A 115,343-nucleotide genomic window follows, 5' to 3' on the forward strand; every position below is an offset into this window, starting at 1 on the left:
ACGAAGTTGACCGTACCGCGGCCCAATTTCACTTGGTCGTATTCGGATGCGGATGCCGATGACCAGACCCGCTACCAGGTGAAGATCTACAAATACGGAGGCTTGCTTCAGCACGATTCTGGGATCAAAGCAGGGAGCGCCAAAGCTTGGACGCCGGGCGCCGATTTGCCGGAAAGGGTCAACATGTACGTCATTGTGCGGGTGTATGACGGGTATGATTGGAGCGACTACAGCGCGCCGAAATTCTTTTATATCGAAACGAACCAGCCGCCTGCAGCTGATTTCGATTGGCTGCCCAAGCCGGTTTATGAAGGCGACATGATCGTTCTTACCCAAACCATCGCCGATCCTGACCAAGATAGCTTGAGTGTCCGTTACTCCGTCACGGATCCGGTTGGCAGCAGCAAGACATTCGATTATGCCGACAGCTTCCCTTACGCGGCCTCAGGGCCGAGCTTTAAAGGCGCGCTGCCTGGAAGCTATTCGGTTCAGCTTACCGTTTCGGACGGGAAAGCGGCTCCGGTCGTTGTACGCAAAACGATTACGGTGCTGCCTCTAACCGTGAGCGGGCAGGTGAAGCATACGGAGCATTGGAACGAACGGCGCAAGGAAAGCAATCTGGCTGCCAGCGGAAACGAGAACAGCCCGCGTTCTTATTCGGTCTTTTGGGCGGGTGAACGGTTCATGCTGGAGGCGGCGACGACGGTTACGGGAACGGCGGCCGCTGCCGATCAAGTGAAGGTAACGATGAACGGCTTCACGGTCAGCTTAAAACCCGCGAATGCGGCAAAAACAGCATGGAGCGGCGACATGTGGGAGGAGAGTTTCGAGGATTTGCCGGAAGGTCCGCTGCTCTTCACGTTCACAGCCATTTACAATAACGGCACGGTTAAATCTACTGAGGTTACAGTGACGATCGCAGGCAATATCCAGCAAACGGTAGGCGTTCACCGTGTGCAATAAAACGTAACAGCGCAAAGGCTGCTCCTTTTTTGCGCGTTAATCGGCTTATAAACAGGCACTCATCGCATTTTACAAATAAATTGCCCGCCTATTATGTGACCAGCCCATAGGTGAATGCATATGATACCTATGACATTGCGTGGAAGAAGGAGAGGGCTATGGCGAAGAGCAGCAAAGGAAAAGGCCCCAAAGGGCGCAAGCCGTTGTTTTATGTGGATAATCCAAACGCGTCGGAGTTGAAATGGCTCGAGGAGTTGAAGAAGAAAAAGCCGACTGCATCGAAGAATGAGGAGAAGCAGGTTCAAGTCAATGCAGCAGCTCCGGTACTGGAAGCTTCAGCAACACAGGAGCCAAAGCAAGAGCAGGCGCCAGTGAAGCTGCCGGAGACGCAGTTGAAGCCGCAGCAAGCGGAGGAAACTTCAGCCGCTGAAGCTGCAAAACCTGCTGAACCTCAACAAGAACCGAAGCAGGAGCTGATCGTGGCAGACTCTGAAGAGCCGGCCGCACTTATTCCACAATCACAGACGGATGAACAATTGAAGGCATTGGCAGAAGAAGTCGAGCGTCAGAAACGCGAGAATGAAGAGGCGGAAAGGCTTCGTCTTGAAGAAGTGGAAGAAATGGAAGAGCTGTTGAAGCAGGAGTTGGAGCGCAAGGAAGCGATTCTATCAGAGAAGCGGATGCCGGAGTCTCCGCTGCCATTCATACACACGGATGACATCGCCGATAACGCGGTAACGTCGGAGAAGCTGGCCTTTGGCGCCGTAGATTCTTCGCGGATCAGGCAAAGTGCGGTTATTACGAACTCGATTGCCGATTTTGCCGTAGAAAGCATCAAAATTGCAAATGGCGCCATCGTTGCGTCGAAAATCGCATCGGAGTCCATTACGAGCGACCATCTGACGAAGAACGCGATTTCCGGTCAAAAAATCCGCGACCGTTCCATTACCGGCGAGAAGCTGCGCGACAACAGCATCACGTCGGAGAAGCTGGCCGATCGGACGATCAGCGCCGACAAGCTTGCTGAAGGATCGATTGAGGCGAAGCATCTGAAGCCGCTCATTATTACGGCCGATCTGCTCGAGGACCAAACGATCACATCCGGTAAAATCAAAAGCGCGGCGATCCGTACGGAGAACATCGCCAACGAAGCGATTTCGACCTCCAAGCTTGCGGAAGGTTCGATTACCCGTTCCAAGCTGCGTGACGGATCGATCACCGGTGAAAAAATCAGCATCGGCGCCATCGATTCCACGCATTTGCAGCCTGGCCTGCTGCTTGCGGAGCACGTAGCTCCGGGCGTTTTGCAGGGAAAGCACATCGCTCCAAGCGAAATAACGGCAAGCCATCTGGCCGAAGGCGCCGTCGGCACTAGGGAGCTGCAGCCTGGCTCCGTGAAGTCCGAAACGATCGCGCAAGGAGCGGTCAGCTCGAAGGAGCTTCAGGAAGGGGCCGTGAAGTCTCAGCATGTCGCACATGGCGAGATCGGCACCGAGCACGTGAAGGATTACGCGGTAACGTCACCGAAAATCGCCGACTTGTCGATTTCGACCATTAAGCTGGTTGATCATGCGGTGACGTCATCCAAGATTGCTGACCAAAGCATCACCTCTAGCAAGATTACCGACGATGCGGTGCAAAGCAAGCACATTAGCCGGCTTAGCGTTGGCGGCAACAAAATCGTATCCGACACCATCGAAGAGCGCCACTTGACCGAGAACTCAGTCGGCTCCAAGCAGCTCATCGATCGCAGCGTGCAGACGTCCCATTTGGCTGCCGGTGCGGTAACGGGCGATAAGCTTGCGGCGCAATCGGTGCAGCAGATTCATATCAGCGCCGCTGCCGTAGGCCAATCGCAGCTGGCGGATGACTCGGTCAGCGAGCAAAAGCTGATTGACGGCAGCGTCACCAGCCTTAAACTCGGTGAGCAAGCTGTTCAAACGAAGCATCTGGCAGATGAAGCGATCACGTTTGACAAGATTGCTCCGGAAGCCATTCGCGCCTTCCACTTGGCGCCTGGCATAGTAACGGAAGAGGCGCTTTCGACGGAATCCGTCACCTCGCAGCATCTGCAGGCGGGGCTGATCGAGGCCTATCATCTGAGCGAAGGCTCGGTTGAAACCAGCGCGCTTCAAGACGGCGCAGTGAAGTCCATCAAGCTGGCAAGCGGCTCCGTAGCGGAGAGGCATCTAGCAGCAGGGGCAATTCACTCCCATCATCTGGCGGACCATGTCGTCAACTCGCTCAAGCTTTCGCCGGAAAGCGTTTCGACCGATAAGCTGACCGATTGCGCAGTCACATCGAGCAAGCTGGCCGACAACAGCGTGACGACGGCTAAGCTTGCGAACGCCTCGGTAACGGGCGACCAGCTGGTTGCCGGCACGGTTACGCGGAAGCATTTGGCGAAAGGCGCGATCGGACCGGAACATCTGGCTACGGGGATTATCGGCGAGCGTCATCTTGCACCTGGCATCGTCGGCAACGAATCGCTGAGCCAAGGCGCCGTGACGGGAGATAAGCTGGCTCCGGGTTCCGTAACCGGCGTCCACCTCGGCACCGAATCGATCGGCAGCCAGCATTTGGCTGAACAATCCGTATATGGCGTGCACCTTGCGACGGACAGCGTCCGAGACATCCATATCGGCAAAGACGCCATTACGGCATCGAAGCTGGCGGACGGCAGCGTAGCAAGCTATCATTTGCAAAATGAAGCGGTCAGTTCCCGCGCAATCGGCCCTTCCGCGGTTCAAAGCCAGCATGTGGCGCCGTCATCAATCGATTCCAATCACCTTACGGAATCGTCCGTGGGCAGCAACCATCTGAAAGTAGACAGCGTTCTGCAGATCCATATGTCGGAGGACTCGGTCGGTACCGCGCAGCTGTGCGATGATTCTGTAACCGACTCGAAGCTGGCGGCGCTGTCCGTCCATGGCGATCACATTCAGCTGGAGACGATTGCGGGCAAGCACGTGAAAGCGGAAGCGATCCAAGGCTACCATATCCGGAAGGGATCGATCTCGCAGGCGCACCTGGCATCGGAGTTCTATACGTTTGAGAAAGCGCCGGACGGCATTATCCATGGCAGCAAAATCAAACGCGGCACGCTTAGCGGCGATACGCTGAGCGACGGCGCGGTCGGCGGAGCGAAGCTGGCGAGCGGAGGCGTAGGCTCGGAAGCGATCGGTTCTGCAGCCGTAGGCGAGGGCCATTTGCAGCCTGGCGCGGTAACGCTTAGCAAAATTGCTCCGAAATCGGTCGCAAGCACGCACTTGATCGCAGGCGCAGTTGGCAGCGAGGCGTTGAGCGATGGCGCAGTGATCAATGCGAAGCTGGCAAACGGAGCGGTCGGCTCGGAGGCGCTGAGCGACGGAGCAGTCGTGAGCGCGAAGCTGGCCAGCGGAGCGGTTGGAGCGGATGCGCTCGGCGATGGCGCGGTGATCAGCGCGAAGCTGGCGAAAGGAGCGGTCGGCTCGAAAGCGATCGGCGATGGCGCCGTAATCAGCTCCAAGCTGGCAAACGGAGCGGTTGGATCGGAAGCGCTGAGCGACGGATCGGTCGTAAGCGCGAAGCTGGCGAACGGAGCCGTTGGGCAGAAGGCGCTTGGCGACGGCGCAGTCGTGAGCACGAAGCTGGCGAGCGGAGCGGTCGGTGTGGATGCGCTGTGCGACGGTGCGGTTGTAAGCTCGAAAATGGCGAATGGCGCCGTAAGCACGCAAGCATTGGGCGACGGAGCGGTAACGGGAGCGAAGCTGGCCCATGGCGCTGTCGGCACGAAAGCGCTCGGTGATGGAGTAGTAACGGCTGCGAAGCTGAAAGCTGGAGCAGTCGGCACGGCAGCCCTTAGCGAACAAGCGGTGACCGGAGAGAAGCTGGCAACCGGCGCGGTCGGCACGGATGCTCTGAGCGACAGAGCGGTAACAGGCTCGAAGCTGGGAGAAGGAGCAGTCGGCACGGAGGCGCTGAGCGATGAAGCAGTGACCGGAGTGAAGCTGGCTCCTGGAGCAGTCGGCACGGAGGCGCTGAGCGACAAAGCGGTGACCGGTTCGAAGCTTGGAGCAGGCGCAGTCGGAACAGCAGCGCTGAGCGACGGCGCGGTAACGGGCTCGAAGCTGGGTGCGGGCGCGGTCGGCACGGAAGCATTAAGCGACGGCGCGGTAACGAGCTCGAAACTGGGATTTGGCGCGGTCGGCACGGAAGCGCTGAGTGACGGCTCGGTAACCGGCAAGAAACTGGGACTTGGCGCAGTCGGCACGGATGCGCTGGTTGACGGTTCAGTAACGGGCACTAAGCTGGGAGAAAGCGCGGTTGGCACGGAAGCGCTGAGGGACGGAGCCGTAACAGGCTCGAAGCTAAGTGGTGACGCGGTCGGCACGGAAGCACTGTGCGACGGCGCGGTGACCGGAGCGAAGCTGGGAGTCGGCGCAGTCGGCACGGAAGCGTTGAGCGACAGAGCGGTAACGGGTTCGAAGCTGGGACTTGGCGCGGTTGGCACGGATGCACTGGGCAAAGGAGCGGTAACGGGCGTAAAGCTGGGACTTGGCGCAGTGGGCACGGAAGCGCTGAGCGACAGAGCTGTAACGGGAGCAAAGCTGGGACTCGGTGCGGTTGGCACGGATGCACTGAGCAACGGCTCGGTAACGGGAGCGAAGCTGGGACTCGGCGCAGTCGGCACGGAAGCGCTGAGCGATGGCTCGGTAACGGGCTCAAAGCTGGCTGCCGGTGCAGTAGGCGTGGAAGCGCTTGGCGATGGTGCGGTAACTAGCAAGAAGCTGGGACTTGGCGCAGTCGGCACGGATACGCTCACTGACGGAGCGGTAACGGGTGTGAAGCTGGGACTTAGCGCGGTCGGTACCGAAGCGCTTCGCGACGGAGCCGTAAGCAGCACGAAGCTGGCGCTCGGCGCGGTCGGCACGGATGCACTTCGCGACGGAGCGGTAAGCGGCTCGAAGCTGGCACTCAGTGCCGTGAGCACGGAAGTGATCGGCGACGGAGCCGTAACAGGAGCGAAGCTTGGTCTTGGAGCCGTTGGTACGGAAGCACTCAGCGATGGCTCGGTAACAGGAGCGAAGCTGGGTCTTGGATCCGTGGGCTCGGAAGCGCTCAGCGATGGCTCGGTAACGGGAGCGAAGCTTGGTCCTGGATCCGTGGGCACAGAAGCGCTCAGCGATGGCTCGGTAACGGGAGCGAAGCTGGGACTTGGAGCCGTGGGCACGGAAGCGCTCAGCGATGGCTCGGTAACGGGAGCGAAGCTGGGACTTGGAGCAGTGGGCACGGAAGCGCTCAGCGATGGCTCGGTAACGGGAGCGAAGCTTGGTCTTGGAGCCGTGGGCACGGAAGCGCTAAGTGACGGCTCGGTAACGGGAGCGAAGCTGGGACTCGGAGCCGTGGGCACGGAAGCGCTCAGCGACGGCTCTGTAACAGGAGCGAAGCTGGGACTTGGAGCCGTGGGCACGGAAGCGCTCAGCGACGGCTCGGTAACGGGAGCGAAGCTGGGACTCGGTGCCGTGGGTACTGAAGCGCTCAGCGACGGAGCGGTAACAGGAGCGAAGCTGGGTCTTGGAGCCGTGGGCACGGAAGCGCTCAGCGATGGCTCGGTAACAGAAGCGAAGCTGGGACTTGGAGCCGTGGGCACGGAAGCGCTCAGCGACGGCTCGGTAACGGAAGCGAAGCTGGGACTCGGTGCCGTGGGCACGGAAGCACTCAGCGATGGCTCGGTAACAGGAGCGAAGCTGGGACTTGGAGCCGTAGGCACGGAAGCGCTCGGCGACGGCTCGGTAACAGAAGCGAAGCTGGGACTCGGTTCAGTGGGCACGAAAGCGCTCAGCGAGGGTGCGGTAACCGGCACGAAGCTCGCGATCGGCGCTGTCGGCGAGAACCAGCTGCAATCCGGGGCGGTAACGCTCAGCAAAATCGCACCGCGCTCTATCACGACTGCCCATCTCATTCCTGGCTCGATCGAGAGTGACTCACTGAGCAACAGTTCGGTGACGAAGGAGAAGCTGGCGGTTGGCTCAGTCGGCACAGAGTCGCTTGCAGACGGCTCGGTAACGGCCGAGAAGCTGGCGCCAGGCCTGCTCTCAGCAGCAGCAGCCCAGCCAGTTTTTGCGGACGGATGCATCGGCGAAGGCCTTTTGGCCGAAGGCGCAGTGACATCGACGAAGCTCGTCGACGGCGCGGTAACGACTGAGAAGCTCGTCGATAGCTCGGTATCGACCGATAAGCTCTGCGACGGCTCGATAACGACAGATAAGCTCTGCGACGGCGCGGTAACGACCGAAAAGCTCGTCGATAGCTCGGTAACGACCGATAAGCTCGGCGACGGCTCGGTAACGACCGATAAGCTCGGCGATAGCTCAGTAACGTCCGGCAAGCTGGAAGACGGCTCTGTCACCGGCGCTAAGATCGCTCTCGGCAGCATTACGGCGGCACACATCGCGCCGGATGCCTTCCCGGCAGCTGCCGTTAAGGAAACGACTGTACAGGATGGCAGCATTAGCTGCGAGAAGCTGAATTTCACGCCGGTCACGACGGTTAAGCGTCAAGCCGCTGTCGTACAGCAGTTCGGGCTTGCGCCGTATAACTTCCAAGGCCAAGGCGAACAGCTGGACATCACGATCGGCTTCGATCAGCCTTTCAGCAACAACTCTTATGTGTTCGTGGCGACGACGGATTGTCCTTCCTGCTACGCTGTCATCAAATTGAAAACAGCCGCTTCTATCCAACTGACGATCGTACGCACGCGCATCAGCCCTGAACCGATCGGCCTAGTAAACTGGATCGGAATCGGAATATAAGATGGTTATCGGCCGGAGCCTCCGCGAGAGAGGCTCCGGTTTCTTTATGACGAATGGTTGACAGCGCTAACATTCCTCGCGTACTATAATAAATACCTATCAGACAGGTAGCTAGGTGGAGAGGTGAGAAATGGAACGATGAAAAAGATCCAGAAAATATTGGTGCATGAGCAAGTGTCTCAGGAAATCCAAAACTACATCGAAGAGAAAGATTTATCCGAAGGCGAAAAGCTGCCGTCAGTTGAAGAAATGACGCAAATGTTCGGCGTCGGACGCTCCTCGTTGAGAGAAGCGCTTCGTTACCTGGAAGCGATGGACATCATTCAAGTCCAAAACGGCAAAGGGATTTTCGTCAAGGACGTCAATACGTTCCGCTTCACCGGCAAAGTCAAGATCGAACGGGAGCGCAATTTCCTGCTGTCGATTTTGGAGGTGCGCCGCGCATTAGAAGGACAAGCCGTTTCGCTGGCGGCCAAGCGGATCTCATCAAAGCAAATCAATGAAATTGAAGAATGTCTCGATGAATACCGCAAGCTGAAGGAAGCGAACAAAGACACCTCGCAGATCGATCTCGCTTTTCACCGGCACATCATTAAAGCGGCGAACAATCCGGTGCTGGAGACGGTATTGGACTCGATCTCGGGCTTGTACGAGAAATTCTTTAACGAACCGCTCGGCGACAAGCAGCTCTTTGATGAAACCTATCCTTACCACATGACGATGTTTCAAGGCATCGCGGCACATGACACTAAGGCCGCTATGGATGAGTTTGACAAGATGATGGACTGCATCGAGGAGAAAATTAAAAGCGCGTAAAAATGCCCGCTATTTTTTCCTTGACAATTCTAAAGCGCTTTCAATATAATCAACCTATCAGACAGGATGACTGCATGACTGTATGATACATTCACACAATATAGGGGGATGAACATCCATGGCAAGTCGCAAGAAACTCCTGGCAACACTTCTTACCGGAGCTGTGACAGTCGGTCTCATGGCAGGATGCGGCAACAACTCGAATGACAGCACGTCTAGCAACGCGAATGCAAACGCAGGTGCAAGTGATGAGAAGATCAAGCTGCGCATGATCGAAAGCTTGACAAGCCCGAACAGAACGAAATTGATCCAAACATCGATTGACAAGTTCGAGGCAGCTAATCCCAACATTGAGGTTGAGTTCATCTCCCCTCCATTTGACCAAGCAGACAACAAGATCAGAACGATGCTCGGCGCGAAGGAAGATATCGACATCCTTGAGGTTCGTGACCTGAACGTGGCTGAGATGGTAAACAACGGTTTTGTGGAACCGCTTAACCAATACGCAGATAAGTGGGCTGATTTCGGATCGGTGACAGCTGTAGCGAAATCCGTCGGTTCCGTAGGCGATAAAATCTACTTCATTCCGAACGGCCTGTACGAGAGACAGCTGTTCTACCGCGCAGACTGGTTCAAGGATCTTGGCCTGACGCCTCCGAAAACATGGGACGAGCTTTACGAAACAGCGAAGAAGCTGACCGATCCTGCGAAGAACCGTTTCGGCTTCTCCTTCCGCGGCGGCTCGGGTTCGACAGGTACGACGGACGCCATGATTCTGGCCTTTAACGGCGAGAACGTAAATCTCGAGGATTCGATGTTTACGAAAGACGGCGCATCGATCTACTCCACGCCAGAAGGTAAAGCAGCAATGGAGCTGTATCTGAAGCTGTACAAAGACGCATCGCCACCGGACTCTATCAACTGGGGCTTTCAAGAGCAAGTGCAGGCGTTTACTTCCGGCGTAACGGGCATGCTGCTCCAAGATCCGGACGTTATCCAATCGTTGACGGAGAAAATGCAAGAAGGCACATGGGCGACAGCTCCTCTGCAAACAGGCCCGGGCGGCAAAGCGCTACTCGCAGCAGGCGGCGCAGGCTGGGGGATCGCGGCGAACTCCGAGCATAAAGAAGCAGCTTGGAAGCTGATCGAATTCCTGTCCAGCCCGGCTGAGAATACGCAATTCTCGAAAGATTTCGGCCTTATTCCCGTACATGCAAGCGCGGCTGAAGACGAGTTCTTCAAAACAGGTCCTTACAAAACATTGCTCGACATGTCCAACCAACCGGATACGTTCGTGAACTACAAGCCGGCGTTCCAATATCCGGGCAACGCGCAATGGGGCCAAGTCGCAATGGAATCCACGCAGGCGCTTCTGCTTGGCCAAACGAATCTCGACGATACGCTGAAGAAGTGGGACCAATACTGGGTTGATGAGAAAGCGAAATTGAAAAAATAACGGCATGTTCAAGAGGGCGGCGGCAAGCCGCCCTTACTAAATTCAAAGAGCAAGGCGGTGTCTTATGAAAAATCAACGCATGTTTATCCTATCGGGCCTGCTTCCCGCTTTGTTGCTTGTCCTTGTTTTTACGTACTATCCGTTCTTTAAAGGAATCGTCATGGCGTTTCAGGAGTATAAGCTGTTCGATTTAAGGAATGTGCATTTTGTAGGATTGGATAACTTCAAGGCAGCCTTTAAAGATCCGAAATTTCTGATGGCGCTAAAAAACAGCGGTTATTGGGTGTTCTGCTCGCTAATCCTGCAATTTACGTTCGGTTTGATACTTGCTCTGATGATGAAGAAGCAGTTTAAAGGAAGAGGCATTTACCAAGGCTTCGCTTTCTATTCCTGGGCACTGTCCGGCTTCCTGATCGGGATGATCTGGAAATGGATGTTCAACTCGCAAATCGGCGTTATTAACGACTTGCTCCTCAAATTCGGCATCATTCACGAACGGATCGGGTTTTTGTCGGATCCGAAATGGGCAATGGTCTCCAACATTGTCGCCAACGTGTGGTACGGAGTAGCCTTCTTTGCAATTATGCTGCTGGCCGCATTGCAATCCGTTCCTTCCGAGCTCTACGAAGCTGCCGAGATGGACGGCGCTGCAAGCTGGCGTAAGCTTATGAACGTGACGCTGCCTTATATTATGCCGACAATTATCGCGACAACGCTATTGCGCGCGATTTGGATATTTAATGATCCGTCGATCATTTATGGATTGACCAACGGCGGTCCCGCCGGCAGTACGCACATTTTATCATCCCTCATGCTGGATAAAATTATTTACGGCGGCGATTACGGTGCTGCATCCGCAATCGGAATCATCATGATGGTCATTCTTCTGCTCTACACCATCTTCTTCCTTACCGTTACAAAGGCTGAGAAAGTAGGTGATTTCTAATGAAGCAGCGCCTTCTGAGCATGTTCAAGTTCTCATACTTATCGCTCTACCTGATCATTATGATTTTCCCGCTTTATTGGATCGTCATCACATCGCTCAAACCGCAGAAGGACATTTTCTCGTTTCCGTTGAAATATTGGCCTGATACGATTACGATGGACAATTATGTTAACATTTTCAAAATATCGAAGTTTCATATCTACATCGGCAACAGCTTCCTGATTGCGATCACGGCTGCGTTCGTCGTACTCATAATCGCCATTCTGAGCGCCTATGTATTGGCACGCTTCTCCTTCAGGGGGCATCGCCAAATTATGCTCGCTTTCTTCGCGACGCAGATGCTGCCGGGCTTTATCGCCTTGGCGCCGCTTTATCTGATGATGAGCAACATGCACCTCCTGAACAACCGGATCTCTCTCGTACTCATGTACACGGTAGGGTTGATTCCGTTCTCGACGATCATGCTGCGCGGATTCTTCCAGCGGATTCCTGGTAGTCTTGAGGAAGCGGCGATGATCGACGGCTGCTCGCGCTGGTCGGCCCTTATCCGAATTATTATTCCGGTTATGCTGCCTGGTATTGCATCGACGTTTATTTTCGCCTTTGTTCAGAACTGGAATGAGCTATTCCTGGCCGTTATGTTCATTGATAACGATGCGCTCAAAACGCTGCCGGTGGCAATGAATTCCTTTATTATGAAATTCGATGTCGATTGGGGAGCAATGTCGGCAGGAGCGGTGCTTTCGATTATTCCGACGATTCTTATTTTCGCCTTCGCGCAGCGCTTTATCGTTGAAGGTTTGACACAAGGAGCGGAAAAAGGATGAACGAAACGTACACTGCTGCTTCGGCGGCAAGAGAGAAGCAATTCACGCAAGTGGCTTACGATGAATTCGATGCGAGGCATCACGGCTCGATTCATGTGCCGATTTATCAGAACAGTCTATTCGCGTTCAAATCTTATCAGGAGTTCGACCACGCGTTTACGGCGCTGCTGGATCATCACGTCTATTCCCGCGGCAACAATCCGACCGTAACTTACCTGGAGCAGAAGCTGGCGGAGCTCGAAGGCGCGGAGAAAGCCAGATGCTTCGCTTCCGGGATGGCGGCGATCTCTTCCGCTATTTTGTCCTCGGTGAAGCAGGGCGATCACGTCATTTGCGTTCATCAGGCGTATGGCCCGACCAAGGAGTTTCTATCCGTATACTTGACGAAATTCGGCGTGGAAACGACGTTCGTGGACGGCAGCTCCATCGATAACTTCAAAACGGCGGTGCGTCCGAACACGTCCTTGTTCTACCTGGAAAGTCCGACCTCGGGACTGTTCGAGCTGCAAAATCTTCGCGAATGCGCCGCCTATGCCAAGCTCGTCGGAGCCCGGACGATTATTGACAATACGTGGGCGTCACCGTGCTTCCAAAACCCGATTGAGCTGGGGATCGATCTGGTCGTCCATTCCATTACAAAATATATTGGCGGCCACAGCGATTGCGTTGGCGGCGTTATACTCGGTTCTACCGACATCATGGATCAAATCGGCTATAACGAATACATGCTGCTCGGCGGCTTAATGACGCCGCAAACGGCGGCGCTCGTCGCCAAGGGTCTGCGGACGCTTCCTCTTCGCATGCAGCGGCATGAAGAGAGCGGGCTGCTGCTCGCGGATTTCCTGAGCCGCAAGCCGTATGTAACCCGCGTCAACCATCCCGGCTTATCGTCGCATCCGCAGCACGAGCTGGGCAAGAGTCAGATGAAAGGCTACGGCAGCCTGTTCTCCTTCGTGACAAACGAACCGCTCGACAAGATGAGAGAATGGGCAACGAAGCTGAACTATTTCAAAATCGCGGTCAGCTGGGGCGGGTTCGAAAGCCTCGTGACGGCAAACCCGCTTGGCGCAATAGCCGGCTACGAAGGGACCACCATTGTCAGGTTGTATGTAGGGATGGAGGATCCGAAGGATCTGATGGCCGACATCGATCAGGCTTGGGAGTCCTGCAACACCTAATTGAAAAGAGGCTGTCCCATAGCCATGTGTATGGCAACGGGGATAGCCTCTTTTTTCTTTGGCGGCAATTGGAGCTTGCAGAGCAGGAAACGGTAATCGGATGGATTTTTGGAGCGTGCGATGATTTTGTATCCGCAAGACGTGCGGGCGATGGTGTAGAAGATCGTTCTATTACCGCCCGGATCGCCGGAGAGGATCGCGCGGACACGGATTCTAGTACTAGTCATACTAAGGATGCGCACGGTTTGGACAACGGACGCAACGGTGCCGGGATCGCCAACTACGACGTAAACTCTCCCCTTAAACACAATGGTCTTTAAGTTACAGAGCAGCAACCGGCTTAAGGTAATGCCCCAAAACTTGCGAAAAAAGGCATAAATTTTGGCCCGCGTGCTGAAACGCAGAGGCAGCTGAATGAATTCACGGCCGCCGATTTTAATCACTTTTCTATTTATACCGGAGTCAAATACCTCGAACCACGCCGCTTCGGCTTTGTTCAGAAAAACGCGAAGTGCCTGACGAAGCTGAACGCTTGCTATCATTTCACATCCCCTCCTCTATTTAATCAGCATATGTTGCTAGGTTCATACAGTTCCCGTAAAATCGCGCAAAATCGGCACGGCTCCCGCCTTAACGTACATCAGCCGTTACTCTTGCACTCTATTGTCCATACACTAACTGGTAAAAGGCAGTTAGGGGGGTGAGTGCGTTCATGAAGCCCGGCAGCGGAAGAGCACGTCATCAGAATCGTATGCGGCCAATTCTAAATGATAGAGTCTATTCCGGTTCTCCGCGAGCAAGCGTCAGCAGTCCGCCTCCTGCCGAAGGGAGCGAGACTATGCCTCTGCCATTGGCTGCTGCAACGAATCTACGGGTTTCGGCCGCTGCCGGGAGCAGGGAACGGACTCTCTCCGGTGCGGCAGGCAGCCGTCACGCGAACAAAAGCAAAGCCGGGGTGAAATCGCGTCGAGCGAAGCAGCCGAGTGCCCATGTACGTAAACGGAAGGAGCAAGAAGACATGCAAGGGCATGTGCAGCAGGTGAGCATCAAGGCGAGACCGAAACCAACGCGGCAAAGTCAGCGGACCGTCAAACGGGCCCGAGCTAACCGGCGGCGCACGCCAACCGCAGCCGTACCGAAGCATTCGCCGCAGGTGGTCACGGCAGCCCCGACCCAGGCGGCTGGTCAGCCGGTCGTATCGGTCATCATCCCGGTCATGAATGAACGCAGAACGATCGCGAAAGTGATTCATGCGGCCAAAAAGGTACATCCCAGCGTAGAGGTCATTGTCGTCTGCAATGGCACGACCGACGGATCGGCAGCCATCGCGCGAAAGCATGGGGCACGGGTCATCACTTTTGCGGAGCCGCTTGGCCATGACGTCGGCCGAGGCGTGGGCGCGGCTGCAGCCAGCGGGCAGGCATTGCTCTTCATCGACGGAGACATGGTCATTCCGGCTTCGGAGCTGAGGCCCTACGTCCAAAGCGTTCTGCATGGCGGCGTCGATGTGGCGCTCAACGATTATTCCGGCCCGACCAACAAAGCGAATGTCCATAGCGTCGTGTTGGCGAAGCACGCGTTGAATATGATGCTGCGGCGACCGGATTTGAAAGGAACCTCAATGACCGCCGTTCCCCATGCGATCAGCAGCAGTGCTCTGGAGCGGATCGGTGCCGATGCGCTGGCGGTCCCGCCGCTGGCACATGCGAGAGCGGTGATGCTGGGACTTACGGTGCGAGCGGTGAAGCGCGTGAACGTCGGCAAGCTCAATCTGCTCCGGAAGCAGAGGGAACGGACGAATCCGCTCGAGTACCTTATCGTAGGCGATCACTTGGAAGCGATCAATTGGCTGACGAAGCAAACGGACGATCGCGGAGGCTACCCGGATATGGAGCGAAAACGTTATTTGGCGAGGTGAACGTATGCAATCCAGGAAGTCAGTACGCTCAAGCCGCGCGCGCGGCAAAAGCCGCAGAACCGCAGCTGCTGGCCGGAAAGGCCGAGCGCGCGCGGCGAAATCCGGTCGAACAAAAATGGCCAGCCCGTACTCCGGCAAGCTGCAAAGCGTCTTCCATGCCGGGTACGAGGATGCCTCGGCGCTGAACAAGAGCGGGTGGAGTATCGCTCAGGCCGGCGCCGCAGACGCCAGACACCGCATGAATGCGCGCTGGACGCTGCGCTGCGCCGGGCGCGGCCAATCCGGCGCGATGCGCATGAAGCTGCTGGCGGAAGGCAGGGCGTATGCCGACGGCTTCGCTTCCGCACTGGATTTGCCAAAGGGAATGTGGCAGCCGGTCGCCATGTCCAAGTCGGCCGCGGCCGTAGTCATAGCGGTACCGGGCATGAACCGGGCTGCCATTAAGCAGCTGCAGCGGCTGCCGTTCCAAGACATTATCGTCGTCCTGGAGAATGGGACGGAGGGCGATTTCGCGGAGCTGAGGGAGCTGCCCGACATTACGATCATGCAGACCGGGGACCGGCTGGGTGCTGATGTCGGCCGGGCGATCGGTGCCCGCATGACGAAGGCTGACATCGTCCTGTTCGCAGACGGGGGGAAGGAGACAGCGGCGGAGCAGCTGGCGCTCATGCTGGCGACGGCAGAGGCGGGGGCCGATGTCGTCATGGCGGATCAGACGCCGCAGCTCGGACCGTTTAGTCGCTGGGACGATAGAACGCGCATAAGAGCCTTTATGAATTGGTCGCTGGGCAAGCCGGAATTGAAGGCCAATTCCGTGGAGCTGCTGCCCCATGTCTGGTCGCGCCATGGCATCGAGAAGGTAGGCGTCTCTCAGTTGGCCGTGCCGCCGCTCGCCCATCTCACAGCGATCCGGCACAAGCTGCAGCTGCGAAGCATTGCCCTGCAGGCGGGAGCCTCCGGCCATGCTTCGGTCGAACTGTCGGTTGGCGACCATATCGAAGCGCTGCAGACGGCCATGAAAGCAGAAGGAGCAAGACTGTCATTTTCAGATCAGCTGAGGCGGCGCGCCATCACGGGAGGAACGGCAACATGAACGGCATGGTGGGCATGACGAGCATTATTATACCGAACTGCAACGGACTATCGCTTCTGCAGGATGCCATTGCCGCCATTCGTTTGCACACCGACCGGCATGAAACGCCCTATGAGCTCATCGTGGTCGACAACGGCTCGCTTGACGGCACCTGCAGATGGTGTATCCGGGAGGGGATCACCTGCTTGTCGCTGGCCGAAAACAAAGGATTTCAGTTTGCCTGCAACCGCGGATTAAGAGCGGCGGCCGGCGACTATTTGCTGCTGCTTAACAATGATGTTACCGTCTCTGCCGGCTGGCTGCCCGCCTTGCTTCATACGCTGAACTCCCGCGAGGATGTCGGCATGGTCGGCCCTGTTTCGAATTTCGCCAGCGGCCGTCAGCAGGTGCCCTCCCCTTTTTCGGAAATGGAGGCGCGAAGCGAGTCCATGTTGCGGGTGGTCGGTTTTTGCTTGTTGATCAAGCGTTCCCTCTATAATCGCATAGGCGAGTTAGACGAACGGTTCTCGCCCAGTCATTACTGCCTTCGCGCCCGCATGCACGGATTCCATCTGCTCATGTGCCATGATGTTCTCGTCCATCACCAGGGCGGCGCCGACATCAAGCGCAGCGATTCCGGTTGAGGTGCGGCGGCTCGTCCGAGCGAAACAAGCAGCATTTTAGTTTAATTGGAAGGTAGATCCCGCGAATTTCATGCAATGATCGTTGAAGGAGGGCATTCATTTGAAAGCTGTCATCTTGGCAGGCGGCACGGGAACAAGGCTGTTACCGCTGACGAGGCTCTTGAACAAACATTTGCTGCCGGTCGGGAAACACCCGATGATTTGCTATGGCATCAACAGTCTGAAGGAAGCGGGAATCACGGAAATCATGCTGATCACAAGCCGCGTTTCCGCAGGAATGTTTACTTCGTTTCTAGGAAGCGGCGCGGAGTATGGGGTATCGCTTACTTACCGGATTCAGGAGGAAGCCGGCGGCATTGCTCAGGCGCTGGAGCTGGCGCAGCCTTACATTGGCGAGGATGCCAAATTTATCGTGCTGCTGGGCGACAATCTGTTCGAGGAGCCGCTCGCTCCCCACATCGAAGCGTTCATGCGGCAGGAGGACGGCGCAATGGTGCTGCTCAAGCAGGTGCCTGATCCCGAGCGCTACGGCATACCGGTCTTCGATGAAGCGGGACGTATCATCCATATCGATGAGAAGCCGGCTCAGCCGCTTTCGGACAGCTGCGTAACCGGCATCTATATGTTCGACAGCTCCGTCTTCGGTTTTATCGCGACGCAGACGCCTTCTAAGCGCGGCGAGCTGGAAATTACCGATGTGAACAATGTATACGCGCGTTTGGGCAAGCTGGCGTACAGGCATTTAAGCGGCTGGTGGACGGATGCCGGAACGTTTCAGTCGCTGCACGAAGCAGCGCTAAAGTTTAGCGGAAACGGGAACGATTCGCCATGAAATCGATGAACAAAAAGGCCGGAACGCTGAAGAGCGTGCTGCTCGCTGGAGGTCCTCGGCCCATGGTAAGCAAACGCGGCTACTCTGAGCCGCAGCCGGTCTCGCTCGCGGCGGTGCAGACGCCGGGAATCGGAAGTCCGCGCAATTCGGCTAAGAAACCGGCTGGAGCCTCCGGCGGGGGAACGGTGCCGCAGCAAGCTTCGCGTTCGGGAACCAAAACGCGCTCCGGAGCCTCTAAGAAGCGGACACGAGGGCGGAAGTCCGCCTCTTCGAAGGGCCGGAACCGTCGCCGCGGGCAACGGCGTTCTGCGCCTCGCGGCGCCGCGGCGGATCAACGGCATTATCACGACAACGCGTTCACGGCAGGCTACGAGCTGGGCCGGTACGAAGGCGGCGAACTGATGCTCGAGCAGGCGCTGCCCGGTAATTTGCTGCTGCCGGAAGTACGGCTGCAGGATGTGATCGCCCTCGGCGCGGAGCAGCTTCGCACGCATTGCCTGCCGCTGCTCGACGTCCACGAGGTTTATGCCGAAATGGAACAGGCGATCCACGAGCGCCGGCCTTGCTCGGTCATCCGGCTTGGCGACGGCGAGCTGCTGACGCTTGCGCAGGATACCGTCTACGATGCGGCTACCGTGAAGCGGGAAGGCACGTTTCTTCCGTATGCCGGCGTCGTTCCGCCGGATCTCCATGCACGCGACTTGCTCGCGGAGGCGATCAGGCAGGCGCAGATCGTCGGCGTGCCGCAATCGCGGAGGAAGCATTACCATCCGCTGCTGCATCCTGCATTCCGCGGAAATCACTTGAATCTCGCGGCACACCGGCTGACGGGCTCGACGGTCAATTACAGCTTGCAGCAGGCTGGCCTGCTCGGCAGGCTGCTGTCGGGGAAACAGCTCCTCGTCATCGGCAATGCCGCGCCTTCTCTTGCTCATGTGCTGACAGAACGAGGGTTCATCGTCTCCGGCCTCATCAGCCCGGTTCGAGGAGTTCGCGATGCGGAGCGCGTCATCCAGGAGTCGCGCGGATTCGAATTCGACTTGGCGATCGTTTCCGCCGGTATCGCGGCCGTGATCATTTGCAGCCGGATTGCGAATGAGCGGGGGAGGACTGCGCTTGATTTCGGTCATATGGCGGATGCCATTGTGAAGCGCCAAATCGAGCTTACTCACTAAGGATGGGAGAGAACAGACCGATGAGAAAACAAGCATATGCACGCCGAAGACGGAAGAAGGCGGTAACGAATCCCGCCCGCAAGACGAACATGAGGCAGAAGCAAAGCCGGTTTCCCATCGGTATGGAGACCGGTTACCGGGAAGGCGTTCGCGTCGGGTATGACGGCTTCGGTACGTATTTCGCAGGCACGAGCATCATTATTCCGAGCTATAATCAAGTCCATTTTCTTAAAAAATGCATCGCCAGCATCGAGCTGCACACATCCGGCAGCTATGAAATCATCATTGTAGACAATGCTTCGACGGACGGCACGGAAGCTTATTTACGCAGGCTCGGCAGCAGAGTGCGGTACAGGGTGCTTGAGACAAACCGGGGCTTCGCGGGCGCCGTCAATGTAGGGATGATGATGGCGAAGGGCTCGTATTTGCTGATGCTTAACAACGATACGATCGTGACGGAGCGCTGGCTGGATAATATGCTGGCCTGCTTGAACAGCGATCCCGCCATCGGCATGGTCGGTCCGGTGTCCAATTATATCAGCGGCGACCAGCGCATCGACGTGCCTTACAAGACGGTAAAAGGCATCGCACCATTCGCAAGGCGTCACAATATCCCGAATCCGGCCAAATGGCAGCGAACCGATCGGCTGACGGGCTTCTGTCTGCTGTTCCGCCGCGAGCTGTGGGATCGGACCGGTTATTTGGACGAAGGCTATACGATCGGCAATTTCGAGGATGACGATTACAACATCCGCGTCCGATTGCAAGGCTATGCCATGTGCATTGCGCGCGATTCGTTCATTCACCATTTCGGCAGCGTCAGCATAAAGGCGCTTGGCGATAAGATTGCCGAAGTCAACAATCACAATTCGCAGGTATACGTGGAGAAATGGGGCAACCCGCACGATCTCGTCCACTACACTCGGCAGTTGAGCGTCCCTGGCGGCACAGAACAAGGGGAATCCGCATTTTTTCCGCAGCATGTCGTGGCGCGCGGCATCTCCGGTACGCTGTATTGGGTCGAAGGAGGCGTGCGCCGTCCGATTGCCGGCCAAGTGAACGTGCCGGTCACGCGCCTCTCGCAGGTCGACATTCGCCGCTGGCCGATCGGAGAGCCGATTGCCCCTGAGCTAGCGGAAGCAGGTTGGCACGGAATTGCGACGGACGGTAGCGGCCTGCCTTCGAAGCAGGGGGTCACCGCAATTGGCGAGGACGGGTTGCTCTATTACGTCGAGAATGGCACCCGGCGCAGAGTGGCGAGCGCCAAAACGGCCGAGGCGTGGGGCCTGCAATTGAAGCCCCAGGGCTTGGTGCCGGCAGAGCAGCTCGCTCTGCTGCCGGAAGGATTGCCCATCATTGCGCCTGTACGTGTCGTAGAACATCTCTAGCGGAGCCAAACGGAGCGGGAACGGCGCCGTGGCTGTGCCATGCAGAGCGGGCGGCGCATATGCTATTCGGAGATCGATTTCTTAGTTGCGAAAGGTAGAGGAGGGACCACGCGTCATGCAGCGTATCGTAACCGAAATGATTGAGCATATGTCTCATTCCCATGAGCAGCTGGCACGCGTCTTGGAGGCGAAGCGGCATGTCGCAGTCCGCATGGCGCAGATCGTGCACGCTCTGCCGGACACGCACCCGGGCTTCGGCGGGGTGAACGAGTTGATGGACAACTCGCAAATGACGACGAAGAGCATCGTTAACTACTTGCACAGCATCGCCGAGCTACAGGAGTCGCTCGCGCAAACGATTTCGGCTGTCATGAGAGAGATCGATGTACCGGAGGATGAAGAATAGGCGGAGGAAAGGAAGCTGGAAGCTATGCGTCGGGAAAGAGCTTATCTAAGAATGCTGGACGCCTCCGCCAAAGCGCAGTGGAATGTGGCCATGATTCTGGAAGCGAAGGCGGTTGAGGCGGAGAAGGTTCGCGCTTGGCTATTGAACCATGTGACGGCTGATGTGTTCGCGGAGCATCAAGATCAGTTGAAATCCGCGATGCAGGTGCATGATCAGCTGGTCGAGGTCATTGATGGACTGGCGAAGCTGAATTCTGGGATGACCCATGTGCTGAAGGCGGCACTGCGCCAGGTCGACGAGATGGGAGGAGGGTCTAACGGACTGGACAACATGCTGGGTGGAAACTTCGATATGGGAGTGAGGCCGCAATGAACTTAAGCCGCAAGGAGCTGGAGGTTCGTCTGGAGCTCCTTGCATCTCTCGCCCGCAGCCAGCAGGCTGTCGCAAGGATTTTGAACAGCGTCGCGGATGAAGCGAATCGGGCTCCCAATTTGGCGCACGCCATTCAGCGCAACATGACTCGGCTCGAGGCGATGCAGCTGACCCTTACGGCGATGGCGGGCGCTTTGGAGCGCAGCCAAAGCCGGGGGCGCCGCGGATTCGCTCTGCCTTCTGAGCCATGGCTGCATCCAGCCGCAGCCATTGGCGCGCATCTTAAGTCCAATTAGCAAAGTAGGGAGGAACGGGAACATGATCATACCAGCGTCTATTAGCGGCAAGAAGATCGTGAGGAAACCTACAAGCTTCAAGAAATTGACTCCTGCTTACGGCACCACGCGCAAAAACACGAAGTCAGGTACAGCCGGCAAATCTTCCGCACGCAAGCAAAAGCGTACCAAAAAGCGGGACTTAAACCGCTACAAATACAACCGGGCATTCGACATCGCCTATAACCAAGGCTATAATCTCGGTTTTGCCAAAGGGTTCGAGGATGGCCATCAGCTTGCGTACGAGCAGCATACGTAAAAGAAGCAGTGTAAGCAAAGCGGGAGTTCAGCCACCTGAGTACCGACTGGCATGCACTCCCTACGAATTGCTAAGCTCCAAGGGAGCGGTAAGCTGCATCCCCGCTACCCTAGCAGCCATGTGTTCAGCCGTTAGATAGCCTTGCGTCGTATAAGGTGGATTTTCCAATTATTCTTGAAAATCCAGCTATTTCCATGCTATTATTTATATATCCGACAAATTCTACCAGAATAATTATTTTAATCAATTTGGCAAAGGAGACTTCGACCATGGCTGAAGAAAGAAAGCTGAGTTTGGAAACGCTGGCCGTGCATGCAGGCCAGGAAGTGGATCCGACAACGGGATCGAGAGCGGTACCGATTTACCAGACCACCTCTTACGGCTTTAAAGATACGGAGCATGCCGCAGATTTATTTGCATTGAAGCAATTCGGCAACATTTATACAAGAATCATGAATCCGACGACGGATGTTTTCGAGAAGCGGGTCGCCGCGCTGGAGGGTGCTCCGGCCGCACTGGCCACCGCTTCCGGACAAGCAGCCATTACATACTCGATTCTGAATATTGCCGGAGCCGGCGACGAGATCGTTGCCTCCACGAATTTGTACGGCGGCACTTATAATTTATTCTCGATCACCTTGCCAAAGCTCGGCATACAAGTGAAGTTCGTTAATCCGGAGAACCCCGAGAACTTCCGGGGCGCCATTACCGAGAGAACGAAAGCGCTGTTCGCGGAGACGATCGGCAATCCGAAAGGCGATGTGCTTGACATCGCTTCCGTTGCGGATATCGCCCATGAGCACGGCATCCCGCTTATTGTCGACAACACGCTGGCAAGCCCGTATCTGTGCCGGCCAATCGAACACGGAGCGGACATCGTCGTCCATTCAGCTACGAAGTTTATCGGCGGACACGGTACCTCCATTGGCGGCGTAATCGTAGACGGCGGCAGCTTGGACTGGAAGGCTAGCGGCAAGTTCCCCGGCCTTACGGAACCGGACCCCAGCTATCATGGCGTCGTATACACCGACGCAGTCGGACCGATCGCCTATATCATTAAGGCACGCGTTCAGCTGCTGCGCGATATGGGCGCCGCGATCTCGCCCTTTAACTCGTTTCAAATGCTGCAGGGCCTTGAAACGCTGCATCTGAGGCTTGAGCGCCACAGCAGCAATGCGCAGCAGGTTGCGCAGTTTCTGGAGCGTCATGAGGCTGTGGAGTGGGTCAGCTACCCGGGGCTGCCGAGTCATCCTACCTATGAACTGGCCCAGAAATACTTGCCGAAAGGGCAGGGAGCGATTCTTACGTTTGGCGTGAAGGGCGGGGCAGATGCGGGACGCAAAGTCATCGACAGCGTGAAGCTGTTCTCGCATCTGGCGAACATCGGCGATTCCAAATCGCTGATTATCCATCCGGCGAGCACCACGCACAGCCAGCTCGTGGGCGAAGAGCTGCTTTCAACGGGCGTGAGCCCTGGACTTATCCGCCTCTCCATTGGAACCGAAGGAATCGACGACATTATTTATGATCTCAACCAGGCGATTTGGGCTAGTCAGGTTTAACTTATTCCATCCCAAATAGGCTGACCCTAAACGTCCTGAATGACGTAAGGGCCAGCCTATTTTTTCATTCTTCTCTGTGTGTGGCCCCCGTTACTGGAAGCTGCGCTTGGTGCCGTTCGTGAGCACGGGCAAATTCTTGATTGTGCTGGTCATGCTGGAGTGGCAGATCGGACAGCTGGGGAACTCCCCGAACGAGAAATCGTATCTCATCCAGCAAGAGCAATTCTCGTTGCTGCATGTCCAAACGGATGTTTCTTCTTCGGGGATCGGTTCAACGACTTTCTTTGAGAAATGAATAATCAAGCCCTCCTTCGTTTTGGTGCCGTAACCTCTTTTAATATGTGACTGGACTGCCAGAATTATACTCCTTTTTTCATGGACGGATTGCCCCTCGGGTCAAGCGCCAATTTTGCGGGCCAAGCGGACAAGTGACCAAGAGCCTTGCCTGTCATTCGCATATATATAGAGACAGAATACTTGAACAGCAGAGGTGGCGCAAGTGCAGGCGAAGCGGAAGGTGAACGGCAAAGCGGCAAGAAGGGGATTCGCGGCAGGGTACGCCCATGGGGAGCGGGATGGCGCTTGCGAATTCATCTATCGGCATCTACAGCCCGCCGCCTTTCCAATGAGGAACGTCCGCGTACTTTATATTCCGCAAGGCTTCGATGCGATCGATCAAGGCATTATCGAAGCGCTGCGCCAAACGGTGCGGGAGGTTTATGTCGCCGAAGCGAGGAATATGGCCGAGCAAGCTTCAATCGTCCGCCCGGATTGGCTGTTTGTGCTGAACGGGCTGCACGTGTTTCCCGAGGATCATCTGGCGCAGGTTGAGGCGGTGCGGGCGATGGGGATCCGTACGGCTATTTGGTTTGCCGACGATCCGTACTTTACTTCAGAGACGGTGCATATCGCGCCGCATTACGATGTCGTACTGACGCACGAACTGAGTACGGTGGAGCTGTACCGCGGACTTGGCTGCCCGGAGGTCATCTACATGCCGCTGGCCGTCGATCCGAATCGGTTCAGGCCAATTAAGGTCGGCACAGAACATCGCAGCGATATTTGTTTTATCGGGCAAGCCTTCTGGAACCGCGTCGAGCTGTTCGATGCCATCGCGCCTTACCTGAAGGGTCGGAAGGTGTTCATCGCGGGCGGGCTGTGGGAACGGCTTCGCAGCTACAAGCGGCTGCGGAAGTTCATTCGGAAGGGCTGGCTGCCGGTCGATGAGTCGATCCGCTACTACAACGGGGCGAAGATCGTCATCAATCTGCACCGAATAACCGAGCAGGGCAAGGATAACAAGAACGATCTGAATTTGCCGGGCCTCTCCATCAATCCGCGAATGTATGAAATTGCCGCGTGCGGCACGCTGCAGTTGACGGATGTACGGGAGGATTTGCAACATCACTACGTGCCTGGGGTCGAGCTTGAAACGTTTGGCTCGCCCGAGGAATTGGTTTCCAAGTTGGACTACTATCTGCGTCACGAGGAGCTGCGCCGCCAGATCGCGCTGCGCGGATTGCGGCGGACCTTGCAGGAACACACCTTCGTTCGGCGGCTGCAGCTTGTAGCCGAGGTACTAAAATGGACGGAATGAACAGAACCGTCAGGAAAGGAGGGGGGAGACGCATGGCAACAAAAACGCGAAGAAGAAGCCGCAAACGCAAAGCGGTCCGTGGACTTCGGGGCGTAGCTCGCAGCAGGGCGGACGGGTTCAGGCTCGGCTGGCAGCACGGACACTGGTATGGCCAATGCGAGTCAGTGCTTCGGCATGCGACCCAGGGGCAGTTTTTCCCGGTCAGGCAGGCGCATGTGCTGTTCGTCGCCACAGGCAAGGGCGTCCCGTATTCGCCGCTTGACGAGGCTGTCGCGAATGCGCTTCGCGCGCAGGTGACGCAGTTGACGGTTACGAATGCGCAGCAGCCGGTAGCGGAGATCGCGATTGGCATCCGGCCGGATATCGTCATCGTGCTGGACGGACTGCAGTTTAACGTCGCTGAGGTAGATGCGATGCGGTCGGCCGGCATACGTACGGCGATTTGGTTTACCGACGATCCTTATTACACCGACATCACGGCGGGCATCGCGCCGCATTACGACGAAGTGTTTACGCTGGAGCTGGCTTGCGTCGATTATTACCGCCAGCAAGGCTGTCCGAACGTTTATTATTTGCCGCTCGGGGCGGATCCCGAGGCGTTCAGACCGCGTAATCCGCTGCGATCGCAGCGCCATGACATCTGCTTCATCGGCTCGGCTTATTGGAAGCGAGTGGAGTTCTTTAACCATGTGACGAGATTTCTGGCGAAGAAGGATACGCATATCTCCGGGATTTGGTGGGACCGGCTGAAGGATTTCAGATTGATGAAGAGCAAGATCCAGCTCGGCCGCTGGATGAGCCCGAAGGAAACGGCGAATATGTACAACGGCGCCAAAATCGTCATTAACATGCACCGTGCCCACGACGAAGATACTTTCAATAGCAACAGCGCTGGCATCGGCGCGGAATCGCCGAACCCGCGGACCTTTGAAATCGCGGCTTGCGGCGCGCTGCAGTTGACGGATGTGCGCAACGATATTGTCTCGTTTTACACCCCGGGAGTAGACATTGTCACCTACTCCTCGCCGCAAGAGATGATCGACAAGATCCGGTACTATCTGGTCAACGAGGAGGAACGGAAGCAGATCGCCATGCGCGGCATGTACCGGACGATGCGAGAGCATACGTATGGCAAACGAATCGAGCGGATGCTTAGCATTCTGTTTCCGGTCTAAGGATGGAAACGAACAGCGGTGAAGTCAAGGGGACTTCACCGCTGTTTATTGTTAGGGCAATATCGGCTAACGAACGCTATCATGCTTATTGCGATAGAACGTTAATCCGATACCTCGTCCGTGCTCAAGCCGCCGCCGAACGTGATGCGGTAACCGTCAATATCCTTGATCGTAACCTCATTCCAATTTTCGGAAAAATGAGGGCCATTGACGATGTCCAGCTCTTTGACCCGAATCTCGTCCACGAGCAAGTCGACCGCATCCGTATACGCATATACGTCAAAATAAAGCCCGCCCGTCATGGATGAGTAAGGACGTACGTCGGATTTACTAGCTGCCGGGTGCAGGATCAGCGTTAGATTACCGCGCGATACATGAACATGAGAAACGTCCGGTCCGCCGATTTCCTCGTAGGCGAAGCCGAGATTTTGATAGAAGGCCGCGGAGGCTTTAACGTCAGAAACTAGCAAAACGGTCGATGATCCGGAAATCGCTGCTTTTGGCAATGATTTTGCACTCATGAGATCCCATCCTTTAGGTGTATTTGATTCAGATTCGCCTAAGGCACTCCCTGTATTTTCTACCCTTCTATTCGCTAGATAAATCCGATATCCTCCAACTGTGAAGAAGTTAATATTTTGCTAATATCGTGTTTAAATATTGCTATTATTCCATGGTACTTTAATATATGTCTGGAGTGAACGGAAATAAGGATTCGAAGGAGAGTGGAAAATGAGGCGAAACCTAGTGAAGTCCGACGGAACTTACAAGCTGATAAATGACTATATGCGGTTAACGCAGCAGCAGTTGGCATGCTCGGCTGCCGCGATATGCATCCTTCAGCACGGGCAAATCGTGCATGAGTGGTATGCGGGCACTCACGAAGCAGGCGGGGGAGGCCGGACGGTCGGCCCGGAATCGCAGTTTCATCTAGCTTCCATACGCAAAACGTACCTCGGCTTTGCGGTCAGCCTCGCCCTAGAGGAGGGCAAGATAGGCAGCGTAGACGATGAGGTGACGAGCTATTTGGAATTACCGGATACCGAGCTGCTGCGCCATACGACGATTCGGCACCTGCTGACGCATACGCACGGGCTGAAGGGGGGACATACCCGCATGTTCCCGCCGGGCACGGATTGGAGCTATAACAACTCCGGCGTGAATCTATTGATTCGTTTGATTGAGAACGTTTACGGTTGTCCTCTTGCGGAGCTGCTGCAGGAACGGGTTTTCGAGCCGCTTGGCTTCTCGGCTACGGGCTGGCGGAAGGAAAGGTCCGAGCAGCTGGTATGGATGAACGAAACGTATGCCGGCGAGCGTGGCGATGAAGCGAATCTCTTCGCAAACGCTAGAGAGCTCGCGTATTGGGGCCAACTGCACCTGACCAAAGGAGAAGCGGGCGGGCGGCAGATGTTCCCCCGGTCCGTGTTCGAGCGAGCGACGACGGCAGCCTCACCGGCTTCACTTCCTGAATCGCTGCCGAGAAACGGCTTCTTCTGGTGGGTGCAGGACCTGCCGCGCGCCATGTCGGAGCTCGGCGACCGGCTGCCTGCCGGCTCTTATCAATCGCTGGGCATTTACGGAAACGCTGTGCTAGTGATCCCCCAGGGCAACATCGTCGCGGTCAGAATGCTGAACCAGTCAGGTGAAAATCCGCCGGGCTACGATTATTTGGCGGACATCAAAAATTTCGGAAATATAGTGTGGGATTGTGCAAGGAAGTCCGCATGGCGTCATTCCTAATCATCAAGTAAGGCTGCTTAGTTACGTTGAGTTCACTAACTAATCTTCTTTTCAGCTCTTATTGAATAATCCAGAGTTTTATATAATAGGTTTGACATGGATAAAACCAACCTGATGGCACATTCTCGTTAGCGGTTCTTGATATTCAAACATGACTAGGAGGTAATATTGTGCAAAAAGCAGTGCTGGGCAGAACAGGGCTTGAGGTAACGCGTCTTGGTTTCGGAGCGATGGAAATCCGCGGTCCCCGGATTTGGAGCGGGCGGGCCGTAACGGACGATGAGGCGGGCCGAATCTTAAACGCCGTGCTCGATGAAGGCATTAATTTTATCGATACCGCTTATGACTACGGTTTAAGCGAAGAGTATATCGGCCGCTTTATCAGCCACCGCCGCAGTGAATATATTTTGGCAACGAAGTGCGGCTGCACGGTCGTCAATTGCGGAGATCACGATGAAACGCCCCATGTTTGGACAAGGGATAACCTGCTTCATAACATTGAAACGAGCTTGCGGAGAATGAATACGGATTATATTGACCTGCTGCAGCTCCATAATCCGACCGTCGAACAGACCGAGGAAGGCAACTTGGTGGAGGTGCTGCGGGAAATTCAGGCATCCGGCAAAGTTCGCTGGATCGGCATTTCCTCGACCCTGCCACACATCTCGAGCTACATTCAATCCGGCGTTTATGACAGCTTCCAGATCCCGTATTCTGCGCTGGAAAGAGACCATGAGAACATCATCTCGGACGCGGCGTTAGCAGGAGCAGGCACGATCATTCGCGGCGGTGTCGGCCGTGGAGAGCCTGGCGAGGGGCTTGGCAATGAGGATCGCTGGGCGGTTTGGGAAAAGGCTGGGCTCGATGAGCTTCTAGATGAAGGCGAGAGCCGTACCGGATTTATACTGCGGTTCACGCTCGCACATCCGCACCTATCGACTACAATTGTTGGAACGAAGAATCCGGCGCATTTGGCCGAAAATATCCGGATTGCCGCGAAAGGCGCGCTGCCGGCGGAAATTTACGAAGAAGCGAAGCGTCGTTTGCAAAGCGCCGGACAAGGACCAAGAACTTAATCCGAGATATCCTTATAGCAAAAGCAGCCGACCAGAAATGAACTGCATGCACCCCAATTGTTAGTCTCATCTAGCAATTGGAGGTGCATTTTTTTTGATCTGTTTCTCCCCATCCGAAATTAGTGGATGCGGTCCCTATCACTTGTTTCCAGACATTTCCCACTCTTCGCTCACATTCTTTAATTTCTTTGCTTCTGCATTAACTGCTTGCTGACCTTCAAGCTCAATTTTTTCAAACGCTGATGTGATATCCATTTCCCCATTAACAACTTTGTCCATGTACTTCTGACCTACGATTTTAAATGCATTGATGATATTGAAATCAATCTGGTCATACGGATTATTACTAATCTGGGTACTCTTTTTATTATATAAAGGAGATAGGTCGTGCCCATCTATTTGTGGCAATAATTCAGAATGCGTTGGTATTCCATAATTAAGCAAGTCATCGCCATTTTGAAGATAAAAGTTTTCATTACCTACAATAAACTCGATAAATTTCCAAGCTTCATCTTTATGAGCGGAATGAGAGGATATTCCATATATTTCATTGATTTTATAATAATCCGAATAATCACGATTTAATGAACCCACAGGTGCTGTAACAACACCCCAATCTACCTTATTTCCACCAATTTGTTTTTCAAAAACACCAAAATTAAATGCTGTTGTATACGATCCTAATTCCATAGCTGCATTACCTGTTAGAATTGGTGCTGGTTTAAAGACTGCGCCTTTTTTAAAAGCGTTTGCAATGATCTTTCCGAATTGAATCCATTTTGATATAACCACGCGACATCGGGGGCGCTTAAAAACGCAATCGATTTCCTGTATAACGAATGGACCAACAAAGCGGCAGGTTTCGTAGGTTACGGCAGTCTTGGCGGAACTCGTGCCGTAGAGAACCTGCGACTGATCATGGGCGAGCTTTCGGTAGCTGACGTACGTGCACAAGTAGCTCTTTCGCTGCATAGCGATTTTGAGAACTACAGTGTGTTTAAGCCGTCTTCGCATCATGAAGCAACAGTGGCCAGCATGTTAGAACAGGTCGTTGCCTGGTCCGGCGCGCTAAAGCCGCTTAGAAAATAAACTGGCGGAATATGAATCGAAAAAAGTCCGCGTAAAAACGCGGACTTTTCGTTTGATAAGGTCGTCATGTACAATAGATTTGAAGATTCGTAAAGCCGTTCTGATTTAGGATCTTTTTTGATAGTGATCGATGATGACATCGATCACCCTTTTACCCCAATTCGCCAATTCAGAGCCTTTCTCGTGCCAATCGTAAGTAATAAGGGCTTTCCACAATGCCCAGCCTCGCGCACGATCGATTACATCCTCTCCAGCATCAATGCTGTTGAGGAAAACGCTGCGGCTGCTGTCGTCAAAGAAATTCCACGCTATTACAAGATCGCTCGACGGATCGCCTGCACCCATCGTCCCAAAATCAATGACGCCGCACAACCTGCCGTTTTTTACTAGCAGATTGCCAACGGCGACATCGCCATGAATCCAGAGCGGAGCCGCACTGTACGTTGTCGCGAGCGAAAGCTCCCATATTTCCGTTAGCAGGTTTTTGTCATAACCCGAAATACGCTCGATAACGGACCTTGTTTGCAAATCGTAAACGGCAAGATTTCCTCCGCGGTGGAAATTTTGAACGCCTGCAGGCACGCCATTGCTTGCGTCTATGGCCTGGAGTTCTTTTAAAAAAGCCGCCAAGTCTTCCGCAAACTCGTTCATATCGCGTATATTGGCAAACGTGACCGTTTCACCTTCAATCCATTGGTTGACCGACCAAGGAAGGGGGTATTCATCCGTTGGCTGCCCTTTCGCAAGAGGTGTAGGGATCGGTAACGAAAGATGCGGCTTGAAAACAGGAAGCCAAGTCGTCTCTTTTTCCACGGCTGAAGCGTAGCCCTCATTGCTTGGCAAGCGAACGGTCATGTCGCTGCCCAACCGATACGTGCGGTTATCATGACCGCTTTTCTCGACAGGTTTTACCTCGAGATGCTTCCAATGGGGGAATTGGCTGTCAATTAATCCGCGTACGAGTTCTGTTGTTATGTTTATCAAGTTTGTCACTCCTTCTCAAGCGATCATACATCCATTTTACATAATAGCATGAGTCAAAAGAAAAGCTGTTGGTCGAATTTAGTTCAAAACGAAAATTACCAAATCGGTAAGGCTTTTTGAACGTGTTGCTAAAAGTTGACAAAATCCCCCGCCGAATAGCGAGATTCTTGATGCAGAGTTTATGGGTAATAGAACGATAGGATTAAGAATTCTACAGTTTAGGAAGAAATGGGAGGTGCAGGCGTGGATAAGTCTTTAATCACGGAAATTGAAATGATTAAAGAAAAAGAGTCATTTTATAAGGTATTTTCCGTTTTCATCGGTGAAATTGACCTAATTGAGAGAACACGTGGGAAGCTGAACGATTTTCAGCTTATTCAAGCTATATACCACGCTAAAGATACGACGGGGATTCTGGGCTGGGATCGCAGACAAACGATAAATTCGATTTTTGAAAAGTATATGCATATCTATCGGGCATATGGGCGGGATGAGGCGGATGATTGGGTAGAAGACACCTTCGGGTTCCGCATTGAAAGGACCATTGGAGCAGAGCCTGAAGTGCCTTCGACAATATCTTCAAAAGTGCCTTCGACAGTATCTTCAAAAGTGCCTTCAACAGTGCCTTCAACAGTGTCCTCAACATCACCTTCAGCAGAAATTTCAGGAGTACCTTCAGAAGTACCTTCAAGTGTGCCTTCTGAACGGCCTGACACAGGGAATGGCCTGTCCGTTGAAGACGCAAACAGCGGCGATTATAGTCAAGCAGAACTCAGAATTAAGGAACTCTCGCATCAAATCATGGAGAAGGAGTCTGAGCTGCTGCAGCTCTACCGAGAGTTTTATTTCTTGCAACAAGAATCGTGATCCCCGAAAAGTCCGTGCTATTAGCGGGCTTTTTTTTATTTTGCATGACCAGCAGGATTATTCAAGGCGTTGTTCGAAGTCATGTACCATCATAGCGAGAGTAGGCGAATTCGATGAACAGAGTCCTATTAACCGGCTTCGATCCTTTTGGAGGGGAAGCCATCAATCCCGCATGGGAGGCGGTCAGTCGTTTTCAACACAAGGCGTGCGACGGGTTTATGGTGGAGGTCAGACAAATCCCTACGGTGTTTAATACCTCGATTCAAACGCTAAGACAGGCGATTTTGGACGTGAAGCCGGATGTCGTCATTTGTGTAGGACAAGCCGGCGGACGGAGCGATATTGCAGTCGAACGGGTGGCGATCAATATGAACGATGCCCGGATCCCCGACAATGAAGGGAATCAGCCGATCGATGAGCCTATAGCCGCGGATGGTCCGGCGGCTTACTGGTCAACGCTGCCGGTCAAGGCGATCACGGCACAGCTGCGAAGCGCGGGAATACCGGCTTCTGTTTCGCATACCGCAGGTACGTTTGTATGCAATCATCTCTTCTACGGACTTCAACATCTGATTGCGACAGAGTTTCCGTCCGTCAAAGGCGGCTTTATCCATATCCCTTATCTGCCTTCGCAAACCGTCAATAAACCCAATGTGCCGAGCATGAACCTGGAGACGATGGTGCAAGCCTTGGATATTGCCGTCACGACAAGCGTGCTGAGCGGGACGGACATCACCGCTGTCGAAGGTCAGTTATTTTAAGTAAAGTTCACGGACGCGAAAGGAGCTAAAGAGTGATGGTAAGCAATGAACGGGAACTCTCGATGCTGCGATACGGCTCTGCCGATCCGCTGCCTGAGCGGCGGCTATTGAAAGCAGGACCGTTAACGGCGGTGCTGGAAGAAGGCGGGCTGCGGTATATCCGCTATCGCGGCCAAGAAATCGTGCGCGGGATCTATGCCGCGGTTCGGGACCGAAACTGGGGGACGATCAAGCCGGTCTTCCGGGAATTTGACGTGTCCTCCGGCGAGCATAGCTTCGAGGTGTGGTTCGTGGCGGAGCATCGGCAAGGTGGCATTGATTTTGTTTGGGAAGGCCGTATCACCGGCTCTGAGGAAGGGACGATTGCGTTTACGTTTGACGGCGAGGCGCGATCGGCGTTTCTGCGTAACCGGATCGGCTTCTGCGTGCTTCATCCATCTGATCTAGCCGGCCGCAAAGTGGAAGTAGAGACCGCTGGCGGCGTCCTGGCAGGGTCGTTTCCGGACCGCATATCCCCGCATCAGCCGTTCATGGACATGGAGGCGATTCGCCACGAGCTGACGCCGGAACTGGCTTGCGAGCTGCGGTTCAGCGGCGATTTGTTCGAAATGGAGGATCAGCGCAATTGGACGGATGCTTCGTTCAAAACCTACTGTACGCCGCTTCGCCTCCCGTACCCGGTGGAGATTGCCGAAGGCCAGCGTGTTCGACAAGGCGTCACGTTAACGCTGCTAGGCAAGCATGCGGATGAGGGCGACGCAGCCGCCGCGGGTGCGGGCGATGAGCTCGCCATAGAGCTGCACGATCGGGCTGTCGGCCGCGTGCCTGAGCTTGGCCTAGGCGCTGCGCCTCGCTCGCGCTTGTCGGACGCGGAGCTAGCCGAGCTTCGGCTGCTTGAGCTGACCTTCCTGCGAGCTATCGTCCGTCTGTCCGATCCGGACTGGAAGCAGGAGCTCGCGAACGCGGCAGCGGCGGCGGCCGTTCTCGGCGCGCGCTTAGAGCTGGAAGCCGTTGTCCCAGTAGTCGGCACGCAGCAGGAGCTGCTGGAGCTGCTCGTAAAAGCTGTCACTGAGGTGGAGCCTCTAGTAGACACGGTGTTTCTGTTTCCCTCGGAAGGCTATGTAAGCAGCGGCGAGCTGTCGGCTGCGCTTATAAGGCTGCGTGATGCCGCAGGGCTCTCCTTCCGCGTCGGCGGCGGTACGCGCGCCTACTTCGCGGAACTGAACCGAGCCGTGCTGCCGCTTGCGGAGTTGGAAGCGGCGATGTACACGATCAATCCGCAGGTGCACGCGTTCGACATCGCCTCCATTGCGGAGACCGCTTCCGCGCAGGGAGACACCGTGCGCAGCGCGCGCGCAGTCGTGCCCGGTCTGCCTCTCAGCGTAGGGCCGATTACGTTCAAGCCGCGGCTGAACCCGAATGCGACCAGCGAAGAAGGCAGGCGCAGGTCGGAGGACCGCGCCAACCATACGGACGCGCGCCAGCGGTCCTTGTTCGGAGCGGGCTGGCTGCTAGGCAGCCTGCGAAGCTTGTCGGAAGCCGGTGCCGAGCGGGCTTGCTATCTGGAGACGGTGGGTCCTCTCGGCGCTAGGGACAGCGGCGATAACGGTGTGCTTTACCCGCTCTATCATGTATTGGCTGCCGCCGGCAAGCTGCAAGGCGCGGAAGTGCTGGACTGCCGCGTCTCCGATCGCTTGTCCTTCGACGCGATGGCCATCCGAGGGCGTGACGGCAAGCTGTCGCTGCTCGCCGCCAACTATACAAACGAGACGATCCGGGTACGCGTACGGTCGCCTTTCTTCCAGCCGAGCAGGCTGCGCCTTCTGGACGAGCGCTCGGCGCCGATGCTTGCGCACGCGGAATATCCCGCGCCGCCTTGGCAGGATGGCTCGTTCGAGCTGGAGCTGTTGCCTTACGCGGTTGCGGTGGTGAGCTGAGCATCCGAGCAGGCTGCCGCCTCACAGACTTGGAAGACACGATAAAAAAGCCGCGTATATCGCGGCTTTAGAAGGAGCGGCCCGCAGGGTCGTTCCTTCAGATTGTATTGAATCCCACCATCGTTTAATTGGCAGGCTTGTCGACTTCTATATGGATAGCGTGTGAGCGGTAGCATGAGAAAGCGCCCGAAAATTCTAACGGTTGCTCCATTGCTTATTTGCAAAATAATAGCCTTTCTTTAACTCTAACGGTCCCCAGAGGCGTTATTTGGCCCGAATCGGATGAATTCGCTGCCCCAATCGCCAAATAGCGTTGCTGAGAACCGTTAGCCTTTCAAAAGGGCCATTTGAAGCTAAATAGCGTACGTGGCAACCGTTAGCGTATGCGCGGCAGCATAAGGGCGCGGCTGCATGAGGCACATTTTCGATTCTCGAAGTCATTCAAGATGTGGATGGTTCCACGTTAGATATCGACAAACAAGCTTGATGCCAGTCAAACATCCGGACTCGCGATTGATCTTAATTCCTTTTTCGCCAGCCTGAAGCCGCGTATATCGCGGCTTTTTTTAATAGGCAAACAGAAGTTAGCGCAAGGGCGAAACCAACCGCTTCTCGAGGCGGGCAGCGACGCTTTCCAATTCATTCTGCGTCTGCAGCAAACCGATAAGAGCGCGAACGAGCACGGGACGCGGCGCTTCTGCTTCCGTCTCATCTTGAAGCAGCTGCGCTGCCTCGTGAAGCTCCGTTTTGCGGGCGCTCGTCACTTGCAGCTCTTGAATGGTCTCTATCAAGCGTGCCAGCAAGTCTTCAACCGACTCTTGCGCCGTGAGACGCACGCCTTCCATCCCGCAATCGACGAATTTGGTCATGACTTCGAGGTCAAGAATCGGTTCGGGGGCTGTGCGGATTATACCTGCCGCCATCTCATCCGTCCGGTCCACGACAAACGCCGCCATGCTGCCGTAATCGACATCGTGTCCGAGCAACGCCGTGACGACCAAGTATTCTTTCAAAATGCCGACATACAGCGCGACCAGATCCCATTTGTTCGGTTCTATGGCCGGCCCATAAGCGCGGACGATGCAATCTTCATAATAGACAAGAAGCTCGGCGCGCAGCTGATTAGAGAACTTCGTGAATGCGCTGTCCGGGTTCATCGGCAGTTCATAAAACTGCTGGATGCTAGTTTTCAATTCCGAGAAATACAAAATCTGGTTCAATGTTTCGCGAACGAACCGTTCTTTAGGCGTTAGGACAGGATCGGCTTTGATCCGTTCCGCTTCTTCGTGCATCGCTTGAAAGAGCTGCTTGTACACTTCGACGAACAAATCTTCCTTGGACGTGAAGAATTTGTAAACGGAGCCCTTAGCAATGCCGCAATCGTTCGCGATATCTTGGATCGAAGTCGCCGCATAACCTCTTTCCGCGAAAAACTTCATGGCGGACTCGACGATTTTCTGTTTCTGCAAGCTCATCGGATTACCTCATTCCAGGGGGATTGACAAATAGGCGTACTATGATGACAATATTATAGTATGTGACTTATCGGTTTTCAATAAAACCTGAAGGTCACAATTTATGTGGAGAGAAGGTCTTAAGATGTCATCGAAAGCAGAAACGTCTCCGGCATCCGAGTTTTCGATCAAAAGCATCATCGCCCCGCTTATGGCTGTCATTGTCGGCATGATTATGGTTATTCTGGACAGCACCGTCGTAAACGTCGCGCTGGCGAAGTTCCAATCGGAGTTTGACGCCACATTGAACACCGTGCAATGGACGTTCACCGGCTACACGTTGGCGCTGTCCGCCGTCATTCCGCTTGCGGGCTGGCTGACGGACAAATTCGGAACCAAACGCATTTTCCTTATAACGATCGCATTGTTCACGGCCGGTTCCGTGCTTTGCGCAGCCGCGCAAACGATCGAGCAGCTGATTATTTACCGCGTCATTCAGGGCCTCGGCGGCGGCATGGTCGCGCCGATCGGCATGGCGATCATCTTCCGTCTCGCTCCGGCCGAGAACCGCGGATCGGTCATGGGCATGCTCGGCATCCCAATGCTGCTGGCGCCCGCACTCGGCCCGATCCTGTCGGGCTGGCTAATCGACGCCGTCACTTGGCAATGGATTTTCCTGATTAACCTGCCGATCGGCATTATCGCGATCATAGTCGGCCTGAAATACTTGCCGCAGAACGAGCAAGGCAAACCGCCTAGACTGGATGTGCTCGGCATGATCCTGGCGCCAATAGCGTTTGCAGCGCTCGCTTACGGCGTTAGCGAAGGCGGCCGCACGAGCTGGACGGCGGACAACACGCTTTGGGGCTTAATCGGCGGCGGCATCGCCCTGATCCTGCTCATCATTGTGGAGCTTACCCATAAGCAGCCGCTGCTGGAATTGCGCGTTTTCCGTTCGTCCGACTTCACCCGGGGAACGATTCTCGTATGGATCGTGCAAATCGCCCTGTTCGGCGCCATGATCCTCATGCCGGTATTCCTGCAAGAAATCAAAGGCTACTCGGCGCTGGATACCGGCGTCATCATGCTCCCTCAAGCGATAGGCACGATGTTCTTCATGCCCATTGGCGGCAAGCTGTTCGATAAAATCGGAGCTAGACCGCTCGCCATCGGAGGCCTCGGTCTAGTCGCGATTGCGCTGTTCATGCTGACCTACATCGATCTGAGCACGAAGCTAATCCTGATTCTCGTGCCGCTGTTCATCATCGGCTCGGGAATGGGCCTGTCGATGATGGCGCTCAACACGCACGTCCTCAACTCTGCGCCTCGCCATCTCGTCTCGCGCGTAACGCCGCTGACGACGGCCGCGCAGCAAGTCGTAACGTCATTCGCCGTCGCCGGATTAACGGGATACATGACGACGCGCATCACCGATCATATGGCAGCAAACGGCGGCACCCCGCTGAACGCCGCCATCGGCGCGTACAGCGATACCTTCATGCTCTCGTTCGGCTTGACGCTCTTCGGAATTCTGTTCAGCTTCATTTTACGAAAGCCGAAGCCGCAGCCGGAAATCGAAGGCGTCGAAAAAGCGGATCCGACCATGATGATGGGCCACTAGCGCCGACGCGCATCAAAAGAGCCAAAGACCGGAAGCGATCGCTTCCGGTCTTTGGCTTTTTCGATTGAAATTGGGCGCCGTTTCATGAAATGTAAAAATTGTGCTTGACGCCATTCTTGGTAAGCGGTTACACTTGAACCAATTTGAGAGGACGGAGGGTCAAAGATGAACTCATTCATGACGGCAGTTATCGGCTAACGATATCTGAATAGGCGTGGCAAGACGGGATGAGCGTATCAGCTGCTTCTAAAGCGGTCTGTTTGCCGTACCGGTCTCCATGCACCCTGTCATGAACATTCATCAATGACCGCTTGGCACGCCGTTATGCGCGCATTGTGCCCATAGCCGTAGATGGACTTCTGTTCATCTGCGGCTTTTTTGCGTCCGCTCGAAATAAAACAGAGGAGGGTATCTCCAATATGGCAAATAAACCCAAACAAAGCTACACGATCTGGTTCTCGCAGCGAACCGGAAGCACGCTGCTGTACAAGGCACTGGCAACAACCGGTGTCGCGGGCAATCCCGCCGAGTGGCTGTATATGATCGATGGCGAAACGGCAGGCATTCCGGAAATCGCACGGATGTGGGAAGAAGGATCGACGCCGAATGGTGTGTTCGGCGCAAAAGTTTCGATGTATCAAGCTAATCACGAGCAGTGGCTCGCTGCGTTTAGGCGGTCATTCAACCTAGGCGACGACGTGCCCCGAAGAGCGGTATGGGAGGCTGCTTTTCCGAATGGAAAGCATATCTTCATGACGCGCCGCAACAAAGTGCGGCTTGCCGTTTCTTGGTGGCGGGCGATCGTCTCGGGCGAGTGGCACCGCGAGCATGGACAGAAGCCGGGCGATGCCGACATAAGCGACAAATATTCGTTCGATGCGATTCATCATTTGCTCACGGAGTCGGTGATGCGCGAAGCGGCTATCGAAGCGTTCCTCACAGAGGGCGGCATCACGCCGATGACGATCGTCTATGAAGATTTCATTGCGAACTATGAGGATACGGTACGGGACGTGCTGGCTTATCTTGAAATCGACTCGGAAGGCGTACAGGTAGCGCCGCCCGAATTCGACCGGATTGCCGATCAGGTCGCCGAGCAGTGGGTGCAGCGTTTCCGCGAGGAGCGGCAGACCGGCTGGGTGAACCGCGCATGGTAATGAAACGAAACGGAGGAATAAACCATGCTTCATCATGCAGAGCAAGCGGCGGCATACTACCCGATTCAAGAGCCTACCCTTAGCTTCATCCGGCATAACGAGAACATAACCTACAAGGTTACGGAGCCATTGAGCGGCAAAAGCTACTTGCTGCGTATTCACAAATCCGTGACTGGAGGGCTCTCGGGCATTCAGCATACGCGCGAAGGACTGCAGGCCGAAATGACGCTGCTCCGCTGGCTGCATCGGCAAGACATCCTGCAAGCGCAGAAGCCGGTCGCCAATCGCAACGGCGAGTATGTGACGGAATATCGTTCGGAGGAGCTGGGAACAGTCTGCGCAACGATGCTTGAATGGATTGAAGGAGCCACGCTTGATGAGGCCTACACCGAACAGGTCGCTTACCGGCTGGGGGGAAATCTAGCGGATTTTCACGGGTTTTCACGGGGTGCCGGAGCGAAGAATGAGGCTCGTCCGAGCTATGGGGCGGAGCGGATCGATGATGCGCTGGGCAAATTGGCGTACGGGGTGGAAGCGGGCGTATACAGCGAGGAGCAATTCACGCTCATTCGGGACGTACTCGGCATCGTGAAACTGCAAATGCATGAGCTTGACGAGAGAGATCGTGCATGGGGGCTGATTCATGCGGACTTTCAGCGGGGCAATGTCGTCGTGGCGAATGGAAATCCGGTCTTTATCGATTACTGCCTCTATGGGAACGGCTACTATCTGTTTGACGTGGGCAGTGCGGCTACGCTGTTTAAAGGGGAGGCTCGAAGAGCCTTGCTGGACGGGTACGCTTCCAAAGCGCCGTTCTCCGCGACGGATATCCGGTTCGTCGAAGGGCAAATATTATGGGATATTTTCATCTCTTATTCCATGTTCATACAGGATGCGGAACGCGGCGGCTGGATCAAGGACCATGCGGCGAGAATTTGCGGAACGCTGGCGAAGGACTTTGTGGCGGGGAAAGACGTGTTTGACGCGTTTTAAGACATGAATGCTTTGCCGAAATGTAGAAAACCCGCCTCCGGTAAGGAAGGCGGGTTTGTTTGTGCATTACGCGGCTCTTTCGGCCCGCGATGCGGAATAGACTCCGCCCGCTGCGACCAAGATGACCAGCAGCACGATGGCTACCGGGTTGCGCAGTGAAAATTGCGTAAAGAATTTCATGACCCTTTTTCTCCATTTCTATGTATACTGGTAAGGACGACCATTTCAGATGCTAGAAGCATCGGAACATCGCCTCCGGTCTAGCATTATACCGATAAGCGGGACTATTCTCCTGTAATTTTATAGAAATATGACAGAAAATCAGTTATTTGGTCTTAAAAATTTTGTAAAGTTTAACCTATTCATGGGAGCTGGTAAGCGATGAACATTCAATTGGCATTGGCGGAAGTGAATGCTGCGGCAGCGGCAAGGCCGGACGGCGTGAAGCATGCGCCGATCGTGATGGAAAGCTTGCTGCAGGCAGGAGCGCTGCGAGAGATTGCTCCTTTCTTGCAGGAGAAAGGTTACGGCGAAGTCGTTCTTGTCGTTGATGCGAATACATGGGAGGCGGCGGGGAAGCAGCTGGCCGGGCATATGGAAACGGCGGGAGCGGCTTACCGGGTTTGCACGCTTGCGCCGAACAGCCAAGGCGATGTAATTGCGGATGAGCGGACCATTGTGCGGCTGATGCTGGATGCCCCGCTGCAAGTTCAGGCGCTGATCGCCGTGGGCTCGGGTACGATCCATGATATCGTGCGGTTCGTCTGCTGCCAGACGGGGCGGGATTTCATCTCGGTGCCGACGGCGGCATCGGTAGACGGCTTCACTTCGGTCGGCGCGCCGATCATCGTGGACGGGGTGAAAATCACCGTTCCCGCCATTGCGCCATGCGCCATTTTCGCGGATCTGGAGGTGCTTGCCGCGGCGCCGCAACGGCTGACGGCGGCCGGCTTCGCGGACATGCTTGGCAAGTTTACGTCGCTTGCCGATTGGAAATTTTCAAGCGAGCTGGCCGGAGAGCCGTTCTGTCCGCTCGCTTATGATCTGACGGAGCAAGCGCTCGCCAAGTGCATAGAGTTCGCATGCGATATATCAACATGCTCCCAAGAAGGGGTTGCCGTCCTCATGGAGGCGCTGCTGCTGTCCGGCTGGTCGATGCTGCTCGTCGGCCATTCGCGGCCCGCGTCGGGAGGGGAGCATCATCTCTCGCATCACTTCGAGATGGCGTATTTGAAGGAAGGCCGCAGGCAGCTGCTTCACGGCGCCAAGGTGGGCGTCGCCTCGGTGCTGCTTGCCGGACTGTACCGGGAACGGCTCGCCGAGGCGTATCCCGGGATCTACGGTGGGCTGCCGCAGCCGGATCAGCTGCGGACCTGGCTGCGCGACGCGGGTGGACCGGCCGATCCGGCGGACATCGGCTTATCGGAGGCGCTCATCGCCGAGGCGATGAGCGAAGCCCACAAGCTGCGGGACCGGTATACCGGTCTGAAGCATCTTGTGCTGCAAGCGGGCGGCGAAGGCTAGCGAGTGTGAAAGAAAAAGAAGCGCAGCAAAAAGGGCAGTACCGAAAGTCAGTCAAGCTGACGTTCAGGCACTGCCCTTTTGATTATTTTGCCGCAGGGTCCAAGTACTTGGCGATAAACTTAAATGCGTTGTCGCGCTTCTCGCCGTTGATGCGAATGCCGGCGATGTACTCTTTGCCGATAACCGGCATTCCTTCCAGCATCGGGCTTGCCGAAATATCGACGCCGTACACATGCTGCTCCGGCACATCCTCCGTCGCTGCTTTCAACGCCAGCTCCGGCTTGAAGCCTGTGCCAAGCTTGCTTTCGTTGCTGCCGTCTAGCGGAACGAGCGAGCCGTCCTGCGCAAGCTTAAGGAAATTTTCCTTATCCATAATATAGACATCGGCCTTGTTCATCATGAGGTCGATGATGCTTTTCTGAATCATGGCGGTATCCTGTTGGCTGTTCATCTGCGAAGGCACGTACGTAAAGAACACCTGCACGCGCTTCCAATCCGGGAACTGCGAGACGAACCGGTTCTCGAGCGGCTTCAGGTCGGACATCGGGTAGGTGCCGTCCGAGCTGAAGTATTCGCCGAAGAAGGAGACGCTTACATCGATGGGCGGAAGCTTCGCCAGCTCCGCTTGCTCGTGGCGGTGGTCGATATACGCTTTCGTTCCGAAGATGATGATGAGAATAACCGCAATGGCGCCAAGCACATGGAACTTATAATAGCTGAAAAAATGCTCCGTTTTCTGGACCAGCGGCCCCATCGCCTTATATTTGCCGTAGTTGGCTTCGTTGAACTGCTCGGTCGTCTTCTTGTCTTCCATTTCCAAAATCAATTTGTACGCCCGATTGATATCATCGATGTTGACGCCCTGCGCATCGGCTTGCTCGGACGCTTCGCGCTGCTTGCTCCCTCGTTCTCGGCGGATCATAATAAAATAGCGTTTCTCCACTTCTTCCTTCGCTGCGCCTTCAGGAAGGCCAAGCAACTCATAGGCCTGTTTCAGATTCATAAGCGGGCTACCTTCGCTTTCTCTTAATCTTGTAATCGTGATAGTTGTATTATACTTCGTTTGCCCCTATTCGACAAAATAAAACAAAACGGCCCTCGCCATGTACTTTATGGCAAGGGCGAATAGATGCTTACAGCGTCCATCGAAGCAGCAGCGCGGATTCGGTCAGACCGCCTCCGAAGCCGTACAGGAGCACGAGATCGCCGGTGCGGATTCGGCCTTCCTTGATTGCCAGATCGAGCGCAAGCGGAATCGATGCCGCCGAGGTGTTGCCGAATTGCTTCATGCTGGTCAACGCTTTTTCAAGCGGAATGCCAGTCCGTTCGCAGATCGATTCGACGATCCGCATATTGGCGCTGTGCGGAACGAACCAGTCGATCTCTTCGACGGCGTAGCCGCTGCGGCTCAGCAGCGCCTGAATGCCCTTCGGTACCGTCGTTACCGCCCAGCGGTAGACCTCGCGGCCATTCTGCACGATGAAGCCGTTCTGCTGAATCGGCTGGGCGCCGATGGAAGGGGCGAGGCTGGAGCGGTACAGATGTCGTCCGTCCAAGCCGTTCGTCGCCGAGTAAGAAGCGACAAACGCGCCTTCTTCGCTTCGCTCGACAAGGGCTGCGCCAGCCCCGTCACCGAAAAGGATGCAAGTCGTGCGGTCGGTATAGTCCGTCGCTTTGGACAGCGTTTCCGCGCCGATGACAAGAATTTTATGATAAATGCCGGAGAGCAAGAGACCGTTTGCCAGCTGGAGCGCGGATACGAAGCCGGCGCATGCGGCCTGGATATCGGCTGCGCCGCACTGCGTGATTCCGAACTCCGCCTGCACGCGCGCCGACATGCTCGGGAAGAACGTGTCGGGGGTCGTCGTGGCGACTAGCACATAATCGACGTCCTCGAGCACGACGCCGTAGCGAAGCTGAAGGTCGCGCACGGCGCCAAAGCACATGTCGCTGCAATACTGCTCCTCCGACGCGATTCGCCTTTCTTTAATGCCGGTACGCTGAAAGATCCATTCATCGCTCGTGTCCACCATGGCTTCCAAATCATGATTCGAAAGAACGCGGTCGGGGACATAGGCGCCGAACGCCGTAATGGCGGCAACCGAGCGGAGGGATTCATTCTGCATGGACGGTCAACTCCTTTATTATATGGTATCTGGTACTAGTATCAGGTACTAATTAATTCTAGTTTAGTTTAAAATGTTGGAACAGTCAATGGGTGGCGTATATAGATATTTTGGATTCAGCTGTAATAATTATACGACAAATGAAACATGTGCATACAAGTTTATGTGGTGCTATACTTAGTAGCACATACAAGTGCACATTTAAGCTAGCAAGGGGGCGAGCGTATGAAAGAGAGGGCGTTGCCCAAATACGCACAGCTAAAGAAAGAAATATTGAATTGGCTGGATGTAGGGAAGCTTCAGCCCAATGAGCAGATGCCGTCCGAGAACGAGATTGCCGAGCAATTTGGGCTTAGCCGGCAGACCGTCCGGCAAACGCTCGGCGAGTTGGAGCAGGAGGGAAGACTTTACCGGATTCAAGGGAAGGGTACTTTTGCGGCTGAACCCCGGAGGAGCGAGAATCGTCTGGATGTGCAGTCAATCGGCTTAGTGACGACGTATATTTCCGATTACATCTTCCCGAATATTGTTCGAGGAGCGGAGGCAGCTATACGCGCCAAGGGATATAGCTTGCTGCTCTCCAGTACGGACAACGATAAGGGCAAGGAACGGGACAGCCTCTCGATGCTGACGAGCCAGCCGCTTAGCGGTTTGATTATTGAACCGACCAAGAGCGCGGAGGGCAACCCCAACCTAGACTACTTTCTGGCACTCAATAACCGGCGCATCCCCTATGTTATGATAAATGCAAAATATCCTGAAATCAGCTGTCCTTGTCTCGTTATTGACGACGAAGAAGGAGGGAATTTAGCTGCCGGTCATCTGCTAAAGCTAGGTCATCGCAGAATTGCGGGTTTTTTCAAAACGGACGATCAACAAGGGCTGCTCCGATTGAAAGGGTTTATGCGGGCGCACCAGAGCGAAGGTCATTCGCTTCACCCAGACTTCGTCACCTCTTATCGGACGGAAGAGAAAGCGGAGAAACCGGTTGCGGCAGCGGAGAGACTGTTGGGACGTCCCGAGGGAGAGCGTCCGACGGCGCTTGTCTGTTACAATGACATGCTAGCTCTGCAGCTTCTCGAAGTCATCCGAAAGCTGGGGCTTTCTGTTCCAAACGACGTATCGATCATCGGTTTCGACGATTCTTCCCTTGCTACGGCAACAGAGGTAAAACTGACGACGCTGACTCATCCGAAGGAGAAAATGGGCGAGGATGCAGCACAAATGCTGTTTGAGCTCATTTCGAGCGGCGGAGCGTCCGTCCCCGCATCCAAAATGTACAAGCCTGATTTGGTCATTAGGGAATCCACCCGGAAGTTATCCTAACAAATTCAAAAAAATGATCTAGAATATTTGTACGTACAAGTTTATAATTCAAGTTAGAACGAAAAGTTGTACGAAAGGATGATCATGTTGCTTGAACGGTTAAAGCAAGAGGTTTTGGAAGCCAATCTTGATTTGCCGAAGTATGGTCTCGTTACGTTTACTTGGGGCAATGTCAGTGGTATTGATAGGGATAGAGGTCTTGTGGTCATCAAGCCGAGCGGGGTGCCATACGAGAAGCTTAAGCTCGATGACCTGGTTGTCGTTGATCTCGAGGGCAACAAGGTGGAAGGGGAGCTGAAGCCTTCATCCGATACGCCTACGCATCTCGTTCTGTATAAAGCGTTCCCGAAAGTCGGCGGCATTGTGCATACGCATTCTCCATGGGCTACAAGCTGGGCGCAAGCGGGGCGGCCGATACCGGCGCTGGGAACGACGCATGCGGACTATTTTTACGGAGAAATCCCGGTTACCAGAGCGATGACACGCGAGGAAATCGAGAATGGATATGAGCGGGAAACAGGCAATGTGATCGTGGAAACGTTCAAGGAGCTTGATCCGACTCAAGTGCCAAGCGTGCTTGTGAACAGCCATGCGCCATTCAATTGGGGCAAAGACCCTCATGAGGCTGTACATAATGCCGTCGTGCTGGAAGAGGTCGCGAAGATGGCGCTGCATACCTTTGCCCTGAATCCGGGAATCGGACCGATGGATCAGACGCTGCTTGATAAGCATTTTTTACGCAAACACGGCGCAAGCGCGTACTACGGCCAGACGAAGTAGAATCACAATGGAGGGATACTCGTGAGTCATGACGTGAAAAGCGATATTCAGAACGGCAGAACCGTACTCGGCATCGAATTCGGTTCAACTCGAATCAAAGCAGTGCTTATTGGACCTGATCATACGCCTATCGCATCCGGCAGCCATGACTGGGAGAACAGCTACGCGAACCATATCTGGACTTATAGCTTAGAGGATATTTGGAAGGGCTTACAAGACAGCTATCAGAAGATGGCAAACGATGTGAAGCGGCAATATGGCGTAACCCTGCAGACGATCGGAGCGATCGGATTCAGCGGCATGATGCATGGCTATATGGTTTTCGACGAATCCGGCGAACTGCTCACCCCTTTCCGGACATGGCGAAATAATATTACCGAGCAGGCTTCGGAAGCGCTAAGCGGGTTGTTTAACTTCCATATTCCGCAGCGTTGGAGCATCGCGCATCTCTATCAAGCGATCTTAAACCAGGAAGAGCATGTAGCGAAGATTCGTTTCCAGACCACGCTGGCCGGGTACATCCATTGGAAATTGACAGGTCAGAAGGTCATGGGCGTAGGCGAAGCTTCCGGCGTATTTCCGATCGATATTCATACGAAGAATTATCATGCTTCCATGATGAAGCAGTTCAATGAGTTGATTGCGTCCAAAAACCTTCCTTGGCAGCTTGAGGATATTCTTCCCGCCGTACTGGTCGCGGGCGAAAGCGCAGGCACCCTTACGATCGAAGGGGCGAAGCTGCTGGATGTTACGGGCGAGCTGCAAGCTGGCATTCCGCTTTGTCCGCCGGAGGGAGATGCCGGAACGGGCATGGTTGCGACCAATAGCGTTGCGGTACGCACTGGCAATGTGTCCGCCGGAACCTCCGTATTTGCGATGGTCGTTCTTGAGAAAGAATTGTCCAAAGCCTACGAAGAAATCGATCTCGTCACAACCCCTTCCGGCAACCTCGTAGCGATGGCGCATTCCAATAACTGCTCCTCGGATCTGAACGAGTGGGTAGGCTTATTCGGTCAATTCGCCAAGGCGATGGGAATGGAAGCGGATTCGAATCGGTTATATGGAACGTTATATAACCTGGCACTTCAAGGCGATCCGGATTGCGGCGGATTGTTGGCCTACGGGTACCTGTCGGGTGAGCATATGACGCATTTTGAAGAAGGTCGTCCTTTGTTCGTGCGTTCCGCGGAAAGCAATTTTAATTTGGCTAATTTCATGCGCGTTCATCTATTTACGGCATTGGGAGCCTTGAGTATCGGCATGGATATTCTGCTCAAACAAGAAGCCGTGAAGCTGGACGAAATTTTAGGTCATGGCGGTTTCTTCAAAACCGAGGGCGTAGGGCAAAAGATCATGGCCGGTGCGCTAAATGTTCCGGTTTCCGTCATGGAAACGGCCGGAGAGGGCGGAGCATGGGGGATTGCCTTGTTGGCCTCTTTCATGATGAACCGGGCGGAGCAAGAACCGTTGGAAGAGTATTTGAACAGAAAGGTGTTCGCAGGAAAAGCCGGGGTTTCCGTCCAGCCTGATCCTAAGGACGCTGCAGGTTTCGAAGCTTTCATGAAGCGCTACACCAAGGGGCTCGCGATCGAAAGAGCCGCAGTAGAATTTCTAAACGAGAACAATAACGGGACGAAAGGGGCATGAACATGTTAAACGTGAAGCCTTACGAGTTTTGGTTTTTAACCGGGAGCCAGCATCTTTACGGCGTTGAAACCCTTATGGAAGTTGAAGCCCATTCTAAAGAGATGGTAGAAGGGTTGAATTTGGATCCGTCCATCTCTTATAAAATTGTTTTCAAGGCGCTTTTAACCACTCCGGAGGATATTCGAAAAACATTGATCGAGGCCAGCAGCAACGAGTTATGCGCCGGGGTCATTACGTGGATGCACACATTCTCTCCGTCGAAAATGTGGATTGCGGGCTTGGCGCAGTTAAACAAGCCGCATTTGCATTTCGCAACGCAGTACAACCGGGAAATTCCATGGAGCACGATCGACATGGATTTCATGAACACGAACCAGGCCGCTCATGGCGATCGCGAGCATGGATTCATCGGGACTCGAATGGGACGTTCACGCAAAGTCGTATTCGGTCACTGGGAAAATAACGCGGTTCGATCCCAAATTGGCAGCTGGCAAAGAACCGCAGTTGCTTTCAGCGAGAGCAAGACGTTGAAAGTAGCCCGTTTCGGCGACAATATGAGACAGGTTGCCGTAACGGAAGGCGACAAGGTAGAGGCGGAAATTCGCTTCGGATGGTCGGTTAACACGTACGGTGTCGGCGATTTGGCTCAGCGAGTAAGAGAGGTTTCGAAGGAAGCGGTCGATGTTCTGGTTGCCCAGTACGAGCAAGAGTACACGTTGGTGGCGGATACGGAGGAGAAGCGGCAAGCCATTGCGTATCAAGCGCGGCTTGAGCTGGCCATGCGAAGTTTCCTCGAAGAGGGAGGGTTCACCGCGTTCACCACGACCTTCGAGGACCTGCATGGATTAGAGCAACTGCCTGGCTTGGCTGTTCAACGGTTGATGGCCGATGGTTACGGGTTTGGCGGCGAAGGGGATTGGAAAACGGCTTCGCTCGTACGTTTAATGAAAATTATGGCCGACGGCAAAGGTACGTCCTTCATGGAGGATTATACGTATCATCTAGAGCCGGGCAATGAGCTGGTCTTGGGCGCTCATATGTTGGAAATTTGTCCGACCATTGCGGACGGCAAGCCACGCATTGAGGTCCATCCGCTCGGAATCGGCGGCAAAGCGGATCCGGCGCGTATGGTATTCAACGGTCGGAGCGGTTCGGCGATTAATGCGAGCATCATCGATCTTGGCCATCGCTTCCGCCTGCTTGTTAATAAAGTGAACGCTGTGGAAGTGGCGGAAGTAATGCCTAAGCTGCCTGTAGCACGGGTACTCTGGCAGGTGCTGCCGAATCTGAAGGATGGCGTCGAGGCGTGGATTTTGGCCGGCGGGGCGCATCATACCGGATTCTCATATGAGGTTACGACGGAACAAATGGTAGACTTCGCCGAAATGTTCGGCATTGAGGCCGTCGTCATTGACGAGCGTACGGATCGGATCGGTTTTCCTAATCAGCTTCGTTTAAGCCAATCCGCTTGGAGAAACGGGTAGCCTTAACGAATCAAGTGTTTTGTTCGATCTTCTATCTTAACTATTAGGTGACGCGGGCCACTCCGAAAGGGGTGGCCTTTGTTTCGTCCATCTGGGTCAGTCCCATATGATCTCCGCCCGCAATCCGCCTAATGGCGAAGGGGAGAAGATAATCAAAGGGCTCTTGCATATAAAGCGAGAGCCTATTTTATTGTAATTTTTCGCTAAAAAAGGAGATCAGATGTATATTCTCGAACAAGTATTCACAGATAATTTTGGTCCAAAGAGGAGCAGTTTTAGTGAATCAGAAGCTAAGGGATTATTTCAACCAATGTTTAAAACCGCTCGGTTTTACTTCATTGGATTCGATCTGAATTTTTAAGTGAATTTGTGCCGTTACTAAAATTATAGGAAAGCGAGGCGGTCAAGTGAAAAAAGGTAATAATATGCTAATTTTACGCCGGAATATGGGCCTGTAACAGAATTTCTTAAAGGCCGAAGAAGCAGATATATGATGAATTTCATGGAAAAGGCGTATTATATATAGAATGTTGCAGATCTTCTGCGCGGTGACTTCAAGCAGAGCGAAATAAGAAAAATGAAAGAGTGTACATAGTATTATTAGCCATAGGTCCAGCTGCAAAGTGGCGGCAATACCCATAGTATATTTGTCAAAGTTATGATCATATCTCTTGGTACAGGATATCATTGAGGTTACTTTTCCAAAGTAAACCATGAATGGAATGAAATCCTGCAAGGCACATCACCAATAAAGGATGTAGTGTATCTTGTGGCCTATTTGCTGAGCATCCACTTAGCTTAAAAGATGAGGTGTAGAATATAAATATGGACAAAGAGTACCGGGCTAATAGGAATGAAACGTTCCTTAAGAATTTATTCTCATACTTCTTAATTATCTTTATAAGTATCATAATTAGTACTGTTGCTTATTTTATTTCTGTGAAGATCATCCAGGAGGAGATAGATAAAGCACACTATAATTCATTAAATCAAGTTAAGCGAATTGTGGATGACAGACTAAGCGAAGTCAGCAAACTTTTTCTTCAGATAGGTTTGGATCAAAAAATCCAGATAGCCATGAAATATGGTGCCAGCCTTAAGCCCGGCGAAATCTTCAACTTGGCACAGATACAAAAGGATTTACTAAAATATAAACTAACAAATCCCATAATTAAAGAGATATATATTTATTTTAGCAATAACGAAATAATATTATACGATAATGGGAAAATTCCATTGGATGCACTGGATAAAGCTGAATTGTCCAGTAATCCTATTTTAACCAGACAATGGTTGGAAGGAAAGGAAGTTGGGTTTATTCCATATAAGGATAATAACTTACAAAATGAAATTGTTTTTATGGAGTCTCTATCCATTCCCAGAAAAAAGAATATGTCAGGAAAATTAATTGTTGTTTTCGATAAGAAGATAATAAATCCTTTGATCGAGGGATTAAAATGGATTGATGAAAATGAAATTTTGATTGTTGATAAATATAATAGAGCGTTTCTGTTTGGAGAAAAATACGACTCTTTTGGTTTAATAAATGAGGAAAACTTCGATAATCTTACATCGACTAATAATAGTAAAGAATACGTCACTTCACATGTCTCATCAAATATTACCCAATGGAAATATATATCGGTTATACCACGACATATATATTTCGGAAGGGTAAACCAAGTAAAGAATGTAATATATGTATGCCTGTTTTTGTGTTTGCTATTTGGAGGCTTCGTTGCATATTTCTTTGCGTATAGAAATTATAAACCAATGAATAAATTAATCCAATTTATCAGGAGTGAAATAAAGCATTCTTATACTAGAGAAGAAAACGAATATGATTTTATAAAAAATGTTTTGGAAAAAGTATTCAAAGAAAAAGAAGTGATTCATGTACAAATCTCAAAACAGCGGGACAAGTTAAGAAACCAGTTTATGACTAAGTTGGTTAAGGGGAAGCTTCACTTTGACGGGGTTGAGGAAATGCTTGTATTATATGACATTCAGATCTCCAATGATAACTTTTATGTGGTAATGGTATTTTATGATATTGGTAAGGATGAAGATATGGACAACTTGGATATGGCTAATTTTGTAGTGCATAATATTGCGGAAGAATTGGTAAACGAAAAATTTCGAAGTTTTTATCTACAAGATGATGACTATAGTATTTGTTTGGTTGATATTGGGAAAGAAGATTTACATGGTTCGGAAAGAGATATAAAAGCTATTGTACAACAGATTAAAAAATTCACTCAGGAGAAGTTCGGAATTTCCCTATCTGTTGCTATTAGTCAATATGAAAAAGGTTTTTCTGGCATATCCCAAGCTTATAAAGAAGCTGTAGAGGTTATGGAATATCATATTTTGATGGGCCGAAGTGAAGTTTTATCGTATAGTGATTTGCAGCGATATAATAATACGAATCATCACAATCATTTACTTCATGATGAGCATCAGTTTATCAACTATGTTTTAGTTATGGATTACGATAACGCTAAAAGGGTATTTAATACCATCATACAGGAATGGTTCATTAATGATATGCCTTCATTACAACTAGCCAAATGCAGAATGTATAGCATTATTAATTCTCTTATAATTGCCCTGAAAGAACTGAAGAAATCGCATGGGGAAGAGTTTATTCAAAATGTTCAGCTTATCGATCGTTTACTACAATGTGAATCTTTAAGTGAGTTGAAACATGAAATTGATGAAATGATGGATCGAATCGAGGTGTATTTTAAGAGGGATGATCCTTATAAGAGGGAAGAAATTCATAAAAAGGTTATGTCTTATATCAAAGAGCATTATAGTGTGCAGGAGCTTAATGTTTCCAAGATTGCTGATGAATTTCAAATAGACGTACCCTATTTATCAAAGTCTTTTAAGAAAGCAACTGGAATTGGACCTTTAAAGTTTTTGCATATGATAAGAATTGATAAGGCTAAGGAGTTATTGGTAAATACGAATACGAACATAAGGGAAATTTCTACTGAGGTAGGATATATAAGTACTGTAAGTTTTACAAGAGTATTTAAACAATATGAAGGTATTACACCAGGAGCATATAGGAATATCATGAAGTAATATAGATAAACCCAATGTTTGTGCAGAGGACAAAAATTGTATGTTAGCAAGAAATGAATGTAAATTGGATGTATAGAGAGCATTACAAATAATGAAAACCAGTAAAAAGTGTTTGTTTACCATTTTATAAATGAATCGTATAGTTTGATTGAAGGCGCCGGTTTCAACGTTTTAAAGTGGTTCAAGAGTTCATTTTGAAAGCGGTTACAAAAAATGTTCTTAAAGGGAGGAAGAAGAATGTACAAACGTGTACTTGGAATTGTATTGGCAATTGCCCTTATAATTTCAGTCGCAGCATGTTCAAGCTCCGAGGAACCCAAGGATACTACGAAACAAGAAGCCGAGGATAATACTACGAAACAAGGACCCATCAAGGTTAGCGTGGGACTTCCTGAGATTGTAAACGCTAAGTTCGCACCAGGCGAGGATTATTCCAATAATCTTTGGACCAAATTGTTCAAGGAAAAATTCAATATTGATGTGGAAGTGGATTGGGTAACGACTGAGTACGACACAAAGATCAACCTTGCGATTGCATCCGGCGAATTGCCAGATATGTTCACGGTAAACATAGTACAACTCAACCAGCTTATGGAAGCTGGAATGCTTGAGGATTTAACGAGTTCTTACGAGCAATATGCCTCACCATCTCTTAAAGAGATGATTGAACCAAACCGGGACATCGTTGAAACTGCCATGCATGATGGTAAGCTAATGGCTATACCCAGACTGCACTATGGTGATGAAACTTCTACTTCGTTCCTATGGGCAAGAAAAGACTGGTTAGAGGGGAACGGCATTAAAGAAGTCAAAACTATTGAGGATTTTGAGAACATGATGGAGGCGTTTAAAACGAACAATGGTGCTAAATTCGGTACCATGCTCGATAAAACCCTCGGTGCATTCTTCGAAATGGCTAGTTCATTCCACGCTTATCCCAAGATCTGGGTGGATGGCCCCGACGGTAAAATCGTCTATGGTGCAACCTTGCCAGAGACGAAAAATGCTCTTGCCAAATGGGCTGAATGGTATAAAAAAGGCTATATCAATAAGGACTTTGCCACAATGGACAGCGCTGCCATGCTGCGGGATGCATATAATGGAGAAGTCGGTACATATGCACAGCAAAACTGGGCTGGCTGGCAAGTTGGTGCAGACATGGTTAAGAATGAAGGAGATGGCACCTACTTTGTGTCCATGAACCTGCCCAGTGTAGATAGCGATAAAATCCTTTATCCAAGACAATTCAGCAACAGCGTATACAGTGTTGTCCGTAAGGGCTATGAACACCCCGAGGTGCTTGTCGAGCTGATAAACACATACATTGATGTTCTGGATGACTCCATTGGCAACGGAACCATGACCCTTGAGGAAGTCCTGCCCTTTAACACCAATGACATGCACCATATCACCGGTCCGTTCAAGGTTGAGTTCGCCCATTATCAAGACATCAAGGATGTATCTTCTTCGATCATTACAGGTAAAGAGAATCTTGGATCAGGAAACGCGGTGTTGTTCTACAATGAAATCTTGAAGTGGAAGAATGGGGGAGATTTGGTTGGTTTAGGCCGTTATCTTCAGATGGGTCATGAAACAGCATCACTCGTCCTGGGAATCTCTCATGTTGACAATGATCAAATCAAAAAAACCAAGGTATGGGGTGCAATGCCACAGGCCATGCTTGATTACGGTACCACACTCGATGACCTGCTGATTGAGGGTTATACAAAAATTATCATGGGTGTTGAAGATATCAGCTATTACGATACCTTGATTGAAGCTTGGAGACACGCTGGCGGTAACGAAGTAACGGAAGCCGTCAACAAGATGTACGGAAAGAAATAATTAAACTGTCAGAGATCTCCTTGCGTCATAAGATGCAAGGAGATCTCTACAGTGTAAAGTCCGTATTCTAGGAGGATTCAGCGATGCAATCATTACTGTTTACGTTACGTAAGCAATGGCAATATCATGTTTTGTTAATCCCCGCAGTTGTCTTGATATTTATATTCAATTACATCCCTCTATATGGACTTATCATTGCATTTCAAAGATACAATCCGTCCATGGGCTTTCAGTCTCCTTGGGTCGGTCTCGACAATTTTACACGTGTGTTTAGCCAGCCCAACTTTGTACAAACAATTTGGAACACTTTATTCATAGCAGGGTTCCAAATTATAGGTGGTATCATTGTGCCTGTTGTGTTTTCACTCCTGCTCAACGAGGTGCGTAAAGTTTCGGCAAAGCGTGTTTTTCAAACCATTATCTATTTGCCTTATTTTCTGTCTTGGGTTATCCTGGCAGGCGTTATGATTGATATTCTAAGTCGTGAGGGGATCATGAATACTTTCCTGTCTTTATTTAACATAGGGCCTATTTCATTTTTAGGTGACCCGAAAACATTTCGATGGACGATGATTGTCTCAGAGATATGGAAAAGCTTTGGTTTCGGAACTGTTATTTTTTTGGCAGCGCTGACCAGTATAGACCCCGGTCTGTATGAATCTGCTATCGTGGACGGGGCAAAACGATGGAAGCAGACATGGTACATCACCATTCCTTCGATCATGCCCATAATTGTTCTGATGACCATTCTATCACTGGGAAACTTATTGAACGCTGGTTTTGATCAGATCTACAACCTATACTCACCGATCGTTTATTCTACTGGCGATATCATTGACACCTATGTGTACCGTTTGGGTATCCAGCAGGCTCAGTATTCAGTCGGAACGGCGGTTGGAATGTTCAAGGCCTTGATTGCAGCCTTTATGATTTTGACGTCCTATTATCTTGCTGACAGGTTTGCCGGTTACAGGGTATTATAGTTGTTTGTCTATTCATAGGATTTTGAAAAGAGGGGATTTAAGTCATGGTGAATTATCGATCACCGGCTCGTACAGCTTTTGTTGTGTTTAATACGATCTTTTTATCTCTTACAGCTATTGCATGTATTATACCTTTCATTCATCTTTTGGCCATATCATTCAGTGGATCTTCCGCTGTTGCAGCTGGCAAGGTCGTTTTCTGGCCTGTTGACTTAACGACGGTATCGTATGAATTCGCCTTCCGGGGTGGTAAGTTTTTACCAGCTTTGTGGGTAAGCATTTGGCGGGTGTTGCTTGGTGTGATCGTAAACCTTGCGCTGATTGTTATAACCGCCTATCCTCTCTCAAAAAATAAGGACAAGGTTTTCGGGCGCAATATATATATGATGTACTTTGTCGTAACCATAATTATTAATGGGGGTTTGATCCCTACATATATATTAGTCACAAAAATGGGGCTTTTGAATAGTATATGGGCGTTGATTCTGCCTGGAGCGCTGCCAATATTCAGCATGATCATCGTGATGAACTTTATGAGAGGCCTGCCGGAAGAAATAGAGCAGGCTGCGATGATCGATGGTGCCGGAGTGTTTGATACCTTGTTCCGTGTTATGCTGCCACTGTTGACTCCAGCGTTGGCGACAGTAGGTCTGTTTTCAGTCGTTAGTCACTGGAACGATTGGTTTAGTGGATTGATTTACATGCAAGACAGCAAAAATTATCCTTTGCAGACTTATTTGCATACGCTGATCATTGATTTTGAAGAAGTCATACGTATGGCTCAGGGCGACACTGCTAAGATTCTTGCTTACATGAATGTCCGCACAGGCCGGGCGGCTCAGTTGTTCCTTGCAACAATACCTGTCTTGCTGGTTTACCCATTCATCCAGAAATATTTCACTACAGGATTAGTCCTTGGAAGTGTTAAGGGCTAAATTGTGTAAACTGGTACTAGTGAGAGGTCGTACAGCACTAATTTCGCCTGCATCTTTTCCTTGGCGTACCGTTTTCCCGAAACGAGCTCAAGCAGGAGTTTTTCTTTGAGAACGGGAATATCGGCTTGAGCAGATAATCATCCGCTTTGTTCCGAATGGCCTGCTGCGCGTAAGCGAAATCGGAATAGCCCGTCAAAAAGATGCATCTGGTTTGCGGAGAGATCGCGTGGATTTTTTCAATCAGCTCAAGACCGGACATTTCGGGCATCCGAATGTCGGAAATGATGATATCGACGGCATGCGTCTCCAGAATTTCGATCGCTTCATCGCCGCAGTACGCTCTGAACACATGCTCGATATCATGTTCGATCCAAGGGATATTGTCGGCCAGACAGTCGACGTGGTCCGGCTCATCATCGACAAACATGATCTGAAACAAGCATCGTCACCTCCGTTGTGCAGGGTAACAACCATTTCGACCCGCGGGTGACAACTCCTTCATGCCGGGGCTCGTTCCAGAAGAAGTTAATCAAGTTGAGGAGGAATCGGAATGTTATTCACGGAAGAACAGGTATCCCGTTACGACAGGGATGGATATGTGCTTGTCAATCAGCTGTTTACCCGCTATGAGATTGACCTGCTGCTTCAAGAGGTTGAAGGCGGAGATCGGGTGGCGGGTTCTACATATAGCACGGATGACAGCTCCGGACTTAAAGCAAAGCTTGCGATTTGGTTCGAGCTCGGCCCCGATTTATGGTCGGCTGTGTCGACAAGCCCGCGCCTCGTTCACAACGTGAGTAAATTATTGGGCGAGGACGCCGCTTTCTTTCACGGCAAAGTGATGATGAAGGAGGCTCGTTCCGGCGGGGCTTGGGAGTGGCATCAAGATTACGGCTATTGGTACGATCAAGGCTTCATTTATCCGAACATGATCAGCGTGTTTATTGCACTCGACGCGGCCACTCAAGAGAATGGCTGTTTGCAGGTGCTTCGCGGCTCGCACAAGCTCGGCAGGCTGGAGCACGGCAAGGTAGGCAGCCAAACCGGCGCCGACGGAAGACGCATCCATCATATCGAGTCGATGTTCGAGCTTGTCCACTGCGAGATGGAGCCGGGCTCCGCGCTGTTCTTTCACAGCAATCTGCTGCATAGTTCCGCTCCGAACCTGTCGGATCGTCACCGGCGCACTTTCGTCTCCTGCTACAATGCGGTAAGCAATCCGCAGATCGAGGGTGAAAGGTTTAAGCGGTATGACATCTGCCCGGTGGGTACGGACGATTTAATGAACAAGGCGTAACCATATTCTCATAGCAAAGCGCAGGCCGGCATGCCGGTCTGCGCTTTCAGTTTACAAACTGCATTCGAAATCTTTCAAAAGTCGAATCTGACCATAAAACGATTATTTTAATATGCTTTTCTTGCGGATAGAACCGATGATCCACAATAATAAAGGAATGCCTAGTATATTTACTGGCAATATCACTGCTAGCCAAAACTTCGCGTAAACCTGGGAATCGTTAATGCTTCGCGGCAAAAGCGCGATTCCAAATACGATAAGAGCTATGAACCAAATTGTATGTTTCCATTTTTTTATATGAAAAAATTGCGCTGTTCCGTAGCTGGTAATGAACAGATATAGGGATAGTTTAATAAAAATACCGATAATCCAAAGCAAGACGGCCAATACATCGACGTTCTGAATAAATTCCATGACCGAAATAAATGTTACGGCGGAATAAAGGGGATAGATCAATTTAGCCGATATATTCGGACCAAAGACCATAATGACTATAAACGTCATGACCAAAACGGCAATCGAAGCGGCCGCAACCCCTAATACGGAAGAGGTCATGGCCTGATTTGGCTTCGTCATAAAGGAAATGAGCATGATCACGATTACGGATTCTCCAAGGAAGGAAGCAGGAGATAAACTTGCTTTAGCGATGGATACGTATCCCGTGTTGTAATAAACAGGCAGTAATTTAAGCCAATCCCAATCTTTAAAACTAAACAAAATGATGAGAATAATGCCTACCACGGTGACGGGACCGATGATTTCACTGCAACGGCCGATACCTCTAATTCCTCCGGAGTAGGTAACATAAACCATTGCACCTAACATAACGAGAATAATGAACCATAGAGGCGTCGAACTGAATAAGGCAAGATAAACAAAATCCGCGTATTCTCTTAAAATGATTCCGATCACGGAAATCCACACGCAGAAGTAAATAAATATGATGATTTTTCCTAACCACTTTCCGAGTATCAACTGACTGTATTGAATAAAGGTTTTTTCCGGGTAAAGCAAGCTTAATTTAACTGCTATGAAAATAACAAGTAAACTGATCAAGGTCGCTATAATCATTGAAATCCAAGCGTCTTGTTTGGCTAGAGATACGGTTGGCGAGATCGTGAAAAGTGCGGTCATGCAAAATTCCATCGTGAAAATCAGCCAAAACAGCTGATAACCGGAGATTTTCATTTTTTAATCTCTCTTTCTTTAAATTGGAGCGAAGGCCCTACTAAACCAATCTGCTTTAATTTTATATGAACGTTAACCGTAACTTGAATTTCCGGAAAAATGTTATCCCAGTTCCGATTTAATTCTTTCCATTTAATAGGGTGCTGTCGATTAAGGACTTCATTAAAACCCAATACATCGGTTCCATATTGTTTTTGGACTTTAGTGATCATTTCAAGGACATGCTCGCTATTGCTCTTGTTGATTTTGTTCTGTACAAGTTTCCAATTATGGAGTTGGGTTAGATCTAAATTCGTGTTATTCTCGTTAATGAGTCCCACTCCACTTAACGTTATATCCATCTTTACCTTCTTTTCAGATGTAATGCTGGACTTTAGTTTACTCCTGAAATTGGTAACAATGACGCCGACGGTCCCATCTCCTTCGGGAATGTCTTCCACTACTTCCAAGTAAGATATTCCTTTAAGAATCCACTGCCGATAAGCGCCCTCAACAAAATTCAAATAGCCAACTAATTTATAATCGTGGTTAAAGATAGCCCGACCGTAAAATCGAATCGTCTCTTGGGGGGAAGCTCCTTGCACGATATCTACGACAGGCAAAGTAGGGCAGCTCCCTTCTGCGCTTGAGGCCATTAAAAAGTCGAGATAAGATTTTCCCACCGTGCCCCCGACGGCTTTATAGATCTTGTTTGATGCGACAGAAGGAATTTTCTCAAGAGGGTAGAGTACTTTCAAAGCTTCTAAGCCTGTATTTCCTTTGACCACCCAAATATCCAATCGGATTCGATTGCCCGGATCTCGAGAAAACACATCCAGCATGTCTTCGATTCCATTTTTGGCCAGTTTTTCTCCGATATAAAAATTGTGTCGATGACCGCGGGCTATGGTTCTGGAAAGTTTTTGGCGCACACCCTGAATTGATTTAAGAATGGATTTACCTTCACCGGTCTCGATATAATAAGATTTTTCGCTGCCGGATGCTCCTTGTTCTATTCTGGAGGGGATAATAAATTGCCCAGCCGTTAAATACGTTCCGTCATCTCTAAGATCAGCCGATGCGGCCAAATCAAATACTCTGTCCGAGAGTTCATGCCGATCCCAGCAGCCTGTTAATAAAACGATGCAGAGTATTAATATCATGGACGCTGCCAGGCGGTTTATCATGCTGCTTCATCTCCTCGGTTCCCGATTGGTTCTGGGGATACGCATCTTGTTTCGGGTAGAACCGGATAACGGTAATGTATGCATGCTCCATCTTGGAGCGCGGATTAAAACATCCTTTAATTCGCTTCTTGACAGTGGAGCTAACGGACTTAAAAAGGGGACGCCAAATGATTCAAGATTGGTTAGGTGAATGAGAAGAAATATAGTCGCCATCGTAATTCCGTATAATCCGAACATCCCCGAACAAATAAGCATCGGAAAACGGAGCATTCGAAAAGCCATTCCCATACTGTATCTTGGAGTGACGAGAGAAGCAATTCCCGTCAGGGAAACAACGATGACCATCGGAGCAGATACGATTCCTGCCTGAACGGCTGCTTGTCCAATAACCAGAGCCCCGACAATACTGATTGCTGAGCCAGTTGGCTTCGGCATTCGTATCCCGGCCTCGCGTAACCCCTCAAATAAAAATTCTACCAATAGTACTTCAATGACAGCCGGGAAAGGTACCCCTTCACGGGCGGATGTGATACTGAGTAAGAACATTGTGGGTAACAATTGCGGATGAAACGTCGTAATCGCTACAAAAATAGAAGGTAAAAATAGTGAAGTAGTAACCAATAGCATTCGCAGCCAACGAATCAAAGTAGCGTAAATAAATCGCTCATAATAGTCATCGGCCGACTGAAATGCGTTCCAAAAAGTAAAGGGGACGATAAGTACAAAAGGTGTGCCATCTATAAAAATCGCTACTTTTCTTTCTGCGAGAGATGAGGCAACAATATCCGGGCGTTCGGTATTCTGCACTTGAGGGAATAGTGAGAATGGGTGATCTTCAATAAACTCCTCGATAAAATTCCCGCCAAGTAAGGTATCAATCTCAATTTGGCTGATTCGATTTCGAACTTCTTCGAGGATCGAATCTTTTGCAATGCCTTCAATATAAGCAATGACAACAGTGGTTTTCGAAAGATTGCCAATGGTCATGGACTCCATTTTAAGTTTAGCGCTTTGAATTTTCCTGCGAAGAAGGCTTGTATTCACATTAATGTTTTCCGTAAAGCTTTCTCTTGGGCCTCTAATGGTAATCTCGGCTATAGGCTCTTCAATGGCCCGATCTTCGAAGCCTTTCAAATCAGCTATAACTGCATGGTCCACTCCGTCTGACAGGATTACGACATTAGCAGATAAAATCCCTTGAACAATATTCCCCATTGTTCCCGTTGTTTTTGTTTTTGCGATGGAAACCAACTGTTGTTCTAAGAGTAAATCCGCTGAGTTTAACTCCCCTAAGCCGGGACGGGGAGTTTCTAACATCCAAGGTTTAATTAAGATATTGTCTAATGCTTTGGTATCCACCAAACCATCCAAATAAACCAATAGAGTATTTATTTGTCCGTAAATTTGAATACGCCGAAAGACAATATCATAACAATTCTGAAAAATAGTCTTGATTATGAGTTCATTCGTCTCTAGCGATTTGCTTATCGGGTCATTAAGCGCGCTATCAGTCAGGTTAGAGCTTGAATTTTGTGCAGTAGACAAGGCGGTTCTCCTCCTAACACATACACGACCAAAAGGACGGTGTGATTGTTAGTGATGATATTCTTTCATCATTCCTCAATTAATTTTGAGCTATACATATTTTTACATTTCGCGTCCGCGGAAGAAGTCGTAAGCATAGCAAAGCGCAGGCCGGCATGCCGGTCTGCGCTTTCAGTTTACATATTGCTTTCGAAATCGAAGGGGACTCATGCCTACGCTGCGCTTGAAGCAGGCGGAGAAGTACGGCGAGTACCGGAAACCGACTTCTTCCGCTATCCGTTCGATCGGCCATTCCGTGGAAACGAGCAGCTGCTTCGCCCGATCTAGCCGGAACTGCAGCAAGTAATGGATCGGCGTGACGCCGTATTTCACTTTCATGCAGCGTACAACGTAATTCGGGTGAAAATGAAGCGCCTCCGCCAGCGTCTCATTGGTGATTTCCTTCCGGTAGTTTTGCTGGAGGTAAGATGCCGCCTTCTCCGCAAGCCGGGTCGCAGGTGAACTGGCCGCCCCTGACCTGCCTGCATCCAGCAAGGCAAGAATGCGGGCGAGCAGATGCTGTTCTTCCCAGAAGCGGTCGCCGACCGGCAGCGCCAGCAGTTGTTTCATGAGATCGAATACGGCTTGCGGGGCGGATAACGAGCAATGCTTCGGGATTCGAAGCGAATAAGGATGGCTAAATGGCAGTTTTGCAAGGGAGGCTTCGTCCTTGAAGGTGCCTTGCCCCCATGCCACATGTTCGAAATGAACCCAGTAGAACGTCGTTTCCCGCTCGCACGGTTTGACCGAGTAGTGCTCCCCGTCCGGCAGCAGCAGGAGCGTATCTCCTTCGCCAAGCGCCCATTCTTTCCCATTCTCTCCGATATGCAGCTCGCCATGAACCACGATAAGAAGATCGAAAATGCCAAGGTTTCTACGATTCGGATGACGATCGCCGACCCGAAAGTCCGAACGGCCGGCTTCCCAGAAATAGGGGAGCGGCGGGGCAGGCAGCTCGACGATGGATTCTTCGTACAACCGGTTTGCCTCCACTCTTTGTGTCATTTTGTATAAAAAAAAGTTGAATCCGTTCCTATTCCGTCAGTTAGAAAAATCATATACTCGAACCTATGAAGAGTCAAATTCTATCATTTTGAGGTGGATGAGCATGACGAAATCACAGGTTCATATTCAAGACGATTTTTGGAACAGCTATTCGGAACTCGTTCGCCAAACCGTGATCCCTTATCAATGGGAAGCCCTTAACGATCGGATCGAAGGCGCGGAGCCCAGCTATGCGATTCGAAATTTCCGGATAGCGGCGGGTTTGGAAGACGGGGAGTTCGGCGGCATGGTCTTTCAGGACAGCGATCTGGCCAAGTGGCTGGAGGCGGTAGGCCATTCGCTCCGGCATCATCCGGATCCCGAGTTGGAGAAGCTGGCCGATGAAGCCATCGACTTGATCGGACTAGCTCAGCAGGAGAACGGTTACTTAAATACTTATTTCACGGTTAAGGAGCCGGGCCGTCAATGGACGAATCTTCATGAAGCTCATGAGCTCTATTGCGCCGGTCATTTCATCGAAGCTGCGGTCGCCTATTACGAAGGAACGGGAAAGCGCAAGCTGCTCGATATCGTCTGCAAGCTTGCCGACCTGATCGACGGCGTATTCGGGACGAATCCCGGTCAGATCCGGGGCTATTGCGGTCATCAAGAGATCGAGCTTGCCCTGGTTAAGCTGTATCAGGTGACAGGAGAAGAACGCTATTTGCACTTAAGCCGATACTTCATCGACGAGCGAGGAAGCGAGCCGAACTACTTTATCGAAGAATGGGAGCGGCGCGGCCGAACGAGCCATTGGGTGCCGGGGACGACTTCCACGCCTAATCCCGAGTATAATCAATGCCATCTGCCGGTTCGCGAGCAGTCGATTGCCGTTGGGCATTCCGTAAGGGCCGTCTACATGTACACGGCGATGGCCGACCTCGCCCTCCTGACTGGCGACGCCAAGCTTCGCGAAGCGTGCGAGCGGCTGTGGGCAAATACGACCGGCAAGCAAATGTACATAACAGGCGGCATCGGCTCGACCCATAACGGCGAGGCGTTCACGTTCGACTACGATCTGCCGAACGATACGGTTTATGCGGAGACCTGCGCTTCGATCGGCTTGATTTTCTGGGCTCGGCGGATGCTGCGATTGGAAGCGAAGAGCGAGTACGCCGACGTGATGGAGAGAGCGTTGTACAATAATGTGCTCGGCAGCATGTCGAAGGATGGCAAACATTTCTTCTACGTGAACCCGCTCGAAGTCTGGCCGGAAGCGAGCGCCAAAAATCCCGACAAGCGTCATGTGAAGCCAGTCCGGCAGAAATGGTTCGGCTGCTCCTGCTGCCCGCCTAATGTCGCCCGGCTGCTAAGCTCCTTAAACGAGTACATCTATGACGTGTCCAATGAAGGCGCAACGGTTTACGCCCATTTGTTTATCGGAAGCGAAACGACTTTTGAACGTGCTGGCGTTCAAGTCACGCTTCGCCAGCGGTCGGAACTTCCTCGGGATGGCCGGGTCGAATTCACCGTGTCTCTTCAAGAACAAACGGAAAACGCGGCGTTCGAACTGGCGCTTCGCGTGCCGAACTGGTTCCAATCCGTTCGCCCGCAGTTAATAATAAACGGGCAAACGGTGCTAAACTACCGTATGGACAACGGCTATGCGAAGATAGAGCGGAACTGGGCGGATGGCGACATCGTGGAGTGGCTGCTGCCGCTGGAGGCGAAGCTGATCGCCGCTCATCCGCACATCCGGGCGGCGGCCGGCAAAGCTGCCATCCAGCTCGGTCCGTTCGTTTACTGCGTCGAAGAAGCGGATAACGGGGCGCCGCTTGCCTCGCTTTCCTTGTTCGAGAACTCGAATTTGTCCGCGCATTTCGACCCGCAGCTGCTCGGCGGCTGTGTTGTTGTGGAAGGAGACGGGCAGGCTGCGGCCGATTCCGAATGGCCGGAGGGTCAGGCGTACCGGCCGCTCGCCAAACAGGCAAGACCGATTCGTTTCAAAGCCATCCCCTATTACTTGTGGGGAAACCGCGAACCAGGCGAAATGAACGTCTGGCTGCGGTGCTGAACGGCAACGAACGAAAATCATCTAAAGTTTTAGAAGTAAAATCAATAGTTTTCAAAATGAACGGAGCGGCAAAGTGAATTATAATGGAGTGAAAGCGGTTGCTTGAAACCAGAAGGAGAAGGAGCGATTCACTTGGACACGAAAGCAAAGATCGCAGCACCAAACGAGCCGATCGTCACTCATATCTATACCGCTGATCCATCCGCGCACGTATTTGAAGGAAAGCTGTATATTTATCCTTCCCATGATATCGACCATGACGGACCGACCAACGATAACGGCGACCAATATGCGATGGAGGATTATCATGTCCTGTCCATGGACAATATGGAGTCGCATTGCGTGGATCACGGCGCGGCCCTTCATATCAAAGACGTGCCGTGGGCCTCGAAACAGATGTGGGCGCCGGATGCGGCATTCAAGAACGATACGTACTACCTGTTCTTCCCTGCGAGAGACAAGGACGGCATCTTCCGCATTGGCGTCGCCTCTAGCGCCTCCCCGAGCGGGCCTTTCCAAGCGCAGGAAAATTATATTCCGGGAAGCTTCAGCATCGACCCTGCCGTATTCGTCGAGGAAGACGGCCAAGCCTATATGTACTTCGGCGGATTGTGGGGAGGGCAGCTGGAGAAATGGCAGACCGGCGAATTCAATCCCGAAGCGGTTGGGCCTGACGCGGGCGCGCCGGCGCTCGGACCGCAAGTCGCGCAGCTAAGCGACGATATGCTGACGTTTAAGTCGGAGCCGAAGGAAATCTCGATCGTAGACGAAGAGGGGAACCCGATTGCGGCGGGCGATGAGGATCGCCGCTATTTCGAAGGTCCGTGGATGCACAAGTTTGGCGGCAAGTACTACCTCTCGTATTCGACTGGAACGACGCACAAGCTGGTGTACGCGATTGGGGATCATCCCGAAGGACCGTTCGTTTTTAAAGGAACGATTCTCACGCCGGTCTTGGGCTGGACGACGCACCATTCCATCGTGGAATTTCAAGGGAAGTGGTACCTGTTCTACCACGACGCATCCCTATCCGGCGGCGTGGACCATAAGCGGAGCGTGAAGTTTACGGAGCTTGCTTACAACGAGGACGGCACCATTCAAACCATCGAGTATAAATAAATCGAGGAACGCAGCCCGCGGGGCTGCGTTCTTCCGTTTTTGCAGGTGATAAGATTAACAAAGAAAGAACTATACATTTCAAAGTGTGCAGGCCCGCCCCTTTTAGTAAAATGGGATTGAATTTATATTTTTTGCGCAAAATGACATCATTGATTCGGAAGCAAATGAAAGCGATTACAGAATTTAGGGGGCGTTCCGATGAGAAAAGCCATATTGGTTGACGATGAACGGTTTGCCCGCAAAGGGCTGGTCGGTCTTATTCCCTGGGAGCAATGCGGGTTCGAAATCGTCTGCGAAGCCGAGGATGGGGAAGAGGCGCTTTCGTTAATCGAGCAGCATAAGCCTGATCTCGTCATTACGGATATTCGGATGCCCGTGGTCGATGGCTTGGAGCTGATCCAAACGGTACAGGAACGCTTAGGCAAATCGGTTAAATTCATCATTATTAGCGGTTACGGGGATTTTAAATATGCGCAGCAAGCGGTTCGCTTCGGTGTACAGGATTACTTGCTGAAGCCGATCGACGAGGTCGAGCTGATGGAAACGCTGCAGCGAATATCAACCATGCTGGATCAAACGCCAAACTGGCCGATAGAGGGGCATTCGATTCTCCAGGCTTCTTTATTTGAGCAGCTAATTACAGGAAATGCCGACGAAAAGGCGCTGACGGAGGCAGGGCAGTTTCTATCGCTGCCTGGCGATAAGCCGCTTCGGTATATTTCGCTGGAGGTAAACGATCTTCCTGACGGCTTCGATGAGGAGCGGAGAAGCCAGCTCATGGAACAGTTGAAGGCGGATATAGAGCCCGTGCTGAAACGGCTGATACCAGAGCAGGTGCCGGTCATCTATGCCCGTAATCGTTGGGAAATCGGCATGCTTGTCCGGTCGGGACCTAATTCGGCTTGGGCGGCGGAGCTCGGAAACGAAATCGCCGAAGCGTCGAGCAAGCGGCTGGACGAAACCGGAGTTCCTCGAGTCTATGTCGGCGCTGAAGCCGCAAGACTCTGTCAGGTCAAGCAATCCTATGCGACGGCTATGGATTTGTACAGATATAAATATACGTTAGACGGTAAATTGATGATCCAGAATGACGAAACTAACGCGATTCCTCTGCAGTTCAAAGAATTGGATCCCTCGCTCTATACCGAATTGCTGGTGTGCTTGGAAGAGCAGGACATTAACGGCGTGATCAAGCTGGTTGACGCCATGTTCAGCACGTTCCAAGAGAAACGCATCGCCTGGGAATCGATGAGTTCCGCCATTGCGAGATGCGTGCACAGGGCGACCCATGTCATCCAGACGATGCAAGGCGACGAGAGTATGCTAGCCTCGCTCAAGCCGATCATGCAATGGCACCAAGAGCCGCGAACGCTGCAAGGCGTGAAGCGGCTGCTGATCGCGTTTTTGACGGAGTGCATGGCGTATATCGTATCGCTGCGCAGCACAACGATGAAAGGCGACATCGGGAAAATCAGAAGCTACATCGAAGCCAATTACGCCAGCAATATCAGCCTGAAGAGCATTTCCAAGCACTTCTACATGAACTCGGTTTATTTGGGCCAGCTGTTCAAGAAAACGTACGGCGTCTACTTCAACGATTTTTTGCTGCAAATCCGGATTCAGGAAGCCAAGCGCCAGCTGAGACAAACCGATAAGAAAATCTATGAAGTCGCGGCGAGCGTGGGCTTCGGCAATCCGGACTATTTTGTCAGCCAATTCGAGAAGGTGGAGGGAAAGACGCCGACGGAATACAAGAACGCCATGCTCGCAAAGACGTAAGGGTAGCATCGGGGGATCGATTCAATGAAGGCAAGCAGTTCTTTTCATAATATAAGGCTTCGTAGCAAAATGCTGATCATCTATTTTCTGTCCGTGTTCATTCCGGTCATCCTGACGAACGTGATTTTCTATAACATCACGACGAATAACGTCAGGAACCAGAAGCTGCAGGATCTGTCACTAGCGATCGAGCAGATGCGCAACGAGCTGAAGAACCAAGTCGACGCGGTCATCGGGATTACTTCCGTCCTGTACAACGATTCGATTTTAAATGATTATTTGGACACGCGGTATGCCGATCCGTCGGACTATGTGAATAACTATCACTCCTATATTACCGATATGCTGGAGAAGTATACGCCCGTGTACAGAGCGATTCAGAAAATTACCCTGTATACGGATAACGATACGATCATTTACGGGGGATACGTATTTCCGGTTTCGGGCATTGAGGATTCAGGCTGGTACAAGCAGGTGAAAAGCTCTTGGACCTCCAATGCGGTCATTGTGGAGGACGACGAGTCCGCCGCCAAGCCGGCGCTCAGCATTGTGAGAAGAATGAGCAGCACGGCCGGACAAGACCAATTTGACAAAATCGTCAAAATCGATCTGCACCCGGAACTGATTAAGCAAGTATTGAACAATGTTACGCTGGAAGGCAATGTGTATTTGCTCGAGGGCGATACCGTGCGGTACGCTTCCGGGAAGAACGGGAACAACGACATGGATGATTCTTCGGAGCAGGGCGCCATCGTCATCGAAGAGGGGTTCTCTAACAAGGAATATTTCCGCAACTGGCGGATCGTCGGGAAATTCCAAGAGCGCGAGGTGCTCGAGGAAGTGCGGAAGTCCAAGGAGTTCGTCATTTACATGGCGCTTCCCAACATTCTGATTCCGACGCTGATCATCGTATGGTTTACGCGTTCGCTGAACCAGCGCCTATTTAGGATCTTAAAACAGATGAAACGGGTGAAGAATCATACCTTCGATCTGATCGAGGACGAAGAGAGCAAGGATGAAATCGGCCAGCTGACGACGGAATTCAACCACATGACGATGCAGATCAAGAGTCTCATCCATGACGTGTACATGGCGGATATCCAGAAGAAGGAGCTGGAGCTTGGGCGCAAGCAGGCCCAGCTTCACGCGCTGCAAAGCCAGATCAATCCGCATTTTCTGTTCAATTCGCTTGAAACGATCCGGATGCGCAGCTTGATAAAGTCCGAAGACGAGACGGCTAAGATCATTCATCATATGGCCAAAATTTTCAGGAAATCCTTATCTTGGGGCAAGGATATGGTTCCGATCCGAGACGAGCTCGATCTGGTGGAGAGCTTCCTGCAAATTCAAAAGTACCGGTTTGGCGACAAACTGGACTATCGGATTGAAGTCGAAGAGGATTGCATGATGAGTTTGATTCCGAAAATGACGCTGCAGCCGCTCGTGGAAAATTCCAGCATTCACGGCATCGAGCCGATGAAGCATGCGGGTATGATTACGGTCAGCGTGCGCAAGTCCGGCGACAGCTTGATTTGTACGGTCAGCGATAATGGCGTAGGCATGTCCGAGGAACGGCTGCAGCAGCTTCAGTATGATACGTTCCATTCCGAGGAGCACGGCGAAAGCATCGGCATCCGCAACGTTTATTTAAGATTGAAGCTCTTTTACGGGGATCAGGCCGACTTTACGATTGAGAGCAGGAAAGATCAAGGAACTTCGTTCCGGATCGAAATTCGATCTCTTTAATTTACTAAGCGCGAGATAAAGTTTATTGGGTAAACAAAGTTCCCCCCTGTCTGTATACTAAAAGTGTAAGATAAAGCGCTTACAATAAAGGCGATTTAAACAAAAGACGGAAGGGGTATTTGCTTTGAAAACGAGAAATAAGTGGCAACTGGGTTTCATGTCGCTCGCGCTCGTCATGGGGTTAGTCGGATGCGGCAACAACACCGCGAATGAGAACGCGGCCACGCCGGACGCCGGCAATACCGGCAACGCTGCAAACACGCAAACTGCGAATGAGCCGGAGGCTAAGCCGGAGCCGGCGACCTTCACCTACTTCAACGCGACAGCGAACAAGGACACGGACACGAACAAAACAGAGATCGGTAAAATCCTCGAGGAGCAAACCGGCGTTAACTTCAAGATGGAGCATTTGGTTGGGGATTTGAATACAAAAATCGGCACGATGATTGCGAGCAATGAGTATCCGGATATTTTGCAACCGGATGCCGCGATCGACAAGGTGCTGGAAGCGGGCGCATTCATTCCGCTGAATGACCTGATCGACAAGTATGGCCCGAACATTAAGCGCGTATACGAACCGTATTTCAACCTGATGAAAGCCGAAGACGGCAACATCTACTTCCTTCCGTTCAGCGCGGTTGTCGGCGAGTACAATCCGAATCCGACGATCGACCAAGGCGCGTTCTGGGTGCAGAACCGCGTGCTGAAGGAAGCCGGCTATCCGAAAATCAAGACGTTCGACGAATATTTCAACTTGATCAAAGACTACGCGGGTAAACACAGTGACGAAAAATTGACCGGGTTCATGTCGCTGACGCACGACTGGCGCTTCTTCGCCACTACGAATCCGCCGAACCATCTGGCCGGCTATCCGAACGACGGCGAAGTTCAAGTCGACATGAATACGATGGATTCGAAGATCTATGCGACGAACGACGGCACGAAGCGCTGGCTGCAGAAGCTGAACGAGTTTAACGCTGCCGGTTTGTTCGATAAGTCTTCCTTCGTCGACAACTACGATCAATACTTGGCCAAGCTCACGTCCGGCAAAGTACTCGGCTTCTTCGATTACGGCTGGCAGGTCAACCAAGCGCTGCAAACGTTGAAGACCGAAACGCTGAAGAACGGCGGCAACGATGACCTGGAATACTTCCCGCTGCCAATCACGTTCGACGCCAACACGAAAGACCAATATATCGACCCGGCTTCGTTCGTGAACAACCGCGGCGTCGGCATTACGACCAGCGCGAAGGATCCGGAACGCATCATCAAGTTCTTCGACAGCCTGCTTACGGACGATAATCAGAAGCTCATTCAGTGGGGCATCAAAGGCCAGAACTATGAAGTTGACGACAAAGGCCGCCTCTACAGAACCCAAGAGCAAATCGACAAGCTGAAAGACAACGACTACAAGCGCCAAGTCGGTATCGGTTATTTCGAGTACTACTGGCCGATGTACGGTCAAGGCTCGACGTTCCCTGACGGCAATGCCGTAAACCCTGGCAGACAGCCTGAGGTAGCGCAAGCTTCGTTTACGCCGGCCGAGAAAGATCGTTTGGCTAAGTACGGCGTGCAGACCTATGCCGAAATGTTCTCGAAGCCGGACGAGCGTCCTTGGTACCCGGCGTGGAGCATCTCGCTGGAGCAAGGCTCGGAAGCGCAAATTTACACCGCGAAAAAACCTGACGTACAGCGCAAATATTTTGCCAAGATCGTTCTTGGCGCACCGGATAAGTTCGATGCTTACTGGAACGAATACGTGGACGAAATCAACAAGCTGCCTGTAGCGGATTACGAGAAAACGATGACTGAAGAAGTGAAGAAGAAAGCGGCAAAGATTAAAGGGAACTAATGCTTCAGCGAAAGGCCGGAACTCGCATGCTTGTACGGGGACCCGGCCTTTCCTGTTCCAAATCCTGCGGATAGGCATGTAAGGGGAGAAGTGATCGCTATGTTAAAAACAATGAAGCAACAGGGAGTAGTGCCTGCCGGTCGCGGACTTCTCGGTAAAAAATCAGGACTGGGCTTCTTCTTGCAGCAGCTTGTCAAGCAGCGGGCTCTCGTACTGATGTCCGTCCCATTCCTGCTCTGGCTCGTCTTGTTCAAATATGTCCCGCTGTGGGGCTGGACCATCGCGTTTCAGAAATATAAGCCGGCCAAATCGTTCGGCGATCAAACATGGGTAGGGCTGAAGCAATTCAAGTTCATGTTCTCGGACGACCGGTTTCTGCTCGTGCTTCGCAATACGCTGGCGATGAGCTTGATCAATTTCGTGCTTGGCTTCGTGACCGCGATCACGCTGGCGATTCTGCTTAACGAGCTGCGCAAAATGGCATTCAAGCGCGTCGTGCAAACGATCAGCTATTTGCCGCATTTTATCTCCTGGGTTGTAGCGGCAACGATCATCCAGACGGTTTTGTCTGCTGACGGCGGAATCGTCAATGAAATTTTGATGGGTCTTGGATTCATTCACGAGCCGATTCTATGGCTTGGCGAAGGCAAATATTTCTGGGGTATTCTCGGAGCATCCGAGGTGTGGAAAAACGTAGGCTGGAACACGATTATTTATTTGGCCGCCATGACGACGATCGATCCGGCCCAATACGAGGCTGCCGAGATTGACGGCGCGGGCAGATTCCAGCGCATCTTTCATATTACGCTGCCGGGAATCCGGCCGGTTGTCATCATCTTGATTATTTTGAACCTGGGTCAAATTCTGGAGACAGGCTTTGAGCCGCAATACTTGCTCGGCAATGGTCCGAACCTGGATTATTCCGAAAATCTCGAAATTTTCATCCTGAAATATGGTATGAATCTCGGCAACTACTCGCTGTCAGTAGCGGCAGGCATATTCAAGACGGTCATTAGTATTGTGCTTCTGTTCTCGGCGAACTATTTATCCAAACGGCTTGGCCAAGAACGATTGTTTTAAGGAGGAGAGCAGCTCATGGCTAAATCGCAAATCGCGTCGGCCCGTTATTCATCGGCAGGAGATCGACTGTTCGATATCGCCAATTACACGTTCATGGTTGTCCTGATGATCGTGACCATATATCCGTTTATCAACATGCTGGCCGTTTCGCTCAACGATGCCGGCGACTCGATTAAAGGCGGCGTCTACCTATGGCCGAGAGTCTGGACGTGGGAGAACTACGACTACGTGTTCAAGCAAGCGACCATTTTGCACTCGACCTGGATTTCCGCTTCGCGGACGATTCTCGGTACGCTCGTTTCGACCTTCTGCTCGGCGATGGTCGCCTATACGATCAGCAGACCGGAGTTCGTGCTTCGTAAATTCGTGACGATCGCGTTCGTGCTGACGATGTATTTCAACGGCGGACTCATTCCGAACTTCTTGCTCATGCGAGAGCTTCACTTGATGGGCACGTACTGGGTGTACATTATTCCAGGCATTCTAGGCGTATTCAACGTCATCGTCATCCGCTCGTTCATCGAGCAGCTGCCGGAAGGCATCTTGGAATCGGCCCGCATGGACGGCGCAGGGGAGTTTACTACGTTCCTCCGCATCGTGCTGCCTTTATCCATGCCGGTGCTCGCGACAACTTCATTGTTTACAGCGGTGTATCATTGGAATTCCTGGTTCGACGTATTCCTGTACAATTCTTCGAAGGTGGAGCTCAGCACGCTGCAGTACGAGTTGATGAAAATGCTGCAAAATTCAAATGCTTCCATCAGCTCGTCGGGGGGCAACATGGACGGATCGGGCGGTACGGCCGCCAACTTCGTCACGCCGACTTCCATTCGCGCAACGATGACGATCGTGGCGAGCTTGCCGATCGTAATGGTGTATCCGTTCCTGCAGAAATATTTCGTTAAAGGCATGACGCTGGGAGGCGTGAAGGGCTAATGGAACGATTTTGCAATCTACTGGTCGAATATGGATACGACCGTGACGCTATCGACCGAAAGGTCGAAGAGACCTGGAAGCTGCTGTTCGAGGAGCATGACGCCACACGGATTTATTATCCGTGCGGCGAAGACATGGGGTACATGCTCGACACCGGAAACCTTGACGTTCGGACCGAGGGCATGTCCTATGGCATGATGATTGCTGTACAACTCGATAAGAAAGACGTGTTCGACCGGTTTTGGCGGTGGAGCTACCGGTACATGTACATGACATCGGGCGAAAATAAAGGCTATTTTGCCTGGTCGTGCAATACGGACGGCACGAAACGGTCGAACGGACCGGCGCCGGATGGCGAAGAATATTTCGCGCTTGCCCTCTTGTTCGCTTCCCATCGATGGGGCGACGGAGAAGCGCCGCTCGATTACGGCGTGAAAGCGCGGCAGCTGCTGCATGATTGCGTGCACAACGGGGAGGACGGCGTCGGGTATCCGATGTGGAATCCGCACAATAAGCTGATCAAGTTCGTTCCGAACTGCGAATACAGTGATCCGTCCTACCATCTGCCGCATTTCTACGAGCTGTTCGCGCAGTGGGCGAATGAGGCGGATCGCCCGTTCTGGGGAGAGGCTGCCGCTGCAAGCAGAGACTACTTGAAGCTGGCATGCCATCCGGTTACCGGATTGGCGCCTGAGTATGCTTACTATGACGGGACGCCCAATGATGAGCGGGGCTATGGACATTTCTTCAGCGATTCCTACCGGGTCGCCGCCAATATCGGCTTAGAGGCCGCCTGGTTCGGCACCAATGACTGGATGCGCGATGAAACCGATAAGATTCAGGCGTTCTTCTCCGATAAGGAGCCCGAAGATTATCGGCGCTATACGATTGAAGGGGTCCCCTTCGAGGAGAAAGCGCTTCATCCGGTCGGCCTGATCGCGGCCAATGCGGCAGCATCGCTTGCTTCGCCTGAAGGTCCGCACGCGAGAGCCAGCGTTGAGCTGTTCTGGAATACTCCCGTTCGCGAGGGCGATCGGCGTTACTATGACAATTGCCTTTATTTATTTGCTCTGTTGGCTTTAAGCGGCCGCTATCGGATTTGGCGGCCGGTTGAATAAGCGCCATGCGAAAGTCGCAAGGGTCTCCCGATTCTGGAGACTCTTTTGATTTATCCACTATTGCAAGAGATGGGAGAAGAGGTCATGTACCGAAAACAAGCTGAAAGCGGCTATGATTGCTGGCTTGAGTACCGGCATATCGAGAACGCTTCGTTGCGTGAAAATTATTTGAAGCGCTGCGCTTCTTTGGCGATAATCGGCGGAAGCCCGCTTCTGCGAACGGCCGGCAGGGAGCTGGCGCATGCGATATCCTCCATGCTAGGAGAGAATCCGAAGGACGAAGCCGTAACATTGATTGACGCGGGAGCAAAAGGGACCATCATTGTCGGTACTTACGGCAGTTCTCGCCTGTTGGAGCCGCTTGCCGATGTGTACCGCTTCGACGAATTGGGCGAAGAAGGTTACATCATTCATGCATCGGAGGATGATTGCATCTATTTGTCGGCAGCCTCGGATAAAGGCGTACTGTATGCGGTCTTCCATTTCATCCGGCTGCTGCAAACCGGTCAAAGCATCGAGAGCCTTCGCATCTGCGAGGTTCCCCGAAACGGGCTGCGGATGATCAATCATTGGGACAATATGGACGGTTCGATTGAGCGGGGCTATGCCGGCAAAAGCATTTTTTTCAAGGATGGCCGATTCATCCCGGATATGAGCCGCATCCGCGACTATGCCCGCCTGTTGGCGTCCGTGGCCATCAATGCGGTTACGATCAATAACGTCAATGTACACCGCCAGGAATCGAGGCTGATCACAGATGAGTTTTTGCCGGATGTCGCAAAAGCCGCGGCTATATTCCGCGATTACGGCATTCGCCTGTATTTGAGCGTCAACTTCGCAAGCACGATCGAAATCGGAGGGCTGAACACAGCGGATCCGCTTGACCCGGACGTAACGGCATGGTGGAAAGAAGCGGCTGCGAACATTTACCGTTACATTCCGGACTTCGGCGGATTTCTCGTGAAAGCGGATTCGGAATTTCGTCCGGGTCCGTTCACGTACGGCCGCAATCATGCCGATGGAGCCAACATGCTGGCCGATGCGGTCGCTCCATTCGGCGGAGCGGTTATTTGGCGCTGCTTCGTCTATAACTGCTTGCAGGATTGGCGGGACCGCAAAACGGACCGTGCCCGTGCGGCCTATGACCATTTCATGCCGCTGGACGGTCTGTTCCGCGACAATGTCATGCTGCAAATCAAGAACGGTCCGATGGATTTTCAAGTGCGGGAGCCCGTATCGCCTTTGTTCGGCGGCTTAACGCAGACAAACCAGCTGCTTGAGCTGCAAATTACGCAGGAATATACGGGGCAGCAACGCCATCTTTGTTATTTGGTCCCTCAATGGAAAGAGGTTTTCGACTTCGACACCTATGCCCGCGGCGAGCGTTCCACCATTGCGGAAGTAGCCAGCGGCCGGCTGTTCGGAAGAGAGAGCGGCGGTATTGCGGCTGTATCGAATATCGGCGATGACCGCAATTGGACCGGACACGTGCTCGCGCAAGCGAACTGGCACGGATACGCGCGTCTGGCATGGGATCCCGGCTTAAGCGCCGAACAGCTCGCATCGGAGTGGATTCGAATGACGTTCGGTTTGGCGGCCGAGCCGGAACGAGTCGTTAAGGACATGCTTTTGAGCTCCTACGACATTTATGAGGCGTATACGGCACCGCTTGGCGTGGGCTGGATGGTCAATCCGAACCATCACTACGGACCGAACGTAGACGGCTATGAATATTCGAAGTGGGGCACCTATCATTATGCGGATTGCCATGGTATGGGGGTAGACCGCACGGTTCGCAGCGGTACGGGCTATGCGGGTCAGTATCATGGGCCGGTTGTGGAGCGCTACGAATCGCTGGCCGATTGCCCGGATGAGCTGCTGCTATTCTTTCACCACGTTCCGTACGCGCATGTGCTGAAGAGCGGCAAAACGGTGATCCAGCATATATATGATGCGCATTTCGGCGGCGCGGATCGGGCAGCGGAATTGGTCGCCAAGTGGGACTCGCTCGCTTCCCGCATCGATGCCGACAGGTTCGGGCAAGTGCGCGAGCGGCTTGTTCATCAAGCGGAGCATGCCTGCGAATGGCGCGATATGATCAATACGTATTTTTATCGGAAATCGGGAATTGCCGACGAGCAGGGCCGCGTCATCTATTAAGGGGAGTTCCGCAGAAAGGCAGGAGTAAGGCATGAAGATGGTGTTTCGTTGGTATGAAGCAGGCAATGATACCGTAACGCTGCAGCAAATCAAGCAAATTCCGGGCGTGGAAGGCATCGTCTGGGCGCTGCACGATGAGCCCGCCGGCGCGGAATGGCCAATGGACAAAATTTGGGCGTACAAGGAGGAAGCCGACCGGTACGGCCTGCATCTGGACGTTGTCGAAAGCGTCAACGTCCACGAGGATATAAAGCTGGGCTTGCCCACGCGCGATATTTACATCGAAAACTATAAGAAAACAATCGCGAAGCTCTCCACGGTCGGCGTCAAAACGATCTGCTATAACTTCATGCCGGTGTTCGACTGGGTTCGGACGGATTTGTTCAAAGAAATGGAGGACGGCTCAACGGCGCTGTTCCTCGAGAGGGCGAAGATCGATAACATGGATCCCGCGGAGCTCGTAGACCGGATCGCGAACGATCTGGATTTTACGATGCCGGGCTGGGAGCCGGAGCGGCTGAAAAAGCTGTCGCCGCTGTTCGAGAAATACAAATCGGTGTCGGAAGAGGATCTGTGGCGCAATCTGCAGTATTTCTTGGAGCGAATCATCCCGGTGGGTTCACCGGCTATGCGCGTCCGGATCACGGGCGGCATATCTGGGACGAGCGTTGCCGTCCGGGGTACGGGCTATACGACCGGGCGCTCGGCATTATGTATCTGTGGGGCGTTTGGGATTCCATGGCTGCGGGAGAGAGGAGCGGGCGTAAATGATGGATACGCACTCGATTCCGATTCCGTTTCACGGGAATCTGCAAGGGAAGGTCGCCGTCGTAACCGGGGGAAGCGGCGTACTCTGCTCCGCGATGGCAGTGGAGCTGGGCCGCCAAGGCATGAAGGTGGCGATTCTTAACCGCACGGAGGAGAAAGGGCTGCTCGTCGCGGATAAAATCCGGCAAGCAGGCGGTTTGGCGATTGCCGTTGCGTGCAACGTGCTAGACGCTGCAAGCGTGGAAGCCGCAGCCAACCGCGTTGTGGAGGAGCTCGGCCCATGCGATCTGCTCATTAACGGCGCTGGAGGCAATCATCCCGAAGGGTCGACGACGAGCGAGACGTTTAAGCCGGAGGAGCTGGGTCAAGCGGAGACTCGCACTTTCTTTGATCTGACCGAGGCGGGCTTCGGCCATGTGTTTGATCTGAACTTTAAAGGCACGCTGCTGCCCACGCAGGCTTTCGCCAAGCAAATGCTAGGCCGGGCGGGCGTGTCGGTGATCAATATTTCCTCGATGAGCGCGCCATGTCCGATGACCAAGGTACCGGCCTACAGCGCGGCGAAGGCCGCGATCGATAACTTTACGCAATGGCTCGCGGTCCATATGGCCGAAGCCGGCATCCGGGTGAACGCGATTGCGCCCGGGTTCTTCCTGACGGAGCAGAACCGGCGCCTGCTGGTTCGCGAGGATGGCGGCTTGACCGAGCGTTCGAACAAAATCATCACGCATACGCCGATGCGAAGATTCGGCAAACCGGAGGATTTGCTGGGCACGCTTGTTTGGCTGGCGGACGAAACCGTGTCCGGGTTCGTCACAGGCGTCACGGTCCCGGTAGACGGCGGATTCATGGCCTACTCCGGCGTTTAGGGAGGCGAGCGGATGGCCGTACGGATTCAAGACGTGATCGATATCTTCGAAGAACGGTCCGGCGCGTCACCGAACGGCGCAGACCGGCTGCTCTTCGGGGATGCCGGGGCAAGCGTCACGGGCATTGCCGTTACGTTCATGGCGACCAGGCAGGTGCTGGAACAGGCGCATGAAATAGGAGCAAACATGATCATTTCGCATGAAGGCTTATTTTACAGCCATCATCATGCGATGCCGCTTCCCGAGGACGGGCCGGTATACAACGCCAAGCTTGAGGCGATAACGGGCCATAACCTGGCTGTTTACCGCTATCACGACGGCTTGCATCGGGGCGGGCTCGACGGCATTATGGAAGGGCTCATACAGGCGCTGGGCTGGGAAGACTGCGTCACCGAGCATGAACCGGCCGCATCCGTGGTCAGTTTGCCACCATGTACGGTAGGCGAGCTTGCGGAGCATGTTAAGCGCCAGTTGGGACTCGGGATGCTGCGTGCCGCCGGCGAACCGACGATGACATGCAGGCGGGTCGGCTTGCTTGTAGGTTACAGAGGCGGCGGCAACCTTGCCATCCCGCTGTTTGAGCGGCATCGACTCGATGCCATGCTGTACGGCGAAGGTCCGGAATGGGAGACGCCGGAATATGTGCGAGACGCCGTCTATGCCGGCCAGGCCAAGTCGCTGCTCGTGCTCGGCCATGCGGAGAGCGAGCAGCCGGGCATGAAGCTGCTGGCCGATCGGCTCGGCCGCAGGTTTCCGGGCGTACCGGTTCAATTTATACCGGTTGCACCGGTGTTTACGGTATTGTAGGAAAAAGGCTATCCATCAGTTCGAAACTGAGGGATAGCCTTTTTTATAGTGATGGCAGGGAGCGACGGTATTCCGCCGATGAGCGGTACCGGTTACCGCTCATTCGACGAATTCGCCGGTATTCCGCCGAAGAGCGGTACCGGTTACCGCTCATTCGGCGAATTTGCCGGTTTCCCGTCGAAGAGCGGTACCGGTTACCGCTCATTCGGCGAATTTGCCGGTTTCCCGCCGAAGAGCGGTACCGGTTACCGCTCATTCGGCGGATTTGCCGGTTTCCCGCCGAAGAGCGGTACCGGTTACCGCTCATTCGGCGAATTTGCCGGTTTCCCGCCGAAGAGCGGTACCGGTTACCGCTCATTCTGCGATGAGATGCTGTCGCGCCTCAGAATCGCGCAAAGGAAAAAGGAGCCTTTGCAGACTCCTCCTCCGACGGTGTTCGATCGTTAGCTTCTTCCATTCTCACTTACATCGTATGAACAACTTGGGAAACGCCCTATCCGAATGACCGGACAGTTAAAGCGCGTGCTCTGCGACACAACCCCTCGCTTCCAGTAGTGAAGTGATTAAATAAAATCCACCTGTAGTTGTTGCACCAAACGGCTCAAACGAACCACACCTCTCTTCACACCGTCAAAACATATGATGGACTGATCCTGCCGAGTTTATACAAGCGCAGGGAACAATTTTTTCCCTATATTAAGAAACCACACTTTTCGCCGCACTAAAAACTGGCCAGCATAGCCCCACCCCAATCGGCTAATTCTATAAGCGGGCCGCATCAATCGGTTCATACGAAACGGAGGATGAGACACGAATGCAGCGTAAATTGGCAGTGCTCGCAGTTTCCGGCGCAATGTTGACGACGATTCTGACAGGCTGTATGGAGAACCAAGGCGAGCTTGGCAACCGCAACATCCGCAACAATAGTGTCGCGTATGACATGAACGGCAACCGGATCCTGAATACACGGTTTGCAGATGACCAGATGAATGAAAGAAATCGTGCAAACGGACACCGGTTGAACAGCAACAATATTATCGGCTTGCACAAAAACTACAGGCTGGAGATGAGCCAAGATATTGCTAACCGGCTCGAAAGCCTGCCTGAAGTCAACAATGCCTATGTCATGCTGACTGACGACAATGCTTATGTTGCCGTATCGCTGAAGAGCCAAGCGGACATGAGAAGCACTCGAGCTCGTGCATTGAATGTGCCGTCGGCACCGACGCCGCTTAGCCGGACGCAGCAAGCCTATCAGCGTCCAGGCATGGGCAAATCGCGCATTAGCGCTATTTCGACGCCTAACATGCGGAATTTTGCTGCGCCATCGCCAACACCAACGCCATTGACAACGCCAGCGCCATCGACAACGCCAAGACCCGGTTCGCTCGATCGTACGGACGTGACCGACGCATTGAAGGACCGAGTCGCTAACGAAGTGAAGCGTATGGCGCCTTCGGTTAAAAATGTGTATGTATCGGCGAATCCCGATTTCGTCGACCGTATGACATCGTATATGAACGATGTGAGAACGGGGCATCCGATCCAAGGCTTTGTCGCCGAGTTCAATGCCATGGTGGATCGCGTTTTCCCAGCCAGAGCAGGAAGATAGGCTTTATTCTTCTTACTATTAGCAATCGAGCAGCAGCTGATTCGCGGGCACTAAACGTGAATCAGCTGTTTTTATTTAAGTGACCATGGAGGAGCAGAACTGACTGAAACTCGTGCCCATCTTGTTCTTGAACATCCGTCCGAATGTATGAACGTCCGCATAGCCGACGGCGTTCGCAATCTCGCCAATGGACAAATCGGTCTGAATGGCAAGCTCCTTTGCCCGTTCGATGCGTACGCGGGTCAGATACTCAAATGGCGTAATGCCAAAGACATGGCGGAACCTAATAATGATGTAGTTGCGGCTCAAGCCGGACAGCGCTTCCAGATCGCGGTGCTGAATGTTTTCGTTGTAATGGCCTTCGATGTAATTGCGGATGAGCACCATTTTGGTTTTGATTTTGTGCTGGCCTTCGGTCTTTGTTTCCTGTTCCATCTTAATCCCCGCAAGCTCCGCCAAAATGTTCATCATCAGCGCTTGGCACTGCGTATGATGAGCAAGTCCGGGCTGATGGTAATGCGTTATAAGCTGTGTCAGCTTTTTCTCGATGTCGTGTCCCGCAAAATTACCTAAATATCGATCCGTACCTAGCATCTGCTCAACGGGATAACCGCTGTTTCCGAAATCAAACAAGATGGAAATGCAAATATACTTCTCGCCCGGAATCGTATGGACTTCGTGGACCTGAGACGGCGAATGATAAATCAAATCGCCGCGGCGCGTCACATACGTTTGTTCCTCGATGCGGTATTCGGCGGCACCTTCCACGACATATTGAAATTGGTAGTTGTTCAACATCCGGCTGGCGATGCCCCATTGTTGAGGCGCATGAAACAGATGGGCGAGCGTAATGTAAGGAGGGTGAAAATAAAGCTCTTTGGCATGCTCTGGCAAAGAGTGATGATGAAATGGGATTTTAGCTGTCGTGGACATGCATAGATCACCTCTGCGGCGGGTAAATGCGTATGATTCTACTATGACAAATTACTGTGATATCGGCAACCTCTTTGTTACTTTCAACTACATACATGCTTGCTTCCGATCCCTTATACTTACAAATGAGGAACTCATTAAAACGTTAAGGGAGAGGAAATAGGATGGGTACGATCCATGTGGACATCCCTTTTGTCGATGCGGCAGCACAGGACTGCATTACGGATGAGCAGGCGCAGTTTTTTCTGGATAACGGATTTCTTGTCGTAAGGAATGTCATCGTAGGCGAAGAGCTGGAGCTCGTTCAGGCTGAAATGCAAGCGCTATACGAGAAGGGCGAGGCCGGGGGAGAGGGAGATCCGGATTATATGTACGGCACTGGTGTGAAATCAGGCCAACCGGTATTAAGACGAGTAGAATACGTCATTGAAAAAAGCGACCCGATGAAGGTGCTGCTTGGCCATCCTTTTATTTTGAGGTCGGTCGAGAAGCTGCAGGGCAGCAATTTCATCGCAACATGGGACTCGATGGTGCTCAAAGCGCCGAATGAAGGGATTATCGTGCCATGGCACCGCGATGCGGCCGTACCGGACGGCTGCACGGATCCGCGGCCGATTTTCAACGTTGATTTTTACTTGGACGAAGCGGATCTGAAGACATGTCTGTGGGTCATCCCGGGCAGCAATAAATGGAGCAAGGAAGAGGCGGAGAAGCGCTGCAAGGAGCCGGGCTTCACGACCGAAGACGCCATACCGGTTCCGATGCAGCCGGGGGATGTCATCTTCCATAATATCGAGGTACTCCACGGTTCACCGTCCGGCGACGGCAACCCGCTGCGCCGCACGGTCTATTACGAATTCCGGCCTGGCGAAATCGAGGCGGAATTCGGTCCGCACACGCTGGAGTATTTGTCGCTGAAACAGCATCTGCTGCTTGATTGCATCGAGCGCCGCAAGCGCGCGCCATATGCGCAGCAGGGCGAAACGCCATTCTCGTATAAGCCGAAGGGCGCCTTCGCCATCGCCGCGCCGAAGCAGCCGTCGCAGTACAGGTACGCGCATGAGGAATACTGGCGCCGATAGACGTTAAAAAAGCTGAGAGCACGGGATGCCGTCTCTCAGCTTTTTCATTTTCCGCCCCAAAAAGTCAAAAAACCTTCTCGCAAACGATTCCGCGAATGAGCGGAAGCACTTGCTAGAAGGCTGAGCAAGGTATGCGGCGAATTGCGTCAAATCTTTAACTCCCCAAGCTTAATAAGCTCGACAACCGCTTGTGAACGACCTTTAACGTTCAACTTTTGCATGACGTTGGAGATGTGGTTTCGAACGGTTTTCTCGCTGATGAACAGTTGTTGTGCAATATCCCTTGTGGTTTTATCCTGCACAAGCAGCTCGAAGACCTCGCGTTCACGACTGGTTAATAAGAACTTGCTCTTCTGGTCGCTACCCATGAATTTGTCACCCCTCCTTGCTCGGGTTTTTATGGTTTAACAAGGTTAAGGGATACAGTCAAATTATCTTATGATAAGGCGCTTGCAGTGGTGCGGTATCTGGGAAAAATGGGCGGGTGTTTGTCGCTCCATGTCAAATGGCTAAGCGGAACTTGAAAAAATAGCCAAATATATATTGTGTACTATTAATTGAATGTGATACATTATTTATCAATTAAGGACGTCTTAAAGAGGTGATTTGCATTACGTTAACGGCAAGGCAAGTCGAAATTTTGAAGCTCGTCAAGCAGCATGCGCCGATTACCGGCGATCAGCTTGCGGAGATGCTTGGAACGGGAAAACCGACTCTGCGCGCGGATTTGTCCCTGCTCGTCATGCTGCGTTTGCTGGAGGCTAAGCCGAGGGTCGGGTATTTTCCGGGGACGGCGCCGGAGCTTGGCAATGAACAGGCGCTAAAGCGATGGGAAGAAGCCAGCGTTAAGGATGTACAAGGGCTGCCGATCAGCGTTGCGGAGACGGCTTCGGTCCATGATGCCGTTGTTAGTTTATTCATGGGCAATGCGGAGGTGCTGACGGTTGTGGATGAGAACCGTCATTTTGTCGGCGTCGTCACGCCGAAGGATTTGCTTAAGGTGACGCTCGGCGGCAGCAACGCCGCCGCGATCCCAGTGAGCATGGCCATGTCGCGGCTGCCGGCCATTACGGTGGTTCAGGCTGACCAGCCGCTGTTGCAGGCCGTGAAGAAAATGCTCGTTCATGAGCTGGACGGCTTGCCCGTCGTTTCGGGCGAAGATCAGCCGGCCCGGCGTTCGGAGGTGGTAGGCTGGATCAGCAAGACGAACATTCTCCGCTGGATGATGGAGCAGGGAACGGACAGGCAGGAATAGGAGGGGCAGACATGGGGAGCGTGGGGAAGCAGGTGCAGCCGATCTATATATGCTCGGATGCGGTTGGGGAAACGGCGGAAGCGGTCGTGAAGGCGGCGATGCGGCAGTTCGCTTTCGCAGGCGTGAAGTTGATTCGCTGCGGCTACATCAAGAGCGAGGACGAGATCGTCCATATCGTTAGCGAAGCGGCCGGTTCGGGAGGCTTTATTGCTTATACGCTCGTGCAGCCGGAGCTGCGCGAGACGATGAGGGAGGAATCGCTGCTTAAAGGCGTAAGAGCCATCGATGTATTGGGCCCGATGATGCAGGCGTTTATTGATACGTTCAACGACTCCCCTAAGCGCCAGCCGGGCTTGCTGCATACGCTGGACGACGATTATTACAAGCGCATCGAAGCGATCGAGTTCGCGGTGAAATACGATGACGGCAAGGATACGAAGGGGCTGCTGCTGGCAGAGGTCGTGGTGGTCGGCGTATCGCGGACGTCGAAGACGCCGCTTAGCATTTATCTTGCGCATAAAGGCATACGGGTTGCGAATTTACCGCTCGTGCCGGAGGTGAAGGTGCCTGAGGAGCTGTACAAAGGCGAGCGACTGGTCGTTGGGCTCACGATGAAGCCGGAGAAGCTGTCGGGCATCCGAACAGAACGGCTCAAGGCGATGGGGCTTCCGTTCTCGGCCAAGTATGCTTCGTCCGAGCGGATTCATGCGGAGCTCTCGTACGCGGATTCAATTATGAAGTCTTTAGGTTGTCCGGTCATCGATGTGACGGAGAAAGCCATTGAGGAAACGGCAGGCATCATAATGGGTTGGGTTCAACATGCAAACTGAAAGGAGTCGGATGTACGGTGGAGCGGGAATTGGCGCTTGAGATCGTACGAGTGACGGAGCTGGCGGCGCTGGCTGCCGCTCCGTGGATGGGCAGGGGAGACAAGCACCGCGCCGATGAAGCGGCGACGAATGCGATGCGCGGGATGCTGGACTCCGTCTCGATTCGGGGGACGGTTGTCATCGGCGAAGGCGAAATGGATGAGGCGCCGATGCTCTACATCGGAGAGCAGGTCGGCGATTTGCAAGGGCCGGAGGTGGATGTGGCCGTTGATCCGCTGGAAGGAACCGAGCTCGTCGCCAAAGGGCTGAACAATGCGATGGCGGTCATTGCGGTCGCTCCGAAAGGAAAGCTGCTTCATGCTCCGGACATGTACATGGAGAAGCTTGCGGTCGGGCCTTCGCTTGCCGGGAAGCTGAAGCTGGAAGATCCGATCCGGACGACGGTGGAGAAGGCGGCGTTGGCGCTCCATAAACAGGTCTCGGATCTAACCGTCATGCTGCTGGACAGACCTCGCCATGCCGAGCTGATCCGCACGCTGCGGGAGGTCGGCGTACGCATCAAGTTTCTCTCTGACGGCGACGTCGCCGGTGCAATCGCGCCTGCATTTCCCGAGGCTGGCATCGATCTGTACGTCGGCTCCGGAGGAGCGCCGGAAGGCGTCCTTGCGGCTGCGGCGCTGAAATGCCTTGGAGGCGAGCTTCAAGGACGGCTCATGCCCCTGAACGAGGAGCAGGAGAAACGCTGCGTGGCGATGGGGCTATCCAATCCCCGCAAGCTGCTGCGGATGGAGGATATGATCGGCGATGACGACGTCATCTTTGCTGCGACTGGCGTTACGCCGGGCGAGTTTTTAGGCGGCGTCGCCATGCTGCCCGGCCAGCGGGCGGAAACGCATTCCATCGTCATGAGGGTCAAGACCCGAACGATCCGATATATCAAGTCCCAGCACTACTTGCCGAACAAGCCGATACTCGGCCAGATATAACGCTTGAAAGGCGAAATTTGAAATCATAAAAGCAATAAGAGACGCTTCGGACAGCAGCCATTACGGGTGAACGGCTGGCTGCCTGAGCGTCTCTTTCTTGCTTGTCAACAATTACTGTTATGGTTTAAACAGCAGTCCCACATAATAATCGATATATTGCTGCTTCATCTGCTCTGGCGAAAGGCCGCGGTCCTCCGTGAAATAAAGGAAGGCGATCGGGCTCATCGAGGTTGCGATATTGAAGGCGGCAAACTCGGTGTGAACCGGCTGCTTCGTTTCTCCGCGTTGAACCGCTTCATCGAGCAATGTCCGGATCGTTCCGGTTACGTACAGAAACGGCGGGGAGGCAAACATGTTCACCCGCTCATCGTTACACCAAACATCGGGCTTAATCGCATTGAACCACTGCATTTCTTCGGTTATATAGTCAATCCAACGTCTCAAGAACAGTTCCAGCCGTTCGCTCGCAGCCGCACCGGCGGATCGCTCCAATTCAGCCGATGTTCGTTCCGCGAAGCGCTTAAAGCTATCGTTTAACAGCTCCATGCACAGCTCGGCTTTGGAGGAATAGCGCCTATACAGCGTGCCTTGTCCGATGCCGGCGGACTTGGCGATCTGATGCATGCTGACGCTCTCCACGCCGTGTTCGTGAAACAGCTGGGACGCTGTGTCGAGGATAAGCTCGCGGTGTCTGGCGGCGTCTTTACGTTCACTCCGTTGCTGCATGTGCCATGAACCTCCTGAGGAAGAAAAAAATTTACATTGTCTTTCGTTGACAATGCGTGTATCGTTAGTTAAGCTGAAGTTAAACGGACAATTGTCCATTTACAAAAAACCGAGATGCTCCAAGGTCACTTTGATGCCTCCATTGTACTCCTCTCCATAAAAGGGGTCAATGCGGCGCACGAGTAACAAGGAGGCATAGGTCGGGAAAAGGGAGCTGGAGAGTAACGATGTCTGCACAAGCAACATCAGCTGCAAGGAGCGAGGAATTTTCCATCCGGAAAATATTAGCCCCGCTCGCAGCCATAATTGTCGGTATTTTTATGGTCGTACTGGACGGAACCGCGGTTAACGTGGCACTTCCGGGTTTTCTTCAAGAGTTTAATACGTCATATCAGGTTGCTTCCTGGACGGTAACAGGATACGCGCTGGCGCAAGCGGCGGTTATTCCGCTGGCCGGCTGGCTGTCCGACCGTTTCGGCGCGAAACAGGTTTTTCTGATTTCCGTCTTCTTGTTTACGGTAGGCTCGCTCTTATGCGCACTCGCTACATCCGTTGAAATGCTTATTTTTTTCCGCGTCATTCAAGGGGTTGGCGGCGGTATGGTACTGCCGATTGCAATGGCTTTTACTTATCGTCTCAGCCCGCCGGAAAAAGTAGGTGCCGTCATGGGCATGATGGGGATTCCGATTCTGCTCGCGCCTGCGCTCGGTCCTGTACTCGCCGGCTATCTAATTGATTATGTAAGCTGGAAATGGCTGTTCCTGATCAATATTCCAATCGGCGCGGTCGGTATCATTCTCGGTATCCGTACATTGCCGCGCATTGAGCGCCAAGCCGTTGCCGCCCTGGATAAATTGGGCTTCCTGCTGGCACCGATCGCTTTCGCTGGCTTGTCTTACGGCGTAAGCGAAGGCGCTACAAGCTGGACTGCAGCCAAAACCATCATCGGTATCGTCGTAGGAGCCGTTGCACTCATTCTGTTCGTACTTGTTGAGCTTTCGCGCAAAGAGCCGCTTCTGGAGCTTCGCGTTTTCCGCTCGGCGGATTTCTCGAAAGGCATTGTCGTGCAGTGGATTTCGCAAATCGCCCTGTTCGGCACGATGTTCCTTGTGCCGCTTTTCTTGCAGCAAGCGCAGCATTACAGCGCGTTTGATACCGGTCTGATCATGCTGCCGCAGGCAATCGCTGCAGGGGTATTCATGCCGATCGGCGGCAAGCTGTACGATAAAATCGGCGCAAGGCCGCTCGTGCTGATCGGGATGCTTCTTGTCACGCTGGCAGCCTTCATTCTGTCCAATGTGGACGCCGATTCCGGCTTAATGATGATCATGGGACCGCTGGCGCTTCTCGGCGCGGGCATGGGTCTGTCCATGATGCCCCTGAATACGCATCTCATGCAGTCTGCCCCGCGCGATTTGGTTAGCCGCGTTACATCGCTGACGAATGCCGCGCAGCAGGTCATGACGTCGTTTGCGGTCGCAGGTTTGGCTACGATTCTGGCTAAACGGATGGCCGTTTATGCGCCGACCGCGAAGAGCGAGCTGGCAGCTTACTCGCTGTCGTTCGGCGATACGTTCCTCGTGCTGACCTTTATCTCCGTCTTCGGCGCGCTGCTCGGCTTGTTGCTGAAAAAGCCTGCCAAGGTTGAAGGCGAAGAAGACAGACAACCGGAAATGATGATGCATGTCGGCTAATCGCCAATAAAAAAAAGAGGCTGGAAAGTGACGAAATCGTCCTTTCCAGCCTCTTTCTACATTTCAGAAAATCCGCCAATCCAGCGCAGCCGACATGGATTCGAGCAGATGGACCCCGGCCGTGCTGTTGCCTTTGGCGCCGAGCGCCGGCCCGATAACGCCGATGCCGTACCGGCCCGGGACGATGGCGAGAATGCCTCCGGAGACGCCGCTCTTTGCCGGAATGCCCACCTTGATCGCAAATTCGCCCGAGGCGTTGTACATGCCGCACATGATCATGAAGGTCTTGGCAATCTGCACATACCGCTTAGGTACAATCTGGCGGCCCGCCAGCGGATCGAAGCCGTCGAAGGAAAGCAGAAGCGCCATACGCGCAAGCTGATCGCAGCAGATTTCAATGGAGCAGTGCTGGAAATAGACGCTGAGCACGTCCTCGACGTCGATGTCTTCCCCCAGCACTTCGTTATCTTTAAGGAAGTAGGCGAGCGAGCGATTCCGATGCGCGGTCGCGGATTCCGAGCGGAACACATCCTGGTTGATGGCTAAGCTTGCCCCGCCGGCCGCTTCGTTGAAGAAGGCCAGAATCCGTTCCGTCTTGGCTGCGGGCGAATCGCCGCGAATCAGGGAACTGACGGCGATCGCGCCGGCATTAATGAGCGGATTAAACGGTTTGCCCGGTTCCACGAGCTCCAGCTTCAGCATGGAGTTGAAGTCGTCGCCGGTCGGCTCCATGCCGACCTTGGCGAATACCTCCTCTTCCCCGTTATCCATCAGCGCCAGCAGCAGCGTAAACACTTTTGAAATGCTTTGCATCGTAAACGGACAATGCTTATCCCCGGCACTTGCCGTTTCCCCGCTAGCATCCATAATCGTGATGCCAAGCGAATCGCCCGGCGCTTTGGCAAGCTCCGGTATGTAGGAAGCCACCTTCCCGCCCTTCGCAAATATCCGGCTTGCGTCCACCCATTGCGGCAGCGCTTCGCGCAGCTGATCCATCTTCATCGTCGCCTCATCCTCTTCGCAGACATTCTTCACAGCATTAGTGTAAAGCTAAGCCGAGACGCTCCGCAAGGGCAATCGAATTGCCTCTACCTGAGGAGGCCGCGTGTAGTGTACAATATGGAGTGAACTTCCAATTTCAGCTCGACTTGCAGGAGGCATTATGGTTAAAATCTTACTTTTCGGCTTGTTATGGTGGCTCACAGGCAGCCCTTTTCTCGCCATACTCGTGCTTCTCATTATCCTTTACGTGCTGGATCGCAGGTACGTCGGTCTCTCGCCAAGCATCGTAAAGCCGATCCGCAGGCTCGGCGCAATCCGGCGGCTGCGTCAGCAAATCGCCATGAACCCGAACGACATCCCGTCTAAGCATGAACTTGCGCGGCTGCTCATTGAACGCAAACGCTACAAGGAAGCGAAAGAGTGGCTCATGCCGATGCAGGATGCGCTTGAGAACTCCGCGGAATTCTGGGATGATCTTGGCGCATGCCTGCTCCAGCTCGGCGAAACGGATGCTGCGGAAGCCGCCATCGGCAACGCGCTTTCCATCAATCCGAGGGTGAAGTACGGCGCCCCTTACTTACGGCTCGCCGGTATTCACGCACAGAAAAATCCGCAGACGGCGATCGCGCATTTGCAATCGTTCCGCGCCATCCATTCTTCTTCGGTCGAGGCGTATTACAAGCTTGCGCTTCTCTATGCGCAGCTTGGCCGTATGGAAGAGGCAAAGCAGTCGCTTGCGGAATGCAGTGCGATCTATCGGTCTCTGCCACGTTATAAGAAGCGGCAGGAGCGGAAATGGGCGATTGTGGCCTTTTTCAAACGAACCCGGCTTTAACCCAATTGAAGGCGGCGCCAGTACGGAGAAATCCTCCTTACAGCGCCGCCTTCTTTCGTCAAATTTCGTCAAAATTAGCACTAATCTCCCAAATTGTTCATTTCTTTCATTGTCACATCTATTGAAATCGTACATAATTATTACTAGTATGTTAATTTTCCTATTCCAAAAATTGATCGGAGAGTCTAATTAAAATGCGGCGTAACGCTTGGCTGCTTGTCATTCTATTGATCGCTTTGCTGCTAGGCGTCAATAATACCATTTATTATTTTACAACCAAGGATACGCTAGAGGACCGGCTGCAGCATGAAATGGAATCGGTTGCCAAACAAATCGAAATTTCGATCGAGCTTTCCCGCAACGGAGCGGAGGAATATCAAGAACAGATCGGCCGCGAGCTCCGAGCCGCATCGATTGCAGCCCAGTACGCGCTGAGCCCGGATGTCGAGAAGGTGTCGAACGCGCAATTGGCAGAAATTTCAAAAAAGCTGGACATGGTCGGCATTACGCTTCTCAAGAAGACGCCGGACAACATCATTTTATACAAGTCATCGATCGAAAAGCAGATGGGCTACAAGACCAGCACGTGGAAGCCATGGTATCAAGCGTTCAATCAGCTGTTCGACGAGCATCGGGTGACGATCGACTGGGGCCAAAGCCTGACGAATTTCTGGACGGGCCCGTTTGAGTTCGCGACGACGGATACAAGCGCCATTCAGAAGTGGGGCTACTACTACGACGGCACGACCAACTATATGATCGATCCGTTCATCAGCTACGACAGCAGGCAGCGCGACTATGACGACGCAACTGGCGTTGAGAGGCTGATTTCGCAAACGTTGAAGGAGAACCGCACGCTGAGCGAAATTACGATCATCAATCCGGAAACGTTCGGAAACGGCAAGAAAACGACGATTACGGACAATGGCGACGAGCTCGAACATATGACCCAAAATCCGATCATCAACGGGACTTATACGTATAAGCACGATGATGATATCGCGAATGTCGCTATGGCCAATGATCGTAACGTCAAAGTGTACGAGAATGCAGTGATCAACGGGAAGCATGTCGTCAAGGTGTTCATCCCGGTAGACATTGAAAATAAGGTAGCAAGCATGCTGGACGAGAAAGGGCAGCCGCTGAATCGTTACGTGATCTCGCTCGTTTCCGATTACGCTACGATTCAGCAAACGCTCGATAAGCAGTTCGGCAATATCGTGCTGATTATCGTCATCGTAACGGTGCTTAGCCTAATTGCGCTCTATTTTATCTTGTCGGCCTACCGTAAATCCCAAGATAAGCTGATCCGTAAAGCACAGGAGACGTATTTGGACGAGATTAACGGACTGTTCCAGTCGATCCGGTCGCAGCGCCATGATTTTGTCAATCACGTTCAGACCATTCACGCGCTGGCTGAGCTTGGCAAGACGGAGGAGTTAAAAGCCTACACAGCGGAACTGACCGGCGAAATCCGCCAGATGAACGATATCATCAATATCGGCAATCCGGCGATCGCGGCCTTGATCCGGGCGAAGAGCCTGCAGGCCGAAATGCTAAAGGTTGAGTTCAAGATAGATTTCAAGGATATGAACCATTTAGAGCTAGGGATGAAGTCGCTCGATATGACGCGCTTGCTCGGCAATTTGATCGACAATGCTTTCGACGAGGTTCTCAAGTACGCGGAGGAGCAGCGGACCGTTCATATTGCGGGATGTCAGAAGCCGGGCTACTATCAATTCACGGTAAGCAATACATGTCTGCAAGCGGAGGAATTGGCGAATAAGCCGTTGTTCCAGGCGGGTTACACCTCAAAGGATGGCGGTCACTCCGGCCTTGGCCTGCATATCGTGAAATCGATCGTAGATCAGTATAAGGGCATCATCAATCTAGCGATCAACGAACCGAATGTAGTGACGTTCATCATAAAAGTACCTGTTTAAGCGCTTATACATGCTTAAGCCCCTTGGCCGGACCCTCAGTCCGGACAAGGGGCTTTTTATGATATGTCCTTCAACTTATCCCGGAATAAAGCGAAACCGTTTGTGAATGTGGTATAATGGTTGGAATGGATATCGATGGTAGTTGGAATGGACACTGAAGAAAGGGGGACGCATCGTGAGCACGTTTTTTCAGCTGGATGACCAGCGGCTGCATATCTTAGAAACGGCTGTCGCCAGCAGCATCCCCCTTGAGGTGCTGCAGCTTGGCTTTGACTTTTATCGGCGCGAGAAAGTGCTTACCGTTCAAGTGATGGATGGGACATCCGTTTATGGAACCGTACGGGATGCGGCGATCTGCGCCGTTACGCTGGATTGTGATGAGTTTGGCTTCAGTACCTGTACCTGCCCGGGAAAAGGCTATTGCAAGCATATGGCGGCTGTTTTCTATGCGTATTATGCATATGCCGGCAAAAGCCCGGATGAAGTGCATAACCGGATGCTATACGGCAGCGACCCGATGCTTGCGGGAGAAGCAGCTCAGGCGCCGCAAGCTCCCGCGTCTAAGGGGGCGGCGTCGAAATCCGGGCTGGAAGCCGAGCCGCTGCTCTGGCTGGCCGATATGGAAGCGAAGCACGGCGAGGTGTGGCGGCAGTGCAGACATTCGCTTCATCCGCTGCAGCCGGTGCTGACGGCGATCAAGGCCGTTTCGAAAAATTGGGACGAAGGGCTTCGGCGGCTGCACTGGATGCTTGGCATTATTTTTGCCGTGGAGCTGTCGGAGCGCGCTTATTCCCATACGGACAGCTACAGCCGGTATTATTACGAGATGGCGTTTGCCCGCATGACGGAGCCTTGGATCAGCCAGTACCAGGAGCTGGCCGGAGAGCTGAAGCCGGAGACGATGACAGCCCTTGAGCGCACGGCCGTAGCTCAGTTGCTGAAGCTGTTCCATGAACGGGAGATGGACAGGGAGCAGCAGCTGCATCGCTGGGAGTCGCTGTATTTTGCATTATTAGGGCAGCTTGTGCATGATCGTTCGTGGAGTGCGGAGGAGAAGGAGTGGCTTGAGCGAAAGCTGGCGAGCGAGAGCAAAACCGGACATGCGAGCTTCTTTGCTCCAATGGCGCTCGCGTTTCTCGCCTTCGCCGAAAACCGCGACGACGATGCGATCGGCCTGCTTGGCAGGACGGTCTTCAACCGAACGGCGCTGCTTGCATGCGATTGCGCGCTGGAGCGGCTGGAGGAACGGGATTGGGAGAAGCTGTCCGGCTGGATCGGCTATTTGTACGGCGGCTTGTCGATCGAGCGGAAATCGAAAGCATTCGGCCCGTTCTTGTCGATGTGCCGGCTTGCCGACCTGCAGCAGCCGGACAATCCGGACTGGCAGCGGTATTTGGTCTCGTTTCTGCCGTACTCCTATTCGGCCCTGACAGAGCACTGGCTGGACCGGAAGCAGTATGAGAAATGGGCGGATCTGCAGCTTCTCTTCGGCATTGAGCCGGACGAGATGGACGTGCAGCTGGTACGGGAGATTGGCAAGGCTGCGCCCCAAGTGCTCTATCCGCTGTATCATCAGGCGATCGATGGCGCGATCCGGTCGCGAAACCGGCAGGGATACAGGCAGGCCGTCAAGCTGATGAAGCGGCTGGAGAAGCTTTATAAGGCAGAGAAGCAAGGCGATCGATGGAATCGCTACGTGGACGGCATTGTTCGGAAGCACGGGCGGCTGCGCGCGCTGCAGGAAGAGCTCTGGAGGGGTAAAATCATCACATGAGAGGGTATACGGGTACGGAAACGGTCGTCGTGGACGGTTATTGGAAGGAAGGCGAAGGCCTTGTTCTATCGGCAGCGCATGTCACCGGCTTGACGCCTCGGCTGCGCCGCTTGCTCTTTGCTTGGCATGAGGCTTCGTGGTTCGGCGCGGACGTCGAGGAGCGCGCGGACGAGCGGCATAAACGGACGGAGCTGGCGCTGCCGCCTTCGATCGCGATGGATTATTTGTCTGCGCCGCAGCCGGTACGCCTGCTGAAAGTGGAGTGGACCGATCGGCTGCAGGCGTTGGCGCTGCTCTCCGGGCTGCTCCGCGAGGCGCTGCTTCGCGGCTGGTTCTCGCCGGATTGGTCGCGCTGGCGGGCTGAGGCGAGAGCATGGCGGCTCGATGTGCCGCGCGGCGAGCAGGAGACGATCGCACGTTGGCAGCAGCTTGTGCCGCAGCTGGATGAACAAGGCGATCTCGGCGCTATACAAGGGTGGCTGAGCGGTATCGTGGAAGAGCTGATCGCTTCCGACGATGCGGTCGGCGCGGCTTGGCGCACCGCCGTTGCGGAGACCGGCGAGGGGGCGCTGATGATGAAAGCGGCCGACGAGGACGACTGGCTGGTCGCGATCGGAATGAAGCGGGACCATTCGCCGTTTCGCATTGCGTTGCAGCTGTTGGAGCCGAATGAGAGGCAGGGCTGGCGGCTTCGCCCGGCGGTTCGGGATCGCGAAGACACAGGCCGCTGGCTTACGCTGGAGCCGGTCGCGGCTGAAGAGGAAGGCGGAGTGCGGTTTGGGCTGCCGGCGGATGCGCCTGATGAGTGGCGGGAGCATTTTGCCGAGCGGCTGCGCAAGGAAGAGCTGAAATGGGCGGCGGCGCTTTCGGATGGCCTGCAACCTGGTGACGGCAACCAAAGCGCAGGCCTGATTCGAACGGAGCTAAACGATGCTGAAGCTTATGAATTTCTGGAGCGTGATAGCGTGAAGCTGCTTGCGGCGGGCTGCTCCGTCCTGCTGCCCGCCTGGTGGGAAGCGGCGCGAAACCGTAAGCTGCGCTTGAAAGCGAAAGTGCGTTCATCGGTCGGCTCCGCGGAGCAGTCCATGTTCGGCCTGCAGCAAATCGTCGATTTCGACTGGAAGCTCGCTGTCGGCAATGTCGACATGAGCGAAGCCGAATTTATGAAGCTTGCGTCGGAGAATCGCAGGCTGATGCAGATCGGCGGCGAGTGGGTGCATCTGGATCCGGGCGATATGGAACGGCTGCGCAAATGGCTGAAGAAAAACGGCGGGAAGCGCGGTCTGACGATGCGCGATGTGTTCGAAATGCATCTGCGCGGCGGCGCGGAGCTGGAGCCGGAGGATGAGCTGCATGATGCGCTTACGGCGGAGGTCGAGCTGAATGAGCACTTGGCTGCTTGGATCGGCCAGCTGAACGAATCTTCCGATTTGCCGCTTGTCGAGAAGCCGGAGGCATTTCAAGGCGAGCTTCGGCCTTATCAGCTGCAGGGCGTTTCATGGCTTGCATTTCTCCGCAGGTTCGGGCTCGGCGGCTGCTTGGCGGACGATATGGGCCTTGGCAAAACAATTCAGTTTACCGCCTATTTGCAGCATGTGCTAGCGCATGGCAGCCTTGGGCCATCGCTGCTCATTTGCCCGACCTCGGTCATCGGCAACTGGGAGAAGGAGCTGGAGCGTTTCGCGCCGACGCTGCGGGTGCTCGTCCATTACGGGCCGAAGCGCCTGCGCGGTGAACATTTCGCTGCCGAGGCAGCCGAAGCGGATTTGATCATCACCTCCTATACGCTCGCTCCGATCGACGAAGAAGAGCTTGGCTGCGTATCATGGGATGTCATCTGTCTGGATGAAGCGCAGAACATCAAAAACTACTATACGAAGCAGTCATCCGCCATTCGCGGTTTCTCGGCACATCACCGAATTGCCCTGACGGGCACGCCGATGGAGAACCGGCTGACGGAGCTGTGGTCGCTGTATGATTTTACGAATCCGGGCTATCTCGGCTCGTTGACGGAGTTTCGCAAAGCGGTCGTGATTCCGATCGAGAAGGAGCGCGACGAGGCGCTCATTACGGAGCTGCAGCGATGGGTGAAGCCTTTTATGCTGCGGCGGCTGAAGAAGGACCCGGCCATTGCGCTTGCGCTGCCGGAGAAGAACGAGATGCGCACCTATCTGTCGCTTACGGTGGAGCAAGGCGCGCTTTACGAGAATATTGTGTCGGAGCTGATGAATCAGCTGGAGACGGCCGGCGTCCTGCAGCGCAGGGGGATTATTCTCTCGGCGCTGACGCGGCTCAAGCAGGTTTGCGACCATCCAAGCCTGCTGCTTAAGGAAGACCGGGAACGGCTGCCGTCCGCATGGGATCCGGAGCGCTCCAATAAAGTGCTGCGCGTGCTCGAGATGGTGGAAGAAATCGCGGCGGAAGGCGAGCGCTGCTTGATCTTCACCCAGTACGTGGAGATGGGGGCGACGCTCAAGCGGCTGCTGGAGGAGCGGCTCGGCCTGCCGACGCCGTATCTGTACGGAGCGGTCCCTAAAGCGGAGCGGGATCAGATGATCGAGGCTTTTCAAAATGAGCAGGAGCCGGGGTGCGCGTTTGTCCTGTCATTGAAGGCAGGAGGAACGGGGCTTAATCTGACCGCTGCGAACCATGTCATCCATTTCGACCGGTGGTGGAATCCCGCGGTTGAGAATCAGGCGACGGACCGGGCATTTCGGATCGGTCAGAAACGCAATGTGCAGGTGCATAAGTATGTGACGCTCGGCACGCTCGAAGAGCGGATCGACGACATGATCACGCGCAAGCAGCTGTTGAATGATCAAGTGGTCAGCCAATCGGAGAACTGGATTACCGAGATGTCGACCGATGAGCTGCGCGAGCTGTTCTCGCTGCGGAAACATCGGCTGAAAGGTTAATTGAACGCGAGGTGCTGGGCTAGCAATGGACGATTGGACGGAAGATGCAGGTATGGAGGCGGTAGTGGCAGATAAGGGGGAGGCTGCTGATCCGCCGGCTGTAGAGGTAGATGTAAATGCAGAAGCCGGTACAGGGCAGGCCTCCACGGCAGATGCGGCGGAGCCTGCTGAAACGGCTGTCTCAGCAGCCAAAGCGATTGTGCCGGAGCGGCTCAGCCGCCCAGGCCATGGCGCAACGGACACGCAGCAATCGGAGCGGTCATCCGCGGATGAGGGCGTGATCGGACCAGACGAAGCCGCTCCTCATTGGCGCGCGTTCTATGGCGCGATCCGCGATGCCGTACAGGGGATGCGTTCCGGCGAAAAGGCTGAATGATGGAAGGCGGCGATTGATTTCGTCGCCTTTTTTGCTGCCTCTACGGCTAGTTGGGCGGGAGTAGTAGAGCTCACCGAGCACCACATTCGCCCGAAGTCGGCGAAGTTGCAGAATGTAGAGCTCACCGAGCACCACATTCGCCCGAAGTCGGCGAAGTTGCAGAATGTAGAGCTCACCGAGCACCACATTTGCCCAAAGTCGGCGAAGTTGCAGAATGTAGAGCTCACTGCGCACCACATTCGCCCGAAGTCGGCGAAGTTACAGAATGTAGAGCTCACCGAGCACCACATTCGCCCGAAGTCGGTGAAGTTGCAGAATGTAGAGCTCACCGAGCACCACATTCGCCCGAAGTCGGCGAAGTTGCAGAATGTAGAGCTTACCGAGCACCACATTTGCCCTAAGTCGGCGAAGTTGCAGAATGTAGAGCTCACCGAGCACCACATTTGCCCAAAGTCGGCGAAGTTGCAGAATGTAGAGCTCACCGAGCACCACATTCGCCCGAAGTCGGCGAAGTTGCAGAATGTAGAGCTTACCGAGCACCACATTTGCCCTAAGTCGGCGAAGTTGCAGAATGTAGAGCTTACCGAGCACCACATTCGCCCGAAGTCGGCTCGGAGGCGAGCATGCGGATCGGGTTCGTCTCAATCGGCACAAGCTGGTTGTTCCAAAAGACATTGACATTCGAGGATATTTGCCCCATCCGGCTGTATGCTCAGCTCCTGCTGAATGGTGGCCGCGAGTCTAATGGCGGAGTTGGAGGGTAGGAGATGCAGGCGTTATTGAGCTGCTTTCTGCGGATTTCCGCATGGTGCGGTACCTGTTACCACTCTTGGTGCTGCTTTCGCCGTTTTTCCGCCAATGTGAGGTACCTGTTACCACTCTTGGTGCTGCTTTCGCCACTTTTCCGCCAATGTGCGGTACCTGTTACCTCTCTTGGTGCTGCTTTCGCCGCTTTTCCGCCGATGTGCGGTAACTGTTACCTCACTTGGTGCTGCTTTCGCCGTTTTTCCGCCGATGTGGGGTAACTGTTACCTCTCTTGGTGCTGCTTTCACCGCTTTCCGCCGATGTGCGGTAACTGTTACCTCTCTTGGTGCTGCTTTCGCCGCTTTCCGCCGATGTGAGGTAACTGTTACCTCTCTTGGTGCTGCTTTCGCCGCTTTTCCGCCGATGTGCAGTAATCGTTACCTCTCTTGGTGCTGCTTTCGCCGCTTTTCCGCCGATGTGCGGTAACTGTTACCTCTCTTGGTTCTGCATTCGCCGCTTTTCCGCCGATGTGCGGTAACCGTTACCTCTCTTGGTGCTGCTTTCACCGCTTTCCCGCCGATGTGCGGTACCTGTTACCTCTCTTGGTGCAGCTTTCGCTGCTTTCCGCCGATGTGCGGTAACTGTTACCTCACTTGGTGCTGCTTTCGCCGCTTTTCCGCCAATGTGCGGTACTTGTTACCTCTCTTGGTTCTGCTTTCGCCACTTTTCCGCCAATGTGCGGTAACTGTTACCTCACTTGGTGCTGCTTTCGTCGCTTTTCCGCCGATGTGGGGTAACCGTTACCTCTCTTGGTGCTGCTTTCGCCGCTTTTCCGCTTATAGCTCACCGAGCACCACATTCGGCGAAACGCCTCCCCCACACAACAACTTCATTTTCTTTTCTCTATTAAATTCTTTATAATAGATGAGGGACAATTTTCCTGATCTCATACAATCAAGGAAGAGGAGCTGTGAATGTTAAGATGAAGTATACGTATTTGGGACGTTCGGGTTTGAAGGTTAGCCGTTTGTGCTTGGGAACGATGAATTTCGGCGTCGATACGGACGAGCAGGAAGCGTTTCGGATTATGGATGCGGCGCTGGATGCGGGAATCAACTTCTTCGACACGGCGAATATTTACGGCTGGGGCGAGAACGCGGGCCGTACGGAAGAGATCATCGGCCGCTGGTTCGCGCAAGGCGGCGGACGCCGCGAACGCACCGTGATTGCTACGAAATTCTATGGCGATATGCATGATAAAAACGATGGTCCGAACCGCGACGGCGGCCTGTCCGCGTACAAGCTTCGCCGTCATCTGGAAGCATCGCTTCAGCGGATGCAAACCGATCACATCGAGCTATACCAGATGCATCACGTTGACCGCAACGTAAGCTGGGAAGAGCTGTGGCCGGCATTCCAAGCGGCGCAGCAGCAAGGCAAGATCGGCTATGTCGGCGCCAGCAACTTTGCGGGCTGGGATCTGGCCGTTGCGCAAGGCGAGGCGAAAGCCCGCGGAATAATCGGGCTCGTATCGGAACAACATAAATATAACCTGCTCTGCCGTTTGCCGGAGCTGGAAGTGCTGCCCGCGTCGAAAGGCCTCGGCATTGGCGTCATCCCGTGGAGTCCGCTGGACGGCGGCTTGCTCGCCGGAAATGCCCGCCATGGCGGCGGCGGCAAGCGCAGCGGCGACAACAATCGCCTCCAAAAGCATGCTGCGCAGCTTGATGCCTACGGCAAGCTTTGCGATGAGCTCGGCGAGCGCGAAGATGTCGTATCGCTTGCTTGGCTGCTGGCAAACCCTGCTGTTACGGCGCCAATCATCGGCGTGCGCACGGCGGAGCAATTCGAGCGTTCGCTGCGTGCGGTAGAGCTTACGCTGGATGAGGCGACGCTGAAACGGATCGATGAGATTTTCCCAGGCCCAGGCGGAGAAGCGCCGCGCGCGTACGCTTGGTAGGATTGTTAATGTTAGCATAAGTGACATAAAGGATACTTTTATCTGATTGAAAACGCTGCCCACAGGATTTTTACCTCCTGTGGGCCGTTTATTATTATCCCTTCTCTTCCATCCCCGCTCAAAAGTATCCCGAACTCGTTGTAATTTCGACCTCCTGCCATTTCGCCGCTCCTTCTATAATTCAAAGTGTAAGGAAGAGCGGTACACAAATAATCAACTATACATTGGGAGGTCTTTTTCATGAAGAAAGGATTAACGGTAGCGGCAGTCACGCTGATGTCCGTATCTCTTGTTCTTTCCGCTTGCGGCTCCAAAGATGACAACAACAACAAGAACGCGGCAGCAAACGCCGGTACAACGAATACGTCGACGAACGAAGGCACTACCAATGAAGGCACAACCAACGAAGCGCCAGCGGCAAAAGACGTAACGCTTTCCTTGCGCCATACGCAAATTAAAGAAACGAGCAAAGTGCGCCTCAAAATCCTGCAGGATGTCGTAGCTAAGACCGAGCAAGAAAACTCGGGCCTGAAATTCAACCTAGAAGGCATCGACGAAGTCGTCAACCGCGACCAGAAGCTGAAAGCGGAAATGGCAGCGGGCAACCCGCCGGACATCTTCGAAGTATTCGGCGGCGCGGACCTGAACCTGTACGTAAAAGCAGGCCGTATGCTCGATCTGACTCCGATCATCGAAGAGCTCGGCATCAAGGACAAGTTCGCAAGCCTGGATGAATTCACGATTGACGGCAAAGTATACGGCTTGCCATTCGGCGGCTACAGCGAAGGCGTTTTCTATAACAAAAAAATGTTCGCCGAGTTCGGCCTCCAAGTGCCGAAAACGTTCCAAGAGCTTCTCGCCGCAGCGGATGCCTTGAAAGCCAAAGGCAAAACGCCTTTCGCGCTCGCAGCGAAAGACGGCTGGGTTAACGGCATGATGTGGAACACCATCATGGAGCGCCACGTGGGCATCGACTCCTTTAATAAACTGTTGACCGGCGAAGCGAAATGGACGGATGCGGACTTCGTAGCGGGCTTCACCGACTACGCAACGCTCGTGAACAATGATTACTTTACAAAAGGCGCACTCGGCCTTCCATATGCAGAGCAAGGCGCTCAATTCCTGAAAGGCGACGCGGCGATGGTCTTCACTGGCAGCTGGGATGCGAACCGCTTCACAGGCGACGAAGCCGGCGACCTGAAGGGCAACATCGGCTACTTCTCCTTCCCGTCCATCGATGGCGGCAAAGGCGATCAAACGTCGATCAACGCGAGCTACTCGAACGGTTTCGGATTCTCCGCGAACCTGGATGCCGATCAAGTCGAAGCCGTGAAAAAGTTCATCGCAAACTTCTTTAACGAAGAGATTCAAAAACGTACGCTTCTTGAAGATAAAGTCCTTCCTTCGATGAAGCTGTCCGACATGTCAGGCGTAGATCCGCTGATCTCTGAAGTGCTTACGGTAATGGGCAGCGCATCTTCCTCGTGGAAAGCATTCGACGCAATCGTTCAACCGAGCGTTGGCGCTGACGTAGGCGTAGGTCTGCAAGAGCTGATCGGTAAAGTGAAGAAGCCGGAAGAGGTTGCGGCGAAAATCCAAGCGTCCCAAGACAAAGCAAACGCTCAAAAATAAGCGCTAAGCAAGCACGGATAAATCGAGGGTGTCCTGCCGTAACAGGCACCCTCTTTTTATACGCCCAAACCGCTTACCAGGAGGATCCCAATGAACAAAGCGCTTAGAAATCCCTATACTTATCTGGCTTTTATCGTACCGACGCTGGTGCTCTACTGCCTGTTTTTCATCTACCCGGTCATTGTGTCTTTCATTTACGGCTTCTATCAATGGGATGGCATCTCCGAGAAAGTATTCATCGGCATCGATAACTTCAAACGGCTGATTCATGACGACGTTTTCTTGAAGTCGCTCGGCAACAACTTCTATTTCATGGCTTTTTCACTTCTCGTCAACATTCCGCTCGTGTTTCTGATCGCCATCATGGTGAGCAAGGCTAGACGCTTGCGCGGTTTCTATAAATCGGCCGTATTCGTACCGGTTGTCATCTCGACGGCGACGGTCGCGATTCTGTTCGGCGTACTATATAACTATGAGTCCGGTATGATCAATCAGGTGCTGCGCATGATCGGCGGCGAAAGCTGGGCGAAGGAATGGCTATCCGATCCGCATCTGGCTATGCTGTCGATCCTGATCGCGAATGCGTGGCAGAACATCGGTTTCTTTATCGTGCTTTGTCTAGCTGCGATTCTCAATATTCCGAAGGAAATAGGCGAAGCCGCGAAGATCGACGGCGTCAACGCTTGGAACGAAACATGGAAAATCACGCTGCCACTCGTGCGCCCCGTGCTGTTCGTTATGCTGTTATTGACCGTGTCCGGTACGTTAAAAGTGCTTGATATCGTGCAAATTATGACCAATGGCGGCCCGTTCCAATCGACGGAGGTTATGTCAACGTATGCGCTTAAGATCGGCTTCCGTTCGCTTGAACTCGGCTATGGCAGCGCAATCGGCGTCGCGATGTTCATCCTTATTCTGATTATGACCGGCATTTTACAGCGTGTATCGAAATCCGAGGAGGTGCAGTACTGATGGAACGCATCCTGACAAACGGCAAAATCGCTCCTTCCACGCTGCAGCGTTCGAGCTTTTTGCGCAACAGCCAGCTGCCTCTTCACCTCTCGCTGTGGGTCTATGTCATTATCGTGCTTTTCCCGCTGTTATGGCTCTTGTTATCCTCATTCAAAACGAATCGTGAAATTACGGTCAACACATGGGCGCTGCCTTCCGCGTTCAACTTTGAAAACTACAAGGCAGCTTGGGAAAGCGCCCATATCGGCCAATATGCCTGGAACAGCCTGCTCGTCACGGTTGCGGCGTGTTTGCTGACCATCATCCTGTCGGCTGCAACGGCGTTTGCCTTGTCGCGAATGAAATATAAGACGCTTAGCAAACGAATCTACGCGTTTATTTTAATGGGACTGCTGGTTCCGCCCGGCGCGCTCTTTATCCCTCTGTACAGACTTGTCACGGATCTTCATTTGTACGATACGCATCAAGCGCTCATTTTGGTATACTGCACTTATGCTTTGCCGATAACGATCTTTATTTTGCACGCGTTTATGCAGTCCGTTCCGTCTGAGCTTGAGGAAGCCGGGATTATGGACGGGCTGGGCGCGGCGGGATTGTTCGCCAGAGTGATCATTCCGGTTTCGATGCCGGCGCTAGTTACGGTCTTCATCCTGGCGTTCATCGGCAATTGGAACGAATACATTCTCTCCCAGCTTCTCGTCACGACGGAATCGCTGCGCACGCTGCCTACAGGCATGGCGACCTTTAACGACGGCTACCGGACGAATTTCGCTTCGCTTTCCGCGGCGGTCATTATCAGCATCATTCCGGTATTGCTCGTGTACATGTTCCTGCAGCGGCAGATTATCGACGGCATGACTGCAGGCAGCGTGAAGGGTTAGCCTCCGGCGGCTCGAGCGCGCGAGACCGGGCCGGCGAGAGCTTGAAACGATAAGGAGCCGTCCGTTCATGAATCTGCGTCCGAAGCTGCTGCTTGCTTTTATAGGTCTGATTGTCGCTCCGCTTATTTTGCTCGGTATCGTTTCCTTCTTGAATTCGGAGCATTTGCTGGAGAAGAAGTACAGCGAGCAGACGGAAATTACGCTTAAGGCAGTCGGCGGCAACATCCGATACTTCTTCAGAGAGATTGACCAAATCACCGACTCCAGCGTGACCAACACAACCGTGCAGGATGCGCTGCGCAGCTCCCACAATTCGGTCAATGACGCCGCAAGGCTCATCGCTATCAGCCAGTACGAGAAGTCGCTCGGCAAGCTGCTGTTCCAGCATCCGGCACTGAGCATGATGATGCTTTACGGCAAGGATGGGACGATGTTCCGCTCTTACCGAAACGATCCGACAACGTTTAAAAAAATCACGTACGATATGCTGCAGGGACACGCCATCTATCCTGACATTTTACGGCTGGGAGGACGTCCGCTCTGGCTCGGACCTTACGAGCAGCCGGAGCTGACCGGCACCGGAGCCGCGTTGTTCACGCAGCTGCGGATCGTACGGGATATGGACACGTTCAACGATTCCGGCATCATGGTCACGCAGGTGAAAACCGATGAAATCGACAACATGCTGCGTGACTTTACGCTCTCGGGCGAGCAGCAGACACAAACGCGCTACCTGATCATCAACAGCGAAGGTCTCGTCATGCTCGACAGCAGCCATCAGCTGGAAGGCAAGCTGGCGCAAAGCCAAACCCAGCTGCCGTTGCAGAAGACGGCGCGTTACGCCAGCTACCGCACCTTGTTCAATCATGAGGATTCTCTCGTATCGGCGTATAACCTCGACCGCAGCGGGTGGGTCCTTATTTCCGTCAAATCATGGGAGTCGCTGACCAGCGAGAACATACGGTTCGTCCAGTGGATCGGCGGCATTACGCTGCTTTGTTTGCTTTTTGCAGTCTTATTCAATATCTTCTTCGTTAGCCGTGTTGCAAAAGCGATTATTCGGGTCGTCCGCAAAATGCGTCTGGTTGAGCAAGGCATGCTTGATATCAATACCCGCGTCCCGACATCGGGCGGGAAGGATGAAACGGTGCTTTTGGCACGCAGCTTCAACAGCATGGTGGAGACGATCGGCCGTCTGCTGAGCGAGGTGCGTACGGAGCAGGATCGCAAGCAGCGGGCGGAAATGATGCTGATGCAGGCACAGATCAAGCCGCATTTTCTGTTTAACACGCTGGAATCGATCAACGCGCTTGCGGCTCAGAACGAAGGCGGCAAAATCATGCAAATGGTGCGCCGTCTAAGCATCCTGCTGCGCACGAGCATGCATCACTCCGAAATCATAACGGTGCGGCAGGAAATCGAACATGTGAACAGCTACCTGGAGATTCAAAAATACCGGTTCGAAGATTTGTTCAGCTACGAGCTGTCTATACCTGATGAAGCGTTCGATTACACGATACTGAAGCTGACGCTGCAGCCGCTGGTCGAGAACAGCATTCAGCACGGCTTTGAAGGGCTGCCGCACGTCGGCCTGATTTCGATTTCGGTCCATCTGGAAGATGGCTCGCTGATCTTCACGATTGCCGATAACGGCATCGGTATGAATGAAGAGGTATTGAAGCGAATCAACGGACTAACGCCTGAGCTCGAACGGGATTTGGATTTGAACGTCGCCGAGCAGGGTGAACGCCGCGGCTTGGGGCTGCGCAGCGTCGCTGACCGTCTTCGCATCCATTACGGCGCGCCATATGGGATGATGCTGTGCAGCCAAGAAGGGTGCGGGACCACGATCCGGATTAAGATACCGCGAGACAGAGGTGAACGGATATGAACGGAAAAGTGCTGCTTGTCGACGATGAACAACATATTACCCGCAACCTGGAGAAGGTCATTCCTTGGAACATGTTAGGTCTTGAGATCGTCGGCACGGCGAAGAACGGCGTCGAAGCGCTTGAGCTGCTGCAAGAAACGCCTGCGGACCTAGTATTATGCGACATCCGGATGCCGGTCATGGACGGGCTGGAGCTTGTCCGCAACATCCGGGAACAAGGGATCGCTTGCGAAATCATCATGCTTTCCGGTTATCAGGACTTCTCCTATACGCGTGCCGCAATCCAGTATGGCGTGAAGGACTACATTCTGAAGCCGATTCCATATGACGAGCTGACGGGCGTCATTGCCCGCGTCATGTCGGAGCAGCGTCATAAACGGCAGCAGGTAAAGGAAGAGAAGCGAAAGCTTGACCGGATCATCGATTTGGCGAACGAGAAAATTTTATATGACGTCCTGATGGACTATACCGAAATTACGGCCGACAACTGGCTGATGGCCGGGCAGGAGCAGCAGCTCGGCGAGCCGCAGTACACGATGATCGTGCTCGACATTGACGCAGGCTCCGCGGATGCGCGGGATTGGCGCGAATGGCCGGACAAAGAGCGCAAAATGTGGAATTTCGCGGTCTGCAACGTGTTGCGCGAAACGCTGCAGCTGGCTGGGGTGCAGCATGCGATCATTCAAATGCGCGACGGCGAGTGGTGCGTGCTGATTCACGGTGAGCAATCCGACGTCTTTAACGGCCAAGCGGGGCCGGCGGAGTTTTCGCAGCGTTTCGAGACGAAGTCGGCGAAGTGGGCCGACACGCTTCTTGCGTCGGTCCGGAAGAACGCCAAGCTGCAGCTTCATGCCGGCATCTACGATCAAGTAGCTGCGATGAATGAACTGTCGGCAGCCTACAAATGCGTGCAGCGCGGGATGCAGCTCTCGACGGAGACTGCGCCGATCGCGTTCTACGGCAACGAGCGCTCCGGCGATTTCGAGGCGGGAAGGACGCTATGGGATATTGCGGAACGGTTGATAGGCGCGATGAAGCGCGGAGATGCTGGCGGCGTCGAGGCTGAGCAGAAGCGCCTTGCGGAGCAGCTGCACAAGGCCGGCGCCAGCGCGGATGGGCGGCTTGAGCCGCTGCTGCATTTTCTCGCGCTCCATTTGATGAGGGAGCTGAAGGAAGCGGATTTGCTGCCGCGCGAGCGGGAAGATGCGATGTGGCGGAAGATGGATTTGCATTTTGGCGTGAAGGATCTATTCGCGGAGATTAGGCAGGCTACCAGCGAGGGCGTCGTCCGTTCGACGGACAAACGGAAGCTTTCCGAGCGGCAGATGGCGGACGCGAAGCAGTTTATGGACCGCCATTTGTTCCGCGATCTAAGCGTGGAGGAAGCGGCGACGCATGTCGGGCTGTCGACCTCGCATTTTAGTTTATTGTTTAAGCAGACGTACGGGGAAACGTTCATCGAATACATTACGCGCGCACGGATGGAAACGGCGAAATTGCTGCTGGCGGAAACGCCGAAAAGCGTCGCACAGATCGCTAAGGAAGTCGGTTACGCGGAACGGCGGTATTTTACGAAGGTGTTTATGAAGTATACGGGACAGATTCCGACGGATTATCGGATGGCGGTGCAGGGCACCTCGCTCATGACCGCCGGCGAGGAGACCGAAGAAGAGCATTAAAGGAGAGGTGCTGGTTCTTATCATGGGAGAGCTGATGGGCAAGGCAATGAGTTTGCGGGAAAAAATCGGGCAATTGTTTGTGTTTGGCTTCCACGGGCATGAACCGTCTGCTGAGATCAAGGCGCTGATTGAAGATTTCGGCGTTGGCGGCATCATCTATTTCACTCGTAACATTGTGGATGCTAAACAAGTCCACGCGTTGTCGGCGAGCCTGATGGAAACGGCTGAGCTGGCAGGCCGTTCGCCGATGTTTATCGCGGTCGATCAGGAGGGCGGCATGGTGTCGAGGCTGGTGAAGGGCGTAACGCTGATGCCGGGTAATATGGCGTTTGGAGCGGGTGGCTCGGCCGGCAGCGTGTTCGATGCGGCAGCCATGTGCGGCGAGCAGCTGCGTGCGCTGGGCATCAATTTGAATTATGCCCCTTGCATCGACGTCAATAATAACCCGGATAATCCGGTTATTAATGTACGTTCTTACAGCGATCGGCCGGAGGTTGCGGGCGAGTTAGGTTTGGCGGCCGTGCGCGGTTATCAGCGTGCCCGGGTGTCGGCGACGGTGAAGCATTTCCCGGGCCATGGCGACACGAGCGTCGATTCTCACCGCGACTTGCCGGTGCTGCCGCATGACCGCGCGCGGCTGGATGCGGTGGAGCTGGTACCGTTCAAGATGGCGGTCGATGAGACGGATATGATCATGACGGCACACGTATGCTTGCCGGCGCTGGATCCATCCGGCGTGCCTTCGACGCTGTCGGAGCCCGTTCTGACGGGACTGCTGCGCGGCGAGCTGGGCTACGAGGGCGTCATCGTGACGGATTGCTTGGAAATGAACGCGATCGACAAGTTCTACGGTCCGGAACGCGGCGCCGTTATGGCGCTGCAGGCAGGGGCAGATATGGTGCTGATCTGCCATACGGCCGCGAAGCAGCGTGCCGCGATTGAAGCGGTAGCGGCTGCGGTGGAGCGCGGCGAGCTAACGGAGGCGCGCATCGACGCGTCGCTGGAGCGGATCATGCGGCTCAAGGCGAAGCGCGGCGTCTGCGAGGCGCTTGAGCCATGGGCCTCTGTGGAGCCGGCGCTGGATACGCCGGAGCAGCAGGCGGCGGCTCGACGTTGGAGCGAGGCATCCGCGACGCTCGTGAAGAACGAGCGCGGGTTGCTGCCGCTTCGGCGCGAGGCGACGACGCTCGTGCTCTGGCCGGAGATCGTCACCGTGTCGGAGGCTGATGAGCTGCTGACCGACGACGGCACGCTCGGCGGACGGCTTGCGGCGCGCATGCCGCATGTGACGGAGCGGCGAATCGGCGACCCCGATGCGCTGCGCGACCTCGCGGCGTTCGAGCAGGTCGTGTTCGTCAGCTACGACGCGGCGAAGCAAGCAAATGAACGCGAGCTGGCCGCGCGATTGCTCGCGGAGGCGGGCGACCGCACGGTTGCGGTATCGGTCCGCAACCCTCTCGATTTGCTCGTGTACCCGGAGGTGTCTGCGTTCCTCGCCGTTTACGAATGCCGCCCGCTCGCGCTGGAATCCGCCGCGGGCGCGCTGCTCGGCGAGTTCACGCCGGCCGGCCGGCTGCCTCTTACGCTATCTGCGCGGTATCCGTTTGGCTGGCGCTGGGGCGAGTAGGGGATAATAAGACAATGCTGATTAGGCTCTGTGGTATGCGGCTCTTAGTTTTGTGCGTCGTTGAATCTAGCATATAGATGCAATATGGTAGAAAGTAGGGGCTAAAGGATGACTTCTGGATACATCAGAAGTCTTTTTTATTTTGCAATGATATTTTAACAATAAATATGTTTGCATTACTTTTGCTTTTATATATAAAAAATATCTTATGATCAGTATTAATTAGCCGTTACTATTTTACAATTAAATCCATAGAATAGATCGGTAAGTATAAAACTGTCCGTTTATAATCAATTAGTCACGATATCTCCATGCAGTCAGAATACGGACAAGTTTATTTGGGGGAATATCAATACCTGCTTACTGCATTAATAGAAAAGGAGATGGATCAATGAGCCTAAACGGTTTAGATTTTGGGATGAAAAGCCTAAGTGACAGCACCAGTGCTTTCCAAAAAGCGCTTAATGCAGCAATTGCGCAGCAACAGCCGCTTTTTGTTCCAAAGGGAATCTATATTATTAACAGCGGCATAGTAAAAGTCAAAATTCCTTCTGGCAAATCGCTTGTTCTGTATGGAGATGGCGTAGAAACCGTGTTTAAAAGAAAAGACAAGTCCATAACAAAAGATGGACAAAAATTGATTGAAATCTCTAGTGATAAAGGTAGTGTTCCAAGAGTAGAATTGCATAGCTTTTCTATTGACGGCAATGCTCGAATGAATCCCTTGCCTGCCGGCACGACGGACACTTATCTTTGGGAGCATTGCGCAAACATCCAGATTAAAGGTTTTTTAGGTGCTAAAATTATGGATGTCATTATTCATGATATTACTGCATTTGACCCTGTAGCGGATCATATTTTATTCCCCGGCTATACCAACTGTTACATCGATAATGCACATATCTACAATTTTAACGGCTTTGACCGAAACCGGACCCGTTCGGATATTACGATCACCGGTGGCATGAGACAATTGCTAATTGAAAATTCAACGGCTACACGGATCGAATCCGAATTGAACGATCCTTATGACGAAGGCGTATGTAAAATAATCGTGAATAACTGTGTAGTTACATCACGGCTTGATATCGTGGGGAAAAACAAGTCTGATGGCTCTGTTACACTTGAATTTCGTGGAAGCCAAATCACAGCAAATGATATTAATTTTCACATGATAAAAGGTAGTCTGATAAACAGCACAGTAGATATGACTTTCCCAGGCATGACGCGTGTGAATAATTTACAAGGCTTCGTATTTGATAACATATTGTTTAAAATAGAAGTTGATTCTAAAGGAACAATTATAGCACCGCTGACCTTCTACCCGTATGACGACAATAATATAACCATTCAAAATTCTACGTTTGCAGTGAACAACAATGACCCATTGCTATCCCCAGACGGCTTTGTAATTGTACTAAGAGCACGCAGTGGTACTTCGATAAGTATGTCGTATAAAATCGTTAATTGCACGTTTGATGCACGCCTGAAATATAACATGGATATCAACCGAAGTGATACGGTAGTCTTGGAAAATAATAAGTACAGTGGATCAGTCTATTCTGTAAGTGTATACAGCTCATCATCAAGTCCTGTTCGACTTACCATTATCGGCGGAGACATGAGCGCGGTGAAAGGGCAGTTTCTAAATATTAAGAAATCGGATGGATTAATCTTAGTAAGAAAATAATTGAGGTTGGATAGCTGCGTACCAGGCCCAGGATAAATGAAGAAACCTTAGTCCAGCAACATGCCAGACTAAGGTTTCTTTACCGTTATTTTTTGGGACCATTGCCGTTGCTATTGCCGTTGCCGTCGACAGGATTTGCGGTACCTGGATTACCGTTGCCGTTACTTGGATGGCCTGAGACTTTGGTTTCAAAAACAATGTTCTTGCTTTGCAGTACTGCTGGCGCTTGGTAATTGGTTTTTTTCAAGAGGATCGCTCCTTAAGTGGTTTGATACAAAATGTATCTGTAGCTAATTGTAGTATAAACACGACAAAGATACAATACGTGTCATAATGAATATTAAAGATTTGTAAAAATGATGATGGTCCCCTCTTGACCCGATACAGAATGTATATAATAATTGTGTTACATATTGTATCAGTTCTAGTGGGTAGGAGGGGTCGCCGTTGTATAAGCTGCAATTCAAAGTTTCAGAGCATGTTTTAACCGTTCGTACGGATTCGAACAGAATTATGGCGTTTTTTCAGTCTCCCGACTGGTCGAGATTGCGGATCAATCATACCGATACAGACTTGACGGTATATATTGAGCTCGGGTACGGCAAGCCCTTTGTTGATTTTAATGTTGAGAGCAAGTGTAGTGAAAAAGGGATTACGTTTTGCCGAACGGATTATAAAATCGAAATTGATCCGGCATTACGGGAAGCCGATATCTATGTTTTTGATGAGTTTGCTTTAAAACATGCGCTAATGAATCTATATAGTACCTTTATTGTACATAACCAATGGGGTCTTTTAGTTCATTCGTCATGCGTTGCGCAGCATGATCGTGCTTTTCTGTTTACGGGCCATTCGGGTGCAGGCAAATCAACCGCAGCTAGACTTTCTGATCCGCGACCGATCTTATCTGACGAAGCGACCATCATAAAAATTGATAGTGGAGAAGCGAGGGTGTTTGACTCACCGTTTCGAAGTGAGATCATTACACCTGGTTTGGAGGAGAGCCGCAAACTGGCAGGCATCCATTTATTGGAGCAATCACCTCGGAATAACCGGAAGAGGCTCAAGAAAGCAGACGGAATGCTTCAGATGATGGATAAAATTTTTTATTGGCCGCATCATGCGGGCGACACGCACAACACCTTTGTTTTGTGCAGAAAACTTGCCGATGCCGTGCCGATTTACAATCTTGAATTTAAAAAAGAAAGCTCATTCTGGGAGGAAATTTCATGACCACTCACTATAAAAGTGTGAATCACATGGAAGTCATTCAAATGGATGATGAATGGCTGGCGTTAGATACGAGCACGTATTCAGTTACCCGATTGAATGAATCCGGTGGATTTTGTTTATCTATGCTAAGCGAACCCCGGAATAGTGAGGATATGGCTAGTGAATTGGAGAACCGTTACGGCATTTCCGCCGAAGACGCTAAACGGGATGTTAAGGTCTTTTTGACTCACTTGCTTCAGATCGGATTGGTAAACTATGCGTGAAGCAGCTGATCTTCGGATGCTCCAAACACTTATCAAGAAAAAAGGCTATGTGGAATTGCCTTCTTCGGGCAACAGTATGTATCCGATTATATCGCAAGGGAATATTTGCAGAATCATTGCAGTAGAACCGAATGAAATAAGCAGAGGAGACATTGTGCTTTTTGTTTCAAGCTTCCAAGCCTTGATCGGACACCGATTGCTTCAAGTTGTCCAACGCGGCGAAGAAATGCTTTACATATTCAAGGGGGATGCGAATCCGCATTCGGATGAACCCGTGAAGTTTGATCGGATTGTCGGAAAGCTTATTGAGGTCCGTAAATCACATATTCGCTTTCATTCGAAGCATTGGGTATTCCTCTTGTGGAAAAAGATGATTCTGGCTGCACCATCTATCTCAATCCTGTTTCGAGCCTTTTTGAAAATAAAACGAGCGTTAAAAGGCTCTGCCCAGAAGGTGCACGGTGTATGAGATTGCTCTCTGCAAGATCCATTCGTCATTTTCTTGAAATTGGCGAGGTTAAAAAACCGTTAAAGTTTCTTGGTGTTTATATGCGCCGATATTGGGTTCTGTATATGTCTTTATTTTTTTTATTAACCATAGGCATTTTGAATACGCTGGGCTTTGCATGGTTTATGAAGAACATGACAGACTCGGCTATCGCTCTTGACTTTGACCGGTTAGGCCGTCTATTTATGGTCGGAGCAGCGCTTACCGTTATTAGCAGTGCCCTGCTCTATCTAAATATATATTTGGAATCCAACGTGGTTATCAAAATAAAACGAGATATGAAGAATGATTTATTCAACCATATTCTCCGCCTGCCTGCCTCGCATTTCAATCACCAACATTCCGGAGAAATGGTTTCTCATCTGACTAATGATGTGGGGAATATCGAGGGGATCATCGGCATTAATATCCTAAACATGATTCGCCTTCCTGCTACGGCGATCGCGGCCATGATATTTCTTATGAATATCGATGCTAAATTAACGCTGCTTGGGTTTATATTTGGCCCTATAGCCGTATTGTCGGCCGCGGTATTCGGCAAGCTGCTCAGGAGCAATTCAAAGACGCTTCAAGCCGCGTGGGGAAAGCAATACAGTTTCTTGAACGACTCATTGATGTCCCAAACGATTATTCGTTCATTCTCTTTGGAAAGATTGTTTTTTCAAAGATATACGGCCAGCAATGACACATTAGCTTCACTTCAGTTAAAGGATGCAAAGATCTACGGATGGTTCCAAGTTGGAGCATCGGCAGCTCTTTCTATCGCCTATCTGGCTAACGTTGGACTTGGCACGTGGTATGTAGCCAAAGGGATCATAACCGTGGGGTCGCTAATGGCGTTTACGACTTTGATGCAGTATCTTATTTTTCCCTTCACGGGAATAGCCGGGCAGTGGGGAAGCTTTCAACGTTCCCTGGCATCGGTAGATAGAATTATGGCAGTGTTTGACACTCCAGTTCAAACAAACGAGTTACCGGAAGCGTTGCCCGGCAAGGAGCTTCGAGGTTCTATTCAATTTCGCAATATACAATTTAGCTACGACGGCTCGACCGATGTGTTCAAGTCGTTAAATTTGACCGTTCCCGCCAATAAAATTACGGCTCTTGTCGGATCAAGCGGAGCCGGGAAGAGTACTATCTTTCTATTGCTTCAAGGGTTGTATAAACCTGCTAACGGAGAAATCCTGTTTGACAGTACGCCGACCGAGCAAATGGATTTGTCACAGCTCCGAAGCAGTATCGCATATGTACCCCAAGAAGCCGTTTTATTTGATGGGACCATTAGGGAGAATATCGCTTATGGCAAGCTGAATGCGGACATGAATGAAATAAAACAAGCTGCTCGCGATGCGAATATTGACGACTTCATCATGTCATTGCCTGATGGTTACGAAACAAGTGTAGGCGAACGCGGCGTCAATTTGTCGGGCGGACAAAGACAGCGTATCGCAATTGCTCGGGCAATATTGAAGAATGCGCCGGTTCTTTTACTGGATGAAGCGACCTCTGCCCTTGATAGCGAGACGGAGCATTTAGTCAAAAGCGCACTGGAGAGACTGATGAAAAACCGCACGACATTGGTCATTGCCCATAGGCTATCTACGATTCAGAATGCTGATCAAATTGTTGTCATGGATAAAGGCAGCGTTGTTGAACAGGGCCGCCATCATGATTTAATAGCCATGCACGGGTTGTATACTCGTTTTTATCAGCTGCAGTTTCCAGATGAAGGCATGTTAGTCGGGGCTTGAATAGGAAGGAGAAGAAAGCATGTTGATCACTTTTCTGAGGCGCTTATATGACCGTCAAGTCGATTTCGATTATTCTGACGAGCAGCTGACACAAGTTATGGATGATATTGCGACTTTTCAAATTTATGCACAAGTGCACCATGTACTTAAAAACGATTCTAGGAAGGAAAGGCTGCCTGGTTTTTTTACGGCGTGGTTAAAGGAAAAGGCAGAACGTGTGTGTTATCAGAATTTATTGATCAAAACAGAGACTGAGGCATTAATCAAGAAGTTTGATCGGCAGTGTATTCCGTCCATGCCGTTGAAGGGAACTCGTTTTGCGGAAAAGTATTTCGGTCACTTTGCCGCAAGGGGAACAAGCGATATTGATATTTTAGTAATAGAACCGGATCTGACAAAGGCGATTGAATTCGCAGAGGGACTTGGCTATCAATTGAAAACGTATAACCTTGGACATCATAATGTTACGTTGGAAAAAGCGTCAAGCTCCCTTCCCGCCCCGCTTGAGCTGGAGCTGCATCATCATATTATGGATCCGCAAACTTGTAATCTATCGGCGGACTCTTTATGGAGCAACTGTGTTCCATACGGAAATTTTCTTTGGGCAAGGGAAATGTCGGTCCAGCAAACATTTTATATGATTTGTTTGCACGGGATTAAACATCGAATGGATTCGATCAAGTATATTCTTGACGTCCTGCAGATGATCGAATATTGCGGGAATGAGATTGATTATGAGCTGCTGCTAAAACAGGCGGAAAAAGACAAAACAAAGTCAAGGATTATTGCCGCGCTGTCCATCGTGTATCAATGTTTTCCTCATTTACACCAGATTAAACCGTTTAGACAAGAAGATTATGTATTATTTTGGAAATATTCACTTATACGTAAAATGAATCAAAAGAACTACCGGGTAAAGCCGATCTTCAACAAGCTGTTCCCATTTTTTCTTTTAGATTCATGGAGCCATCGATTAAATTATATTTTAAGAATGTGAAGATTTTATTGACACGATACTTAATGTATCATAAATTATAGGTACAAATTGGATTCGAAGATGAAGGGAACTAGGGATATTGAACTAATATGCCTCCAAATAAGTTTGGTGGCTAGGTTCAACATTCCTGTTAATGATACAAAATGTATCATAAATGAATCTAACATGAATATGGGGGAGATAGACTATGAGCTATCGAAATCGAATTTACTATTTTGCTTTCGTTGATCTGATTATGGTCTGGGTAAGCCTATATCTGGCATACGCGCTTCATTTTGAGGGGAATATTCCTGATGAGTATGGTTCCCAGTATTTTATATATTCTGGAAGCGCTACGATCATCAGCATCGCCTGCATGTATTTGTTTAAGCAGTACAAACAAGTATGGCTGTATGCAAGCGTAAGTGAAATGCTTTCCGTGCTTAGGACGATTCTGTTAAGCTGCACATTGTCCTATTTGACGATACAGCTGATTAGCGATCAATCGATTCCGACCTATGTGCTGATCAATAATTTTGAGACTTTGCTATTCTTGACGATTGGAAGCCGGCTTGCATGGAGAGTTGCAAAAACATTCTACATAAGAAAGCAGCATGAACAAAAAACTGCATTAATCATTGGAGCGGGCGACTGCGGGAGATTAATTGCCAAAGAAATGCAGTTTAGCCGAACATGTTCTTTGCGTCCGGTCGGATTTATTGATGACAACATACTAAAGCGTAATCTTTTCATCAGCGGGTTGCCGGTGTTGGGTAGCAGGGAAGATATTCCACGAGTCGTAGAACGTTTTTCGGTTGATGAAATCATTATTGCCCTCCCCTCTCTCTCTCGTAAGGAAACTGCTGAAATTATTGATGTTTGCAAATCAACCAGAGCAAAGCTCAAAATCATTCCCCGTATTACGGATCTCATTCATGGCAGAGTTACGATTCAAGAGATGCGCGAAGTAAGTGTAGAGGATCTATTGGGACGTGATCCGGTGGCCGTGGATCTTCAAGGCATTGCCAATTACGTAGAAGGTCAAACCGTCCTGGTCACCGGTGCGGGTGGATCCATCGGATCAGAGCTATGCCGCCAAATTTCCCCTTTTTCACCAAAAACGTTACTTTTGCTCGGACACGGAGAAAACAGCATTTACACAATTGAGATGGAACTGAGGAAATCCTTTCCACATCTCCATCTGGAGACCGTTATCGCTGACATTAAAGATACCAATCGCATGGACGAAGTATTTCGTCAGCACCGGCCACAGGTTGTTTTCCATGCAGGAGCTCATAAGCATGTGCCGCTGATGGAGAAGAATTCGGCGGAAGCGGTAAAAAATAATGTGTTCGGCACGAAAAACCTGGCGGAATGCGCAGATAAGTATGGTGTGGATCGCTTTGTACTCATCTCTTCAGATAAAGCTGTTAATCCAACCAACGTTATGGGCACAACCAAAAGGATTGCGGAAATGGTTATTCAAAGCCTGAATAAGAACAGCAAAACGAAATTTGCAGCGGTTAGGTTCGGTAATGTACTAGGCAGCCGAGGAAGCGTAATTCCAAGATTTAAAGAGCAAATCGCACAAGGAGGACCGGTAACAGTAACCCATCCGGAGATGGTGCGGTACTTCATGACGATTCCTGAGGCGGTTCAACTTGTTATCCAGGCCGGAGCTCTTGCTGAAGGCGGAGAAACGTTCATTCTGGATATGGGCAAACCGGTGAAAATCGTAGATCTTGCGAAAGACTTGATCCGATTGTCCGGCTTCGAACCGAATATCGACATCGAGATAACCTACAGCGGTATTCGGCCGGGTGAAAAAATGTATGAGGAATTATTAACCGACGAAGAGGGACTTACCTCAACGAAGCACGATCGAATTTTTATAGGCCGGTCATC

94 protein-coding genes and 2 pseudogenes (2 of these 96 only partly in view) are annotated in these 115,343 nt (G+C 52.4%); 77 read left to right on the forward strand and 19 right to left on the reverse strand.

Annotation, left to right across the window (positions count from 1 at the left end):
- From DL346_RS02600 to DL346_RS02630, 7 genes are all read left to right on the forward strand, one after another.
- Nucleotides 1-963, forward strand: partial view of a glycoside hydrolase family 78 protein gene (locus DL346_RS02600; RefSeq protein WP_133257472.1) — the 3' portion only. The gene continues 5,628 nt to the left of window position 1, outside the view; 963 of the gene's 6,591 nt are visible here — the last part of the coding sequence; its start codon lies beyond the left edge, outside the window; the stop codon is at nucleotides 961-963.
- A 158-nt stretch (nucleotides 964-1,121) separates the two neighbouring features.
- Nucleotides 1,122-7,757: a WIAG-tail domain gene (locus DL346_RS02605; RefSeq protein ID WP_112880517.1), complete on the forward strand. Its 6,636-nt coding sequence runs from the start codon at nucleotides 1,122-1,124 to the stop codon at nucleotides 7,755-7,757.
- Between the two features lie 138 nt (nucleotides 7,758-7,895).
- Entirely contained in the window at nucleotides 7,896-8,573 is a 678-nt protein-coding gene (locus DL346_RS02610) for a FadR/GntR family transcriptional regulator (protein WP_112880518.1), read from the forward strand.
- A 118-nt stretch (nucleotides 8,574-8,691) separates the two neighbouring features.
- Nucleotides 8,692-10,029, forward strand: coding sequence for an ABC transporter substrate-binding protein (locus DL346_RS02615; protein ID WP_112880519.1), 1,338 nt, complete (start codon nucleotides 8,692-8,694; stop codon nucleotides 10,027-10,029).
- Between the two features lie 64 nt (nucleotides 10,030-10,093).
- Entirely contained in the window at nucleotides 10,094-10,975 is an 882-nt protein-coding gene (locus tag DL346_RS02620; protein WP_112880520.1) for a carbohydrate ABC transporter permease, read from the forward strand.
- Nucleotides 10,975-11,802 (forward strand): carbohydrate ABC transporter permease, encoded by an 828-nt coding sequence (locus DL346_RS02625; RefSeq protein WP_112880521.1) that lies wholly within the window; start codon nucleotides 10,975-10,977, stop codon nucleotides 11,800-11,802. The genes DL346_RS02620 and DL346_RS02625 overlap by 1 nt, the downstream gene beginning before the upstream one ends.
- Complete coding sequence (locus tag DL346_RS02630; protein WP_112880522.1) at nucleotides 11,799-12,980, forward strand: trans-sulfuration enzyme family protein; 1,182 nt, start codon at nucleotides 11,799-11,801, stop codon at nucleotides 12,978-12,980. Before DL346_RS02625 ends, DL346_RS02630 begins: the two co-directional genes overlap by 4 nt.
- Here DL346_RS02630 and DL346_RS02635 read toward each other — a convergent pair.
- Nucleotides 12,977-13,522 carry a hypothetical protein gene (locus DL346_RS02635; protein WP_112880523.1) on the reverse strand — a complete coding sequence of 182 codons (546 nt, stop codon included), beginning with the start codon at nucleotides 13,520-13,522 and terminating at the stop codon, nucleotides 12,977-12,979. The genes DL346_RS02630 and DL346_RS02635 overlap by 4 nt on opposite strands.
- 296 nt (nucleotides 13,523-13,818) lie before the next feature.
- Here DL346_RS02635 and DL346_RS02640 point away from each other — a divergent pair, with 296 nt between their 5' ends.
- The 11 genes from DL346_RS02640 (at nucleotide 13,819) to DL346_RS02690 (ending at nucleotide 22,943) form a co-directional block, all read left to right on the forward strand.
- Nucleotides 13,819-14,898, forward strand: a complete 1,080-nt coding sequence (locus DL346_RS02640) for a glycosyltransferase family 2 protein (protein ID WP_338066283.1) — start codon at nucleotides 13,819-13,821, stop codon at nucleotides 14,896-14,898.
- 4 nt (nucleotides 14,899-14,902) lie between these two features.
- Nucleotides 14,903-15,991 (forward strand): glycosyltransferase family 2 protein, encoded by a 1,089-nt coding sequence (locus DL346_RS02645; protein WP_112880524.1) that lies wholly within the window; start codon nucleotides 14,903-14,905, stop codon nucleotides 15,989-15,991.
- Nucleotides 15,988-16,614, forward strand: coding sequence for a glycosyltransferase family 2 protein (locus DL346_RS02650; protein ID WP_112880525.1), 627 nt, complete (start codon nucleotides 15,988-15,990; stop codon nucleotides 16,612-16,614). The genes DL346_RS02645 and DL346_RS02650 overlap by 4 nt, the downstream gene beginning before the upstream one ends.
- 100 nt (nucleotides 16,615-16,714) lie before the next feature.
- A complete protein-coding gene (locus tag DL346_RS02655) occupies nucleotides 16,715-17,446 on the forward strand; it encodes a sugar phosphate nucleotidyltransferase (protein ID WP_112880526.1) in 732 nt (243 codons plus the stop codon).
- A gap of 62 nt (nucleotides 17,447-17,508) precedes the next feature.
- Complete coding sequence (locus DL346_RS02660; RefSeq protein ID WP_240633005.1) at nucleotides 17,509-18,621, forward strand: GT-D fold domain-containing protein; 1,113 nt, start codon at nucleotides 17,509-17,511, stop codon at nucleotides 18,619-18,621.
- 20 nt (nucleotides 18,622-18,641) lie between these two features.
- A complete protein-coding gene (locus tag DL346_RS02665) occupies nucleotides 18,642-20,009 on the forward strand; it encodes a glycosyltransferase family 2 protein (protein ID WP_112880527.1) in 1,368 nt (455 codons plus the stop codon).
- A 115-nt stretch (nucleotides 20,010-20,124) separates the two neighbouring features.
- Entirely contained in the window at nucleotides 20,125-20,415 is a 291-nt protein-coding gene (locus DL346_RS02670) for a nucleoside-diphosphate sugar epimerase (protein WP_112880528.1), read from the forward strand.
- 24 nt (nucleotides 20,416-20,439) lie between these two features.
- Nucleotides 20,440-20,787: an alpha-helical endospore appendage domain-containing protein gene (locus DL346_RS02675; RefSeq protein ID WP_112880529.1), complete on the forward strand. Its 348-nt coding sequence runs from the start codon at nucleotides 20,440-20,442 to the stop codon at nucleotides 20,785-20,787.
- Entirely contained in the window at nucleotides 20,784-21,083 is a 300-nt protein-coding gene (locus tag DL346_RS02680; protein ID WP_112880530.1) for a hypothetical protein, read from the forward strand. The genes DL346_RS02675 and DL346_RS02680 overlap by 4 nt, the downstream gene beginning before the upstream one ends.
- 22 nt (nucleotides 21,084-21,105) lie before the next feature.
- On the forward strand, nucleotides 21,106-21,381 hold the full coding sequence (locus tag DL346_RS02685) for a hypothetical protein (protein WP_112880531.1): 276 nt from the start codon (nucleotides 21,106-21,108) through the stop codon (nucleotides 21,379-21,381).
- A 269-nt stretch (nucleotides 21,382-21,650) separates the two neighbouring features.
- Nucleotides 21,651-22,943 carry a homocysteine synthase gene (locus DL346_RS02690; RefSeq protein ID WP_112880532.1) on the forward strand — a complete coding sequence of 431 codons (1,293 nt, stop codon included), beginning with the start codon at nucleotides 21,651-21,653 and terminating at the stop codon, nucleotides 22,941-22,943.
- A 90-nt stretch (nucleotides 22,944-23,033) separates the two neighbouring features.
- Here the strand turns inward: DL346_RS02690 and DL346_RS02695 are convergent, their stop codons facing one another.
- Nucleotides 23,034-23,246, reverse strand: a complete 213-nt coding sequence (locus tag DL346_RS02695) for a cold-shock protein (RefSeq protein ID WP_420849509.1) — start codon at nucleotides 23,244-23,246, stop codon at nucleotides 23,034-23,036.
- Nucleotides 23,247-23,442: 196 nt separating this feature from the next.
- Here DL346_RS02695 and DL346_RS02700 point away from each other — a divergent pair, with 196 nt between their 5' ends.
- Complete coding sequence (locus tag DL346_RS02700) at nucleotides 23,443-24,540, forward strand: CgeB family protein (protein WP_240633006.1); 1,098 nt, start codon at nucleotides 23,443-23,445, stop codon at nucleotides 24,538-24,540.
- 32 nt (nucleotides 24,541-24,572) lie between these two features.
- Nucleotides 24,573-25,715, forward strand: a complete 1,143-nt coding sequence (locus DL346_RS02705; RefSeq protein ID WP_112880533.1) for a CgeB family protein — start codon at nucleotides 24,573-24,575, stop codon at nucleotides 25,713-25,715.
- A gap of 101 nt (nucleotides 25,716-25,816) precedes the next feature.
- On the opposite strand, the gene DL346_RS02710 is transcribed toward DL346_RS02705, so the two are convergent.
- Nucleotides 25,817-26,236: a VOC family protein gene (locus DL346_RS02710; RefSeq protein WP_112880534.1), complete on the reverse strand. Its 420-nt coding sequence runs from the start codon at nucleotides 26,234-26,236 to the stop codon at nucleotides 25,817-25,819.
- 211 nt (nucleotides 26,237-26,447) lie between these two features.
- Here DL346_RS02710 and DL346_RS02715 point away from each other — a divergent pair, with 211 nt between their 5' ends.
- Together DL346_RS02715 and DL346_RS02720 are read left to right on the forward strand one after the other, a co-directional pair.
- Nucleotides 26,448-27,458, forward strand: coding sequence for a serine hydrolase domain-containing protein (locus DL346_RS02715; RefSeq protein WP_112880535.1), 1,011 nt, complete (start codon nucleotides 26,448-26,450; stop codon nucleotides 27,456-27,458).
- A 170-nt stretch (nucleotides 27,459-27,628) separates the two neighbouring features.
- On the forward strand, nucleotides 27,629-28,534 hold the full coding sequence (locus DL346_RS02720) for an aldo/keto reductase (protein ID WP_112880536.1): 906 nt from the start codon (nucleotides 27,629-27,631) through the stop codon (nucleotides 28,532-28,534).
- A gap of 138 nt (nucleotides 28,535-28,672) precedes the next feature.
- Here DL346_RS02720 and DL346_RS02725 read toward each other — a convergent pair whose 3' ends face one another.
- A complete protein-coding gene (locus DL346_RS02725; protein ID WP_133257473.1) occupies nucleotides 28,673-29,326 on the reverse strand; it encodes an extracellular solute-binding protein in 654 nt (217 codons plus the stop codon).
- Here DL346_RS02725 and DL346_RS02730 point away from each other — a divergent pair.
- Nucleotides 29,318-29,623: pseudogene (locus tag DL346_RS02730) on the forward strand (NADPH-dependent FMN reductase); the annotation flags it as partial. The gene DL346_RS02725 and the pseudogene DL346_RS02730 sit on opposite strands and share 9 nt — an antisense overlap.
- 105 nt (nucleotides 29,624-29,728) lie before the next feature.
- Here DL346_RS02730 and DL346_RS02735 read toward each other — a convergent pair.
- A complete protein-coding gene (locus DL346_RS02735; RefSeq protein ID WP_112880538.1) occupies nucleotides 29,729-30,607 on the reverse strand; it encodes an aminoglycoside phosphotransferase family protein in 879 nt (292 codons plus the stop codon).
- A 243-nt stretch (nucleotides 30,608-30,850) separates the two neighbouring features.
- On the opposite strand from DL346_RS02735, the gene DL346_RS02740 reads away from it, so the two are divergent.
- From DL346_RS02740 to DL346_RS02750, 3 genes are all read left to right on the forward strand, one after another.
- A complete protein-coding gene (locus tag DL346_RS02740; protein WP_112880539.1) occupies nucleotides 30,851-31,474 on the forward strand; it encodes a hypothetical protein in 624 nt (207 codons plus the stop codon).
- Between the two features lie 113 nt (nucleotides 31,475-31,587).
- Nucleotides 31,588-32,235 (forward strand): pyroglutamyl-peptidase I, encoded by a 648-nt coding sequence (gene pcp, locus DL346_RS02745; RefSeq protein WP_112880540.1) that lies wholly within the window; start codon nucleotides 31,588-31,590, stop codon nucleotides 32,233-32,235.
- 35 nt (nucleotides 32,236-32,270) lie between these two features.
- Nucleotides 32,271-34,172 (forward strand): D-apionate lactonase family protein, encoded by a 1,902-nt coding sequence (locus DL346_RS02750; RefSeq protein ID WP_112880541.1) that lies wholly within the window; start codon nucleotides 32,271-32,273, stop codon nucleotides 34,170-34,172.
- Between the two features lie 584 nt (nucleotides 34,173-34,756).
- On the opposite strand, the gene DL346_RS02755 is transcribed toward DL346_RS02750, so the two are convergent.
- Nucleotides 34,757-35,647, reverse strand: coding sequence for a TetR/AcrR family transcriptional regulator (locus DL346_RS02755; RefSeq protein ID WP_112880542.1), 891 nt, complete (start codon nucleotides 35,645-35,647; stop codon nucleotides 34,757-34,759).
- Between the two features lie 124 nt (nucleotides 35,648-35,771).
- Here DL346_RS02755 and DL346_RS02760 point away from each other — a divergent pair, with 124 nt between their 5' ends.
- The 4 genes from DL346_RS02760 (at nucleotide 35,772) to DL346_RS02775 (ending at nucleotide 40,921) form a co-directional block, all read left to right on the forward strand.
- On the forward strand, nucleotides 35,772-37,247 hold the full coding sequence (locus DL346_RS02760; protein WP_112880543.1) for a DHA2 family efflux MFS transporter permease subunit: 1,476 nt from the start codon (nucleotides 35,772-35,774) through the stop codon (nucleotides 37,245-37,247).
- 419 nt (nucleotides 37,248-37,666) lie between these two features.
- Complete coding sequence (locus DL346_RS02765) at nucleotides 37,667-38,404, forward strand: Stf0 family sulfotransferase (protein ID WP_112880544.1); 738 nt, start codon at nucleotides 37,667-37,669, stop codon at nucleotides 38,402-38,404.
- A gap of 24 nt (nucleotides 38,405-38,428) precedes the next feature.
- Nucleotides 38,429-39,397 (forward strand): phosphotransferase enzyme family protein, encoded by a 969-nt coding sequence (locus DL346_RS02770; protein WP_112880545.1) that lies wholly within the window; start codon nucleotides 38,429-38,431, stop codon nucleotides 39,395-39,397.
- A 381-nt stretch (nucleotides 39,398-39,778) separates the two neighbouring features.
- On the forward strand, nucleotides 39,779-40,921 hold the full coding sequence (locus tag DL346_RS02775; protein ID WP_112880546.1) for a sn-glycerol-1-phosphate dehydrogenase: 1,143 nt from the start codon (nucleotides 39,779-39,781) through the stop codon (nucleotides 40,919-40,921).
- Nucleotides 40,922-41,003: 82 nt separating this feature from the next.
- Here DL346_RS02775 and DL346_RS02780 read toward each other — a convergent pair whose 3' ends face one another.
- Both DL346_RS02780 and DL346_RS02785 read right to left on the reverse strand, forming a co-directional pair.
- Complete coding sequence (locus DL346_RS02780; protein ID WP_112880547.1) at nucleotides 41,004-41,924, reverse strand: J domain-containing protein; 921 nt, start codon at nucleotides 41,922-41,924, stop codon at nucleotides 41,004-41,006.
- A 130-nt stretch (nucleotides 41,925-42,054) separates the two neighbouring features.
- On the reverse strand, nucleotides 42,055-43,047 hold the full coding sequence (locus DL346_RS02785) for a ketoacyl-ACP synthase III (RefSeq protein WP_112880548.1): 993 nt from the start codon (nucleotides 43,045-43,047) through the stop codon (nucleotides 42,055-42,057).
- A 225-nt stretch (nucleotides 43,048-43,272) separates the two neighbouring features.
- Here DL346_RS02785 and DL346_RS02790 point away from each other — a divergent pair, with 225 nt between their 5' ends.
- The 8 genes from DL346_RS02790 to DL346_RS02825 all read left to right on the forward strand — a co-directional run bounded on the left by DL346_RS02790 (nucleotide 43,273) and on the right by DL346_RS02825 (nucleotide 55,140).
- Entirely contained in the window at nucleotides 43,273-44,373 is a 1,101-nt protein-coding gene (locus DL346_RS02790; RefSeq protein WP_112880549.1) for a GntR family transcriptional regulator, read from the forward strand.
- A gap of 87 nt (nucleotides 44,374-44,460) precedes the next feature.
- On the forward strand, nucleotides 44,461-45,153 hold the full coding sequence (gene araD / locus DL346_RS02795; RefSeq protein WP_112881751.1) for an L-ribulose-5-phosphate 4-epimerase: 693 nt from the start codon (nucleotides 44,461-44,463) through the stop codon (nucleotides 45,151-45,153).
- Nucleotides 45,154-45,174: 21 nt separating this feature from the next.
- Complete coding sequence (locus tag DL346_RS02800) at nucleotides 45,175-46,800, forward strand: xylulokinase (RefSeq protein WP_112880550.1); 1,626 nt, start codon at nucleotides 45,175-45,177, stop codon at nucleotides 46,798-46,800.
- A 2-nt stretch (nucleotides 46,801-46,802) separates the two neighbouring features.
- Entirely contained in the window at nucleotides 46,803-48,284 is a 1,482-nt protein-coding gene (gene araA, locus DL346_RS02805) for an L-arabinose isomerase (RefSeq protein ID WP_112880551.1), read from the forward strand.
- Between the two features lie 825 nt (nucleotides 48,285-49,109).
- Nucleotides 49,110-51,377 (forward strand): helix-turn-helix domain-containing protein, encoded by a 2,268-nt coding sequence (locus tag DL346_RS02810; RefSeq protein WP_112880552.1) that lies wholly within the window; start codon nucleotides 49,110-49,112, stop codon nucleotides 51,375-51,377.
- A 237-nt stretch (nucleotides 51,378-51,614) separates the two neighbouring features.
- Entirely contained in the window at nucleotides 51,615-53,222 is a 1,608-nt protein-coding gene (locus tag DL346_RS02815) for a type 2 periplasmic-binding domain-containing protein (RefSeq protein WP_165822347.1), read from the forward strand.
- Between the two features lie 83 nt (nucleotides 53,223-53,305).
- Nucleotides 53,306-54,205, forward strand: a complete 900-nt coding sequence (locus tag DL346_RS02820) for an ABC transporter permease (protein ID WP_112880554.1) — start codon at nucleotides 53,306-53,308, stop codon at nucleotides 54,203-54,205.
- A 44-nt stretch (nucleotides 54,206-54,249) separates the two neighbouring features.
- Complete coding sequence (locus tag DL346_RS02825; protein ID WP_112880555.1) at nucleotides 54,250-55,140, forward strand: carbohydrate ABC transporter permease; 891 nt, start codon at nucleotides 54,250-54,252, stop codon at nucleotides 55,138-55,140.
- 37 nt (nucleotides 55,141-55,177) lie between these two features.
- On the opposite strand, the gene DL346_RS02830 is transcribed toward DL346_RS02825, so the two are convergent.
- Nucleotides 55,178-55,579: a response regulator gene (locus tag DL346_RS02830; protein ID WP_112880556.1), complete on the reverse strand. Its 402-nt coding sequence runs from the start codon at nucleotides 55,577-55,579 to the stop codon at nucleotides 55,178-55,180.
- Nucleotides 55,580-55,690: 111 nt separating this feature from the next.
- Between DL346_RS02830 and DL346_RS02835 the strand changes: the two genes are divergently transcribed.
- Nucleotides 55,691-56,437: a phytanoyl-CoA dioxygenase family protein gene (locus DL346_RS02835; RefSeq protein WP_112880557.1), complete on the forward strand. Its 747-nt coding sequence runs from the start codon at nucleotides 55,691-55,693 to the stop codon at nucleotides 56,435-56,437.
- A gap of 102 nt (nucleotides 56,438-56,539) precedes the next feature.
- Here the strand turns inward: DL346_RS02835 and DL346_RS02840 are convergent, their stop codons facing one another.
- The 4 genes from DL346_RS02840 to DL346_RS02855 all read right to left on the reverse strand — a co-directional run bounded on the left by DL346_RS02840 (nucleotide 56,540) and on the right by DL346_RS02855 (nucleotide 61,353).
- Nucleotides 56,540-57,625: a GerAB/ArcD/ProY family transporter gene (locus tag DL346_RS02840; protein ID WP_112880558.1), complete on the reverse strand. Its 1,086-nt coding sequence runs from the start codon at nucleotides 57,623-57,625 to the stop codon at nucleotides 56,540-56,542.
- Complete coding sequence (locus tag DL346_RS02845) at nucleotides 57,622-58,791, reverse strand: Ger(x)C family spore germination protein (protein WP_112880559.1); 1,170 nt, start codon at nucleotides 58,789-58,791, stop codon at nucleotides 57,622-57,624. Before DL346_RS02845 ends, DL346_RS02840 begins: the two co-directional genes overlap by 4 nt.
- Nucleotides 58,792-58,797: 6 nt before the next feature.
- A complete protein-coding gene (locus DL346_RS02850) occupies nucleotides 58,798-60,336 on the reverse strand; it encodes a spore germination protein (protein WP_112880560.1) in 1,539 nt (512 codons plus the stop codon).
- A 171-nt stretch (nucleotides 60,337-60,507) separates the two neighbouring features.
- A complete protein-coding gene (locus DL346_RS02855) occupies nucleotides 60,508-61,353 on the reverse strand; it encodes a helix-turn-helix domain-containing protein (protein WP_240633007.1) in 846 nt (281 codons plus the stop codon).
- Nucleotides 61,354-61,483: 130 nt separating this feature from the next.
- Here DL346_RS02855 and DL346_RS02860 point away from each other — a divergent pair, with 130 nt between their 5' ends.
- From DL346_RS02860 to DL346_RS02925, 14 genes and pseudogenes are all read left to right on the forward strand, one after another.
- Nucleotides 61,484-63,433, forward strand: a complete 1,950-nt coding sequence (locus DL346_RS02860) for a glycoside hydrolase family 127 protein (protein WP_112880562.1) — start codon at nucleotides 61,484-61,486, stop codon at nucleotides 63,431-63,433.
- A 132-nt stretch (nucleotides 63,434-63,565) separates the two neighbouring features.
- Nucleotides 63,566-64,552, forward strand: a complete 987-nt coding sequence (locus DL346_RS02865) for a glycoside hydrolase family 43 protein (RefSeq protein WP_240633008.1) — start codon at nucleotides 63,566-63,568, stop codon at nucleotides 64,550-64,552.
- Between the two features lie 198 nt (nucleotides 64,553-64,750).
- Entirely contained in the window at nucleotides 64,751-66,331 is a 1,581-nt protein-coding gene (locus DL346_RS02870; RefSeq protein WP_112880563.1) for a response regulator transcription factor, read from the forward strand.
- 24 nt (nucleotides 66,332-66,355) lie between these two features.
- On the forward strand, nucleotides 66,356-68,077 hold the full coding sequence (locus tag DL346_RS02875; protein WP_112880564.1) for a sensor histidine kinase: 1,722 nt from the start codon (nucleotides 66,356-66,358) through the stop codon (nucleotides 68,075-68,077).
- Between the two features lie 157 nt (nucleotides 68,078-68,234).
- Nucleotides 68,235-69,929, forward strand: coding sequence for an ABC transporter substrate-binding protein (locus DL346_RS02880; protein WP_240633092.1), 1,695 nt, complete (start codon nucleotides 68,235-68,237; stop codon nucleotides 69,927-69,929).
- 216 nt (nucleotides 69,930-70,145) lie between these two features.
- On the forward strand, nucleotides 70,146-71,009 hold the full coding sequence (locus DL346_RS02885) for an ABC transporter permease (protein WP_420849532.1): 864 nt from the start codon (nucleotides 70,146-70,148) through the stop codon (nucleotides 71,007-71,009).
- 15 nt (nucleotides 71,010-71,024) lie between these two features.
- Nucleotides 71,025-71,945: a carbohydrate ABC transporter permease gene (locus DL346_RS02890; RefSeq protein ID WP_112880566.1), complete on the forward strand. Its 921-nt coding sequence runs from the start codon at nucleotides 71,025-71,027 to the stop codon at nucleotides 71,943-71,945.
- On the forward strand, nucleotides 71,945-73,063 hold the full coding sequence (locus tag DL346_RS02895; protein WP_112880567.1) for a family 8 glycosyl hydrolase: 1,119 nt from the start codon (nucleotides 71,945-71,947) through the stop codon (nucleotides 73,061-73,063). Before DL346_RS02890 ends, DL346_RS02895 begins: the two co-directional genes overlap by 1 nt.
- Before the next feature lie 84 nt (nucleotides 73,064-73,147).
- Complete coding sequence (locus DL346_RS02900; protein ID WP_112880568.1) at nucleotides 73,148-75,223, forward strand: alpha-glucuronidase family glycosyl hydrolase; 2,076 nt, start codon at nucleotides 73,148-73,150, stop codon at nucleotides 75,221-75,223.
- Nucleotides 75,224-75,254: 31 nt separating this feature from the next.
- Nucleotides 75,255-75,994 (forward strand): annotated as a pseudogene (locus DL346_RS02905) (mannonate dehydratase).
- Nucleotides 75,994-76,860 (forward strand): SDR family oxidoreductase, encoded by an 867-nt coding sequence (locus DL346_RS02910; RefSeq protein ID WP_112881754.1) that lies wholly within the window; start codon nucleotides 75,994-75,996, stop codon nucleotides 76,858-76,860. Before DL346_RS02905 ends, DL346_RS02910 begins: the two are co-directional and overlap by 1 nt.
- A 12-nt stretch (nucleotides 76,861-76,872) precedes the next feature.
- The gene (locus tag DL346_RS02915) at nucleotides 76,873-77,667 is read left to right on the forward strand and encodes a Nif3-like dinuclear metal center hexameric protein (RefSeq protein WP_112880569.1); all 795 of its coding nucleotides are present in this window, start codon (nucleotides 76,873-76,875) and stop codon (nucleotides 77,665-77,667) included.
- Nucleotides 77,668-77,715: 48 nt separating this feature from the next.
- On the forward strand, nucleotides 77,716-78,114 hold the full coding sequence (locus tag DL346_RS02920; protein ID WP_133257474.1) for a MerR family transcriptional regulator: 399 nt from the start codon (nucleotides 77,716-77,718) through the stop codon (nucleotides 78,112-78,114).
- Nucleotides 78,115-78,481: 367 nt separating this feature from the next.
- Entirely contained in the window at nucleotides 78,482-79,279 is a 798-nt protein-coding gene (locus DL346_RS02925) for a YhcN/YlaJ family sporulation lipoprotein (RefSeq protein ID WP_112880571.1), read from the forward strand.
- Nucleotides 79,280-79,354: 75 nt separating this feature from the next.
- On the opposite strand, the gene DL346_RS02930 is transcribed toward DL346_RS02925, so the two are convergent.
- A complete protein-coding gene (locus tag DL346_RS02930) occupies nucleotides 79,355-80,212 on the reverse strand; it encodes a helix-turn-helix transcriptional regulator (protein WP_112880572.1) in 858 nt (285 codons plus the stop codon).
- 164 nt (nucleotides 80,213-80,376) lie between these two features.
- On the opposite strand from DL346_RS02930, the gene DL346_RS02935 reads away from it, so the two are divergent.
- Nucleotides 80,377-81,294, forward strand: a complete 918-nt coding sequence (locus DL346_RS02935; RefSeq protein ID WP_112880573.1) for a phytanoyl-CoA dioxygenase family protein — start codon at nucleotides 80,377-80,379, stop codon at nucleotides 81,292-81,294.
- Nucleotides 81,295-81,440: 146 nt separating this feature from the next.
- Here the strand turns inward: DL346_RS02935 and DL346_RS02940 are convergent, their stop codons facing one another.
- Nucleotides 81,441-81,662 (reverse strand): helix-turn-helix domain-containing protein, encoded by a 222-nt coding sequence (locus DL346_RS02940; RefSeq protein ID WP_112880574.1) that lies wholly within the window; start codon nucleotides 81,660-81,662, stop codon nucleotides 81,441-81,443.
- A 233-nt stretch (nucleotides 81,663-81,895) separates the two neighbouring features.
- On the opposite strand from DL346_RS02940, the gene DL346_RS02945 reads away from it, so the two are divergent.
- Genes DL346_RS02945 through glpX form a run of 3 tightly spaced genes read left to right on the forward strand, consistent with a single transcriptional unit; the run spans nucleotide 81,896 to nucleotide 84,365 of the window.
- Complete coding sequence (locus tag DL346_RS02945) at nucleotides 81,896-82,549, forward strand: CBS domain-containing protein (protein WP_240633009.1); 654 nt, start codon at nucleotides 81,896-81,898, stop codon at nucleotides 82,547-82,549.
- 11 nt (nucleotides 82,550-82,560) lie between these two features.
- Nucleotides 82,561-83,379, forward strand: coding sequence for a pyruvate, water dikinase regulatory protein (locus DL346_RS02950; protein WP_112880575.1), 819 nt, complete (start codon nucleotides 82,561-82,563; stop codon nucleotides 83,377-83,379).
- Between the two features lie 17 nt (nucleotides 83,380-83,396).
- Nucleotides 83,397-84,365: a class II fructose-bisphosphatase gene (gene glpX, locus DL346_RS02955; RefSeq protein WP_112880576.1), complete on the forward strand. Its 969-nt coding sequence runs from the start codon at nucleotides 83,397-83,399 to the stop codon at nucleotides 84,363-84,365.
- A gap of 117 nt (nucleotides 84,366-84,482) precedes the next feature.
- Here the strand turns inward: glpX and DL346_RS02960 are convergent, their stop codons facing one another.
- Complete coding sequence (locus DL346_RS02960; RefSeq protein ID WP_165822348.1) at nucleotides 84,483-85,091, reverse strand: TetR/AcrR family transcriptional regulator; 609 nt, start codon at nucleotides 85,089-85,091, stop codon at nucleotides 84,483-84,485.
- A 227-nt stretch (nucleotides 85,092-85,318) separates the two neighbouring features.
- Between DL346_RS02960 and DL346_RS02965 the strand changes: the two genes are divergently transcribed.
- Nucleotides 85,319-86,785 carry a DHA2 family efflux MFS transporter permease subunit gene (locus DL346_RS02965; protein ID WP_112880578.1) on the forward strand — a complete coding sequence of 489 codons (1,467 nt, stop codon included), beginning with the start codon at nucleotides 85,319-85,321 and terminating at the stop codon, nucleotides 86,783-86,785.
- 63 nt (nucleotides 86,786-86,848) lie between these two features.
- On the opposite strand, the gene glsA is transcribed toward DL346_RS02965, so the two are convergent.
- Nucleotides 86,849-87,787, reverse strand: a complete 939-nt coding sequence (gene glsA / locus DL346_RS02970; protein ID WP_112880579.1) for a glutaminase A — start codon at nucleotides 87,785-87,787, stop codon at nucleotides 86,849-86,851.
- A 160-nt stretch (nucleotides 87,788-87,947) separates the two neighbouring features.
- Here glsA and DL346_RS02975 point away from each other — a divergent pair, with 160 nt between their 5' ends.
- The 5 genes from DL346_RS02975 (at nucleotide 87,948) to DL346_RS02995 (ending at nucleotide 95,630) form a co-directional block, all read left to right on the forward strand.
- The gene (locus tag DL346_RS02975) at nucleotides 87,948-88,622 is read left to right on the forward strand and encodes a tetratricopeptide repeat protein (protein WP_112880580.1); all 675 of its coding nucleotides are present in this window, start codon (nucleotides 87,948-87,950) and stop codon (nucleotides 88,620-88,622) included.
- A gap of 194 nt (nucleotides 88,623-88,816) precedes the next feature.
- Nucleotides 88,817-90,565: a sensor histidine kinase gene (locus DL346_RS02980; RefSeq protein ID WP_112880581.1), complete on the forward strand. Its 1,749-nt coding sequence runs from the start codon at nucleotides 88,817-88,819 to the stop codon at nucleotides 90,563-90,565.
- A 175-nt stretch (nucleotides 90,566-90,740) separates the two neighbouring features.
- Complete coding sequence (locus tag DL346_RS02985; protein WP_112880582.1) at nucleotides 90,741-92,339, forward strand: SWIM zinc finger family protein; 1,599 nt, start codon at nucleotides 90,741-90,743, stop codon at nucleotides 92,337-92,339.
- Complete coding sequence (locus DL346_RS02990; RefSeq protein WP_112880583.1) at nucleotides 92,336-95,254, forward strand: DEAD/DEAH box helicase; 2,919 nt, start codon at nucleotides 92,336-92,338, stop codon at nucleotides 95,252-95,254. Before DL346_RS02985 ends, DL346_RS02990 begins: the two co-directional genes overlap by 4 nt.
- A 25-nt stretch (nucleotides 95,255-95,279) precedes the next feature.
- Nucleotides 95,280-95,630, forward strand: coding sequence for a hypothetical protein (locus tag DL346_RS02995; RefSeq protein ID WP_112880584.1), 351 nt, complete (start codon nucleotides 95,280-95,282; stop codon nucleotides 95,628-95,630).
- A gap of 258 nt (nucleotides 95,631-95,888) precedes the next feature.
- Here DL346_RS02995 and DL346_RS28760 read toward each other — a convergent pair whose 3' ends face one another.
- Nucleotides 95,889-96,221: a hypothetical protein gene (locus tag DL346_RS28760; protein WP_133257475.1), complete on the reverse strand. Its 333-nt coding sequence runs from the start codon at nucleotides 96,219-96,221 to the stop codon at nucleotides 95,889-95,891.
- Between the two features lie 1,136 nt (nucleotides 96,222-97,357).
- Between DL346_RS28760 and DL346_RS03005 the strand changes: the two genes are divergently transcribed.
- From DL346_RS03005 to DL346_RS03040, 8 genes are all read left to right on the forward strand, one after another.
- Nucleotides 97,358-98,335, forward strand: coding sequence for an aldo/keto reductase (locus DL346_RS03005; protein ID WP_112880586.1), 978 nt, complete (start codon nucleotides 97,358-97,360; stop codon nucleotides 98,333-98,335).
- Between the two features lie 240 nt (nucleotides 98,336-98,575).
- Nucleotides 98,576-99,967, forward strand: coding sequence for an ABC transporter substrate-binding protein (locus DL346_RS03010; RefSeq protein WP_112880587.1), 1,392 nt, complete (start codon nucleotides 98,576-98,578; stop codon nucleotides 99,965-99,967).
- A 90-nt stretch (nucleotides 99,968-100,057) separates the two neighbouring features.
- Nucleotides 100,058-100,939, forward strand: coding sequence for a carbohydrate ABC transporter permease (locus tag DL346_RS03015; RefSeq protein WP_112880588.1), 882 nt, complete (start codon nucleotides 100,058-100,060; stop codon nucleotides 100,937-100,939).
- Nucleotides 100,939-101,820, forward strand: coding sequence for a carbohydrate ABC transporter permease (locus DL346_RS03020; protein ID WP_112880589.1), 882 nt, complete (start codon nucleotides 100,939-100,941; stop codon nucleotides 101,818-101,820). Before DL346_RS03015 ends, DL346_RS03020 begins: the two co-directional genes overlap by 1 nt.
- Nucleotides 101,821-101,887: 67 nt before the next feature.
- The gene (locus DL346_RS03025) at nucleotides 101,888-103,711 is read left to right on the forward strand and encodes a sensor histidine kinase (RefSeq protein WP_112880590.1); all 1,824 of its coding nucleotides are present in this window, start codon (nucleotides 101,888-101,890) and stop codon (nucleotides 103,709-103,711) included.
- Nucleotides 103,708-105,390 carry a response regulator gene (locus tag DL346_RS03030; protein WP_112880591.1) on the forward strand — a complete coding sequence of 561 codons (1,683 nt, stop codon included), beginning with the start codon at nucleotides 103,708-103,710 and terminating at the stop codon, nucleotides 105,388-105,390. The genes DL346_RS03025 and DL346_RS03030 overlap by 4 nt, the downstream gene beginning before the upstream one ends.
- A gap of 22 nt (nucleotides 105,391-105,412) precedes the next feature.
- Entirely contained in the window at nucleotides 105,413-107,017 is a 1,605-nt protein-coding gene (locus tag DL346_RS03035) for a glycoside hydrolase family 3 protein (protein WP_112880592.1), read from the forward strand.
- 391 nt (nucleotides 107,018-107,408) lie between these two features.
- Complete coding sequence (locus DL346_RS03040) at nucleotides 107,409-108,707, forward strand: pectate lyase family protein (RefSeq protein ID WP_112880593.1); 1,299 nt, start codon at nucleotides 107,409-107,411, stop codon at nucleotides 108,705-108,707.
- Between the two features lie 85 nt (nucleotides 108,708-108,792).
- On the opposite strand, the gene DL346_RS28920 is transcribed toward DL346_RS03040, so the two are convergent.
- Nucleotides 108,793-108,954, reverse strand: a complete 162-nt coding sequence (locus DL346_RS28920) for a hypothetical protein (RefSeq protein WP_165822349.1) — start codon at nucleotides 108,952-108,954, stop codon at nucleotides 108,793-108,795.
- Nucleotides 108,955-109,154: 200 nt separating this feature from the next.
- Between DL346_RS28920 and DL346_RS03045 the strand changes: the two genes are divergently transcribed.
- The 6 genes from DL346_RS03045 to DL346_RS03070 all read left to right on the forward strand — a co-directional run.
- Nucleotides 109,155-109,940, forward strand: a complete 786-nt coding sequence (locus DL346_RS03045) for a hypothetical protein (RefSeq protein WP_112880594.1) — start codon at nucleotides 109,155-109,157, stop codon at nucleotides 109,938-109,940.
- Entirely contained in the window at nucleotides 109,937-110,203 is a 267-nt protein-coding gene (locus DL346_RS03050; RefSeq protein WP_112880595.1) for a PqqD family protein, read from the forward strand. Before DL346_RS03045 ends, DL346_RS03050 begins: the two co-directional genes overlap by 4 nt.
- On the forward strand, nucleotides 110,196-110,672 hold the full coding sequence (locus tag DL346_RS03055) for a signal peptidase I (RefSeq protein ID WP_112880596.1): 477 nt from the start codon (nucleotides 110,196-110,198) through the stop codon (nucleotides 110,670-110,672). Before DL346_RS03050 ends, DL346_RS03055 begins: the two co-directional genes overlap by 8 nt.
- Nucleotides 110,669-112,462: an ABC transporter ATP-binding protein gene (locus DL346_RS03060; protein WP_112880597.1), complete on the forward strand. Its 1,794-nt coding sequence runs from the start codon at nucleotides 110,669-110,671 to the stop codon at nucleotides 112,460-112,462. Before DL346_RS03055 ends, DL346_RS03060 begins: the two co-directional genes overlap by 4 nt.
- A gap of 19 nt (nucleotides 112,463-112,481) precedes the next feature.
- Entirely contained in the window at nucleotides 112,482-113,459 is a 978-nt protein-coding gene (locus DL346_RS03065) for a nucleotidyltransferase family protein (protein ID WP_112880598.1), read from the forward strand.
- Nucleotides 113,460-113,646: 187 nt separating this feature from the next.
- Nucleotides 113,647-115,343 carry the 5' portion of a polysaccharide biosynthesis protein gene (locus tag DL346_RS03070; RefSeq protein WP_112880599.1) on the forward strand. It continues 184 nt past the right edge of the window, so 1,697 of the gene's 1,881 nt are visible here — the first part of the coding sequence; it begins with the start codon at nucleotides 113,647-113,649; its stop codon lies off the right edge, out of view.

The sequence above is a fragment of the Paenibacillus montanisoli genome, from assembly GCF_003268025.1.
Lineage (GTDB): Bacteria > Bacillota > Bacilli > Paenibacillales > Paenibacillaceae > Paenibacillus_Z > Paenibacillus_Z montanisoli.

What these genes read in the sequence shown, in the direction of transcription:
- DL346_RS02890 (WP_112880566.1), top strand. Translation starts at nt 71,025, where the DNA reads ATGGCTAAATCGCAAATCGCGTCGGCCCGTTATTCATCGGCAGGAGAT.
- DL346_RS02960 (WP_165822348.1), bottom strand. Translation starts at nt 85,091, where the DNA reads ATGCAGCAACGGAGTGAACGTAAAGACGCCGCCAGACACCGCGAGCTT.
- DL346_RS02780 (WP_112880547.1), bottom strand. Translation starts at nt 41,924, where the DNA reads ATGAATCTGAAACAGGCCTATGAGTTGCTTGGCCTTCCTGAAGGCGCA.
- DL346_RS02990 (WP_112880583.1), top strand. Translation starts at nt 92,336, where the DNA reads ATGAGAGGGTATACGGGTACGGAAACGGTCGTCGTGGACGGTTATTGG.
- DL346_RS02935 (WP_112880573.1), top strand. Translation starts at nt 80,377, where the DNA reads ATGGGTACGATCCATGTGGACATCCCTTTTGTCGATGCGGCAGCACAG.
- DL346_RS03065 (WP_112880598.1), top strand. Translation starts at nt 112,482, where the DNA reads ATGTTGATCACTTTTCTGAGGCGCTTATATGACCGTCAAGTCGATTTC.
- DL346_RS03030 (WP_112880591.1), top strand. Translation starts at nt 103,708, where the DNA reads ATGAACGGAAAAGTGCTGCTTGTCGACGATGAACAACATATTACCCGC.
- DL346_RS02765 (WP_112880544.1), top strand. Translation starts at nt 37,667, where the DNA reads ATGGCAAATAAACCCAAACAAAGCTACACGATCTGGTTCTCGCAGCGA.
- DL346_RS03005 (WP_112880586.1), top strand. Translation starts at nt 97,358, where the DNA reads ATGAAGTATACGTATTTGGGACGTTCGGGTTTGAAGGTTAGCCGTTTG.
- DL346_RS02710 (WP_112880534.1), bottom strand. Translation starts at nt 26,236, where the DNA reads ATGAGTGCAAAATCATTGCCAAAAGCAGCGATTTCCGGATCATCGACC.
- DL346_RS02950 (WP_112880575.1), top strand. Translation starts at nt 82,561, where the DNA reads ATGGGGAGCGTGGGGAAGCAGGTGCAGCCGATCTATATATGCTCGGAT.
- DL346_RS02610 (WP_112880518.1), top strand. Translation starts at nt 7,896, where the DNA reads ATGAAAAAGATCCAGAAAATATTGGTGCATGAGCAAGTGTCTCAGGAA.
- DL346_RS02820 (WP_112880554.1), top strand. Translation starts at nt 53,306, where the DNA reads ATGCAATCATTACTGTTTACGTTACGTAAGCAATGGCAATATCATGTT.
- DL346_RS02810 (WP_112880552.1), top strand. Translation starts at nt 49,110, where the DNA reads ATGGACAAAGAGTACCGGGCTAATAGGAATGAAACGTTCCTTAAGAAT.
- DL346_RS03010 (WP_112880587.1), top strand. Translation starts at nt 98,576, where the DNA reads ATGAAGAAAGGATTAACGGTAGCGGCAGTCACGCTGATGTCCGTATCT.
- DL346_RS02915 (WP_112880569.1), top strand. Translation starts at nt 76,873, where the DNA reads ATGGCCGTACGGATTCAAGACGTGATCGATATCTTCGAAGAACGGTCC.
- DL346_RS02755 (WP_112880542.1), bottom strand. Translation starts at nt 35,647, where the DNA reads ATGAGCTTGCAGAAACAGAAAATCGTCGAGTCCGCCATGAAGTTTTTC.
- DL346_RS02615 (WP_112880519.1), top strand. Translation starts at nt 8,692, where the DNA reads ATGGCAAGTCGCAAGAAACTCCTGGCAACACTTCTTACCGGAGCTGTG.
- DL346_RS02625 (WP_112880521.1), top strand. Translation starts at nt 10,975, where the DNA reads ATGAAGCAGCGCCTTCTGAGCATGTTCAAGTTCTCATACTTATCGCTC.
- DL346_RS02715 (WP_112880535.1), top strand. Translation starts at nt 26,448, where the DNA reads ATGAGGCGAAACCTAGTGAAGTCCGACGGAACTTACAAGCTGATAAAT.
- DL346_RS03015 (WP_112880588.1), top strand. Translation starts at nt 100,058, where the DNA reads ATGAACAAAGCGCTTAGAAATCCCTATACTTATCTGGCTTTTATCGTA.
- DL346_RS02835 (WP_112880557.1), top strand. Translation starts at nt 55,691, where the DNA reads ATGTTATTCACGGAAGAACAGGTATCCCGTTACGACAGGGATGGATAT.
- DL346_RS02785 (WP_112880548.1), bottom strand. Translation starts at nt 43,047, where the DNA reads ATGCAGAATGAATCCCTCCGCTCGGTTGCCGCCATTACGGCGTTCGGC.
- DL346_RS02660 (WP_240633005.1), top strand. Translation starts at nt 17,509, where the DNA reads ATGGTAAGCAAACGCGGCTACTCTGAGCCGCAGCCGGTCTCGCTCGCG.
- DL346_RS02840 (WP_112880558.1), bottom strand. Translation starts at nt 57,625, where the DNA reads ATGAAAATCTCCGGTTATCAGCTGTTTTGGCTGATTTTCACGATGGAA.
- DL346_RS02965 (WP_112880578.1), top strand. Translation starts at nt 85,319, where the DNA reads ATGTCTGCACAAGCAACATCAGCTGCAAGGAGCGAGGAATTTTCCATC.
- DL346_RS02690 (WP_112880532.1), top strand. Translation starts at nt 21,651, where the DNA reads ATGGCTGAAGAAAGAAAGCTGAGTTTGGAAACGCTGGCCGTGCATGCA.
- DL346_RS02790 (WP_112880549.1), top strand. Translation starts at nt 43,273, where the DNA reads ATGAAAGAGAGGGCGTTGCCCAAATACGCACAGCTAAAGAAAGAAATA.
- DL346_RS02705 (WP_112880533.1), top strand. Translation starts at nt 24,573, where the DNA reads ATGGCAACAAAAACGCGAAGAAGAAGCCGCAAACGCAAAGCGGTCCGT.
- DL346_RS02940 (WP_112880574.1), bottom strand. Translation starts at nt 81,662, where the DNA reads ATGGGTAGCGACCAGAAGAGCAAGTTCTTATTAACCAGTCGTGAACGC.
- DL346_RS02980 (WP_112880581.1), top strand. Translation starts at nt 88,817, where the DNA reads ATGCGGCGTAACGCTTGGCTGCTTGTCATTCTATTGATCGCTTTGCTG.
- DL346_RS02675 (WP_112880529.1), top strand. Translation starts at nt 20,440, where the DNA reads ATGCGTCGGGAAAGAGCTTATCTAAGAATGCTGGACGCCTCCGCCAAA.
- DL346_RS02685 (WP_112880531.1), top strand. Translation starts at nt 21,106, where the DNA reads ATGATCATACCAGCGTCTATTAGCGGCAAGAAGATCGTGAGGAAACCT.
- DL346_RS02665 (WP_112880527.1), top strand. Translation starts at nt 18,642, where the DNA reads ATGAGAAAACAAGCATATGCACGCCGAAGACGGAAGAAGGCGGTAACG.
- DL346_RS02930 (WP_112880572.1), bottom strand. Translation starts at nt 80,212, where the DNA reads ATGTCCACGACAGCTAAAATCCCATTTCATCATCACTCTTTGCCAGAG.
- DL346_RS02875 (WP_112880564.1), top strand. Translation starts at nt 66,356, where the DNA reads ATGAAGGCAAGCAGTTCTTTTCATAATATAAGGCTTCGTAGCAAAATG.
- DL346_RS02680 (WP_112880530.1), top strand. Translation starts at nt 20,784, where the DNA reads ATGAACTTAAGCCGCAAGGAGCTGGAGGTTCGTCTGGAGCTCCTTGCA.
- DL346_RS02995 (WP_112880584.1), top strand. Translation starts at nt 95,280, where the DNA reads ATGGACGATTGGACGGAAGATGCAGGTATGGAGGCGGTAGTGGCAGAT.
- DL346_RS03050 (WP_112880595.1), top strand. Translation starts at nt 109,937, where the DNA reads ATGACCACTCACTATAAAAGTGTGAATCACATGGAAGTCATTCAAATG.
- DL346_RS03020 (WP_112880589.1), top strand. Translation starts at nt 100,939, where the DNA reads ATGGAACGCATCCTGACAAACGGCAAAATCGCTCCTTCCACGCTGCAG.
- DL346_RS02775 (WP_112880546.1), top strand. Translation starts at nt 39,779, where the DNA reads ATGAACATTCAATTGGCATTGGCGGAAGTGAATGCTGCGGCAGCGGCA.
- DL346_RS02860 (WP_112880562.1), top strand. Translation starts at nt 61,484, where the DNA reads ATGACGAAATCACAGGTTCATATTCAAGACGATTTTTGGAACAGCTAT.
- glsA (WP_112880579.1), bottom strand. Translation starts at nt 87,787, where the DNA reads ATGAAGATGGATCAGCTGCGCGAAGCGCTGCCGCAATGGGTGGACGCA.
- DL346_RS02880 (WP_240633092.1), top strand. Translation starts at nt 68,235, where the DNA reads ATGTCGCTCGCGCTCGTCATGGGGTTAGTCGGATGCGGCAACAACACC.
- DL346_RS03040 (WP_112880593.1), top strand. Translation starts at nt 107,409, where the DNA reads ATGAGCCTAAACGGTTTAGATTTTGGGATGAAAAGCCTAAGTGACAGC.
- DL346_RS02630 (WP_112880522.1), top strand. Translation starts at nt 11,799, where the DNA reads ATGAACGAAACGTACACTGCTGCTTCGGCGGCAAGAGAGAAGCAATTC.
- DL346_RS02670 (WP_112880528.1), top strand. Translation starts at nt 20,125, where the DNA reads ATGCAGCGTATCGTAACCGAAATGATTGAGCATATGTCTCATTCCCAT.
- DL346_RS02750 (WP_112880541.1), top strand. Translation starts at nt 32,271, where the DNA reads ATGGTAAGCAATGAACGGGAACTCTCGATGCTGCGATACGGCTCTGCC.
- DL346_RS02635 (WP_112880523.1), bottom strand. Translation starts at nt 13,522, where the DNA reads ATGATAGCAAGCGTTCAGCTTCGTCAGGCACTTCGCGTTTTTCTGAAC.
- DL346_RS02825 (WP_112880555.1), top strand. Translation starts at nt 54,250, where the DNA reads ATGGTGAATTATCGATCACCGGCTCGTACAGCTTTTGTTGTGTTTAAT.
- DL346_RS02620 (WP_112880520.1), top strand. Translation starts at nt 10,094, where the DNA reads ATGAAAAATCAACGCATGTTTATCCTATCGGGCCTGCTTCCCGCTTTG.
- DL346_RS03025 (WP_112880590.1), top strand. Translation starts at nt 101,888, where the DNA reads ATGAATCTGCGTCCGAAGCTGCTGCTTGCTTTTATAGGTCTGATTGTC.
- DL346_RS02925 (WP_112880571.1), top strand. Translation starts at nt 78,482, where the DNA reads ATGCAGCGTAAATTGGCAGTGCTCGCAGTTTCCGGCGCAATGTTGACG.
- DL346_RS02900 (WP_112880568.1), top strand. Translation starts at nt 73,148, where the DNA reads ATGTACCGAAAACAAGCTGAAAGCGGCTATGATTGCTGGCTTGAGTAC.
- DL346_RS02605 (WP_112880517.1), top strand. Translation starts at nt 1,122, where the DNA reads ATGGCGAAGAGCAGCAAAGGAAAAGGCCCCAAAGGGCGCAAGCCGTTG.
- DL346_RS02760 (WP_112880543.1), top strand. Translation starts at nt 35,772, where the DNA reads ATGTCATCGAAAGCAGAAACGTCTCCGGCATCCGAGTTTTCGATCAAA.
- DL346_RS02640 (WP_338066283.1), top strand. Translation starts at nt 13,819, where the DNA reads ATGCCTCTGCCATTGGCTGCTGCAACGAATCTACGGGTTTCGGCCGCT.
- DL346_RS02885 (WP_420849532.1), top strand. Translation starts at nt 70,146, where the DNA reads ATGTCCGTCCCATTCCTGCTCTGGCTCGTCTTGTTCAAATATGTCCCG.
- DL346_RS02895 (WP_112880567.1), top strand. Translation starts at nt 71,945, where the DNA reads ATGGAACGATTTTGCAATCTACTGGTCGAATATGGATACGACCGTGAC.
- DL346_RS03055 (WP_112880596.1), top strand. Translation starts at nt 110,196, where the DNA reads ATGCGTGAAGCAGCTGATCTTCGGATGCTCCAAACACTTATCAAGAAA.
- DL346_RS02910 (WP_112881754.1), top strand. Translation starts at nt 75,994, where the DNA reads ATGGATACGCACTCGATTCCGATTCCGTTTCACGGGAATCTGCAAGGG.
- pcp (WP_112880540.1), top strand. Translation starts at nt 31,588, where the DNA reads ATGAACAGAGTCCTATTAACCGGCTTCGATCCTTTTGGAGGGGAAGCC.
- DL346_RS02845 (WP_112880559.1), bottom strand. Translation starts at nt 58,791, where the DNA reads ATGATAAACCGCCTGGCAGCGTCCATGATATTAATACTCTGCATCGTT.
- DL346_RS02770 (WP_112880545.1), top strand. Translation starts at nt 38,429, where the DNA reads ATGCTTCATCATGCAGAGCAAGCGGCGGCATACTACCCGATTCAAGAG.
- DL346_RS02645 (WP_112880524.1), top strand. Translation starts at nt 14,903, where the DNA reads ATGCAATCCAGGAAGTCAGTACGCTCAAGCCGCGCGCGCGGCAAAAGC.
- DL346_RS02650 (WP_112880525.1), top strand. Translation starts at nt 15,988, where the DNA reads ATGAACGGCATGGTGGGCATGACGAGCATTATTATACCGAACTGCAAC.
- DL346_RS02975 (WP_112880580.1), top strand. Translation starts at nt 87,948, where the DNA reads ATGGTTAAAATCTTACTTTTCGGCTTGTTATGGTGGCTCACAGGCAGC.
- DL346_RS02870 (WP_112880563.1), top strand. Translation starts at nt 64,751, where the DNA reads ATGAGAAAAGCCATATTGGTTGACGATGAACGGTTTGCCCGCAAAGGG.
- araA (WP_112880551.1), top strand. Translation starts at nt 46,803, where the DNA reads ATGTTAAACGTGAAGCCTTACGAGTTTTGGTTTTTAACCGGGAGCCAG.
- DL346_RS02815 (WP_165822347.1), top strand. Translation starts at nt 51,615, where the DNA reads ATGTACAAACGTGTACTTGGAATTGTATTGGCAATTGCCCTTATAATT.
- DL346_RS03060 (WP_112880597.1), top strand. Translation starts at nt 110,669, where the DNA reads ATGAGATTGCTCTCTGCAAGATCCATTCGTCATTTTCTTGAAATTGGC.
- DL346_RS03035 (WP_112880592.1), top strand. Translation starts at nt 105,413, where the DNA reads ATGGGAGAGCTGATGGGCAAGGCAATGAGTTTGCGGGAAAAAATCGGG.